General features: G+C 39.0%; 100 protein-coding genes, 1 tRNA gene and 1 pseudogene (2 of these 102 cut by a window edge). 69 read left to right on the forward strand and 33 right to left on the reverse strand.

All coding sequences use genetic code 11. From position 1 onward, the window contains the following. The 4 genes from SJ312_RS03540 to SJ312_RS03555 form a co-directional block, all read right to left on the reverse strand. Positions 1 to 1,057, reverse strand: the 5' portion of a protein-coding gene (locus SJ312_RS03540) for a phosphatase PAP2/dual specificity phosphatase family protein (protein ID WP_165880137.1). It extends 287 nt beyond the left edge of the window; 1,057 of the gene's 1,344 nt are visible here — the first part of the coding sequence; it begins with the start codon at positions 1,055 to 1,057; its stop codon lies beyond the left edge, outside the window. 180 nt (positions 1,058 to 1,237) lie between these two features. Then, the gene (locus tag SJ312_RS03545; RefSeq protein WP_004255121.1) at positions 1,238 to 3,004 is read right to left on the reverse strand and encodes a bifunctional alpha/beta hydrolase/class I SAM-dependent methyltransferase; all 1,767 of its coding nucleotides are present in this window, start codon (positions 3,002 to 3,004) and stop codon (positions 1,238 to 1,240) included. Positions 3,005 to 3,013: 9 nt separating this feature from the next. Further along, a complete protein-coding gene (locus SJ312_RS03550; protein ID WP_110591655.1) occupies positions 3,014 to 3,637 on the reverse strand; it encodes a CDP-alcohol phosphatidyltransferase family protein in 624 nt (207 codons plus the stop codon). 238 nt (positions 3,638 to 3,875) lie between these two features. After that, entirely contained in the window at positions 3,876 to 4,679 is an 804-nt protein-coding gene (locus tag SJ312_RS03555) for a helix-turn-helix domain-containing protein (RefSeq protein ID WP_094962522.1), read from the reverse strand. Between the two features lie 153 nt (positions 4,680 to 4,832). Between SJ312_RS03555 and SJ312_RS03560 the strand changes: the two genes are divergently transcribed. From SJ312_RS03560 to SJ312_RS03580, 5 genes are all read left to right on the forward strand, one after another. Continuing rightward, positions 4,833 to 5,783 (forward strand): 4-hydroxyproline epimerase, encoded by a 951-nt coding sequence (locus SJ312_RS03560; RefSeq protein ID WP_094962523.1) that lies wholly within the window; start codon positions 4,833 to 4,835, stop codon positions 5,781 to 5,783. Between the two features lie 9 nt (positions 5,784 to 5,792). After that, positions 5,793 to 7,040, forward strand: a complete 1,248-nt coding sequence (locus SJ312_RS03565; RefSeq protein WP_094962524.1) for an NAD(P)/FAD-dependent oxidoreductase — start codon at positions 5,793 to 5,795, stop codon at positions 7,038 to 7,040. Between the two features lie 17 nt (positions 7,041 to 7,057). Continuing rightward, positions 7,058 to 7,924 carry a 4-hydroxy-tetrahydrodipicolinate synthase gene (dapA, locus tag SJ312_RS03570; protein ID WP_112307014.1) on the forward strand — a complete coding sequence of 289 codons (867 nt, stop codon included), beginning with the start codon at positions 7,058 to 7,060 and terminating at the stop codon, positions 7,922 to 7,924. Between the two features lie 8 nt (positions 7,925 to 7,932). Then, positions 7,933 to 9,417, forward strand: coding sequence for an aldehyde dehydrogenase (locus SJ312_RS03575; RefSeq protein ID WP_319866961.1), 1,485 nt, complete (start codon positions 7,933 to 7,935; stop codon positions 9,415 to 9,417). An 87-nt stretch (positions 9,418 to 9,504) separates the two neighbouring features. Further along, positions 9,505 to 11,025, forward strand: coding sequence for an alanine/glycine:cation symporter family protein (locus SJ312_RS03580; protein WP_004255107.1), 1,521 nt, complete (start codon positions 9,505 to 9,507; stop codon positions 11,023 to 11,025). A gap of 8 nt (positions 11,026 to 11,033) precedes the next feature. Here SJ312_RS03580 and SJ312_RS03585 read toward each other — a convergent pair. Beyond that, positions 11,034 to 11,121 (reverse strand) — tRNA-Ser (locus tag SJ312_RS03585). Positions 11,122 to 11,458: 337 nt separating this feature from the next. Here SJ312_RS03585 and ghrA point away from each other — a divergent pair. Further along, positions 11,459 to 12,400, forward strand: coding sequence for a glyoxylate/hydroxypyruvate reductase GhrA (gene ghrA, locus SJ312_RS03590; protein WP_004255104.1), 942 nt, complete (start codon positions 11,459 to 11,461; stop codon positions 12,398 to 12,400). A gap of 137 nt (positions 12,401 to 12,537) precedes the next feature. Then, a complete protein-coding gene (locus tag SJ312_RS03595) occupies positions 12,538 to 13,089 on the forward strand; it encodes a molecular chaperone (protein WP_096864844.1) in 552 nt (183 codons plus the stop codon). A 154-nt stretch (positions 13,090 to 13,243) separates the two neighbouring features. Here SJ312_RS03595 and SJ312_RS03600 read toward each other — a convergent pair whose 3' ends face one another. Next, positions 13,244 to 13,804, reverse strand: coding sequence for a lipoprotein (locus SJ312_RS03600; protein WP_181489650.1), 561 nt, complete (start codon positions 13,802 to 13,804; stop codon positions 13,244 to 13,246). A gap of 38 nt (positions 13,805 to 13,842) precedes the next feature. Next, on the reverse strand, positions 13,843 to 15,048 hold the full coding sequence (mdtH, locus tag SJ312_RS03605) for a multidrug efflux MFS transporter MdtH (protein WP_004255096.1): 1,206 nt from the start codon (positions 15,046 to 15,048) through the stop codon (positions 13,843 to 13,845). Between the two features lie 705 nt (positions 15,049 to 15,753). Between mdtH and rimJ the strand changes: the two genes are divergently transcribed. From rimJ to SJ312_RS03625, 4 genes are all read left to right on the forward strand, one after another. Continuing rightward, the gene (gene rimJ / locus SJ312_RS03610) at positions 15,754 to 16,341 is read left to right on the forward strand and encodes a ribosomal protein S5-alanine N-acetyltransferase (RefSeq protein ID WP_094962953.1); all 588 of its coding nucleotides are present in this window, start codon (positions 15,754 to 15,756) and stop codon (positions 16,339 to 16,341) included. Positions 16,342 to 16,424: 83 nt separating this feature from the next. Then, a complete protein-coding gene (gene murJ / locus SJ312_RS03615) occupies positions 16,425 to 17,963 on the forward strand; it encodes a murein biosynthesis integral membrane protein MurJ (RefSeq protein ID WP_094962954.1) in 1,539 nt (512 codons plus the stop codon). Positions 17,964 to 18,323: 360 nt separating this feature from the next. Further along, a complete protein-coding gene (locus SJ312_RS03620; protein ID WP_004255083.1) occupies positions 18,324 to 18,560 on the forward strand; it encodes a hypothetical protein in 237 nt (78 codons plus the stop codon). A gap of 43 nt (positions 18,561 to 18,603) precedes the next feature. Continuing rightward, positions 18,604 to 19,176: a helix-turn-helix transcriptional regulator gene (locus SJ312_RS03625; protein WP_094962956.1), complete on the forward strand. Its 573-nt coding sequence runs from the start codon at positions 18,604 to 18,606 to the stop codon at positions 19,174 to 19,176. A 21-nt stretch (positions 19,177 to 19,197) separates the two neighbouring features. On the opposite strand, the gene argS is transcribed toward SJ312_RS03625, so the two are convergent. Further along, positions 19,198 to 20,928: an arginine--tRNA ligase gene (argS, locus tag SJ312_RS03630; protein ID WP_004255076.1), complete on the reverse strand. Its 1,731-nt coding sequence runs from the start codon at positions 20,926 to 20,928 to the stop codon at positions 19,198 to 19,200. A 165-nt stretch (positions 20,929 to 21,093) separates the two neighbouring features. Between argS and SJ312_RS03635 the strand changes: the two genes are divergently transcribed. The 5 genes from SJ312_RS03635 to SJ312_RS03655 all read left to right on the forward strand — a co-directional run bounded on the left by SJ312_RS03635 (position 21,094) and on the right by SJ312_RS03655 (position 26,733). Next, positions 21,094 to 21,648, forward strand: coding sequence for a VOC family protein (locus SJ312_RS03635; protein ID WP_110591665.1), 555 nt, complete (start codon positions 21,094 to 21,096; stop codon positions 21,646 to 21,648). A gap of 181 nt (positions 21,649 to 21,829) precedes the next feature. After that, entirely contained in the window at positions 21,830 to 22,591 is a 762-nt protein-coding gene (gene cutC, locus SJ312_RS03640; protein ID WP_004255070.1) for a copper homeostasis protein CutC, read from the forward strand. Between the two features lie 312 nt (positions 22,592 to 22,903). After that, the gene (locus tag SJ312_RS03645; RefSeq protein WP_165880131.1) at positions 22,904 to 25,327 is read left to right on the forward strand and encodes a DMSO/selenate family reductase complex A subunit; all 2,424 of its coding nucleotides are present in this window, start codon (positions 22,904 to 22,906) and stop codon (positions 25,325 to 25,327) included. A 10-nt stretch (positions 25,328 to 25,337) separates the two neighbouring features. After that, positions 25,338 to 25,955 carry a DMSO/selenate family reductase complex B subunit gene (locus SJ312_RS03650; protein WP_096864850.1) on the forward strand — a complete coding sequence of 206 codons (618 nt, stop codon included), beginning with the start codon at positions 25,338 to 25,340 and terminating at the stop codon, positions 25,953 to 25,955. Between the two features lies 1 nt (position 25,956). Next, complete coding sequence (locus tag SJ312_RS03655) at positions 25,957 to 26,733, forward strand: dimethyl sulfoxide reductase anchor subunit family protein (protein WP_319866970.1); 777 nt, start codon at positions 25,957 to 25,959, stop codon at positions 26,731 to 26,733. Positions 26,734 to 26,788: 55 nt separating this feature from the next. Here the strand turns inward: SJ312_RS03655 and cmoB are convergent, their stop codons facing one another. The 5 genes from cmoB to SJ312_RS03680 form a co-directional block, all read right to left on the reverse strand. Continuing rightward, a complete protein-coding gene (gene cmoB / locus SJ312_RS03660) occupies positions 26,789 to 27,760 on the reverse strand; it encodes a tRNA 5-methoxyuridine(34)/uridine 5-oxyacetic acid(34) synthase CmoB (protein WP_096864852.1) in 972 nt (323 codons plus the stop codon). Between the two features lie 2 nt (positions 27,761 to 27,762). Then, positions 27,763 to 28,512: a carboxy-S-adenosyl-L-methionine synthase CmoA gene (gene cmoA, locus SJ312_RS03665; protein ID WP_004255051.1), complete on the reverse strand. Its 750-nt coding sequence runs from the start codon at positions 28,510 to 28,512 to the stop codon at positions 27,763 to 27,765. A 131-nt stretch (positions 28,513 to 28,643) separates the two neighbouring features. Next, the gene (locus SJ312_RS03670) at positions 28,644 to 29,042 is read right to left on the reverse strand and encodes an MAPEG family protein (protein ID WP_004255048.1); all 399 of its coding nucleotides are present in this window, start codon (positions 29,040 to 29,042) and stop codon (positions 28,644 to 28,646) included. A gap of 150 nt (positions 29,043 to 29,192) precedes the next feature. Further along, positions 29,193 to 29,597: an NUDIX hydrolase gene (locus SJ312_RS03675; RefSeq protein ID WP_004255045.1), complete on the reverse strand. Its 405-nt coding sequence runs from the start codon at positions 29,595 to 29,597 to the stop codon at positions 29,193 to 29,195. A gap of 107 nt (positions 29,598 to 29,704) precedes the next feature. After that, the gene (locus SJ312_RS03680; RefSeq protein ID WP_110591669.1) at positions 29,705 to 30,028 is read right to left on the reverse strand and encodes a DUF4377 domain-containing protein; all 324 of its coding nucleotides are present in this window, start codon (positions 30,026 to 30,028) and stop codon (positions 29,705 to 29,707) included. Positions 30,029 to 30,538: 510 nt separating this feature from the next. On the opposite strand from SJ312_RS03680, the gene aspS reads away from it, so the two are divergent. The 6 genes from aspS to ruvB all read left to right on the forward strand — a co-directional run bounded on the left by aspS (position 30,539) and on the right by ruvB (position 36,116). Continuing rightward, the gene (gene aspS, locus SJ312_RS03685) at positions 30,539 to 32,308 is read left to right on the forward strand and encodes an aspartate--tRNA ligase (RefSeq protein WP_004255040.1); all 1,770 of its coding nucleotides are present in this window, start codon (positions 30,539 to 30,541) and stop codon (positions 32,306 to 32,308) included. Positions 32,309 to 32,313: 5 nt separating this feature from the next. Then, on the forward strand, positions 32,314 to 32,745 hold the full coding sequence (gene nudB / locus SJ312_RS03690) for a dihydroneopterin triphosphate diphosphatase (RefSeq protein WP_004255036.1): 432 nt from the start codon (positions 32,314 to 32,316) through the stop codon (positions 32,743 to 32,745). Between the two features lie 30 nt (positions 32,746 to 32,775). After that, a complete protein-coding gene (locus tag SJ312_RS03695) occupies positions 32,776 to 33,519 on the forward strand; it encodes a YebC/PmpR family DNA-binding transcriptional regulator (protein ID WP_004255032.1) in 744 nt (247 codons plus the stop codon). 268 nt (positions 33,520 to 33,787) lie between these two features. Continuing rightward, the gene (ruvC, locus tag SJ312_RS03700; protein ID WP_004255028.1) at positions 33,788 to 34,309 is read left to right on the forward strand and encodes a crossover junction endodeoxyribonuclease RuvC; all 522 of its coding nucleotides are present in this window, start codon (positions 33,788 to 33,790) and stop codon (positions 34,307 to 34,309) included. A gap of 162 nt (positions 34,310 to 34,471) precedes the next feature. Beyond that, positions 34,472 to 35,089, forward strand: a complete 618-nt coding sequence (ruvA, locus tag SJ312_RS03705; protein ID WP_319866973.1) for a Holliday junction branch migration protein RuvA — start codon at positions 34,472 to 34,474, stop codon at positions 35,087 to 35,089. A gap of 16 nt (positions 35,090 to 35,105) precedes the next feature. Next, positions 35,106 to 36,116: a Holliday junction branch migration DNA helicase RuvB gene (gene ruvB / locus SJ312_RS03710; RefSeq protein WP_004255021.1), complete on the forward strand. Its 1,011-nt coding sequence runs from the start codon at positions 35,106 to 35,108 to the stop codon at positions 36,114 to 36,116. 104 nt (positions 36,117 to 36,220) lie between these two features. Here the strand turns inward: ruvB and znuB are convergent, their stop codons facing one another. Together znuB and znuC are read right to left on the reverse strand one after the other, a co-directional pair. Further along, on the reverse strand, positions 36,221 to 37,006 hold the full coding sequence (znuB, locus tag SJ312_RS03715; RefSeq protein WP_094962966.1) for a zinc ABC transporter permease subunit ZnuB: 786 nt from the start codon (positions 37,004 to 37,006) through the stop codon (positions 36,221 to 36,223). Next, a complete protein-coding gene (gene znuC, locus SJ312_RS03720; protein WP_004255015.1) occupies positions 36,999 to 37,766 on the reverse strand; it encodes a zinc ABC transporter ATP-binding protein ZnuC in 768 nt (255 codons plus the stop codon). Before znuC ends, znuB begins: the two co-directional genes overlap by 8 nt. A gap of 76 nt (positions 37,767 to 37,842) precedes the next feature. Here znuC and znuA point away from each other — a divergent pair, with 76 nt between their 5' ends. The 8 genes from znuA to SJ312_RS03760 all read left to right on the forward strand — a co-directional run bounded on the left by znuA (position 37,843) and on the right by SJ312_RS03760 (position 47,458). Further along, entirely contained in the window at positions 37,843 to 38,802 is a 960-nt protein-coding gene (gene znuA, locus SJ312_RS03725) for a zinc ABC transporter substrate-binding protein ZnuA (protein WP_110591670.1), read from the forward strand. 20 nt (positions 38,803 to 38,822) lie between these two features. Continuing rightward, positions 38,823 to 40,163, forward strand: a complete 1,341-nt coding sequence (gene mepM / locus SJ312_RS03730; protein WP_094962968.1) for a murein DD-endopeptidase MepM — start codon at positions 38,823 to 38,825, stop codon at positions 40,161 to 40,163. Between the two features lie 117 nt (positions 40,164 to 40,280). After that, positions 40,281 to 41,255 carry a lauroyl-Kdo(2)-lipid IV(A) myristoyltransferase gene (lpxM, locus tag SJ312_RS03735; protein WP_096864858.1) on the forward strand — a complete coding sequence of 325 codons (975 nt, stop codon included), beginning with the start codon at positions 40,281 to 40,283 and terminating at the stop codon, positions 41,253 to 41,255. Between the two features lie 394 nt (positions 41,256 to 41,649). Continuing rightward, entirely contained in the window at positions 41,650 to 42,507 is an 858-nt protein-coding gene (locus SJ312_RS03740; RefSeq protein ID WP_004255005.1) for a LysR family transcriptional regulator, read from the forward strand. 186 nt (positions 42,508 to 42,693) lie between these two features. Further along, entirely contained in the window at positions 42,694 to 43,215 is a 522-nt protein-coding gene (locus SJ312_RS03745; protein ID WP_004255004.1) for a fimbrial protein, read from the forward strand. A 57-nt stretch (positions 43,216 to 43,272) separates the two neighbouring features. Continuing rightward, complete coding sequence (locus SJ312_RS03750) at positions 43,273 to 43,935, forward strand: molecular chaperone (RefSeq protein WP_004255002.1); 663 nt, start codon at positions 43,273 to 43,275, stop codon at positions 43,933 to 43,935. Positions 43,936 to 43,946: 11 nt separating this feature from the next. Further along, positions 43,947 to 46,433 carry a fimbria/pilus outer membrane usher protein gene (locus SJ312_RS03755; protein ID WP_319866978.1) on the forward strand — a complete coding sequence of 829 codons (2,487 nt, stop codon included), beginning with the start codon at positions 43,947 to 43,949 and terminating at the stop codon, positions 46,431 to 46,433. 8 nt (positions 46,434 to 46,441) lie between these two features. Next, positions 46,442 to 47,458: a fimbrial protein gene (locus SJ312_RS03760; protein WP_153673460.1), complete on the forward strand. Its 1,017-nt coding sequence runs from the start codon at positions 46,442 to 46,444 to the stop codon at positions 47,456 to 47,458. A 125-nt stretch (positions 47,459 to 47,583) separates the two neighbouring features. Here SJ312_RS03760 and pyk read toward each other — a convergent pair whose 3' ends face one another. Together pyk and SJ312_RS03770 are read right to left on the reverse strand one after the other, a co-directional pair. Continuing rightward, a complete protein-coding gene (pyk, locus tag SJ312_RS03765) occupies positions 47,584 to 49,026 on the reverse strand; it encodes a pyruvate kinase (RefSeq protein WP_094962974.1) in 1,443 nt (480 codons plus the stop codon). 199 nt (positions 49,027 to 49,225) lie between these two features. Then, positions 49,226 to 50,071, reverse strand: coding sequence for a MurR/RpiR family transcriptional regulator (locus SJ312_RS03770; protein ID WP_004254990.1), 846 nt, complete (start codon positions 50,069 to 50,071; stop codon positions 49,226 to 49,228). Positions 50,072 to 50,543: 472 nt separating this feature from the next. Here SJ312_RS03770 and zwf point away from each other — a divergent pair, with 472 nt between their 5' ends. Continuing rightward, positions 50,544 to 52,019, forward strand: coding sequence for a glucose-6-phosphate dehydrogenase (gene zwf, locus SJ312_RS03775; protein ID WP_004254987.1), 1,476 nt, complete (start codon positions 50,544 to 50,546; stop codon positions 52,017 to 52,019). A 105-nt stretch (positions 52,020 to 52,124) separates the two neighbouring features. Here the strand turns inward: zwf and pdxK are convergent, their stop codons facing one another. Beyond that, positions 52,125 to 52,973, reverse strand: coding sequence for a pyridoxine/pyridoxal/pyridoxamine kinase (pdxK, locus tag SJ312_RS03780; protein ID WP_004254983.1), 849 nt, complete (start codon positions 52,971 to 52,973; stop codon positions 52,125 to 52,127). A gap of 634 nt (positions 52,974 to 53,607) precedes the next feature. Here pdxK and mdtJ point away from each other — a divergent pair. Next, on the forward strand, positions 53,608 to 54,036 hold the full coding sequence (mdtJ, locus tag SJ312_RS03785) for a multidrug/spermidine efflux SMR transporter subunit MdtJ (protein ID WP_004254982.1): 429 nt from the start codon (positions 53,608 to 53,610) through the stop codon (positions 54,034 to 54,036). A gap of 1 nt (position 54,037) precedes the next feature. After that, complete coding sequence (gene mdtI / locus SJ312_RS03790) at positions 54,038 to 54,370, forward strand: multidrug/spermidine efflux SMR transporter subunit MdtI (protein WP_004254980.1); 333 nt, start codon at positions 54,038 to 54,040, stop codon at positions 54,368 to 54,370. 156 nt (positions 54,371 to 54,526) lie between these two features. Here the strand turns inward: mdtI and SJ312_RS03795 are convergent, their stop codons facing one another. Continuing rightward, a complete protein-coding gene (locus SJ312_RS03795; protein ID WP_110591678.1) occupies positions 54,527 to 54,874 on the reverse strand; it encodes a RidA family protein in 348 nt (115 codons plus the stop codon). A gap of 149 nt (positions 54,875 to 55,023) precedes the next feature. Here SJ312_RS03795 and SJ312_RS03800 point away from each other — a divergent pair, with 149 nt between their 5' ends. From SJ312_RS03800 to SJ312_RS03840, 9 genes are all read left to right on the forward strand, one after another. Next, the gene (locus SJ312_RS03800; RefSeq protein WP_094962976.1) at positions 55,024 to 56,949 is read left to right on the forward strand and encodes an ATP-dependent DNA helicase; all 1,926 of its coding nucleotides are present in this window, start codon (positions 55,024 to 55,026) and stop codon (positions 56,947 to 56,949) included. A gap of 94 nt (positions 56,950 to 57,043) precedes the next feature. Beyond that, entirely contained in the window at positions 57,044 to 57,742 is a 699-nt protein-coding gene (gene tsaB, locus SJ312_RS03805) for a tRNA (adenosine(37)-N6)-threonylcarbamoyltransferase complex dimerization subunit type 1 TsaB (RefSeq protein WP_272574550.1), read from the forward strand. 245 nt (positions 57,743 to 57,987) lie between these two features. Next, complete coding sequence (locus SJ312_RS03810) at positions 57,988 to 58,590, forward strand: Slp family lipoprotein (protein WP_004254971.1); 603 nt, start codon at positions 57,988 to 57,990, stop codon at positions 58,588 to 58,590. A gap of 430 nt (positions 58,591 to 59,020) precedes the next feature. Further along, on the forward strand, positions 59,021 to 60,709 hold the full coding sequence (gene fadD / locus SJ312_RS03815; protein WP_096863690.1) for a long-chain-fatty-acid--CoA ligase FadD: 1,689 nt from the start codon (positions 59,021 to 59,023) through the stop codon (positions 60,707 to 60,709). An 84-nt stretch (positions 60,710 to 60,793) separates the two neighbouring features. Beyond that, positions 60,794 to 61,915 carry a ribonuclease D gene (gene rnd, locus SJ312_RS03820; protein ID WP_110591680.1) on the forward strand — a complete coding sequence of 374 codons (1,122 nt, stop codon included), beginning with the start codon at positions 60,794 to 60,796 and terminating at the stop codon, positions 61,913 to 61,915. Between the two features lie 441 nt (positions 61,916 to 62,356). After that, on the forward strand, positions 62,357 to 63,100 hold the full coding sequence (locus SJ312_RS03825; protein WP_110591681.1) for a Slam-dependent surface lipoprotein: 744 nt from the start codon (positions 62,357 to 62,359) through the stop codon (positions 63,098 to 63,100). A gap of 87 nt (positions 63,101 to 63,187) precedes the next feature. Beyond that, the gene (locus SJ312_RS03830; protein ID WP_319866984.1) at positions 63,188 to 64,600 is read left to right on the forward strand and encodes a surface lipoprotein assembly modifier; all 1,413 of its coding nucleotides are present in this window, start codon (positions 63,188 to 63,190) and stop codon (positions 64,598 to 64,600) included. An 18-nt stretch (positions 64,601 to 64,618) separates the two neighbouring features. Continuing rightward, complete coding sequence (locus tag SJ312_RS03835; RefSeq protein ID WP_110591683.1) at positions 64,619 to 67,618, forward strand: TonB-dependent receptor domain-containing protein; 3,000 nt, start codon at positions 64,619 to 64,621, stop codon at positions 67,616 to 67,618. A gap of 70 nt (positions 67,619 to 67,688) precedes the next feature. Then, positions 67,689 to 68,462, forward strand: coding sequence for a TonB family protein (locus SJ312_RS03840; RefSeq protein WP_153673456.1), 774 nt, complete (start codon positions 67,689 to 67,691; stop codon positions 68,460 to 68,462). Between the two features lie 125 nt (positions 68,463 to 68,587). On the opposite strand, the gene minE is transcribed toward SJ312_RS03840, so the two are convergent. From minE to minC, 3 genes are read right to left on the reverse strand one after another with little or no spacing between them, the layout of a single operon-like run. Then, positions 68,588 to 68,869, reverse strand: a complete 282-nt coding sequence (gene minE, locus SJ312_RS03845) for a cell division topological specificity factor MinE (RefSeq protein WP_004254951.1) — start codon at positions 68,867 to 68,869, stop codon at positions 68,588 to 68,590. A 3-nt stretch (positions 68,870 to 68,872) separates the two neighbouring features. Continuing rightward, the gene (gene minD / locus SJ312_RS03850; RefSeq protein WP_004254944.1) at positions 68,873 to 69,688 is read right to left on the reverse strand and encodes a septum site-determining protein MinD; all 816 of its coding nucleotides are present in this window, start codon (positions 69,686 to 69,688) and stop codon (positions 68,873 to 68,875) included. A 23-nt stretch (positions 69,689 to 69,711) separates the two neighbouring features. Beyond that, positions 69,712 to 70,413: a septum site-determining protein MinC gene (gene minC, locus SJ312_RS03855; protein WP_004254943.1), complete on the reverse strand. Its 702-nt coding sequence runs from the start codon at positions 70,411 to 70,413 to the stop codon at positions 69,712 to 69,714. A 129-nt stretch (positions 70,414 to 70,542) separates the two neighbouring features. On the opposite strand from minC, the gene SJ312_RS03860 reads away from it, so the two are divergent. The 7 genes from SJ312_RS03860 to SJ312_RS03890 all read left to right on the forward strand — a co-directional run bounded on the left by SJ312_RS03860 (position 70,543) and on the right by SJ312_RS03890 (position 74,314). After that, the gene (locus tag SJ312_RS03860) at positions 70,543 to 70,812 is read left to right on the forward strand and encodes a YcgL domain-containing protein (RefSeq protein WP_140172439.1); all 270 of its coding nucleotides are present in this window, start codon (positions 70,543 to 70,545) and stop codon (positions 70,810 to 70,812) included. Positions 70,813 to 70,860: 48 nt separating this feature from the next. After that, positions 70,861 to 71,949 carry a lytic transglycosylase domain-containing protein gene (locus SJ312_RS03865; RefSeq protein ID WP_165880778.1) on the forward strand — a complete coding sequence of 363 codons (1,089 nt, stop codon included), beginning with the start codon at positions 70,861 to 70,863 and terminating at the stop codon, positions 71,947 to 71,949. 19 nt (positions 71,950 to 71,968) lie between these two features. Next, positions 71,969 to 72,625 (forward strand): fumarylacetoacetate hydrolase family protein, encoded by a 657-nt coding sequence (locus SJ312_RS03870; protein ID WP_094963081.1) that lies wholly within the window; start codon positions 71,969 to 71,971, stop codon positions 72,623 to 72,625. A gap of 20 nt (positions 72,626 to 72,645) precedes the next feature. Continuing rightward, on the forward strand, positions 72,646 to 73,086 hold the full coding sequence (locus SJ312_RS03875) for a YcgN family cysteine cluster protein (RefSeq protein WP_004254930.1): 441 nt from the start codon (positions 72,646 to 72,648) through the stop codon (positions 73,084 to 73,086). Positions 73,087 to 73,116: 30 nt separating this feature from the next. Continuing rightward, positions 73,117 to 73,239 carry a hypothetical protein gene (locus SJ312_RS03880; protein ID WP_004254926.1) on the forward strand — a complete coding sequence of 41 codons (123 nt, stop codon included), beginning with the start codon at positions 73,117 to 73,119 and terminating at the stop codon, positions 73,237 to 73,239. 324 nt (positions 73,240 to 73,563) lie between these two features. Continuing rightward, on the forward strand, positions 73,564 to 73,773 hold the full coding sequence (locus SJ312_RS03885; RefSeq protein WP_036957787.1) for a hypothetical protein: 210 nt from the start codon (positions 73,564 to 73,566) through the stop codon (positions 73,771 to 73,773). Positions 73,774 to 74,080: 307 nt separating this feature from the next. Next, a complete protein-coding gene (locus tag SJ312_RS03890; protein WP_004254920.1) occupies positions 74,081 to 74,314 on the forward strand; it encodes a DUF333 domain-containing protein in 234 nt (77 codons plus the stop codon). Positions 74,315 to 74,971: 657 nt separating this feature from the next. On the opposite strand, the gene SJ312_RS03895 is transcribed toward SJ312_RS03890, so the two are convergent. After that, positions 74,972 to 75,109, reverse strand: coding sequence for a hypothetical protein (locus SJ312_RS03895; protein ID WP_153673455.1), 138 nt, complete (start codon positions 75,107 to 75,109; stop codon positions 74,972 to 74,974). A gap of 796 nt (positions 75,110 to 75,905) precedes the next feature. Between SJ312_RS03895 and SJ312_RS03900 the strand changes: the two genes are divergently transcribed. From SJ312_RS03900 to SJ312_RS03920, 4 genes and pseudogenes are all read left to right on the forward strand, one after another. Continuing rightward, complete coding sequence (locus SJ312_RS03900; RefSeq protein WP_036957782.1) at positions 75,906 to 76,526, forward strand: fimbrial protein; 621 nt, start codon at positions 75,906 to 75,908, stop codon at positions 76,524 to 76,526. Positions 76,527 to 76,645: 119 nt separating this feature from the next. Next, positions 76,646 to 77,347, forward strand: coding sequence for a molecular chaperone (locus tag SJ312_RS03905; RefSeq protein ID WP_004254911.1), 702 nt, complete (start codon positions 76,646 to 76,648; stop codon positions 77,345 to 77,347). Positions 77,348 to 77,356: 9 nt separating this feature from the next. Continuing rightward, positions 77,357 to 79,839, forward strand: a pseudogene (locus SJ312_RS03915) (fimbria/pilus outer membrane usher protein). Further along, a complete protein-coding gene (locus SJ312_RS03920) occupies positions 79,830 to 80,825 on the forward strand; it encodes a fimbrial protein (RefSeq protein ID WP_004254884.1) in 996 nt (331 codons plus the stop codon). Before SJ312_RS03915 ends, SJ312_RS03920 begins: the two are co-directional and overlap by 10 nt. 191 nt (positions 80,826 to 81,016) lie before the next feature. Here SJ312_RS03920 and SJ312_RS03925 read toward each other — a convergent pair whose 3' ends face one another. Further along, complete coding sequence (locus tag SJ312_RS03925; RefSeq protein ID WP_004254881.1) at positions 81,017 to 81,328, reverse strand: helix-turn-helix domain-containing protein; 312 nt, start codon at positions 81,326 to 81,328, stop codon at positions 81,017 to 81,019. A gap of 687 nt (positions 81,329 to 82,015) precedes the next feature. Between SJ312_RS03925 and grxB the strand changes: the two genes are divergently transcribed. After that, positions 82,016 to 82,654, forward strand: a complete 639-nt coding sequence (grxB, locus tag SJ312_RS03930; RefSeq protein ID WP_198633393.1) for a glutaredoxin 2 — start codon at positions 82,016 to 82,018, stop codon at positions 82,652 to 82,654. Between the two features lie 77 nt (positions 82,655 to 82,731). On the opposite strand, the gene SJ312_RS03935 is transcribed toward grxB, so the two are convergent. Together SJ312_RS03935 and SJ312_RS03940 are read right to left on the reverse strand one after the other, a co-directional pair. Then, entirely contained in the window at positions 82,732 to 83,169 is a 438-nt protein-coding gene (locus SJ312_RS03935; protein WP_094963074.1) for an META domain-containing protein, read from the reverse strand. A 14-nt stretch (positions 83,170 to 83,183) separates the two neighbouring features. Next, positions 83,184 to 84,182, reverse strand: a complete 999-nt coding sequence (locus SJ312_RS03940) for a 2-hydroxyacid dehydrogenase (RefSeq protein WP_094963091.1) — start codon at positions 84,180 to 84,182, stop codon at positions 83,184 to 83,186. Positions 84,183 to 84,416: 234 nt separating this feature from the next. Between SJ312_RS03940 and SJ312_RS03945 the strand changes: the two genes are divergently transcribed. The 3 genes from SJ312_RS03945 to SJ312_RS03955 are packed head-to-tail and all read left to right on the forward strand — an operon-like array spanning position 84,417 to position 87,564. After that, on the forward strand, positions 84,417 to 87,014 hold the full coding sequence (locus SJ312_RS03945; RefSeq protein ID WP_286180575.1) for a YdbH family protein: 2,598 nt from the start codon (positions 84,417 to 84,419) through the stop codon (positions 87,012 to 87,014). 11 nt (positions 87,015 to 87,025) lie between these two features. Beyond that, the gene (locus SJ312_RS03950; RefSeq protein WP_050763751.1) at positions 87,026 to 87,238 is read left to right on the forward strand and encodes a YnbE family lipoprotein; all 213 of its coding nucleotides are present in this window, start codon (positions 87,026 to 87,028) and stop codon (positions 87,236 to 87,238) included. Beyond that, positions 87,235 to 87,564: a YdbL family protein gene (locus SJ312_RS03955; RefSeq protein WP_153673452.1), complete on the forward strand. Its 330-nt coding sequence runs from the start codon at positions 87,235 to 87,237 to the stop codon at positions 87,562 to 87,564. Before SJ312_RS03950 ends, SJ312_RS03955 begins: the two co-directional genes overlap by 4 nt. 79 nt (positions 87,565 to 87,643) lie before the next feature. Here the strand turns inward: SJ312_RS03955 and SJ312_RS03960 are convergent, their stop codons facing one another. Next, a complete protein-coding gene (locus SJ312_RS03960; RefSeq protein WP_140172448.1) occupies positions 87,644 to 88,243 on the reverse strand; it encodes an FMN-dependent NADH-azoreductase in 600 nt (199 codons plus the stop codon). A gap of 215 nt (positions 88,244 to 88,458) precedes the next feature. On the opposite strand from SJ312_RS03960, the gene hrpA reads away from it, so the two are divergent. Next, positions 88,459 to 92,358, forward strand: coding sequence for an ATP-dependent RNA helicase HrpA (hrpA, locus tag SJ312_RS03965; protein ID WP_319866993.1), 3,900 nt, complete (start codon positions 88,459 to 88,461; stop codon positions 92,356 to 92,358). Between the two features lie 278 nt (positions 92,359 to 92,636). On the opposite strand, the gene SJ312_RS03970 is transcribed toward hrpA, so the two are convergent. Together SJ312_RS03970 and ydgH are read right to left on the reverse strand one after the other, a co-directional pair. Continuing rightward, a complete protein-coding gene (locus tag SJ312_RS03970) occupies positions 92,637 to 93,977 on the reverse strand; it encodes a basic amino acid/polyamine antiporter (RefSeq protein ID WP_413776498.1) in 1,341 nt (446 codons plus the stop codon). Between the two features lie 352 nt (positions 93,978 to 94,329). Continuing rightward, positions 94,330 to 95,280 carry a DUF1471 family protein YdgH gene (gene ydgH, locus SJ312_RS03975; protein WP_004254841.1) on the reverse strand — a complete coding sequence of 317 codons (951 nt, stop codon included), beginning with the start codon at positions 95,278 to 95,280 and terminating at the stop codon, positions 94,330 to 94,332. A 385-nt stretch (positions 95,281 to 95,665) separates the two neighbouring features. Between ydgH and pntA the strand changes: the two genes are divergently transcribed. Together pntA and pntB are read left to right on the forward strand one after the other, a co-directional pair. Then, positions 95,666 to 97,195, forward strand: a complete 1,530-nt coding sequence (pntA, locus tag SJ312_RS03980) for a Re/Si-specific NAD(P)(+) transhydrogenase subunit alpha (protein ID WP_004254837.1) — start codon at positions 95,666 to 95,668, stop codon at positions 97,193 to 97,195. A gap of 13 nt (positions 97,196 to 97,208) precedes the next feature. Beyond that, positions 97,209 to 98,597 carry a Re/Si-specific NAD(P)(+) transhydrogenase subunit beta gene (gene pntB / locus SJ312_RS03985; RefSeq protein WP_094960629.1) on the forward strand — a complete coding sequence of 463 codons (1,389 nt, stop codon included), beginning with the start codon at positions 97,209 to 97,211 and terminating at the stop codon, positions 98,595 to 98,597. Between the two features lie 131 nt (positions 98,598 to 98,728). On the opposite strand, the gene SJ312_RS03990 is transcribed toward pntB, so the two are convergent. Then, the gene (locus tag SJ312_RS03990) at positions 98,729 to 99,925 is read right to left on the reverse strand and encodes an MFS transporter (RefSeq protein ID WP_110591690.1); all 1,197 of its coding nucleotides are present in this window, start codon (positions 99,923 to 99,925) and stop codon (positions 98,729 to 98,731) included. A gap of 169 nt (positions 99,926 to 100,094) precedes the next feature. Between SJ312_RS03990 and SJ312_RS03995 the strand changes: the two genes are divergently transcribed. Next, positions 100,095 to 100,718: a TetR/AcrR family transcriptional regulator gene (locus SJ312_RS03995; RefSeq protein WP_004254827.1), complete on the forward strand. Its 624-nt coding sequence runs from the start codon at positions 100,095 to 100,097 to the stop codon at positions 100,716 to 100,718. 70 nt (positions 100,719 to 100,788) lie between these two features. Here SJ312_RS03995 and uspE read toward each other — a convergent pair whose 3' ends face one another. Together uspE and SJ312_RS04005 are read right to left on the reverse strand one after the other, a co-directional pair. Continuing rightward, a complete protein-coding gene (uspE, locus tag SJ312_RS04000; RefSeq protein ID WP_036957775.1) occupies positions 100,789 to 101,736 on the reverse strand; it encodes a universal stress protein UspE in 948 nt (315 codons plus the stop codon). Between the two features lie 125 nt (positions 101,737 to 101,861). Continuing rightward, positions 101,862 to 102,617 carry an FNR family transcription factor gene (locus tag SJ312_RS04005; RefSeq protein WP_004254821.1) on the reverse strand — a complete coding sequence of 252 codons (756 nt, stop codon included), beginning with the start codon at positions 102,615 to 102,617 and terminating at the stop codon, positions 101,862 to 101,864. 364 nt (positions 102,618 to 102,981) lie between these two features. Here SJ312_RS04005 and SJ312_RS04010 point away from each other — a divergent pair, with 364 nt between their 5' ends. The 5 genes from SJ312_RS04010 (at position 102,982) to SJ312_RS04030 (ending at position 108,593) form a co-directional block, all read left to right on the forward strand. Next, the gene (locus tag SJ312_RS04010) at positions 102,982 to 103,992 is read left to right on the forward strand and encodes an NAD(P)H-quinone oxidoreductase (RefSeq protein ID WP_094960611.1); all 1,011 of its coding nucleotides are present in this window, start codon (positions 102,982 to 102,984) and stop codon (positions 103,990 to 103,992) included. A 404-nt stretch (positions 103,993 to 104,396) separates the two neighbouring features. Further along, positions 104,397 to 106,337 (forward strand): pyridoxal phosphate-dependent decarboxylase family protein, encoded by a 1,941-nt coding sequence (locus tag SJ312_RS04015; RefSeq protein WP_319867238.1) that lies wholly within the window; start codon positions 104,397 to 104,399, stop codon positions 106,335 to 106,337. Between the two features lie 20 nt (positions 106,338 to 106,357). Next, positions 106,358 to 107,566 carry a tyrosine transporter TyrP gene (tyrP, locus tag SJ312_RS04020; protein WP_164565300.1) on the forward strand — a complete coding sequence of 403 codons (1,209 nt, stop codon included), beginning with the start codon at positions 106,358 to 106,360 and terminating at the stop codon, positions 107,564 to 107,566. A gap of 279 nt (positions 107,567 to 107,845) precedes the next feature. Beyond that, on the forward strand, positions 107,846 to 108,397 hold the full coding sequence (locus tag SJ312_RS04025; protein ID WP_004254808.1) for a PadR family transcriptional regulator: 552 nt from the start codon (positions 107,846 to 107,848) through the stop codon (positions 108,395 to 108,397). Beyond that, a complete protein-coding gene (locus tag SJ312_RS04030; RefSeq protein WP_004254804.1) occupies positions 108,390 to 108,593 on the forward strand; it encodes a hypothetical protein in 204 nt (67 codons plus the stop codon). The genes SJ312_RS04025 and SJ312_RS04030 overlap by 8 nt, the downstream gene beginning before the upstream one ends. Before the next feature lie 224 nt (positions 108,594 to 108,817). On the opposite strand, the gene SJ312_RS04035 is transcribed toward SJ312_RS04030, so the two are convergent. Next, positions 108,818 to 110,563 carry an ABC-F family ATP-binding cassette domain-containing protein gene (locus SJ312_RS04035; protein WP_110591693.1) on the reverse strand — a complete coding sequence of 582 codons (1,746 nt, stop codon included), beginning with the start codon at positions 110,561 to 110,563 and terminating at the stop codon, positions 108,818 to 108,820. A 413-nt stretch (positions 110,564 to 110,976) separates the two neighbouring features. Here SJ312_RS04035 and SJ312_RS04040 point away from each other — a divergent pair, with 413 nt between their 5' ends. From SJ312_RS04040 to rbbA, 3 genes are all read left to right on the forward strand, one after another. After that, on the forward strand, positions 110,977 to 111,453 hold the full coding sequence (locus SJ312_RS04040; RefSeq protein WP_036957770.1) for a GNAT family N-acetyltransferase: 477 nt from the start codon (positions 110,977 to 110,979) through the stop codon (positions 111,451 to 111,453). Between the two features lie 370 nt (positions 111,454 to 111,823). Beyond that, entirely contained in the window at positions 111,824 to 112,894 is a 1,071-nt protein-coding gene (locus tag SJ312_RS04045; protein WP_036957769.1) for an HlyD family secretion protein, read from the forward strand. Next, a protein-coding gene (rbbA, locus tag SJ312_RS04050) for a ribosome-associated ATPase/putative transporter RbbA (RefSeq protein ID WP_096863711.1) crosses the window boundary here: on the forward strand, positions 112,891 to 115,343 show its 5' portion. Its footprint extends 304 nt past the window's final position; only the first 2,453 of its 2,757 coding nucleotides appear in the window; it begins with the start codon at positions 112,891 to 112,893; its stop codon lies off the right edge, out of view. Before SJ312_RS04045 ends, rbbA begins: the two co-directional genes overlap by 4 nt.

Genomic DNA, 115,343 nt, shown 5'->3' on the forward strand with positions numbered 1-115,343 from the left:
GTTGGCTACAATATTTCAGCCCTTTACTGTAAGAATTGCGAGGCCATTCGCAAGTCATATCTAAAACAGCTTGAGTTTGCAAAGCGTAAAGCGGGCGCCCTCCCAAAACAATATGTTTACTGACAATACTGGGTTGTGCGCAGTGCTTAGCGAAGTAATGATAGGTTCCCCAAGCAATCAGCCGGTATGGTAGTAATAAAATAGCAGCTGAAGGGGAAATATTACCTTCCGGTGTTTTTTGGAAAACGCTGGCTCCGGCTCCTAAATAGCCAAGGGTAATAAAAAAGAGGGCAATAGCAGGCCATAATAGTAACCAAGCGAACCCTTGGAAGGTAAAAGCAAGAATAAAACAAGCAAGAGAACTGGTTCCATAGTTTTTACTCATTTTAAAACTGCGAGGAGAACTTGTGTAATGCCATTGCCAATGGGTTTGTATAGGAAGTAAATAGCTAATTAATAGGCCAACGACAAAGCCAGTGATGACATCAATAAAGTGGTGTTGCCATGTGGTTAGAACTGAAATTAAAATTAAAACAGACCAACTATGAAGCAACCAGCGCCATTTTGTTGGTGTATGTGCTCGAAAACGTAACCATAGGATCCACAATAAAATAATATGTAATGAAGGGGCTTGGTTAAAGGGGAGATCAAATAGCTCTAGGCTGTTAAACATCCAGCCAAATAGGCCATCAGTGCTTGGTCGAGGGAAACTAAACTTTAGTGGAAATAGCAAAAAACCAATACAAGCAACAAGAGAAGCCGTGATCAGCCGTAAGCCGTGGATGGTTTGTTCTTTACGGGTCGTGCAAATAAATAATGATAACCCATAGAATAAGTCAATGCTCCAATAGGGAATGATAGTCCAAGGAAGAAATGGGATATGTGTTTCCCAAGAAAAAACGATAGAGGGAACCTGGTCTAACGTTGCGGTATAGGTATTGACTTGGCCATAAGTTAAGAAGAAAAAAGGTGCTAGAAAAACTAACCATAGCAAACCAGACAGTATTATTTTGCGTCGAGGTACAACCTGTTGAGGTTCGCGGGTTGCAGTTATCATCCTTTATCCTATTCCTTAAATGTCAACGAACTGGTGGTGATATTAGTAAATGATTGGGAAAACAAATAACGCTAAGCAGCATAGGTGCTTTGCTAACAATAAACAACGGCTATCATCTAAAGTTGAAGTAAGTGATTGATGGCAATAATGTGTCACCAATCACTCTGGAGGATAACTAGATTAACGCCGTCTAGCTATAGATACGCTGAATATGCCCCAGTTATCAATTGATTGGTTTAGTTTTTCAAAGCCCGCTTCTTCAACTAAAGCATCCATTTCGCCTTGGCTACGGCAACGCATAACCCATGCTTGCCCACCTTGGTGGCTTGGGAGTACCCGGGCAATCATTTCAACTTGAGGGTGCCATGGTTGACAGGTATAAATTAATAGCCCGCCAGATGGAATTGCCCGAGAAAGCCCATTTAATGAAGCCTTTATCATTTCATTATTGGGGAACAGCTCATACAAACCACTGACGATGCCAATTGTTGGCGATGGTGAAACCGCAGCTAGATCATCGGCATCAAAAGCATTACCTTCAGTAAATTGGATTTTGTCTTCAAGGTAACGTTCTTTTATATGTAATCGCCCTTGCTCAACATTGATAGGGCTATAGTCTCTTAGCAGGACGGACTCGACTTTTCCATAGTCATTAATCGCATCAAAAATATAACGACCTTGGCCTGCGGCAATATCCATAATTCGCACGGGAGTCCCTTTCTCTGTTAGGTCACGAATAGCCTGCCGAATGATGTTTTCAATATTGACTTTGCGTTGGCGTATTCCTTGCCAGCCAATACTGTTGAGATATTGCCTATCAATCACACGGCCAAACAAGCCTTTCCCCTGCGCTTTATCGCGATATACGTAATCAAGGGTCGAACCTGAATCAAACCCTTTATCATAACCAATACGAATACCTTCAGAAGCTTTGCCAAGTGTGCTCATTGATTTGCTCATAATTTTATAAGCAAGATTTTTGGGACACCATTTAGGTAATGGTGTCATGAGTGAACGATATTTTTCAGCGCTGACACTCCACGTATCTTCATATTGATAATTATGTTGGTAGCGCGGTAAGGCGAATAATTTGCCAATAAACTCACGGATTTTCTCAAGTGGGATATGGCGTTCTTTTTCACCTAAAGTGTCATGATAAAAACCGGGTAATATATGCTTTTCTTTTATTGGGGTGTTTAATTTTTCAAAAAACTGATGTTGAGGCCGGTGGTGAACAACGTGGTCGCTACCCGAAATAAATAGTTGAGTGGGCAAAGTAATTGCACCCGCATCAGCAACGATGCGATCAGCCGTTTTATACAGCTCAAGTAAAATATTGACGGCAATAGGGCGAGTGATCAATGGGTCGCGATTAAACGAATCAATTCGTTGTGCATCGTGAGTGAGAAATTTAGCTTTAACATACGAATTTACATAGAACAAGCCTCGAGCCTTTTGCATTAAAGCAAGCCCTGTTCGGGCAAATGGAACATACAATTTAACTTTAAATGCAGGGGAGGCGAGTACCATCCCTCGAATTTTGGGGGCGTAGTCATGAACCCAAGCGGAGACAAGAACGGCACCAACACTTTGCCCAATGACAATGATATTTTCTAACGGAATATTATATTCAGCGGAAATGTAACGCACAAACTCATCGACATCATTGATGGATGTGCTTAGTGAAGGGCTATAACCTCGAGGGCCATCATTTCTACCATGGCCACGGGCATCCCATGCAAACATAGCATAGTCAGGTAAATTGAGTTCATCGACTAAATGGGCGACTCGGCCGGAATGTTCATGGCCTCGATGAAATAAAATAATCGCTTTGTTGGTCGGCGTTTCTGTTGGCCAATGTCGATAAAAAAGAGAAGTATGGTCACTGGTGGTAAATTGGGACTCAATAACGGGACGTTGCGTCAGATAATCTGTCTGAACGTTCATAATTCTTCCTTAATTATTATTCGCAGGTGTAGATAATTCACAAAGAGCACGGCGAATACGGTTATAGCAAGTATAAAACAGCAACAAAGTTAAAAGGATAAACAGATAATTTACCCAACTAGAAAAGATAATCTGTGGAAAAATGCTAACGAGCAGTCCTAGCGTACCAAAAATAAAGGCTCGATCACTTTTACCAATAGGGCCGTCATAGCGCCGAGATGCACCAATTGATTGAGCGATAACGCCAATAAACTCAGTGAGTAGCGCAAGAAATAGAATTAATAAAATAAGCCAAAATGCTTGAGGGAAAATAACGGCAAATGGTGAGTAGAGTGCGACATCTGAAATGACATCACCAAGCTCATTTAATATTGCACCCAGATGGCTTTTCTGGTTGTGTTCTCTTGCTAACATGCCATCAATCGCATTGAGTGCCATACGAATAAACAGAACGAAAGGTAATAAAATAAACAGGTGCGGATTTGGAATGAACAGTAATAGCATTCCGCTGATCACGGATAAAAGTAAAGCCGCCAAGGTGACTTGGTTGGCGGTAACTCCCATACTAAATAACTTATGAACAATTGGACGAAGCAGATCTTGAAATTTAGGTTTCAGATCGTAAATGGTCATTGAGTGTTCCTTTCTCGTCACTGCACAATGATGCAGCTTTGGGATATATCAATACCCGATTGATTGATGTCTGCAATAAGAGCTATCTTAAGTTAGAAAATAACCAAGGAATATAGCTGTGTTATTTTAGTAAAAAATTATTCTAACTATTTGAATAATTAACTAAAAACATTTAATAAAATTAAATGGAATGGATTTATTCACGTTGAGGAAAACAGATTAACAATATGATACCCGATCACGTCAATATCTTTTGTTTATCGATTTTTGAACGCATTCGTTTAAATTGGCTGGGTGTCATTGTGGTCATTTCTTTGAATTTACGGCAAAAAGCGCTGTGATCAGCGTAGGCACATTTACTGGAAATCTCAGTGATTGAAAAATCATCTTCGAGCAGTTCAATAGCATGTTCAAGCCGCATTTTTTGAATATATTGCTGGGGGGTTATCAAAAAAATAGCTTTAAACTGGCGGTTTAATTGGGAAAGGGAGAGGCCAGATATTTCAGCAAGAGTTGTCATTTTTATAGCGGTATCAAAATGTTCACTAATATGGCGTTCAACACGGCTAAGCTGGTTGTTCAGCTTAGGACTGACAGATTTTACATCTTGTAAATCCACTGAAATTCCTGCAACCCCAATAACCTGGTTACGTGTATTAAAAATAGGAACCTTAGTCGTTAAGCACCATCCCAACAAACCCGCTTTATACAGGTGAAGCTCTAGTTTATTAATGACGCTAATTTTCTTTTCCATCACTAAATAGTCCTGAGAACTATAAGTTTGGCCGAGTTCCGAATGAAAAATATCCTCAGCGCCTTTACCAACGAGATGATTAACACTGTCGATTTTACAACGAGTAGCTAGATTATCATTAGCCAATAAATACTTTGCATTATGGTCTTTTATAAAAAAAGTCACATTAGGCAAGGTATTAATTAGAGGCATAATTAAACCTAAATGATTTAATAAAACGTCAATATTATCAACGGGAAACAGCATATTTTCCTGACTAATCAATAGCAATTTATTTAGATTGATCATGCTGCGCTCCGAAATATTAAATTAATCTTACTAATTCTGTTAAATATTTTGAGATTGTGCAGAAAACCGCATAAGTTTGTTAGAAAGATATCAAGAGTTGTTAACAAAAATCAAGCATTCTATTAACAATGATAATAAATAGGATGCTAGCTGATGCAATCTCAATATACCAAAATTGAAGTTATCGATTCCCATACCGCAGGCGAGCCAACTCGGCTAGTCATTGATGGATTCCCTGATTTAGGGCAACAAAGCATGGCATCGAGATTGGAGCAATTACGCAAGCAACATGATGTATGGCGTAAAACCACCATTTTAGAGCCACGTGGCAATGACATTCTTGTTGGCGCATTACTCTGCAAACCACAAAACCCAGCGGCAACAGCAGGTGTGATTTTTTTTAACAATCAAGGTTATCTGGGAATGTGTGGCCACGGCACTATCGGTTTAGTGGCTTCGTTGCATTTTCTCGGTCATATCACTTATGGCAAACATCTTATTGAAACTCCGGTAGGAGATGTGACGGCGCAACTACACCAAGATGGTAGCGTGAGCATTCAGAATGTTTATTCATATCGTTATCGCAAAGCGGTACAAGTTAATGTTCCAGACCTCGGCCCCATTACTGGGGATATTGCTTGGGGCGGAAATTGGTTTTTTCTTGTTGAACAGTCACCAGTCGCCATTGATTACCAAAATATTAAATTACTGACAGAAGTCAGCTTAAAGATTAAACAAGCCTTAGCTGATCAAGGTATCTACGGTAAAGATGACCAAGAAATTGACCATATCGAATTATTCGGTTCACACCCCAATGCTAATAGCCAAAGTTTTGTTTTGTGCCCTGGTGGCGCTTATGACCGCTCGCCTTGTGGAACAGGAACCAGCGCCAAACTTGCCTGCTTAGCGGCAGATAAAAAACTGGCAGCTGGTGAAATCTGGCATCAAGCCAGTGTTATTGGTAGCCAATTTCAAGCCAGTTTTCAGCAGGCAGATGAAAACGGCATTATTCCTACTATTCGCGGACATGCCTATATCAGTGGGAAAAATACCTTATTGATAGATGAACAAGACCCATTTCGGTTTGGAATTTCGGTGGCATAGGGGAATGAAATGGAACGCAAATATCCAGTGATTGTAGTGGGTGGCGGTATTATTGGCCTGAGTATTGCGCTGACAGTTCAAGCTAATGGGTCAAACGTATTGTTGCTTGATAAACATGAAATTGGCCAAGGCGCCTCATTTGGCAACGCAGGGCATATTGCGACAGAACAAGTTTTTCCGATTGCTGACCCGAGTGTCTTAAAATCACTTCCAAAAATGCTACTTGACCCATTAGGGCCTTTGCGCTTGGATTGGCGTTATCTATTACCCTTAACCCCTTGGTTAATAAAATTATTGGGTAATATGCGCCATAAGCCTTTTACTCATATTCATCACACCTTAACGACATTAAATAGTGCCGCTTTTGATTCATGGCAAGCATTTATTCAAAAATGGCAATTAAGTGACCTTGTCAAAATGAAGGGGTCACTGTTGGTGGCTGAGAAAAAAGAAACTCTCGATAAGTTAAGTCATCACAGTGAGTACCTACAAAGTATTGGTGTGACAAATCAATTGATTGGTCAAAATGCGCTACTCACACGCGAACCTGCTTTATCTGAAAGCCAAATCGGGGGCATTTTTTATCCAGATACAGGCCATGTTGTGGATTTATGTGCATTACACCAAAAGTTGACCGAGGCGTTTTTACAAGCGGGTGGGCAGGTATTAACCCACTGTGAAGTAACAGAAATTACATCAACATCGAATCAACAAGCAGTATTGACAACGACCCAAGGGCAGTTCACAGGACAAAAAATTGTTATTGCAGGTGGCGCATTCTCTAAATCATTAGTCAAAATGGTCAGCCGCATCAAAGTGCCACTTGAAACAGAGCGTGGTTATCACTTGATGTTGCCGAATGAATTAGGCCGTTTATCAATACCAGTATCAAGTATGGATAGGCGTTTTATTATGACGCCAATGTCTCAAGGTCTACGCCTTGCAGGAACCGTGGAATACGCAGGGCTAAAGCGCCCCGCAAATATGCAGCGTGCTCAACATTTTCTTCCGTTAGCACAACCAATGCTCAAAGAAGCATTAAACAGCCAACAATCGACATCATGGATGGGGTTTCGCCCATCCACATCAGACTCATTGCCAGTTTTAGACCACAAAGGCCCCTATATTTTTGCATTTGGTCACCAACACTTGGGGTTAACCCAAGCGGCGATCACTGCAGATATTGTAAATAGTTTTATACATCAGCAGCCGACAAGTATCGACTGTACCCCTTTTTCCATTGAACGATTTCTTTAATTTTGAGGCGAATTCAAATGAATTTCCATGGCATTCTTGTTCCTTTAGTGACCCCGTTTCATGATGATTTAACACTAAATGTCAGTGCACTTGCTGAATTAACTGAAAAACTTATTGAGCAAGGTGTTACTGGTTTAGTAGTTTGTGGGACAACAGGGGAATATTACGCATTAAATGAAGATGAGCGTAAAACCGTGCTATCTACCGTTTGCAAGATTGCAAAAGGGCGAGTGACATTAATTGCGGGCATTAACGACTTATCAACCGAGGGGGCAATCGCACGCGCGAAACAAGCTCAAGAGCTCGGTTATGAAGGGTTAATGTTATCGCCTCCGCCGTATAGTCTGCCGGACCAGCAAGGGGTGTATGCCCACTATGAAAAAGTCGCAAAATCAACACCATTACCCATTATTATGTACAATTTTCCCGCTCGGATTGGTATTGAAATCGACATTGAAACGGTCATTAAGTTAGCTGAAATTGACAATATTGTCGCCATCAAAGAAAGCAGCGGTAGCTTTAGCCGAGCACTGCATCTATTACAAACACCATTCAAAAATTTTGAGGTCATTTGTGGCTGTGATGACCAACCTGTGGATTTCTTCTTTTGGGGTTCGAAAAGTTGGATAGCGGGTGCGGGGAACGTATTCCCCGCAGAGCAAGTTGCTATTTTTAATGCAGCGCAGGCGGGTGACTGGCAACAAGCGAAGCAAATTATGACTGAAATCTATCCTGCAATTTACTCAATGGAGTCAGGGAACTATAACCAAAAAGCCAAGGCGGGTTGCTTGAATGGAACGTTCAATGTTGGCCCGGTTCGTTTGCCTCTGTCAAATCTAGCGTCTCAAGAACGCGATGAATTCATTAAATTAATTAAACGCTAGGGGGAAATATGACCATGACCCAACAGCAGGTGTTTGAATGTGCAAAACAAGGAAAACTGTGGGCAGGCAATTTGATTGCAGGGCACCCAGAACAGCAAAATAAATTAAAAAACCGTACCCCAATCGATAATAGTGTTATTGGTTTTATTGCTGACGGTGATGCGAACGATATTAATGCCGCGGTACAGGTAGCGCGTAACACATTTAATCAAGGTGAATGGCGCGGATTATCGCCTCAAGAACGTAAAGTTGTCATGCTTAAATGGGCTAATCTCATTGAAAAACACAGTGAAGAACTTGCGGCGCTAGATTGTATTGATGCAGGTAAGCCTATCACTGAATGCTTAAATACGGATTTACCTGCAACGATTGACACCTTTTATTGGTATGCCGAAGCGATTGACAAACTGTTTGGTAAAATTGCACCAACAAGCCATCAAGAATTGGGGTTGATAGTGCATGAGCCTATTGGCGTGGTTGGTGCAGTGTTGCCGTGGAATTTCCCTGCTCAGATGTTTGCATGGAAAGTGGCACCCGCTCTTGCGGTAGGCAACTCGGTGATTGTGAAACCTGCCGAATTAACCTCATTAAGTGCTTATCGTATGGTGGAACTGGCCTATGAGGCAGGAGTCCCTAAAGGCGCATTAAGTCTAGTCTGTGGGTTAGGTGAAAAAGTCGGGGAAGCCCTTGGCCGCCATCATGATGTGGATGTTGTGTCATTCACAGGTTCAACAGAGGTAGGGCGTTTATTCTTAAAATATTCAGCAGAAAGTAACTTAAAAGAAATTGTACTCGAATGTGGGGGAAAAAGCCCTCAAGTGGTGTTTGAAGATGCCAATATTGAGGCGGCAATTCCGCATATTATGGCGGCTGCCTTTTGGAATATGAGTGAAAACTGTAGCTGTGGTTCTCGCTTAATTGTGCATGAAAGCATCAAAAAAACACTATTAGAGAAGCTTGCCGTCGCCGTTAAAGAATGGAAAGTCGGCGACCCAAGGCATGCGGATATTTCAATTGGGCCAATGGTCGAACAAGCTCACTTTGAAAAAGTGAAATCATTTTTAGATACCACATTAAAGGAGGGCGGAAAACTCATTGCTGGTGGGAAGGTCCATCATGAATTGGGGGCTGGATGGTATATCGAACCGACAATTTTTGATGAAGTCACGCCTGAAATGTCACTATTTAAGCATGAAGTTTTTGGCCCTATTTTAGCCGTTACGTCTTTTAAAACTGATGATGAAGCGGTCGCTTTGGCCAATAACACTCAATATGGTTTAGCGGCTTCATTTTATAGCCAAAATATTCACCGAGCCATGCAAATTGCACAGCGTATTAACGCAGGCACCGTTTCCGTCAATGGTTTTAGTGAAGGCAATATTACAACGCCGTTTGGTGGCTTTCGTCAATCAGGCTTTGGCGGTAAAGACAACGGTTTAGAGGCATTTGAACAATACACTCAAACCAAGGTTATCTGGTTTATTCATCAATAAAAACGTTGACCTGAGTACCTTATTGGACTCAGGTTTTTTTTACCCTGCAAATACAAATAAACAATTACAATAACGAAGGAGTACAAAATGGAAGCCATCGTTAATACAATCGTTGGTTACATCTGGGGTAATGCATTAGTGGTGTTATCGCTAGGTGTTGGGCTCTATTTTACATTAGCGACTCGCGGTGTACAGTTTCGCTATCTCATTAAAATGGTATGTTTGTTAAAGGAAAATAAAGCGTCAAAAGAAGGAATTTCCTCCTTCCAAGCATTCTGTTTAGCATTATCAGGGCGTGTAGGGGTAGGTAATATTGCGGGGGTGGCGACAGCCATTGCCGCAGGCGGCCCCGGTGCAATCTTCTGGATGGTTGTCATGGGGCTATTGGGGGGAGCAAGCGCATTTATCGAATCCACACTTGCTCAAGTATACAAACAGCGCTCTGATGGCCAATACCGCGGAGGCTCCCCTTACTATATCGAGAAAGGGTTAAAACTGAAACCATTTGCCATTATAGTGGCTGCGGTTATTTGCCTATCTTATGGAGTACTGGTTCCGGGTATTCAAGCCAATACCATTGCTGATTCCTTTCAAACTGCATTTAACTTACCCCCAATTGCGACAGGCGGCATTGTGACAGTGCTGATGGCATGGTTAATCTTTGGTGGTGTAAAACGTATTGCGAGTGCAGCAGACAAGATCGTGCCAATTATGGCATTGGCATATATCGTCATGATGGTGATCATCTTGGGTAGCCATTACGAACAAGTGCCGGGTATGTTCAGTTTAATTTTCCGTAGTGCGATGGGAATGGACGCTGTATTCGGTGGTATTGTTGGTACGGCTGTCTCATGGGGTGTGCGCCGTGCCGTTTTTTCCAACGTGGCAGGTGCGGGTGAAGCCACATTTAGTTCTGCGGCGGCCGAGGTAAGCCACCCTGTAAAACAAGGGTTAATTCAAGCGTTTTCTATTTATATCGATACTGTCGTTGTGTGTACAGCATCAGGTTTGATGATCCTTGTCACCAATATGTATAACGTTTTTCCAGATGGTTCGGCGACTGCCTTAGTCGAATATGTTCCCGGGGTTGCCGCGGGGACCGCATGGACACAAATGGCGGTATCAACAGTCTTTACTTCTGCAGGGTCGGGATTTGTCTCAATCGCCGTATTTTTATTCGCTTTCACAACCTTGATGGCCTATTACTATATTGCAGAAACCACGATTGTTTATCTCGATAGAAAATTGCGTTACCCTATTTTGAAATTGATACTTAAGTTTGTATTTCTGATTATTGTTTTTATGGGAAGCGTCCAGTCAGTTAGCTTAATGTGGAGCCTTGGCGATATTGGGTTCGGTAGTATGAGTTACCTTAATCTTATTGCCATAGTCTTCCTGTCAAAACCTGCATTACGAGCACTGCGTGACTTTGAGCGGCAGGAAAAACTAGGCGTTGATCCGGTGTTTGACCCCAAAGTCGCTGGGATAGAAAATGCAGAACTCTGGGAAGATATAAGCCGCGAATATCACGAACAAGGAATTGGTATAGAACCGAAAGAGAAAAAAAATCAAGGGATGGCATATCAAGAAGAAGAGAGGAAAAACTAGAAGAAAAATGGCGGTGAGGGAGGGATTCGAACCCTCGATACGTTGCCGTATACACACTTTCCAGGCGTGCTCCTTCAGCCTCTCGGACACCTCACCGTTTTTCTAAATCTGTTGTGGAGTAGGGAATAAAAACCTGCTCTGCAACGGGGCGCTACTATAGGGAAAATAGCGTCTAACGTCAACTCCCTATTTATCCTTTTTCCGACTTTTGTTGCTGTTTAGCTAAATAAAAAACAATTTGATTATTATCTAATCTTAAATGTTATCAGCTAAGGTAAATAATACGTTTAATGTTAATTTGAAACGGCAAGTCGTGAAGATAAAAAGCGTTAGCTAGTTAACAAAATTCTGATTGAATACAGTGTATCGGCTTGATTAACTTGAAAAGAAATGCCATTCGGCACACTCTGTTAGAAACTAAAGAGGAGTTGCCATGAATATTTTATTTTACCATCCATTTTTTGATTCAAAACAGTGGATTGAGGGCATGAAAGCGCGATTACCCCAAGTGAATATTCGCCAATGGGAAAAAGGGGATAACCAAAGTGCAGATTACGCTATGGTTTGGTTACCGCCTTATGAATGTCTCGCTGGTCGCAGTGATTTAAAAGGTATTTTCGCGTTAGGTGCGGGTGTGGATGCTATTTTAAAGCAAGAACAAGACAAACCTGGGACCTTACCGGCAGGCGTTCCTGTAATGCGTTTGGAAGACACTGGAATGGCGATTCAAATGGAAGAATACGCTTGTGCAAAAGTGTTAAGCTACTTTCGTCGTATGGATGAGTACCGCCAATTACAATCACAGCGACAATGGAAGCAATTACCAGCCTACCAACACGAAGATTTTGTCATTGGTGTTATGGGAGCAGGGGCATTAGGGCAAGCGGTTGCAAAACGCTTAGTCAGCTTTGGTTTTCATGTAAGAACATGGAGTCGCTCTGAAAAACAACTTGATAACGTAAAAAGCTATTTTGGTAATGACCAATTAGCTAGCTTTCTTTCTGGAACCCGTGTGATTATTAATCTTCTGCCAAGCACGCCAGAAACGGTGGGAATTTTAAACCAGCAACTATTTAGCCAATTAGAGCAAGGGGCATATGTTATCAACCTTGCACGTGGTGCTCATCTGATTGAGCAAGATTTGCTTTTAGCGCTTGAATCAGGGCAAGTTGCAGGTGCTGCGCTTGATGTTTTTGCGAGTGAACCGTTATCGCAAATGCACCCGTTCTGGACGCATCCACGCATCGCTATCACGCCCCATGTTGCCGCCTTTACAAAACCGAAAGAAGCCATGGATATGATTGTCAGTAATATCCAGCGCATCGAAGCTGGCCAAGCTCCTATTGGTGTGGTTGATATGCAACGCGGTTATTAGTCACTTCTTTGTTGCGAGTGGTCTTTATGAACACTCGCAATCATCACCCCTAATATCTTTCCTATTTTTTCGATATACTGAAAGTAACTGCTTCGGTCACGAGGTGTGACTACTGAATCTGAAAAATAGGATAATATATGAACGAATTTTCAATCGTCTGCCGTATTTTGGGGACACTATTTCAACGTAGTCCCTCTGATAGCCTCGTAAAGCCGCTTATTGATATGATTGCTCAAGATAAATTAAAAGGATCATGGCCATTGGAGCAAGATGAATTATGGTCGCGCATGGCAAAAGATCTCGATATCAATGCGGTTAATGCGGATTACCAAGCCCTGTTTGTAGGTGAATCCCCAGCAGTTTCAATGCTAGCGAATGATTACGATTCTGAAATTACAGAAGCAGAAGTTCGCGAATTTTTAACTGTGAGAGGAATGTCCCTGACGAATGCACCTGCGGATGCTTTTGGTGCGTTACTACTCGCGGCTTCTTGGTTGGAAGACCAAGCGGCAGAAGATGAAACAGCCGCCCAAGAAGAATTATTTGATAGCTATATTCTTAGCTGGTATGGCAGCTTTTTAGGTAAAGTTGAAGCGCATGCTACAACCACGTTTTATCGTACTTTAGCCCAAATTACGCGTGATGCAGTTATTGCTCTGCGTGATGAGCTTGACTCAGAAACCGAATAGTTGTGACGCCGTCACTTTTTTATGATGATGTTACTTATGTTTTAGTCAGCGGTATTGATTAATAATTTTGTTTGAAGATTGAATAAGCTAGAAAGGCAACAGATTTTTTGTTGCCTTTCATGCTTTTATCAATCGAAATAATTTATGGTTAAAATTAATCAACTAATGGAATGACAAATTTGCCCGGTTTGATTTCAAGCCCTTTAGCCAATTTCTTTGCGGTTGCTTCAGCAGCACCATTATCTGGATTCAACACATAAACAGGCTGAGTTTCAAAGAAAGTTTCAAGGGAACTATTTAAGTAAGGAATAACAGCTGACATAGCCGTATCCATATTTTCGGGTGTTACCTTGTAACTGCTAATATTTAACTCTTTTAAGTAAATTGAGCCGGTTTTGGCGTCAAAATAAGGACGAGCAGTGAGGGTCAGGTTAATTTGTGCTTCTGCTTTACCAATCAGCGAGTCTAATTTAACGGTTGCATCCCCTGTCAACGCGACTTTTCCAGGTTCACTGCGGCCGATTTCTGATTTTAAATTAGCGAGTTGAATATCCGCATCAGCAAAGCCAGTAATGCCGACCTTGTGGTCATATTTTACTTTATTAGCAAGATAATCATTAATTTGTGATTCACTAATACTAAACTCAGATAATTGACTACAACCCGATAAGAGAGTGAGAAAGCCCACCATAGCGGCGATTATAAACTTCTTCATAAAGACTCCTTTTACAGTAATACCGCTAGTTTAGCGCATTACTGCCCACTCAACATGACTGTTTCAATTTTTTTACGGTTAAATTGCTTATGCAGTGCCCATAAAGTGATAAAACCGATGATCCCTAATAAGAACCAAGGTAATTGTGGCATATTCCATTGGTGGCCAATATCGTACATCCAGCCGCCACCGGTGTAACCGACAGCTCCGCCTAAAGCAAGGCCTAAGCGGCTAAAGCCCATATAGCTCCCTCTGGCTCTTGGGTCAGCAAGTGATGCGCTTAGTGTTTCTCTAGCGGGGTCGGCAGTCACAGTACCTAAATAAAATAGGCAAATAAGGGCAAATAGCGTGTTGAGTGAGGTTGTCATACCAATTGGAAACATGCTGAGACTCATTAAAAATAGCCCGGCCATGAGCCGTTGCTCAAGGCGAAAATGTTTTTCGCTCCAACGAGCAATAGGGTAAAGCAATGTTAAGGATATCGCTGCTTCAATCGCATACATCCATTTGACGGCAGTTGGCGTCCCTGCTAACTCATTGACAACAATAGGAAACATAAGCATCACTTGTACTGACAACATAAAATAGCCAGCTAAAGTGACTACATAAGTCACAAAGCGTTTGTCTTTTAGTACGCGGCCCATACCTTCTTTAATAGGGGTTCTGATGGTTGATATTCGATAAGCAGGTAACAACCAAGCATTACAGATAGCAGCAATAATAAAAACAGCAGCGCCAACCCAGCAGACATAATGGAAGTCATATTGTAATAACCAACTACCAATCAGCGCCCCAATAACGGCTCCAGCACTGTCTTGCATTAAGAGTAAAGAATAAAAACGGCCGCGTTCATAAGGGCGAGTTAATTTAATAACTAATGCGGTTCGTGGGGGATCAAACAAGGTTCCACCCAGTGCAGAAAGGACGCAAGATAACCATAAAACCCAAGGGTCATGGGCCACTGCCATCACTGCAAAACCACTGGCACGTAATAGCATTCCAATAACAATCATGGGTTTCGCACCAAACCGGTCAGCGATAGCACCGCCAAAGATACCTAAACCCTGTTGAACAAACTGACGAAGCCCTAAGGCAAAACCCACCACCACGGCGGCCCAACCCAGTTGATCAACAAAACGAATAGAAATAAGCGGAAAAACAACAAAAAAGCCGAGGACAACCAACATGTTGTCAAGCAAAAGGAAATACTTACCAAGGCTTCTTGCCCGTGACACCTGCGCCATGAGACACCATCAGAAAAATAGCAAAGAGGGAATGATGCTTAAAATTAGTTATTAATAATATCAGTATATTGAGGTTTGATAGATGATATTTTTTTATCGATAAATATTCGTCATACTTCACTCTGTGACGGTGTTGACTGCGTTCGGCTCCTTGGGTCACATACTAGTGTATGCTCCCCAAGCTATCCTCTCTGGTCGCCTAGTCACAGAGCGAATTATTTAGAATATTGATAGGGCCATACTTCACTCTGTGACGGTGTTGACTGCGTTCGGCTCCTTGGGTCACATACTTGAGTATGCTCCCCAAGCTATCCTCTCTGGTCGCCTAGTCACAGAGCGAATTATTTAGAATATTGATAGGGGGCCATACTTCACTTTGTGACGGTGTTGACTGCGTTCGGCTCCTTGGGTCACATACTTGAGTATGCTCCCCAAGCTATCCTCTCTGGTCGCCTAGTCACAGAGCGAATTATTTAGAATATTGATAGGGGGCCATACTTCACTTTGTGACGGTGTTGACTGCGTTTGGCTCCTTGGGTCACATACTTGAGTATGCTTCACAATGAAGGCATCTAGTGATGTATTCATATTTTAATTTACGTAACATATTTTTCGTGAATGAATTGTAAGCTACACTTTAACGTTCTAAGTTATTGGCTTAGAACTAAAGAAAATATCTGGCTTTTTATTAATTAAGGGTTAACGATGTTTGGTTATCGTTCAAATGTACCGAAAGTGCGTCTTGTCACTGATAGAATGGTTATTCGTTTGACTTACGAACGTGATAATTATCGACTAGCTGATTATTACAGTCTGAACAAAGACTTTTTAATTCCGTGGGAACCCATCAGGGACAACTCTCATTACCAGCCCGCTGGCTGGCATAATCGGTTACAAGTCATGAATGAAATGCATCGAGAAGGAAGTGCTTTCCATTTCTTACTATTAGATAAAGAAGAAAACGAAGTTATGGGGGTAGCGAACTTTAGTAATGTATTGCGTGGCTCATTTTATGCCTGTTACTTAGGCTATTCACTAGGTGAAAAATGGCAAGGACAAGGTCTAATGTATGAAGCGCTAACCCAAGCGATTCGTTATATGCAACAACACCAAAAAATGCACCGAATTATGGCAAATTATATGCCTCATAATATGCGTAGTGGTCATTTATTGACTAAGCTTGGCTTTGAACGTGAAGGCTATGCAAAGCAATACTTACAAATTAATGGTGAGTGGCGTGACCATGTATTGACGGCATTGACAGATAACACTTGGGCGCTGAATAAAGCCTAAATTCCTAATTTACCTTTCAATCGTAGTCAGTTGCAGCGCTCGCTGTTAAACTGATGCGATTGTATTCTTTTAGTCTATCAATCATGAATTTATTAAAATCGTTGGCGGCAGTAAGCTCCATGACCATGATGTCTCGTGTGCTTGGGTTTATTCGCGACGCCATTATCGCTCGAGTTTTTGGTGCAGGAGCCGCGGCGGACGCCTTTTTTGTCGCATTTAAGCTACCGAATCTTTTACGTCGAATTTTTGCCGAAGGTGCATTTTCACAAGCTTTTGTCCCAATACTGGCGGAATACAAAAATCAGCAGGGAGAAGAGGCCACTCGTACATTCGTCGCTTATATTGCTGGGATGCTAACCCTCGCTTTAGCGATCGTAACTATCCTTGGTATGATTGCCGCCCCTTGGATCATTTATGTCACCGCACCTGGATTTACCGACGATGCTGACAAATTTGCGCTGACGACAGATCTTTTACGAGTCACATTCCCTTATATTTTTCTGATCTCTCTGGCCTCTCTCGCTGGGGCTATCCTGAATACTTGGAACCGTTTCTCAGTCCCTGCATTCGCGCCAACATTGCTCAATGTCAGTATGATCATTTTTGCTGCTTTTGCAGCCCCATACTTTAACCCACCCATAATGTCATTAGCATGGGCAGTGCTGGTTGGCGGTGTTTTGCAACTGGTCTATCAGCTACCACACCTTAAAAAGGTGGGCATGTTAGTGCTACCGCGCTTATCATTTCGTGATAGTGGGGTTTGGCGTGTAATGAAAATGATGGGTCCCGCTATTATCGGGGTTTCTGTTGCGCAAATTTCTTTGATTATCAATACGATATTTGCCTCTTTTTTACAATCTGGTTCAGTATCATGGATGTACTACGCCGATAGGCTAATGGAGTTACCATCAGGGGTACTTGGTGTAGCTCTTGGAACGATTTTATTGCCATCACTTGCGAAAAGCTTTACGAGTGGCAACCAAAACGAATATCGTCACTTGATGGATTGGGGGTTACGCCTTTGTCTGCTACTGGCACTACCTTGTGCGTTAGGGTTGGCGATACTCTCTGAAGCATTAACCGTATCTTTATTCCAATACGGTAATTTTACGGCGCATGACTCACTTATGACACAATATGCCTTAATTGCCTATTGTGTCGGGTTAACTGGGATGATTTTGGTGAAAATTTTGGCACCAGGTTTTTATTCACGCCAAGATATTCGTACCCCAGTGAAAATTGCGATTGTCACGTTAATCTTAACGCAACTGATGAACTTAGCCTTTATCGGGCCATTACAACATGCAGGTTTAGCTTTATCCATTGGGTTAGCTGCCTGTTTTAATGCGGGAGTTCTCTATTGGCAATTGCGCAAGCAAGATATTTTTCAGCCTTTAGCGGGCTGGAAAGGGTTTATCGTTAAACTATTGATAGCGTTAATTGTAATGGGTGCCGTGCTATTTGGTGTCTTACATTTTATGCCGTCTTGGCAAGAAGGTAATATGCTGATGCGTATGCTACGTTTGATAGGCGTCGTGATTGTTGGTGCGGGAAGTTATTTTGTTGCTTTATACGTGCTCGGGTTCCGCCCTCGTGATTTTATGAAACGCAGTATTGCCTAATTAATAAGTATGTCAATGACCTTAAAAGCCCAATTTTAATGAGGAGAGCTCATAAAATTGGGCTTTTTTATCTCTGTAATCTACGTAGTTAAGGTGCCAACAGGCATAAATTCTTTCCCTTCAATTTCTAATTATCTACTCAAATTTATTCTCTTTATAACTGAATTATTAATTTCAAAATTATTTCATGAAATTTCAATTGATTGTTTTCACTGATAAAAATAATATCCAGCTCTATTTCTGGGGTATATTTACTGGGTTGTTGTGACAGCAATTAATTTCAGGGGAGTATTCAATTTATTGAATATTACTTGTTGACCGATGTCAACGGAATGGCTATGTTATGTATCAAGGAGGTCGATGAAAAAACACCCAAATAAGCATGTTCAGGCAGCTATTGAATATGCGATAGAAAATGGCTGGGTCTGGGTTACAGCAGGAAACTCATCACATACTTTTTGCAAGTTACGCTGTGGTAACGCAGTGGGTGAACACAAAACACATATGATGAGTGTCTGGTCAACGCCAAAAGTTATGGAAGTGCATGCTAAACAGATAATACGTAAAGTGAATCACTGCATTGCTCTTTTAGGTTAATCCAAGCGGCTTAGGCCGCTTATTTATGTAAGATGGGGAAATTATGGCGCTATTTACTTTCACATTAACACTATCGGGTGTGACTGCTGATACGGAAGGCTTAGTTGATACCTTATTCGCCGCAGGCTGTTGCGATGCATTGGTGTGCTTTTATGGTAAATCGGTTTATTTAGAATTTGATAGGGAAGCGGAATCTTTTGATCTTGCAATTGAAACTGCGATTACAGATGTTGAAAGTACATCGCTGAATATAAAAGTGGAATCTATTGATTCCGCTTTGGTTGGGTTAAGTGATATTGCAGAATTGACAGGGCTAACCCGTCAAGCAGTGGCTTTGCTGAAAGATGGGGCTCGAGGTAAAGGCCATTTCCCTACACCCGTACAACGTTTGAGAGGGACATCCCCGTTATGGGACTGGGCGAGTGTTGCTGATTGGCTACAACAGAATAACCGGTTGTCGAATAACCCTGAACTTTATGAACAAGCAAAAATACTTTGTAAATGGAACTTAGTACTCCGTAATTGCGCAAATGAATATATCGATGAATTACAAAAACGAACAACAAAGTTAGCGAAACAGCGCAAACAAAAACGGCTCACCAAAGTGAACCGTTAATAGACTATTTATTGATTTGAATTACATTCTTTCAACGGTTTCAATGCCCAGAGTATCTAAGCCCGTTTTTAGAGTTTTTTGAGTTAATGCAGCCAATTTCAAGCGGCTTTGGCGCTGGGCTTCGTCATCGGCTGACAAGATAGGGCAGTGCTCATAAAAGCCTGAGAATAAACCAGCTAGTTCATATAAATAAGCACACATCACATGAGGTGTACCATCACGAGCGACAGTTAGAATGGTTTCTTCAAACTGTAACAAACGTGTCGCAAGCGCAATTTCACGTGGGTCTTGTAATGAAATAGGCAGAGTTAAGTCTGCATGGGTTAAATTGGCTTTCTTGAAAATAGAAGCCACTCGAGTATACGCATACTGCATATACGGAGCGGTATTTCCTTCGAAAGCTAACATGTTGTCCCAATCGAAAATATAATCTGTCGTTCTGTTTTTGGACAAGTCAGCGTATTTAACGGCGCCAATACCGACAACATTTGCGACATTGAGCAATTCATCTTCAGGCATATCTGGGTTTTTCTCACGGATCAGCGCTTGAGCACGTTCAACCGCTTCATCCAGTAAGTCTGATAAACGAACGGTACCACCTGTACGAGTCTTAAATGGTTTGCCATCTTTACCTAGCATCATACCGAACATGTGGTGCTCAAGTGCCATTGATTCAGGGATATAACCTGCTTTACGGACGATGGTCCATGCTTGCATTAAATGTTGATGTTGGCGAGAGTCAATATAGTAAAGTGAGCGGTCAGCATGAAGGGTTTCATAACGGTATTTCGCACAGGCAATATCAGTTGTTGTGTACAAGAAGCCACCATCTTTTTTCTGGACGATCACGCCCATTGGTTCGCCTTCTTTATTTTTAAATTCGTCGAGAAAAACAACCGTCGCGCCTTCACTCTCGACAGCTAAACCTTTGGCTTTCAAGTCTGCAACAATACCGGGTAGCATACTGTTATATAAGCTTTCGCCCATCACGTCATCTTCGGTTAAAGTGACATTTAAACGGCGATAGGTTTCTTGGTTTTGCTGCATAGTGATATCCACTAATTTGCGCCACATTTGACGACAATATTCATCACCGGATTGCAGTTTCACAACGTAGCCACGAGCGCGGACTGCGAATTCTTCATCTTCGTCGTAGTGTTTTTTGGCTTCGCGATAAAATTCTTCGAGGTCGGCAAGTGCCATATCGGTGGCATCTTCATTTTGAACTTTCTCAAGATAGGCAATTAACATACCAAATTGCGTACCCCAATCACCGACGTGGTTGGCACGGATGACTTTATGACCAATAAATTCTTGAGTGCGTGCCGCAGCATCACCAATAATGGTGGAGCGTAAGTGGCCTACGTGCATTTGTTTCGCGACATTAGGCGCAGAATAGTCAATGACAATCGTTTCAGGCTTGACGGGCGCGATGCCTAAGCGCTGGGAAGCCAATGCCTCTTCAACATGCTTTTCAACCCAAGCTGGCTCAAGGAAAATATTAATAAAGCCGGGGCCTGCAATTTCAACTTTGCTGGCAATCCCTTCCAAATCTAAGTGATTAACAAGCTGTTCAGCCAGTTGTCGCGGAGCTATCCCCATCTTTTTAGCAGCGCCCATCACTCCATTGGCTTGGTAATCACCAAACTGAGCTTTAGCGGATTGACGCACAAGTGCATCACTGTCTTCTGGAGCACCCGCTGCTAACATCGCAGCACTAATTTTATCTGAAAGAATCGCCTGAATATTCACCGAATTACCTTAAATTACGAACATAGTTACCGCATTGTGCCATCACATGCGCATAACTAAAAGGTGGAAGAGAAAAATCGGCAGGTTTTATACCACATTTTGGGGCTCTCATGCTACAGTCTGCGCCACTGTTTAGCAGATAAGTTTTTGTAAAGGGGGCGTTAAGTGCCACAGTTTAGCAAAATTTCGCAATTACAAGATTTATGGGATGACCTACCTATATTCATAGGTAAATTACAACAGATGGCGCAAGAGATAAACGTATTATTGTCATCCTTTCCGATTGACCATATTTCAGTGCGTTGTCATCATATTGAAACTGCAGAACGTTGGCACCAAGGGTTAATGCAATGTGCCCAACTTTTATCTGATAATATAATTAATGGCCGACCGATTCGTTTATATGAGCTAAGTGAGCCATTAAATATCGCGGGTCAAGATGTATTTATCATTGAGTTGCCTTTTCCAAAGGACAAAATTTACTCGAAAGAAAGTTGGGAACACATCGAAATGGTAATAGATGTTGAGCCGAATCAGCTAGAAACCGCGGCATTGCAGTTATTACCTGAACCTTTACCCCAAGGGTATAGCATTAAAATGAGCCAACCCAAAGGGCAGCAAGAAAGGTTGCCAAATCCAACATTAGCAGTGTCAAATGGTGAGATAACAGTTAAATACCATCCATTCTCACTAAAAAAGATAATTGAAAGTGAAAAATAAGTGATGTAATTAACGTTATTGATCAATAGTCCCCGTTAACTTTTGGCGGTGTGATATCCATCCGATAACATTTTTTGATAAATGGCATTATTAGGCGAATTGTTAACGTTTAACATTAAATCTTTCATTATTTTTTTGGCACATAAAGCCAGTGTTTTATTGCTCTATTTCGGAGGTTGTCATGGCAAAACTGGAAATCTGTTGTTTCGGAATTGAATGTGCCCAAGTGGCTCAAGAATATGGTGCAGATCGTATCGAACTGTGCTCTGGCGCCGCTGATGGTGGTCTGACACCCAGTTATGGTTACCTGAAATTAGCGAAAGAGAAACTACATATTCCAGTTCATCCTATTATTCGTCCTCGTGGTGGCGATTTTTGCTATAACATCAGTGAGTTTGATGTGATCCGTGAAGATTTAATCATGATTAAGGAAATGGGCTTTTCAGGTGCCGTTATCGGTATATTAGATAGCGAAGGGCGTATTGATATCAATAGGATGCAAACGTTGATGGAAATAGCACAAGGAATGAATATTACTTTCCATCGTGCATTTGATATGTGTATTAACCCATCGTTAGCTTTAGAACAATTAAAGGAACTCGGCGTGGCTCGCATTTTAACTTCTGGGCAGCAACAAAGCGCGGAGTTGGGCTTACCTCTCTTGAAAGAGTTACATGAAAAAAGCCAGCAAATCAATGGCCCACAAATTATGGCGGGTGCGGGCGTACGTTTAGCTAACCTCAGTAAATTCATGGAAATCGGTTTATCTGAGGTACACAGCTCTGCTGGGAAAACGGTACCATCAACCATGAGTTACCGCAAAGTAGGCGTTACAATGGCTTCTAATAGCGAAACCGATGAATTTACTCACTATTGTGTGGACGGCCCTACAGTAGAAGCGATGAAGGACTTTATTTCTATTACAGAAAAAGTTTCCGTTTAATTGCCGCTAGCCATAATACGCAGCTTTACTATTTACCTGCACGGCTTTGATATGGAAATTTTAAATAGATTGTTATTCACTAAGGAAAATCAATTAGTTGGTTTTTCTTAGTGTTTATTAGCTACCATGCAGTTAATTATTGCTAAAATAGTCGATAGAAATACTAATAATATGATTTATTTATCATTAATAGCTTAATTATTGCTTGTGTTGATGCATGTCAATTAACCACTTTTTTTATAAGGCTACTATCTAATTACTATAAGAATACTAAGTAATTCAATTTATAATAATTAATAAGGTAGCAATGTAATGATCAATAAAATCAGGGAAACAGCGCTGAGTAGGCGACAGTTTATTCAAACTTCTGCCTCTATCGCTACAACAACGGCTATCGCCAGCTCTATCTCTCTACCTTTTTCCGCTCAAGCAACACCAACCATCACAATTCAACCAGATGAAGTCAGTGAAAAAATCAAATACAGCGCATGCTTAGTTAATTGTGGCAGTCGTTGCCCACTTAAAGTACATGTGAAAGATGACGTCATTACTCGTATATCGAATGAAACCATGTATGACGACACTCAGTTTGGTTTACATCAAATACGTCCTTGTTTGAGAGGGCGCTCTGTTCGCTGGAAAACCTATAACCCAGACCGCTTGAAATACCCATTATTACGTACAGGTAAACGGGGAGAAGGCAAGTTTAAACGGATCAGTTGGGATGAAGCGACGACGATAGTGGCACAAAAATTGCGCTCAACTATTGATACATATGGCAATGAAGCGATTTACTATCAGTATGGTTCAGGATCTACCGGTGCTAATTTACAAGGACGTAATGCTTGCAAGCGGTTATTAAGCCAATTAGGTGGGTTTCTTGACCAACATGGAACCTACTCAACCGCACAAATAAACGGTGTTATTCCGTATGTTTATGGCAAGTTGGATGATTCGCTGTTATCTGAAATAGCCAATAGCGATTTAGTCGTCATGTTTGGCCATAATATCGCGGAAACACGGATGTCCGGTGGTGGGCAATTCTACGAAACCTTAAAAGCGTTGGAAAAAAGCCAAGCTAAAGTCATTATTATTGACCCACGTCGTACTGATAGCGTGACAACACTAGGTGCTGAATGGATCCCGATTTATCCGGGCACTGACGGTGCGCTTGTCGCTGCGATTATCCATACATTAATTAAAGAACAATTAACGGATGAAGCCTTTTTAGCTCAATACTGTGTGGGTTGGGATAGTCAGACACTCCCTGAGTCCGCACCAAAAAATGGTTCCTATAAGGATTATATTTTAGGGCTCGGTGATGATGGTATTGAAAAAACGCCGCAGTGGGCTAGCCAAATTACAGGCGTCTCACCAGCTCGTATTATTCAACTGGCTCGTGAGCTGGGTAATGCAAAAGCCGCGTGGATTTCTCAAGGTTGGGGGTTACAAAGAACGGCATCAGGTGAACAAGCTGCACGGGCTGTGATGATGTTACCCATTGTCACGGGACATATTGGACGCCCAGGAACGAATGCCGGAGGATGGGGAGGAAACGTGGCGTATTCTGTGCCAGGTTTTGCTATTCCAAACCCAGTTAAAACCAAAATTCCGTGTTTTATGTGGACAGATGCGATAGCGCGCGGTACCGAAATGACCGCGACAAACTCGACACTGCTCGGTAAAGAACGACTTGAAACCAATGTGAAATTTTTATGGCACTATGCGAGTAATGTCACGGGTAACCAACATTCTGACTTAAATAAAACCCACAAAATTCTAACGGATGAGTCCCTATGTGAATTTATTTTGGTTTGGGATACGCATATGACGCCATCGACTAAATATGCGGATTTAATTTTACCTGATGTGACCAGTGTTGAATCGAATGATTTAATTAATAACTCGTATGCCAGTGGTGCTTACCATTATGCTATCCGCCTACAGAATGCGATTACGCCATTATGGGAATGTCGCCAATCTTATGATGTTTTAACTGATATCGCTGAAAAACTGGGTATTAAAGACCAATTTACCGAAGGCCGTACACATGAGCAGTGGATAGAACATTGCTATAACTTGATGCGAGAAAAAAATCCACATTTGCCAACGTTTGAAGAAACGAATGACATGGGAATTGTTGATAGAAAATTGGCGAATAGTGCAGATTATATTGCTTTAAAATCATTCAGAGATTCACCTGAAACCTCACCATTACCAACACCATCGGGTAAAATTGAAATTTATTCAGAAAGGCTCGCTAAGATAGCGAAAGAGTGGGATTACCCTGCTGACCAGCGAATACCTGCTGTGCCTGAATATTGTGTGAATACTGAAGGCGTTGAAAATAAGCAAGCTAAACAAAAATACCCGCTGCAAATGACTGGCTATCACGATAAAGGCCATGCGCATTCTTCATATTTTAATATTGCGATGCTACGCGAAGCCGTTCCGCACCAGTATTGGATTAACCCAATTGATGCGTCTGCTCGTGGTATTCAAGATGGTGATGTGACTGAAATTTTCAATGACCGTGGATGTATGCATATTAAAGCAAAAGTGACAGAACGCGTATTACCCGGTGTGATTGCAGTTCCGCAAGGTGCTTGGCGAGAAGTCAATGAAGAGGGGGTCGATATTGGTGGCTGTATTAATACACTCACCACACAGCAGCCTTCCGCTCTCGTTAAAGGAAATCCGCAACATACTAACTTAGTTGACGTGAAACGTGCATAAGGAGTGACGAATGAAACAGTATGGTTTTTATTTTGACTCAACAAAATGCACAGGTTGTAAAACGTGTCAGGTGAGTTGTAAGGATGAAAAGGACCTTGATTTAGGGCCTAAATTCCGTCGGGTATACGAGTTTGGTGGTGGAAGTTGGCAACAGCAAGAGGGGATATGGCAACAGAATGTTTATAGTTACTATCTATCAATTTCCTGTAATCATTGTTCTAACCCTACCTGTGTTGCAGGTTGCCCAACCGGTGCAATGCATAAACGTGAACAAGATGGGTTAGTAGTAGTAGACCAAACCATTTGTGTCGGGTGCCGTTACTGCGAACTACGTTGTCCATACGGCGCACCACAGTATGACGAAAAGAAAAAATTGATGAGTAAATGCGATGGGTGCTATGAGCGGGTCGAAAAAGGGATGAAACCTGTTTGTGTTGAATCTTGTCCACAACGCGCATTGGACTTTGACGATATCAACATTCTTCGCGAGCGCCATGGCAATATTAGTGGGATTGCCCCCATGCCAAACCCAGCTCTTACTAATCCTAATATTGTCATTAAGCCGCACAAGGATGCTAAACCTTGCGGTGACAAGAGCGGTAAATTACAAAACCCAGCAGAGGTATAACATGCACGAACTTCCACTCGTTTTTTTCACCGTATTGGGGCAGTCGGCAGCAGGTTTATATTTATTGGTATATGCGAGCCGAAAACTGGGCATGTTGAGCGAAACCCAATTGCGTCATTCCAATATAGCGGCATTTGTCATTATGATCATTGCGCTAGCCATCGGTGGGCTACACGTTGGGCAGCCTCTGCGCTTCTTTAATATGCTTTTAGGTGTAGGCCGTTCACCAATGAGTAATGAAGCTTTGCTTAGTGGTATTTTTGTTGCTTTTGGGGCTGCAACTTTATTATTCACCTTATTTATTAAAAATAAAGCGCTGAGTGAACTGTGTAATGTTGCCACGGTTATTTTTGGTTTGGCATTCGTCTGGTCAATTCCTCAAGTGTATAATATTGCGACGGTAGCCAATTGGTTTACTGTTTTCACAACAGTACAAATGTGGATGACTCTGTTAGTTGCTGGTGGCGCATTGGCTATTCTATTCGGTGCTCAGCGGTTAGGGGCGATGGCATTTTTGATTGGTTCAATTATTATTTTTGCCACTCGTGCCGCTTATGTGTCATTTTTAGGCGAAATAGGACCAGAGATTAGTGCAGAACAAGCTGGTTTTTGGAGCTTCCAGTTAGTCGTATTAGCGGTGATGCTGTTTGTTTATCCGGCTCTGTTATATCGCGGAAGAAACTCATCTGTAATATTAGGCTTATGTGCGCTAGCCGTTATTTTAGCGGAGTTAGCTGGCCGAATTGCCTTCTATAATTTATGGCAAATAACAATGTAATATCTTGATAAAAATGAAATAAAATGCCTACGACGTAATTGCCATAGGCATTTTTTTATGGTTTACGAGCAACTAAAATAGCGCGTAATGGTGCAGGGTAGCCCTCGATAGTTTTGGTTTTATCATTAGGGTCTAAAAATTCAGCCAATGAATCTGTTTTCATCCATTGTGTGCGGCGTTGCTCTTCCAAAGAGGTCACTTCTTGGTCAACAATCCGGACATCAACAAAACCACATTTTTCTAACCAAACTTTGAGCATTTTAGCGGAGGGAATAAAATAGACATTACGCATTTGAGCATAACGGTCACCGGGGATCAAACACTGAAATTCATCCCCCTCAATAACTAGACTCTCTAAAACCAATTCACCTTCGCTCACTAATTGGTTCTTAAGTTGCCACAAATGGTCGAGCGGTGAACGGCGGTGATAAAGTACACCCATTGAAAACACAGTATCAAATGCCTTTAACTCTGGCAGTTGTTCGATACCTAAAGGCAATAAGTGCGCACGTTGGTCATCGCCCAATAATTTTCTCACCGCCTCAAATTGGCATAAAAATAATTCAGTTGGGTCGATACCGACAACAAATTTGGCATCTTGCCCTAACATACGCCACATGTGATAGCCACTGCCGCAACCGACATCTAAGACATAACGGTCCTTTAGTGATGAAATATGGGGTAATACGCGATCCCATTTCCAGTCAGAGCGCCATTCGGTATCAATATTCACACCATAGAGAGAAAAAGGGCCTTTACGCCATGGCATTAATTGTTCAAGAATATTATTCAGGCGCCGAGTTTCACCGGCTGTGAGCTCGGGTTCACGTGTAGCAGTCACGCTGTTGCGTAAATCCAAATCAGTAGGGACCATTACTGGCAGGTTATCTAGCATTTTTTCCCATGAAGAAAAACCACCGTGTAACCCTTGTTTTTTCCATGCTGAAAGTTGTGCCGGAAGCGTTTCAAGCCAATGACTTAGGGGGCCAACCGCAATTTGTTGGTAAAAACGACCAAAATCAATCATGCTTAGGCCTCTTTAACCGCTAACAGTGAACCAAAATTAAAACACTGGAACCAAACTTCACAGTGAGTAAAACCTGCATTTTTTAAACGCGCTTTATGTGCTTCAACAGAATCTGTGAGCATCACGTTTTCTAACATGCTACGTTTTTGGCTGATTTCTAATTCGCTATAGCCATTCGCCCGTTTGAAGTCGTGATGCATATTGAATAATAACTCACCGATTTCTTTATCTTCGAAGTTAAATTTCTCAGAAAGGACTAAAATACCGCCGGGTTGTAGCCCTTGATAAATTTTACTGAGTAATAATTGGCGATCTTCTGGGTTGAGAAACTGCAAAGTAAAATTGAGCACAACCATAGAGGCGTTTTCAATATTTACATCACGAATATCACCTTCTATAACTTCAACCGGTGTGTCAGCACGATAGGCATCAATATGGCGGCGGCAACGTTCAACCATTGCAGGGGAGTTATCAACAGCAATAATTTTGCTTTTTTCTACTGTAATATTACGCCTTATCGATAAGGTTGCTGCACCTAAAGAGCAGCCTAAATCGTAAACATGGCTGTTGGGTTTGACAAAGCGACCCGCTAGCATGCCAATCATCGTAATAATATTAGAGTACCCTGGCACGGAGCGTTGGATCATATCAGGGAATACTTCAGCAACTTTTTCATCGAATTGCCAGTCACCAAGGTTAGCGATAGGCGCAGAGAAAAGGCGGTCTTTTGAGGTTGGATCCGAGTTTGACATAAGTTCTGTATTAATCAAAAACAAAAGTAGGGAAGGATTGTATCAGAAAGGCAGTCTACTGAAAATCAATCCATAAGCAATGAAATAATGAGCGGCACATTAATAATTCGTGCCGTTACAGAGAATAAAAACTAAAGATTAAATGAAACGATTTGTAGCCAAGGTAGGTAATAAGTATTGGCGATAACCATCAGCGCCATAGCAAGGTAAGTTGCTACCATGCCTGAACGGCGATATGAGTAATCGTGATTTTTTAAACCATAAGAGTGCAGTATTCGCCCTGCAATTAAGATCAAGCCACAAATATGAATCATCCACACTTGTGCGCCATTCATTTCCATTAAAAGCAATAAAATTAAAGAGATGGGAATGTATTCGATGGCATTACCATGAACGCGGATTGCGGTTTGCAACTCATAAAAACCGCCATCACCATAAGCTATACGGTATTGATTACGCAGCTTCACAACATTTAAGGATAATCTAAGCAGCAGTAAGGCACCCAGTACAGCGTACAAAGAGCTGACCATTTTTTACTCCACCATAAAACGAATCAAACTATGAAAACACCTAAAAATATAAGTTATAGTAATGGGTATTAACAATATTTGGTGAATTGTAAATCCTAAAAAGCCGTTCGACAAATGAAATCACAACTTTTTTAAGTAATCATATATGCTTTATTGAATTAATCCGTCTTTTTTTAATTGTGACAGAATGGTCACTGCCGTGCTTGAGCAGCGAGGTAAATCGTTAATGCTAAACCAATCCAATTCGGCAATCTCAGCAGCAGGATGGGGTTCGCCTCTATAGTCCGCAAAGTAGCAACGAATACGGACTTGCGTTCCATCTGATTTTCCATCAGCAGGGCCAATAAACTCGCCATAAAACCGGATAGAACTGATAACTAAGTCGAGTTTTAATTCTTCGGCAATCTCACGGCAGAGTGCTTGTACATCCGTCTCACCTTGCTCGCGTTTTCCACCGGGTATATAAAACAAACTTTTATTATGGGAACGCACCATCGCAATTTTGTGATCTGATAGGGTGATTAACCCAAGCTTATCGATGATTTTAACACTCATAATAGGGGCACTCTATTATTTACTGATGATAAAATAATTATGGTTATAAGTGAGTCATTAAGTAAACTGATAAAATTACTTAATGACTTAAATTAAATTTTTAAATGCTATTTCTTTTCAACGATTTTTATCAATTCATAACGAATACTTGGGGCATCAGCCGGTGGGTTAGGTACATCGAATTGCTTCACTTGTACAGTATAAGAGAAGCCTGGTTGATATTCGAAGCCTTGAATTGAGCTATAAAAAAGTTGCCAGTCATCACTTGGGTTTTCTTTCACTTTCATACACTTCATTGGGGCAACGCCCATACAATCAGCAAGTGAAGAATCAATATAAAAAGTTTTTGTATTATCAGTCTCTGCGGGTTTCATGTTTTGGCATCCAGCAAGTAGTACGAACATGGAAGTGGCAAGTATAATTTTTTTCATGGGTAGTCCTTAAACTGCAGATGGTGATTAATTCAGCGTTATATCTATATATTGCGATTATAGCAAACTGAAAAAGGTAACGATTCTGAAATAGAAAGATTAATGATTAAAGAGGTATTTATTAATCAATAATTGAATTGGAATGCATTAAGTGGTGATTTTTTACTCAAAAAGGCTTCGAGCTGATGAAATAAACCTTTGCTGCAATATGTACATGGTGCGGATAGTCCCTTAAAATCGATAGGATCATCGTGATAGACGTCTATCTCGCTATTCAATTTTATTATTGTTGATTAGTAAAACAATAATTGATGAAAATATGATTAAAAACAAAATGGTTTACGCGTTATGTAGAATACGTAACTATTTGTCTAACAGAATTTCCTGTATAATGTCTGCCTTTTTGACATTCTGAATTTTCAGCCCGTGTTTCGCAAATAAATAGGGTTCAGCAAAATGCCAAAATCCCGCAGCAAGCAAAAGCACAACAGCTGAGTAAAAGGATATTGTATGCGTACTAATTATTGTGGGCAGTTAAACATCGCTCACGAAGGCCAAAAGGTCACTCTTAGTGGATGGGTAAACCGCCGCCGCGATTTAGGTGGTTTGATTTTTATCGATATGCGTGACCGTGAAGGTATCGTGCAAGTTTTCTTCGATCCCGATCGTAAAGACATATTTGAAAAAGCGTCAGAGCTGCGTAATGAGTTCTGTATCCAAATCACAGGGACAGTACGCGCACGTCCAGATAGCCAAAAAAATAAAGACATGGCAACGGGCGAAATTGAAGTTTTTGCTGAAGAACTGAATGTTTTTAATAAGTCAGAGCCACTGCCGTTAGATAGCAACCAAACAAATACAGAAGAGCGTCGTTTAAAATATCGTTATTTAGATTTACGTCGCCCAGAGATGTCTGACCGTCTGCGTACGCGTGCTAAAATCACCAGCTTTGTTCGTAACTTTATGGATAAAGAAGGGTTCTTGGACGTTGAAACGCCAATGCTAACCAAAGCAACGCCAGAAGGTGCTCGTGACTATTTAGTACCAAGCCGTGTTCATAAAGGTAAATTTTACGCATTACCGCAATCACCACAATTATTTAAACAATTGCTGATGATGTCAGGTTTTGACCGTTATTATCAAATCGTAAAATGCTTCCGTGATGAAGACCTACGTGCGGACCGTCAACCTGAATTCACCCAAATCGACGTTGAAACCTCGTTCATGACTGCAGAGCAAGTGCGTGAAATTATGGAACGTATGATCCGTAATTTATGGTTAGAGGTAAAAGGGGTTGATTTAGGCAACTTCCCAATCATGACCTTTGCGGAAGCTATGCGTCGTTATGGTTCAGATAAACCAGACTTACGTAACCCAATGGAGCTGGTGGATGTTGCGGATATCGTAAAAGATGTTGAATTTGCGGTGTTCTCAGGCCCAGCAAACGATCCGAAAGGTCGTGTTGCGGCTCTGAAAGTCCCCGGTGGCGCAGCTATGACCCGTAAACAAATCGACGAATATGGTCAATTTGTTGGTATTTATGGTGCGAAAGGCTTGGCTTGGATGAAAGTCAACGAGCGAGCTAAAGGCCTTGACGGTATTCAAAGTCCAGTTGCAAAATTCTTGAGTGAAGACGTGATTAACCAGTTATTAGACCGTACTGGTGCCGTTGACGGCGATATCTTGTTATTTGGCGCGGGCGCGAAAAATGTGGTGACCGATTCAATGGGTGCGCTACGCTTGAAAGTAGGTCGTGACTTTGAATTAACCGATTTAAATAGCTGGCAGCCACTGTGGGTGATTGATTTCCCAATGTTTGAAGATAATGGTGAAGGCGGGTTAACTGCGATGCACCATCCATTTACGTCTCCTAAAGATTTCTCACCTGAAGAACTGGCGAGTAAACCTGAAGAAGCCGTTGCTAATGCGTATGATATGGTCATCAATGGCTACGAAGTTGGCGGTGGTTCAGTCCGTATTCACCGCAACGAAATGCAACAAACAGTATTTAGTATTTTAGGTATTAATGAAGAAGACCAACGCGAAAAATTTGGCTTCTTATTAGATGCATTGAAATATGGTACACCACCACATGCAGGCTTAGCATTTGGTCTTGACCGTTTAGTGATGCTGTTAACAGGAACTGATAATATTCGTGATGTTATTGCTTTCCCGAAAACAACAGCGGCCGCGTGTCTAATGACGAATGCACCGAGCCATGCTAACCCGGATGCATTAACGGAACTTGCTATCGCTGTAGTTGCGAAAGACGAAGAGTAAGTTCAATGAAAAAATATAAGCGCCCAGAATCAGTATTAGTCATTATTGTGGCTCAAAATAGTGGACGGGTGCTTATGTTACGACGTAAAGACGACCCAGACTTTTGGCAATCAGTGACTGGAAGTTTGGAGCCTGATGAAAAACCGTATGAAACGGCGTGTCGTGAAATTAAAGAAGAAACAGGTTTTGAGGTTGAACAGAACCAGCTGCAAGATTTGTCGCACAGTATCATCTTTGAAATTTTCCCACATTTCAGGCATCGTTATGCACCCGATGTTACGCATTGCAAAGAACATTGGTTTAAAATGGTGCAAAGTGAAGAAAAAATGCCATTACTGACGGAACACAGCGAATATCGTTGGCTAGCACCAGATGAAGCGGCGAGCTTAACGAAATCCTGGAGCAACAGTCAGGCTATTTTAGAATTTGCTGTTTAATTATTTATTGACGTTTTTTGGAGATATTTCATGGCAGGTCATAGTAAATGGGCCAACACCAAACACCGTAAAGCGGCACAAGATGCTAAGCGCGGTAAAATTTTCACTAAAATTATCCGTGAATTAGTGACTGCAGCGCGTTTAGGTGGTGGTGATCCCGCAACAAACCCACGTTTACGTGCAGCGGTAGATAAAGCATTATCTAACAACATGACTCGTGACACCTTAAACCGTGCTATCGCTCGTGGTGTTGGTAATGATGATAACGATAATATGGAAACCATCATTTATGAAGGTTATGGCCCAGGCGGAACGGCTGTTATGGTTGAATGTTTAAGTGATAACCGTAACCGTACTGTTTCTGAAGTGCGTCATGCATTTACTAAAACGGGTGGTAACTTGGGGACAGACGGCTCTGTTTCTTACTTGTTTACTAAACGCGGCGTAATCACCTATGCGCCTGGTGTTGATGAAGATGCGATCATGGAAGCGGCATTAGAAGCGGGTGCTGATGATGTTGAAACTTATGATGATGGCGCAATCGATGTTTACACAACGCCAGAAACTTTTGGTGAAGTGAAAGATGCATTAGATGCTGCGGGTTTCACCAGTGAAGCTGCAGAAGTCTCAATGATCCCATCAACTAAAGCCGAGTTAGATGCAGAAACAGCGCCTAAATTGTTACGTCTTATCGATATGTTAGAAGATTCAGACGACGTTCAGGAAGTTTACCACAATGGTGATATTTCTGACGAAGTCGCTGCCACACTGTAAGTTGTGAGGCACTAAATGGCGGCCTAGTCATTTAGCATAATCCGCGTAGAGAAAGCGGGCTGATGCAGCCTGTTTTCTCTAACGCCTTCGATGCTTTCCTTCCTTTTATTCGCTATACTTGGCTAAGTATCAGTGCCATAACTCGCCTTTATTATCACTATTCTGAATGTTGGATTTGATATTCAAATAGCTATTTGATTGAAATTGATAGTATTATGAAGCTTATTAGAACAACATGATTAATATAAAGAGGCATAAGTAAATTTATATGGCGATTATTTTAGGTATTGACCCTGGCTCTCGTGTTACGGGGTACGGTGTTATTCGCCAACAAGGCCGGCAACTACTGTATTTAGGTAGTGGGTGTATTCGTACACAAGTTGATGATTTACCAAGTCGTCTGCAACGAATTTACGCGGGCGTCTCGGAAATTATCACTCAATATCAACCGGATATATTATCCATTGAACAAGTCTTTATGGCGAAGAATGCGGATTCAGCATTAAAACTTGGGCAAGCTCGGGGAGTTGCGATTGTCGCCGCTGCAAACATGAATATACCCGTATTTGAATATGCAGCACGTCAGGTCAAACAAACGGTGGTAGGCACAGGAGCCGCAGAAAAAAGCCAAGTACAACATATGGTTAAATCGATTCTGAAGTTGTCAGCGAGCCCACAATCTGATGCAGCAGATGCTTTGGCAATTGCGATAACACATTGCCATTTCAATCAAAACCTTTTAAAAGTTGGCGACCCACGGTTAGTTTTAACTCGAGGTCGTTTAAGATAGCGAGTTTATCTTAAACAGAATTGCTTATTAATAAATAGCGCGTAGCTGGATATGCATCCAGCATTTTTTATGGTATAAACAACAGTATTAATGATAATAAATCAACCTGTTCAGGGTTTGGATAGTATGTTCAGGGTTTAGATAGCAATAGAGGGCTTCAATGTGATAGGTCGTTTACGTGGTATTGTTTTAGAAAAGCAACCTCCAATCGTATTATTAGAACTACAAGGTGTTGGTTATGAAGTCCATATGCCAATGACTTGTTTCTATGAGTTGCCCGAAATTGGTCAAGAAGCGATTGTGTTCACTCACTTTGTTGTTCGTGAAGATGCTCAATTACTATATGGGTTTAATGATAAGCAAGAAAGGGCGCTATTTAAAGAGCTGATCAAAGTAAATGGTGTTGGCCCCAAATTAGCCCTCGCAATTTTATCCGGTATGTCTGCTCAACAATTTGTGTCCGCTATTGAACAAGAGGCTATAGCATCACTGGTTAAATTACCTGGAATTGGTAAGAAAACCGCAGAACGTTTAGTGGTCGAAATGAAAGACCGCTTCAAAGGCCTCAATGGGGATTTATTTAATCAAAATAGCGATATTAATCTGCCAAGTGTAAATAGCAAAGTACCAAATATGGCTGATATTGAAGCGGAAGCCGTAGCCGCACTGATTGCTTTAGGGTATAAACCACAAGAAGCAAGCCGTATGGTGAGTAAAGTCGCAAAACCGGATAGTGACTCTGAAACACTGATCCGTGATGCCCTTCGTGCAGCACTTTGATTGAGAGATTTTTAATATGATTGAAGCCGATCGCCTAATAACTGCTGAAGTATTACAGTCAGATGAAGAAGCTATTGACCGTGCGATCAGGCCAAAGCTATTGAATGAGTATATTGGTCAGCCTCAGGTTAAAGACCAAATGGAAATATTTATTCAGGCAGCGAAAATGCGAGGCGATGCACTTGATCACCTACTCATTTTTGGCCCTCCAGGGTTAGGTAAAACAACTTTGGCAGGGATTGTTGCGAATGAACTAGGCGTTAATCTGCGTACAACCTCAGGGCCTGTATTAGAAAAGGCCGGCGATTTAGCTGCCATGTTAACTAATTTAGAGCCCCATGATGTCCTATTTATTGATGAAATTCATCGATTATCCCCAGTTGTTGAGGAAATACTTTATCCCGCAATGGAAGATTATCAGCTAGATATCATGATAGGCGAAGGGCCTGCAGCGCGCTCTATTAAAATTGATCTCCCTCCTTTCACGTTAATTGGTGCAACGACTCGGGCAGGGTCGCTCACATCACCATTACGTGACCGGTTTGGTATTGTGCAACGTCTAGAATTTTATCAAGTTGACGATTTACAACATATTGTTAAGCGTAGTGCCCAATACATGGGGTTAGATATCACCGAAGAAGGGGCCTTACAGGTTGCTATGCGTTCGAGGGGAACTCCACGTATCACCAACCGTTTGTTACGTCGTGTGCGGGATTTTGCTCAAGTGAAAGGTGATGGTTCAATTGATGGGCTAATAGCTAACCAAGCTTTAGACATGTTAAATGTGGATGCTGCTGGTTTCGATTATTTAGATAGAAAGCTTTTAGTTGCTATTATTGATAAATTTATGGGTGGCCCAGTTGGGGTTGATAACCTTGCAGCAGCTATCGGGGAAGAGCGTGAAACCATAGAAGATGTATTAGAACCTTATCTTATCCAGCAAGGTTTTATTCAGCGCACCCCTCGAGGCCGAATGGCGACAGTTCATGCATATAACCACTTTGGTTTAACCCCTAAAGAAATTTGATTATATAAAATAAATAAGTATGGCCCCAATATTGTTATCAATATTGGGGCCATCTGTGCTAAAAACAGCGCGTGATGACTAAAATGCATAGCTTAAAGCTTAAATTAATTTTTCGCTTTTATTGTTAAGCTAAGTACGAATAGAACAGCCGATACCAATACGACAGACGGCCCAGCAGGGGTATCGTAGAAAGCAGAAAGTGTTAATCCACCAGTTACAGCAATCATACCAATTAAGATAGCGATAAAGGCCATTTGCTCAGGTGTTCGAGCAAAACGCCTAGCCGTTGCCGCGGGTATAATCAATAAAGACGTAATAATTAACGCCCCGACAAACTTCATTGCAATGCCAATTGTTAGTGCGGTAACTAACATTAGTAATAAACGCAGTCTTTGAATATTAATGCCATCAACAAAAGCAAGTTCAGGGCTAACCGTTATGGACAAAAGTGCCCGCCAACGATAAAAAAGCAACCCGCAAACGACAATAACGCCAATAAAAATCGTTATAATATCTTCATAGCTGACTGAGAGTAAGTCACCAAATAAGTAAGCCATTAGGTCAACACGGACATTAGCCATCAAGCTAACAACGACTAAACCTAAAGACAGTGAACTGTGCGCCATAATACCCAGTAAAGTATCAACGGCAAGTTGTGGACGCTTTTCTAGCCAAACTAAGATTAAGGCTAATAGCAAAGTTACAGCAATAACGGCATAGAATGGGTTGATATTTAATAGTAGCCCAAATGCGACACCTAACAATGAAGCATGAGCTAATGTGTCGCCAAAGTAGGACATTCGGCGCCACACAACAAAAGAGCCTAAAGGACCTGCCGCAATGGCAAGTAGCATGCCTGCTACCCAGCCGGGTAATAGTAACTCAATCATGTTTGCAGTCCTTGCTGTGTTGGTGACCAACAATAATATTGCCTTCTAAATCATGTTGATGATTATGTTGATGACGGTATACACCGAGTTGTTGAGCACCCCGATAACCAAACATTGCCACAAACTCAGGGTGGTTTGAAACAACGTCTGGCGCGCCAGAACAGCATATATGGCCGTTAATGCAAAGTACTTTATCTGTTTTTGCCATCACGAGATGTAAGTCATGGGAAACCATTAATACAGCACAATTAAGCTCAGTTCTTAATTGATTAATTAAATCATATAGTGCAACTTGGCCTGTAATATCAACACCTTGAGCGGGTTCATCGAGCACTAACAGGTCAGGTTTATTGAGTAGGGCGCGAGCCAGTAAAACACGTTGAGTTTCACCGCCTGATAATTTTTGCATCGGTTGCTCGAGTAAATGCGTTGCTTTGACTCTTTCGAGTGCAGGTAACAAATGCTCTTTACGAGCACCGAGCTTTAATAACATAAACCGTTTAACCGTAAGAGGGAGCGTCGTATCTAAGTGAAGTTTTTGTGGAACATAACCAATAGCAAGAGAAGAAGGACGCGTAATGGTACCTGATGTAGGGGCAAGTAACCCGAGTACAACACGTACAATAGTTGATTTTCCAGCGCCATTTGGGCCTAAAAGGGTTACGATATCACCTTTATTCAGTTCAAAGGTAACATCGTTAAGGACCTGTTTTTCGCCAAATGAAACAGAAATTTTATTTAAAGTCAGTAATGGTTGCATATGAAAAACATCTTGCAGAATTCATTTTGTGTTATATTATAACATTTCAAAATCAAAATCACGGAAAAAGACTGCTATGATACATAAATCGAAAAACATTGCCTGCAAATTTCTTTTCGGGGCGGTGGCGACCTCCGTATTAAGTGCAACTATGGTATCAACTGCTAATGCTGATGTTGTAACGTCAATTCGCCCTCTGGCCTTTATTGCCGCAGGGATTGCAGACGGTGTCACTGAGACACAAGTTTTATTACCAGATGGTGCTTCACCTCATGATTATGCACTTAAACCCTCTGATTTGAAAAAAATTAAACAGGCTGATCTATTCGTATGGGTTGGACCTGATATGGAAATGTTTTTACAGAAGCCAATCAATACATTACCACAGAATAAACGCCTAGCATTGGCTGAGCAGAAAAACATTAAGCCACTACTTATGGCGGAGTCACATGAAGATGAACATGATCACGAACATGGAGATGAAGCTAACCATGACAACGATCACGAACATCATCACCATGGTGAGTATAATATGCATATCTGGTTATCCCCAGAAATTGCAAATTACGCTGCGCAAGACATTTATGAGCGTTTAGTAGAGCTTTATCCTGAACAAAAAAATAAGCTAGACGTAAACCTTCGTAAATTCAAAGAAAATATGACGCAAAATGATCAGAAAATTGCTAATATTTTGCAGCCAGCTAAAAATAAGGGTTATTTTGTTTTTCACGACGCTTACGGTTACTTTGAAAAACACTATCAATTAGCTCCATTAGGGCACTTTACGATAAACCCAGAAATACAACCTGGCGCGCAGAAATTACATCAAATACGAACACAATTGGTTGAGCACAAAGCGCAATGTGTTTTTGCTGAGCCACAATTCAGGCCTGCTGTGATTGAAAGTGTAGCACGAAATACGGGGGTGAAAATGGGAACTCTCGACCCACTAGGAATTGGGCTGGCGATAGGGCCAGATAGCTACATGCAGTTTTTGACTCAATTATCAGAGCAATACGCCAGCTGCCTGGATTAAAAATAGAAGGAATTGTTTAAGTGCAGCAAATGGCCAAAAGTCTGGCTCAGGTATACGGTAGCCTGTCTAGGACACATAAAATTGTATTAAGTACGCTCACTGTAGCGACTATGGCCGTCGCAATTTGGCGGCCAGTTCATGTACCAACGACAACTGAAAATGATGGCACACCGGATACCATCATACCGCTCTCATTATTACCTGCAAGTGATGCTACCGACGATATAATTCAAGACAGTAGTGAACAGCTACCTGATGAAGGCCTTGCTGATACCGAAGCTGAAGCAATAGAGACAGGGGGAGAAGCTGCGCCTCTCCCCCATGAATATGTTGTTGCAAGTGGTGATAACTTAACGACTATTTTAACTCAATTCGGTATTGAAGCTGGGGATGTTGCAACGCTATCTAACCAACATAAGTCATTGAGAAACCTTAAAATAGGCCAATCCTTAAATTGGTCTTTAACAGAACAGGGTGAGTTAGAATCATTGACTTGGGATGTTTCTCGCCGTGAGACCCGTATTTTTACCCGCGTAGGAACGACAAATAAATTTGAAGAAACTAAGCAAATTCGCGAAGGTGAATGGACTAACAGTGTTTTAAAAGGTACGGTTGACGGTTCATTTGCACAAAGTACAAACAAAGCGGGCTTAACACGTAATGAAGGCCGTGAGGTGATTAAAGCCTTACAATGGCAGGTTGATTTCAAAAAATTGAAAAAAGGCGATAAATTCAGTGTGTTAATGAGCAGGGAAATGCTTAACGGGCGCAGTGAGCAGAGCCAACTCATTGGTGTTCGTCTGCAAACTAATGGAAAAAGCTATTATGCTTTTCGTGCTGAAGATGGGCGCTATTATGATAGCGAAGGGAATGGCTTAGAACGCGGTTTCTTACGTTTTCCAACCGCTAAACAGTTTAGAGTGTCTTCACAATTCAATCCTCGGCGAGTTAACCCAGTTACTGGGCGTGTAGCACCGCATAAAGGTGTGGATTTCGCAATGCCTGTTGGCACGCCAGTACTTGCTGTTGGTGATGGTGAAGTGATTGTTTCAAAATACAGTGGTGCTGCAGGCAACTTTATTGCTATCCGTCATGGGCGTCAATATACCACTCGTTACATGCATTTACGCCAATTGTTAGTTAAGCCTGGGCAAAAAGTTAAGCGTGGTGATAGAATTGCGCTATCAGGTAATACTGGGCGTTCGACCGGGCCTCATCTACATTTTGAAATGTGGGTGAATCAACAAGCAGTAAATCCACTTACTGCGAAATTACCAAGTTCTGGTGGTTTAACAGGAAAAGAGCGTAAAGAATATTTAGCGCTAGTAAAAGAAACGAAACCACAACTTAAACTACAGTAACTTAAGTTTCTATTTTATCGCTGGCAGGTACTTGTATCTGCCAGTTTTCTTTGTAATGCTCCCGTAAACTATTATTATAAGCTATAGAGAGATAGCTAATATTCACTTGAGTACAGCATGAATAAAGATCAAGACACTGATAGTAAAAAAGGCTATGTGCCAACTTTTCACCGTTCTTATCTATTACCTAAATATTGGGGGGTATGGTTAGGAGCGGGTATTTTGGCAGGATTGGCTTTCATTCCGGTTAAAATCCGTGACCCTTTACTCGCTAAAATAGGAAAATGGGTTGGGCGGCTGGCTAAAAGTGGTCGTCGTCGTGCCAAAATTAACTTACTTTATTGTTTTCCTAAATTGACAGAACAACAACGAGAAGAATTAGTTGATCGTATGTTTGAAACCGCACCACAGTCCTTTGTTATGTTGGCAGAGCTATGTCTTCGTGGTGCAAGTAAAACGCTAGCTAGAACGCATTGGCATAATCAAGAAATTATAGAGCGCTTAAAACAGCAGCAAAGCAATGTTATTTTTATGGTTCCTCATGGCTGGGCCGTTGATGCACCAGCGATGTTATTAGCAGCAAAAGGCCAGAAAATGGCTGCAATGTTTCATCACCAAAAGAACCCAGTTGCAGATTATTTATGGAATAAAGCGAGATACCATTTCGGGGGGCGCTTGCATTCAAGAGAAGCGGGTATTAAGCCTTTTATTGCTTCTGTTAGACAAGGATATTGGGGGTTTTATCTTCCAGACCAAGATCATGGTGAGGAGCATAGCGAATTTGTTGATTTTTTTGGTACATATAAGGCAACATTACCTGCAATCGGTAGGTTAATGAAAGTTTGTAAAGCGAAAGTTGTGCCACTATTTCCCGTTTATGACCATAAAACGCATCAATTGCATATTTTTATCCGTGAACCAATGGATGATATCGATGGTAAGGACGATAAGTATATTGCACGAAGAATGAATGAGGAGCTGGAATATCTGGTTTCCCCGAACTTAGAACAATACACATGGATACTAAAGCTATTAAAAACGCGAAAAGAGGGAGAAATAGAACCTTATCAGCGTAAAGATCTTTACCGTTAGTCTCCAGATGTACAGAATAATTTTTAAGCCATTACCTTTTGAGTAATGGCTTTTTTTTGTCTAAAAGTGTGCTCATCATAGAAATATACACTTAATCCCCATAATTTTGAAAAGCTGGGTACCATTATTAATGGTGTATAGTTATTTAATTTATTTTTATATTTCTTGGTTTTATTATTAGGCTATTTTTAGTTACTTGTATTGATCTTTTCGAGAGTATAAGAGAACTGATAGCTTTACATAAAAAAATATCCCCTATTAAAAATGATTATCGATATATCAAAATAAATAACTTAAAAACTTTTAAATATATGAGTAAATAAGGAATGGTATGTAAAAGTATTTATTAACGATAAATAAAATATATCTCCCAGGTTAATAATTTGGAGACTCTATGGTTAAAACCCGAACTACGCTAGACCAATGGATAACCCTACAAGCGGTGGTTGACTACGGTGGTTTTGCTCAAGCAGCTGAAATCTTGCATAGAACACAATCATCAATTAGTTATACCATCAGTAAATTAGAGCAAACGTTAGAAATTGAAATATTTTCTTTAGAAAAACGTCGTGCAGTATTAACTAAACAAGGAGAACAGTTATTAGCGTTATCAAGAGAAGTAACAAATAAAGCGATTTCATTAGAAGAGGTTGCCAAGTCATTAAATTATGAGGGAAATAATAAAATTAATATAGTTATAGATTCGCTATATCAAAGTGATGAAATACTTAAAAAAATTGGAGAGCTAAGCTGCTCTAGAAAGGATTATGATATTGATCTTAAGAAGATTTCACTAAGAAAATCAGATGTTTTTACAATTAAAAATTATGATTTATTAATTACTCATCATTACATTGAGTCGTTAAATCCCATATTTCTTGAACAGGTTGAAGCGGTGCTTGTAACCAACCCAAATCATAAGCTGCAACATTGTTCAGTTGACAATATACTGAAAATAATGGAAAAAACCGCCTCAATTTCTTTGAAGCTTACAGGTATGAATGGGATCAAAAGCATCCAAACTATCCATATTTCTAATGTGGAATTAGCAATTAAATTAGCCGAAAATTCGGTTGGTTATTTATGGTTGCCGAAAAATTTAATCCAGAAAGAATTAAATAATAATTCATTAAAAGAGCTGAAAATAGTAAATAAAAAGTCGTTCTATAATTTTTATATGTATATTAATAAAATCTCAATGGCAAATGAAATTTTAAAAAACTATCTAATTGCTAATAAAAAATCTAAATAAAAGAGCCAGTTCATAAATGATAAAAACAAAGCATTAATATTTTAGATGCAATTTTAAAAAATTCAATGTATCCATTGGTTAACTTAACTAAAGGTAGATGATATATTTCTTCTGAACTAAAAATATGAGTGATTTATTTGTTTATGTAGTAATTAATAATTAAAAATCTATATTATAGGAACTATTATGAGTATTCTAAAAAAATCCCTAACTATAATAGGGGTTACTTTAGCTGTAACATCTACGCCAACTGTTTTTGCTTCAGGTACAATTAACTTTACTGGGGAAATAACTGATATAGCTTGTACAGTTGATAGCAACTCAAAAAATTTAAATGTTGACCTTGGAAAGGTATCAGCTAAAAGTTTAGCCGCACAAGGAGAAGTGGCGGGTTTAAAAAACTTTACTATTAAACTTGTTGATTGTCCAACAAACTCCAAAGTAACTGTACGTTTCGGTGGCACACGTGATACCGCAGACAACGATATTCTTGCAATTAACCAAGCTGTAGGCGTTGCAAATAATGTCGGTGTTGCTTTATTTGAAAAAGATGCAATAACGCAAATTAAGTTGTTTGAAGATTCAAAACAAATTGAATTCGATGGTACAACAGTAGACTTAGACTATGTTGCTCGTTATAAAGCGACTGGTGTAGTAACTGCAGGGCCTGCTAATAGCAGTGCAGTATACAGTATTCAATATCATTAACTAATTGGAGAGTGACAATGGTTACTCTCCTTCTTATTTCAATATAATGGTTGTTTTATGAAAAAAATATTTTTTTCAATCTGTATATGTTTTTTTTCTATAACTAGCACCTCTCAAGCTTCAGGGATTAGTGTAGGTGGAACACGTTTTGTCTATGAAGAAAATAAACGTGAAATTGATATTCCTATTTTCAATAGTGATAAAGAAAAACCTTTTTTAATTCAAAGCTGGGTATCACCATTTGGCGGAGAGGGGAAAGCACCATTTATTGCCATACCACCATTATTTCGTATTGAGCCAGATACAAATGGTTCAGCTAGAATTTCTTATATAGGTGAGTCTATCGGTTCAAATACTGAACAAATTTATTTGCTTAATATCAAATCAATACCACCAAAAAATAATAGTATTGAGAATGAACTACAGATAATCATAAATTCACAGTTTAAATTATTTTTAAGGTCGAAAGATATAGAGCCATTCGACTTTAAAAAAATTTTTTTAGTTGAGAAACCAGATGGGATTATGATTGATAACCAAACTCCATATCACTTATCAATCAAAAATATCCTTGACAATGGCAGGGTCATTGACGGTGCTAGTTTAATATATCCATTCAAAAATGACTATATCATTAAGAAAAAAATAAATAATGGTGACTCAATAGTTGTTCAATTTATCAATGACTATGGCGCTATTATAGAGAAAAAAACCAAATAAGAGTCTCTAAGATGCCAGTTTTTTGTAAAAAAAATACGCTTATGTATTCTAATGTTTTTACTGCGATTAGCTTAATATTTTATATCAATAATACAATTGCTAAAGATATTTTTGATATTAATGCAATTAATTCCGGAATGGAAAACCAAGTCGCAGATATAAATAGTTTAGGCTACCTATCATCTGCGGGAGGGCAATTGCCAGGAGATTATTTTGTTGATATCTATATAAATGATAAATTGGTTGATAACAAGAATATAAGGTTTTTATTTGATGATAAAGCTAAAAAATTATCTCCTGAAATAACAAAAAAAATGCTGCTAAACTGGGGCGTGAAAAACTCAGCAAGTGAAAAGTTTTCAGCAAGTGGAGAGGACGAATATTTGAATGACATTAGTAAAATTATTCCCAGTGCTAATTATCAATACAGATTTGAAACCCAACAATTACAAATTAGTATCCCACAAATTGGATTAGAAAATACGAGTAGAGGCTATATTGAACCAAAGGAATGGGACGATGGAATCACCGCTACATTTGTTAACTACACAGTTCGGTTTAATAAACATTGGTACCAAAATAAGAATAATAGAGATGACTCGTTCTTAGGTTTAAGAAGTGGTATTAATATGGGCGCTTGGCGTTTCCGTAATCATAGTACCTACAGTAAAACGACATATGAAACGAATTGGAATAATCTACAAACTTATGTAGAACGTGATATTCGTAGCTTAAAAAGCCGCTTAACGATTGGTGAAATATCCTCTGATAATGGCGTAATAGAGAGCACCCCTTATCTTGGAGTGAAGCTAGTATCTGATGAAAGTATGTTACCTCAAAGTGAAAGGGGTTTTGCACCTACAGTGACTGGTCTTGTACAATCAAACGCGATTGTTACTATCAGCCAAAATGGCAACGTGATTTATCAAACCACCGTGCCGCCGGGTAGGTTTGCGATTAATGATTTGTATCCAACGTCATATAGTGGTGATCTTGAGGTCACAGTTGAAGAAGCTAATGGCACGGCAAGGTCTTTTATTCAGCCTTTCTCTGCAGTGCCAATGATGCAAAGAGCCGGCACATTAAAATATAGCGTAGATATTGGTAAATATAATGTTGATGGTGCACGACGTAAACCTAATTTTGCGCAAGCATCAGCAATTTACGGCTTGCCATATAACTTATCCGTTTATGGAGGTTTCTTAGTTTCTCAAGACTATCAAGCCTACACAATAGGTGCTGGAGTAAATTTAGGCAAAATTGGCGCGATATCAACAGATATTACAGAAGCATCGGTACAATTGATTGATAAAAAGAGTGCGAAAGGGCAAGCGTATCGAATTCAATATTCGAAATACATTCCAAATACAGGCACTTCTTTTTCTTTGGCGTCATATCGTTACTCAACAAAAAACTATTATGATTTTTCTGATTTGAATAATTATCTTTATAATATGGGGCGAAAAAAACAACAGTTTCAAGCATCAGTCTCTCAGTCACTTGACGAAATCGGTTATTTATCGGTGAATGGTTACCAGCAATATTATTGGGACAAAAGTGGTTCTGATAAAAGTTTAACAATGAGTTTTAGCTCTAATTATAATTCATTGAATTACAGCGTTGCTTATTCTTATATTAAACAAAACTATTCAAAAACAAATGACCAAATGCTGTCATTCAATTTAAGTATTCCTTTTGATTTGGGTCGAAAAAATAATTGGGCTAACTATAGCTATAGTACCAGCAAAAATGGAGATTCGATTAGCTCATTAAGTTTTAATGGTATGCAATTAGTAGATAATAATTTGCAGTATAACCTTACGCAAAGATATAACCATAGCCGTAATGAATTTAGCAGTTCCGTTAGTGCAAACTATATAGTTTCATCAGGAGAATACAGTTTGGGTTATAACTATGACCCTAAATATCATGCTATCGATTTCAGTGCAACGGGAGCACTATTATTGCATTCTGGCGGGTTAACGACCTCTCGTACTATCTATGATTCTGCAGTGCTCGTTAAAGCAGAAGATATAGACAATTTAAAAGTAAATAACGCGCAATCACTTTACACTAATTCGTCAGGTTATGCAGTAATTCCCACAGTGAATCGTTATGAACGAAATAAAATTAGTGTCGATACTGCAACATTAAGTGGCAATAATGATGTTGCGATTAATACAACGACAGTCGTTCCTACTCAAGGTGCGATTGTATTAGCTAATTTCCAAGCAAAACGGGGTGCTAGAGTTTTATTAAAACTCAAGTATGCGGGAAAAGCAATTGCATTTGGTACACAAGTTTCTGTTATGGAAAGTGAGGAACAAGTTACAGGCGGTATTGTTGCAAATGATGGGGAGGTTTATTTAAGTGGCGTTCCAGAGCAAAGCAAGATAATAGTGAAATGGGGCAACGGTAATAATCAACAATGTACAGTTCCACTTTTATTATCATTAGAGAATGAAAAAATTCAGTTTATAGAACGAGTTTGTGAATAGGAGTTATCATGAAAAATTTAGGTCTAAAAATAGGCATTTCGTTCCTTTTATATTCACAATTCGGGGCTGCTGAATTTAGGGCTGAATTTACCAGCCAATTAGTTAATCCGAATAAAACACTTTATGTATCACGAACTTTACCAGTAGGTACTTTTATTGGTTCTATTGATTTAGGAACCCACTCTCCATGGACGTGGTGGAATGTGACGGGTAATACAGAAGTTGGAATTTACGTACCAATCGAACCAGGAAATTCAAGGTATATTCCGGGTATAGGTTATGTTAGAGAAATTAATAGTTCAGGCGTTGGTTATACTTTGCATGGTACAGTAATGAGCCCTTGCTCTGGTTTTGCATATGTTGATGGGGTAAATACGAAAGATGGAAATAATAATAATAGATTTATATGTGGCTCTAATGCATCTTCAGCAACGTATACTGTAAAATTAAGGGCGGATTTTTATAAAGTTGGTAATAATGTTAAAAGCCAAACTTTACCAATATCTAATGCTGCGATGTTGATTTTATTCCACAATGGTTTCATTACTACAGATTTATATGGGAGGTTCGAACCCAAAGTAAATATGGGGCCAATCAATGTTATTTCGAGTGGTTGTGAAGTCAAAAATAAATCAATAGACGTACCATTCGGTAACGTTAGTAAATTGTCATTTACAGATGTTGGTTCAACGAGTTCTGAGAGCAAGCAAAATTTTCAAATTGAATTAGATTGTGACCCTATATCTCCGATAAAAATTACGTTTATTGGAACTCAAGATTCAAGTCAAACACCAGGGGCAATCGCACTTAATAATTTAGCCGATGAAAATACAGCGAAAGGTTATGCCATCCAAGTAAAGCACAACGGTATACCCATTAAGCTTAATCAATTAATACCGCTCGCCAATAAAAATGACATAGGGCAATACAACATTCCGTTGGAAGCCGCGTATATCCAAACTCAATCTGCAACGGCAGCTGGGAAAGCGAATGGTACGCTACAATTTAACCTACAATATCATTAAATGCTATTTTCTCTGTATTTTACGCAAGTGATGCAGAGCTATACTTTCTTGTGTTAATTCTTTTTTAAGTTAGATAGCGTTTCAATATAAAGGAAAGCCCCCACCCATAGGCGAGGGCTAAAAGATTATTCAACTTCTAGAATACGACAAGTATTCGTGCTACCTACAGTGCCCATTAAGTCACCTTGGGTGACAAGAACCACGTCACCACTCATTAAATAGCCGTTATCACGTAAACGCGTGACAGCTTCATTGGCAGCCGCAATACCATCTGTATGGGTGCTACAGAAAACAGGTGTAACACCACGATAGAGAGAACATTGATTAAGGGTTTTTTCATGACGAGACATGGCAAAAATAGGTAAACCAGAGCTGATCCGAGACATCATACGAGCAGTACGGCCAGACTCAGTCATTGCTATGATAGCTTTAACCCCTTTAAGGTGGTTAGCTGCATACATTGTTGACATTGCAATTGCTTCTTCAGGGCTATTAAACTCCGCATCTAAACGGTGTTTAGACACATTTAGGCCCGGCATTTTTTCTGCGCCAAAACAAACCTGCGCCATCGCGGCTACCGTTTCTGCTGGGTACTGGCCTGCAGCGGTTTCAGCAGAAAGCATAACGGCATCAGTACCATCCAACACCGCATTCGCAACGTCCATGACTTCGGCTCGCGTTGGCATAGGGTTAGTGATCATCGATTCCATCATTTGTGTTGCGGTTATAACAACACGGTTTAATTGGCGAGAGCGGCGGATCAATTTTTTCTGGACAGCGACTAATTCAGGGTCGCCAATTTCCACTCCGAGGTCACCACGAGCAACCATAACGACATCAGAAGCGAGAATAACTTCATCCATCACTTCATCATTGGCAACGGCTTCTGCACGTTCTACTTTAGCAACAATTTGGCATTCACAACCTGCATCACGAGCTAATCGGCGTGCATAATCTAAATCTTCACCTGAGCGAGGGAATGAAACAGCTAAGTAATCAACATTAATTTTTGCTGCAGTTTTTATATCTTCTTTGTCTTTTTCTGTTAATGCTTCAGCTGAAAGACCGCCACCGAGTTTATTAATACCTTTATTGTTAGATAGTTGGCCACCAACAGTAACTTCTGTAAATACCTGTAACCCTTTGACTTCAAGGACTTTCAATTGTACTCGGCCATCATCAAGAAGCAAAATATCACCTGGGACGACATCGGCAGGTAAGCCTTTATAGTCGATACCTACTTTCTCTTGGCAGCCTTCACCTTTACCTAAATTGGCATCAAGAATGAATTTATCGCCAATATTTAGGAAAACTTTGCCATCTTTAAAAGTGGAAACACGAATTTTAGGACCTTGCAAATCACCGAGGATCGCAACGTGACGTCCTAAACGAGCGGCAATCTCACGTACTTTGTTCGCACGTAATAAATGGTCTTCTGGAGTTCCGTGGGAGAAGTTAAGGCGAACAACGTTGGCGCCAGCGTTGATAATTTTTTCAAGGTTATTATCGCGATCTGTAGCTGGACCAAGAGTTGTAACAATTTTAGTTCTTCTAAGCCGTCTAGACATGTATTACTCCGTTGACCTGTAATGGTGTTGATAAAAGAGTGAAACCATTTCACTCCATTTCGAAACCTGTTTACTGCAAATAGGGATGCTGACACGAGCACAGCTATTATATACAGCCAATTTCTTAATGCTATCAGGTCTGTAAAACTATTAAAGCCTGAAAGCAAAGAAAAGCATTTATACAGCCAATTTATTGCCTTTAGATGCTATCAAACCGCGAATCACGTAATGCTTCTTTGACGCGCTTCAAGTTATCTCTAAATTTTTCACCTCTTCTTAACGTAAAACCCGTTGTTAGTACATCAATGACAGCGAGCTGCGCCATTCTTGATACCATTGGCATATAGATATCAGTATCTTCAGGAACATCAATAATGATAGATAAGGAAGCGGCTTGAGAGAGAGGTGAGTTTTCTGAGGTAATTGCAATTATAGTCGCGTCATTTTCCCGTGCTAAACGTGCCATATCAACTAATGCTTTGGTTCTTCCTGTATGGGAAATGAGCACAATAACATCTCCTTCATTACTATTGATACAGCTCATACGTTGCATGACAATATCATCGAAGTATATGACAGGAATATTAAAGCGGAAAAACTTATTCATTGCGTCGTGCGCGACAGCTGCAGAGGCGCCAAAGCCAAAAAAACTGATTTTCCGAGCTTGAGTTAATAAATCAACAGCACGATTAATTGCACTGATATCTAATGTGTGTTTTACATTATCTAATCCAGCCATAGCAGATTCAAAAATCTTATGAGTATAGGTATTTACTGTATCGGTTTCTTCTATATGGCGGTTAATATAGGGGGTGCCGTTGGCTAAGTTTTGTGCTAATCGTAATTTAAAATCAGGGAATCCTTTCGTATCCATTTTTCGACAAAATCGGTTTACTGTTGGCTCGCTAACATCAGCTAATTGCGCGAGTGTGGCGATACTGAGATGAATGGCATTTTGTGGCATACCTAGAATAACCTCAGCCACCTTTTTTTCTGATTTACTTAAAAAATCGAGACTTGTCTTCATTTGTTCTAAAATATTCATATAGCAAAAGCGCCTATTTCATCGAAAGGAGAAATTTTTGAGTCATCACGTTATCCTATTATTGATTTTAAATTTCTTGCTGTGATGTCGTAATAGAGAGTGAAAATATACTATGTATGATATGTAAGCTATCTGAATACAGGTGATAAGTAGCAGCTTTTTATGAAACTTTGACCCGTATCTAATTTTCAGAATAGTAAACATCCTACTTATTTTGTTATTTTTTTACGGAAGCTGTCTCCATTCAGTTAAATCGCATCTTTTTAATACACTAAAAATTATTCAGTGTGTAACATAAGATCAAACAGACAATATGTTGTTTTTTTCATCATAAAAACTGTGATCGGTATCATGAACATTTACTGGGCACTAGCAACAGGGTACATTAGCGGAATTAGGGCTAATTTTAACAAAATTACAATAAGGCCTATCCTAGTTAGGTCTTACATTCCGCAAATTGAGGAGAACCAATATGGCGGTACATAATGCTGCTCAAGCTTGTGACTTAATTATTTTTGGCACCAAGGGAGACCTCGCTCGTCGTAAGCTGCTGCCATCGCTTTATCAGTTAGAAAAAGCAGGTTACATTCATCCAGACACGCGCATTATTGGTGTTGGTCGTGCTGAATGGAGTCAAGATGATTATGTCCACTTTGTCAAAGAAGCGTTAGATAAGTTCTTAAAAGAAGATCTCGATTCAGCATTGTGGGAAAAACTAAGCGCTCGCTTGGATTTTTGTAACTTAGACGTTAACCAGACTGAAAGTTTTGTGCGTTTAGCTGAAATGTTAAAACAAGATGCACAACCCGCTATCCATTACTTTGCTATGCCACCGAGTACTTTTGGTGCTATGTGTCAAGGGTTGGGTCATGCTAAATTAAATAAAAAGCCAAATCGCGTTGTCATGGAAAAACCACTGGGAACGGATTTAGCGTCGTCACAAGAAATTAATAATGAAGTGGCTAAGTATTTTGATGAAAGCCAAGTCTATCGTATTGACCACTATCTTGGTAAAGAAACCGTTTTAAACTTACTCGCATTGCGTTTTGCAAACTCGTTATTTATCAATAACTGGGACAACCGCACTATTGATCATGTCCAAATCACGGTTGCAGAAGAAGTAGGAATCGAAGGTCGTTGGGGATATTTCGACCAAGCAGGCCAAATGCGTGATATGGTACAAAACCACTTATTGCAAATCTTAACGATGATTGCCATGTCACCACCGGCAGATTTAACCACTGACCGTATTCGCGATGAAAAAGTGAAAGTCTTACGTTCTTTACGTCGTATCGACCATACAAATGTGCGTGAAAAGGCAGTACGAGGGCAATATACCTCTGGTTTTGTTCAAGGTAAAAAAGTCCCTGGATATTTAGAAGAAGAGGGTGCGAACAAGCAAAGTATGACCGAGTCATTCGTTGCTTTGCGTGTTGATATCGATGATTGGCGTTGGGCAGGTGTACCTTTCTATTTACGTACGGGTAAGCGCCTACCTGCAAAATGTTCTGAAGTTGTTGTTTATTTTAAAAAACCAGCATTGAATATTTTCTCTGAAAGTTATCAAGACCTGCCTCAGAATAAATTAACTATTCGTTTGCAGCCAGACGAAGGGATTGATATTGAAATTATGAATAAGGCACCAGGCCTTGATCATAAACACCGTTTACAAACCACTAAATTGGATTTAAGTTTCTCTGAAACTTTCAACCAGACTCACCTTGCAGATGCTTATGAGCGTTTATTACTTGAAGCCATGCGTGGCATTCAAGCACTGTTTGTTCGCCGCGATGAAGTAGAAGAAGCATGGAAATTTGTTGATTCTATTATAGATGCATGGGCAATGGACAATGAAGCGCCTAAGCCATATCAAGCAGGGACTTGGGGGCCGATTGCATCTGTTGCGATGATCGCACGCGATGGCCGTTCATGGAATGAGTTTGAATAATATTATCAATATTTGAAATATTAGGTAGTATATTGACTAAAATGGCGGGGTAATCCCGCCATTTATCTATGCTTATCATATTGTTAGGTATGGCTACATAGGATATTAAAGGATTAATTCGCTACGTCCTGTCGCTGCCATATGAATAATCGCTTGCTCGATGCGTAAACATGCCATTTTAGCGGCATCAGGAACGGATAGTCCCGCTAATAACTGAGCGGTGAGTTCAGCGCCAAATAAATCCCCCGTTCCTTTTGGTGTGACAGGGTAACGTTTGTGGCGGATTACGGCCACGTTATCTTGGGTAACACAAACGACTTCAATGTTGTCGTCATCAGGCTGGAAAGCACTTGTGATGATTACCCACTGTGTATTTCCCTTTAATAAGCTACGGGCTGCAGCCGTAGCATCATCCAAGTTATGGACTTGTTTGCCACTTAACGTCATGAGCTCGAATTTGTTTGGAATAATACCTGTAGCTAAAGGAATGACTTTATCGCGGTATACCTCGGCAATTTCGGGTGGAATATAAAAACCGCTGTCTTCATCTCCCATGACTGGGTCAACAATAACCGGTAGTGCCGTTCTTTCTTTACGAACTAGAGTTAACCAGTTTGCTAAGTCTTGGGCTTTTTCTGGGGAACCTAGATAACCAGTCAAAATAGCTCTTACAGAATTTAAGCTACCCCGCTCAACAAAACCGTTTAAATAACCACGAAACCACTCACCAGGCAACTCACCACCATAGCAAGTTGTATAATGAGGCGTATTACTGAGTACTACAGTAGGTACTGCCGCAACACGTAAACCTTGTTTTGTCAGGGCTGGAACGGCAATACTATTTCCAACACTGCCATAAATAACTTGTGACTGAATTGAAACAACATCATAAGGTAATGGTGTTGCATCAGTGGAATTTTGGAAACTATTGGAGGTAAGGCTAAAGGCGTTCATGGCTCTCTCTTCGGCATATTACAATCATATAGCTACTATAAGAAGCTTGTTCAATCAGGTTGTCAATGCTAAAAATCGAATAGCTTAATTAAGGCGTGATGAGAGTATAAAAAGTGGAAAAAAGAGATTTTTTTATAAAATAATTCCAGTGAAAAATTTATCATCATCGCTTGTTTATTCGCGCAATAGTTGATAGCTCAAGGGTTGATTAGCATATTAATGAATAGTTATGCATATTTTTATTCAATACAAAAAATGTTTATATTCATTGACTTAATAAATTTGGCATGTTAAAAATAAACTGAAATTAACTATCAACATGAGGGTTCGGAGTAAATTGGGTAGATGTCTACCTGATGAAAAGAATAAGATATCATGCTTAGCTCAACTAGCGGCAAGATCAGCAAGTCCCAAAAAAGAACGACACACAGGCTTTTCCTTTCAGCTATCCTTTCCAGTGAACACTACTGGTGTGGTGCATTATAGCGTCTCTCTCGATTATTCATTTCGCTGAATAAACTCAGCAACACGTTGTTATTTATTTGAATTTTCAACAACTACGCAATAGTAATCTGTATTTTTTATCTGTACAAAAAATAGACTATTACGTGGCTATATATAGAGAGATATTATAATGATTTACTGGATATTTTTAGTATTAGCTATCGTAACTGAAGTTATCGGTACACTATCAATGAAACATGCCAGCGTCAGTGGAGATTTTACTGGTATGGTCGTGATGTATGTGATGATAGCAACATCATACATTTTACTTGCTGTTGCAGTTAAAAAAGTGGCATTAGGTGTCGCCTATGCACTATGGGAGGGTATCGGTATCCTTTTTATCACAACATTTAGTGTCATGTGGTTTGGAGAAACGCTATCACCGATGAAAATTGGGGGGTTAGTATTACTTATCACCGGTATTGGACTGATTAAATCAGGCACCAAGAAAACCACCGTTCGTCAATCTGCACAAAAAGTAAAACAAGTTACACAAAACGCGGTCAATGCAGCCAAAACAAATGCTTTAGTTGGACGCGAAGCTAAGTCGGAGGCGTAATATGGCCAGTCATTTTGAATGGTGGCATGCTGCGTTTTTGATCCTAGCAGTCATATTAGAAATCGCAGCCAACATTTTGTTAAAAATGTCGAATGGGTTTAAACGATACTGGATAGGTATTCTTTCTCTAATTGCGGTACTCGGAGCTTTCAGTGCATTAGCGCAAGCAGTAAAAGGAATCGAACTTTCAATTGCCTATGCATTATGGGGAGCATTCGGGATTATCGCGACAGTAGCAGCAGGTTGGATACTTTTCAATCAACGGCTAAATTATAAAGGCTGGGGAGGGATTGTGTTATTGCTACTAGGAATGGTTCTCATCAAGATGTCGTAATGCTCGTCATATTTTGCAGTGTCGCGTTGTTGGCTACATTCGTTAACCCTAGTCACATACTTGTGTATGGTCCAAGGGGTTAACTCACTTGCCGCCTAGCAACATCACAAACTATTTAGAGCATGGATGGGCGCTAATCATTGGCGCCCATTTTAATCAATCAATTGCTGCAACAACCTTAATTTCGACTTTATATTCAGGCTTCATCAGTAATGCTTGGACAGTACAACGAACAGGTGCGCTTCCAGCAACAACCCATGCATCCCATGCTTGGTTCATCCCAGCAAAATCGGCTTTATCAGCGAGGAAAATGGTGGCATCAAGAATTTTACTTTTGTCTGAACCAACACGTTCAAGCATCACATCAATCGCCGCGAGTGTATTTGCTGTTTGGGCCACAATATCAGCGTCAAGATTTTCAGGAACACTGGTGTAGTAAATTACATTATTGTGAATGACAGCTTCAGACCAACGATTATCAGGGTCAATACGTTTGATAGTCATAATTATTCCTTATTATACATGTGGCTCAAGAATAACAGTTTGCAGGCTGGATGAAAATCAGTTGTTCAACGAAGTAATAATTACCTAAGCAGGGTTAAGAAACTCATGGTAAAGTGTGCCCTCATTATTCCTAATAAATAGGTCATGTAGTGCACGACGATTTTTCTGCGGATGGCTTTTTAGCCAGAACAATTCCTGGTTTTCAGCCTCGAGAAGCACAAGTTACGATGTCGAATGCAGTAACCGAGTCGATTGAGCAGCAGCATGTGCTGGTGGCGGAAGCGGGTACTGGAACAGGAAAAACATATGCTTATTTAGTTCCTGCATTGCGTAGTGGAAAAAAAGTCATTGTTTCTACGGGATCAAAAGCCTTACAAGATCAACTGTATCACCGAGACTTACCGACAATTATTGATGCGATGAATTACACTGGACGGACCGCGTTATTAAAAGGGCGTTCGAATTATTTATGTTTAGAGCGATTAGACCAACAATCCCTCGGTGGTGGTAGTCTTGAACCGGAAATATTGTCTGCTGTTGTGAGGTTACGTAGTTGGTCCATTGAATCTGAGTTAGGTGATACGAGCACTTGTCATGATATTGCGGAGGACAGCCCAGTTTGGCCGTTAGTGACTAGCACCAATGATAATTGTCTTGGAAGTGATTGCCCACGTTATCAAGAATGTTTTGTCTTAAAAGCACGACGTAAAGCTTTAGAAGCGGATATTGTCGTTGTGAATCACCATTTATTTATGGCTGATAGAGTCGTGAAAGACACAGGTTTTGGAGAGTTAATTCCCCAAGCAGAGGTCATGATTTTTGATGAAGCGCACCAAATTCCTGATATAGCCAGCCAATATTTTGGTCAGCAACTAAGTAGTCGCCAATTGCTTGATCTGGCACGCGATATGATTATGGCCTATCGAACTGAGTTAAAAGACCAAGTGCAACTGCAAAAAAGTGCAGATAGGCTCACTCAAAGTACGCTAGATTTCCGGCTCAATTTGGGGGAAAACAGTTTTCGTGGCAATTTACGTGATTTACTAAAGCGCCCTGAAGTACAAAGGGCATTGACATTACTTGATGATTCTCTTGAACTTTGTTACGAAGTGATCAAAACCACTTTGGGCCGTTCACAGAGCTTAGACTCTATTTTTGAGCGTGTTACTATTTACCGAAATCGTTTGAACCGTTTAAAAGATGTGACAATTGCAGGCTACAGCTATTGGTTTGAAAGTTATGGTCGCCATTTTTTACTGGCACTAACGCCATTAACGGTTGCAGATAAATTCAGCGAAATGATCGCAAGTACGCCAGCCAGTTGGGTATTTACATCAGCAACTTTGTCGGTAAATGAAAAACTAAGTCACTTCACTGACCGTTTAGGTCTAGCCACGGCAAAAACGCTATTATTAGCCAGCCCATTTGATTATCAAAGCCAAACTTTATTATGTGTTCCGCGTTTTTTACCCGAACTCAATCAACGAGGCCTCGCACAAAAATTGGCAACCATGCTACGACCTATGATTGAAAAAAATCAGGGACGTTGCTTCTTTTTATGTACATCACACCTGATGATGCGTGAATTGGCCGAGGAATTTAAATCTTCATTGACATTACCAGTTCTAATGCAAGGGGAAAGCAGTAAAAACAAACTGTTATCTCAGTTTATTGCTGCGGGGAATGCTGTTTTAGTTGCCACTAGTAGCTTTTGGGAGGGGGTTGATGTGCGAGGTGATGAATTGACTTGTGTCATTATCGATAAACTCCCATTTACTGCCCCTGATGACCCGCTATTAAGAGCGCGCATCGAAGATTGTGAATTACGGGGTGGAGAACCATTCTCGGATGTCCAATTACCAGATGCAGTTATTACTTTAAAGCAAGGTGTAGGGCGGCTAATTCGAGACACTAGTGATTATGGTGTCATCGTTATTTGTGATAACCGTTTAGTGACTCGCCCTTATGGTGAGGTTTTTTTACGTAGCCTTCCGCCATCACCACGAACAAGAAGTATACAAAAAGCAATTGCATTTCTTGAAGAGAAAAGGCAAGAAGTTAATAGAGTGAGGTAAATCCCACCTTGTTTTTCTGCTATTCCTACGGCCGTTTATGTTAATATAATCGGCATCTTTTAATCAGAAACTATTAATTTGCCGGAGTTTAGGCATGTCGAGTCGTATTCTTGCTGTTGATACAGCAACAGAAGCCTGTTCAGTCGCACTTTGGTGTGAAGGTGACATTATTTCGCGTTTCGCGATTTCTCCTCGAGAGCACACACAAAAAATTTTACCGATGGTTGAGGAAGTTCTTGCAGAAGCTGGGATGGGGTTGAACCAGCTAGATGCATTGGCTTTCGGACGTGGTCCTGGTAGTTTTACGGGGGTTCGTATTGGTGTTGGTATTGCACAAGGGTTAGCACTAGGGGCTAATTTGCCCATGATTGGCGTTTCTTCTTTAATGACACTTGCTGAAGGCGCCTTTCGTATAGCGGGGCATCATCAGGTATTAGTGGCTATTGATGCACGGATGTCAGAAATCTATTGTGCCCAATATCAGCGAACATCCGAAGGCCAATGGTTAGATGAAGAAACTGAAGCAGTTCTACTTCCCGACGATTTTAAGAGCAAAGTGACAGGGCTTTCAGGGCTGTGGGGTTATGCAGGTACTGGGTGGGAGGCATATCCCTCATTGTTGAATGCATCAATTACATTAGCTAACAGTCATATTACGCTGCCTGATGCGCAAGATATGTTACCCATTGCTGCTCAATTATGGCAACAGGGAAAAGTGGTTGCCGTTGAAAATGTTGAACCTACTTACCTGCGTAATGAAGTTACATGGAAAAAATTGCCTGGTCGTGAATAATACACAGAAAATTAATTGATGTTGAATTGGCTATATCAGGTGATATGGCCAATTTTTTATATTACACACAAAACAAATCAAATATTGAATAATAAAAATACAAATCGAATCATTCAATAATTTAGGATATTATTAGGTGGTAAGATAATTCTTATGGCTACTTTTAACATATCGTGTTTTGTTTACTAAATGCTATTTAAAATTGTATTACCTGAATTTATAATATCGCTAATCGGAGGTGGTCTATGAATATTGAATTAAACTGCCGTAATGCACTTAAAGGTCTTTTTATTGCAAGCGTATTAGCGCTGACAGGGTGTGTTTCAATACCTGCTTCAATTCAAGGCTCGGTTCAAAACCCAACAGATAACTTAACATCGGTACAAAATGCTCCTGAAATGTATATTGGCCAAGAGGCGCGTTTTGGTGGGAAAGTCCTTGCAGTTGAAAACGAAGCAGCAAGAACACGTTTAGAAATTGCGGTGATGGCATTGAATAAATATGATGCAGCACCAGAGCTTAATTCCCCTTCAATTGGCCGCATTTATGCGTACTTAAATGGTTTTCGTGAGCCAAGTGATTTTACTAACCGTTATATCACTGTGGTGGGGAAAATCACGGGGGAACAGCAAGGGAAAGTAGGGCAAGTTCCTTATAAGTATGTCACGTTAGATGTAACAGGTTTCCAACGCTGGAATGTCGCACAAAGTGTTATGATCCCGCCGTCTGGCCCTTGGGGTTATGGTTATTATGGCGACCCGTATTTTTATAACCACCCATGGGGTTATGGTTATGGGTACGGTTATCCAGGAGGCCCAGTACCCGTACAAACTTATCTAACAGAATAACGATTATTTTTCTTTATTTAAAGGCCCCGATTATTGCGGGGTCTTTTTGTTTTCCGTAAAAAGATTATCTAAATAAGAGCTGATAAATAAGAGTGTTTAATAAAAGTATTAGCTAAAATTTAATCCCAGCAAAAGTGACTTCGGTTAATGTAATAGATTAAATCCCTTCTTAAGTGCGAGATAACCTTTCCAAAAATAGCGTAAAATCATGTATAATCAGGCAATCTTGTACAGATTTACATCTGTTTAACGAATTTAAGACAAACTAGGCGGCTTAGTCCGCCTAGTTTTTTCTTGAAGGAACAAAATTTATTTAGTGATAGACCTCTCAACCTTGACATTGTCTGTTTTTCAAACTGGTACGCTGAGTTAATAATTTGTTAAAAGAGATGTTGAGTATAATAACTTCACTAAATTCAGGAGTAACATTTTGGAAAAAATCTGGCTAAAAAATTACCCTGCTGATGTGCCGGAAGAAATCAATCCTGATAGCTTCGCTTCTCTAGCAGAGTTACTTGAAGATGCGGTCTCTCAATTTGCCGACCAACCTGCATTCATTAATATGGGAGCAGTGATGACTTATCGGAAACTTGAAGAGAGAAGTCGCGCTTTTGCCGCCTACTTACAAAATGGACTTGGTCTTAAAAAAGGGGATCGTGTCGCATTAATGATGCCAAACCTATTACAGTATCCGATTGCCCTGTTTGGGATATTGCGAGCAGGTATGGTGGTAGTCAACGTCAACCCACTTTATACCCCGAGAGAATTAGAGCACCAATTGAATGATAGCGGTGCAACCGCAATTGTAATTGTGTCGAATTTTGCACATACACTGGAAAAAATTGTTTTCAATACCAAAGTGAAACACGTCATTTTAACTCGTATGGGTGACCAGCTTTCACGTCCTAAAGCCACGATTGTTGATTTTGTTGTCAAATATGTAAAACGTTTAGTCCCTAAATATAACTTACCAGACGCCATCTCCTTTCGCCGTGCCATGCATTATGGCTATCGTATGCAATATATTAAACCTAACATTGCTGGTGATGACTTGGCCTTTTTGCAATATACAGGTGGAACCACCGGTGTTGCTAAAGGGGCGATGTTAACTCATCGCAATATGTTAGCAAATATTGAGCAGGCAAGGGCAGCTTACGGGCCTGTACTGAAATTTGGTGCTGAATTTGTTGTCACCGCTTTACCGCTGTACCATGTTTTTGCATTGACAGTAAACTGCTTACTGTTTATCACTGTAGGGGGCGTTAACTTATTGATTACTAACCCTAGAGATGTACCGGACACCGTAAAACAATTAGGACGTTATCCGGTTACGTCAATTACCGGGGTTAATACCTTATTTAATGCATGGTTGCACAACGAAGAGTTTAAAAAACTGGATTTTTCGCGTTTACGTCTTTCGGTTGGTGGGGGGATGCCTGTTCAAAAAGCAGTTGCAGAAAAATGGCAAAAGCTCACTGGGAAACATTTACTCGAAGGGTATGGGTTAACGGAATGTGCGCCACTAGTTACAGGTAATCCTTATAATTTAACCAGTTATAGCGGAAGTATTGGTTTACCTGTTCCATCAACAGATGTTAAATTTCTTGATGATAACGGCAACGAAGTCGCTATTGGTGAACCTGGTGAAATGTGGGTAAAAGGCCCGCAAGTCATGAAAGGGTATTGGAACCGCCCTGATTCCACTGCGGATACGATAGTGGATGGTTGGTTAGCGACAGGGGATATCGCTGAAATTGATAGCGAAGGGTATATTCGTATTGTTGATCGTAAAAAAGATATGATCATCGTTTCAGGTTTTAACGTCTATCCAAATGAAATTGAAGATGTCATTTCTGCACATCCGGACGTGATAGAATGCGCTGCAATTGGTGTACCTAGTGAAAGTACAGGCGAAGCGGTTAAAGTTTTCGTTGTAACGAAAAATGCGAATTTAACGGGTGATGAGCTAAAAACCTTTTGCCGCCGTTCATTAACCGCGTATAAAGTCCCTAAGATATTTGAATTTCGTGATGAATTACCAAAATCTAACGTGGGTAAAATTTTACGTAAAGACCTACGTGATGAAGAAAAATTGCAAAGAGAAAAATCACAAGTATGATTGTGGTTTAGTCGTAAATTATAAATAGATGACGCCGGTTTTAGCCGGCGTCATTGTGATGAAAATAACAAAGAGAAACTTGTTTTGAATTATCGTTTAGTAACTACAGATAGCGAATTAGCCCAAGTATGCCAAGAGGCGAGTAATGCACCATGGCTCGCTTTGGATACCGAGTTTGTTCGTACCCGAACATATTACCCACAACTAGGTTTGCTACAGCTATATGATGGAAAGCAAGTTTCGTTAATTGACCCATTATTAATGACGGATTTTAGCCCGTTCAAAGCACTTTTAACGAATCCTGAGCAACTTAAATTTTTACATGCAGGTAGTGAAGACTTAGAAGTGTTTATGCATGATTTTGATTGTGTCCCTGAGCCGATGATCGACACACAAGTTGTGGCGGCATTTTTAGGTTATCCAATTTCTTGTGGTTTTGCATCATTGGTTGCTGAACATTTAGGTATTGAACTAGACAAAAGTGAATCACGGACAGACTGGCTTGCGCGTCCTCTGAGCGAAAAACAATGCGATTATGCAGCCGCAGATGTGCTGTATTTGCTGCCATTAGCTGAAATTCTAATGGAAAAAGTGACTGAAGCGGGCTACTTGGAAGATGCCAAAGATGAGTGTCAACGTGTTGTGGCTCGTCGGCAAAAAGCCTTAAAGCCAGAAAAAGCCTACATGAATATCCATAATGCATGGCAGCTACGTGATGAACAGCTCGCTTGTTTGCAATTATTAGCCGAATGGCGTTTAAACCAAGCTAAAGCCCGCGATATGGCAGTTAACTTTGTAGTAAAAGAAGAGCATCTATGGAAAGTGGCTCGTTATTTACCGAGCTCTCTGGGTGAACTTGATGCACTTGGCTTAACTGGGCAGGAAATTCGTTGCCATGGCAAGCGCTTGTTAGCCATTGTCGAGCAAGCAAAGCAACTTGAAGAAAGTGAATACCCAACACCTGTAGCGAATATTACGGAACAGAGCCAATACAAAAGCTTATTTAAAGAAATTAAAGCGGTGGTCAAAGATATTGCTGAAAATGAAAAATTTAATGCAGAACTATTGGCTTCTAGGCGGCAAATTAACCAATTATTGTCGATTCATTGGGGTTTAAAATCTTCGGTTACACCTCCTGAACTGTTATCGGGGTGGAGAGGGCGATTACTCGCCGAGCCCATTACAAAGTTATTAGCAAACGAGTAATATATTAAGGTACAAGAAGAGAGCTTCTTGTACCTTATTTAAATAGCTTAGCTTATTTATAATCTTCAATCTTATCTTCATTTTTATTTATTATTCATTCAATAAACTTATAAAAATATACGTCACATTTACTTGTGGGTGTGTTTATCTTATTTTCACTCAAAATTTGTAATTACTCTTAAAATTCAATTAATCTTTAATGTAAAACGTAATAAATAAAACTATCCATTATAGGGTCTTTAATTAACCAGTTAAAAAATAAAAGGTTATTTTATTTTTATGGTTTAATAATAAAAAATTGAATTATATCCCTTACATTTGTAAATAAAAATCATTTTCATATACTGAATCTCGAACATTAAAGGAAAGAATAACCTTTTATTTAATGTGTTTCGTTAATAAACCAATCTAATTCAAACTTCTATTGAAGAGGATGAATAAATGAAAAAATTATCACTAATTACAGTCGCAGTATCTTTGTCTATATTTTCTGTTGGTGTTATGGCAGAAACGGAATCAGCACAAAGCTTAAAATATGATCTTGACCTAACAAACATTATTGTTGGTAAAACCCAATCAACCATGGGGCCACACGGTGGTAGTATTGGTGCACCGGGTATCGGTTCTCGCTTTATGAGAAATGGAAAAACAATTTCGTTCTCTGGTTTAAAAAACTTAGTCACGCAAAAGCCTGACAACGTGTATGTTTTGGAAAGTGGCGGTAGCCCGCACGGTGGAATGGGTAAGTTCCAATTTAGCCAGGTTGCAGATGCCGAGGTATATTTCGGTGATTGGTCACAAACTGGGGAAGCCGATGACGCAATGCACACGGTTTATTTCTCTGGTGAGAATGCAACGACAGAAGTGCCAACCAGTGGCCAAGCGACTTATACTATAGCGGGTATTAACCAGTTTGCAGGTGAAGAAAAACAGACGGGTTGGTTTAATGCTGACTTCGCGGATAAATCATATACAGGTGCATTAGAAGGAGTAAATAGCCACTCCATGGCAGGGGATATTAAAGAAGACGGTAAATTTAGCGGTACTGCCATTGCTAATGGAATACACCAAGGTGATAGTATGGGGCAACTCTTTGGTGATAATGCTGAACAAGTGGCGGGTATTCTCTCTTATGCGGATAACCGTGAGTTAGACACGGCATTTGGTGGCCAGAAAGACGAATAATTACTGAACATATAATTAGCTAAAAAAAGTAGGCAAAAGTGATTTTGTCTACTTTTTTATTTTTGTCATTAAAATGGTAGCCTAATCATGTTATTTTTTAATAAAAAAACACATTTAATATATTTGAGTTTATTATTACTTTTTTCTCTCCCTTCGGTATTGTCAGCTCAAGAGCTAAAAGGAGGAGTTATCGGTAATTTAAAAGATTATAGTAACAAAAAACATCAATCAGAAATAAATAATGTTAAATATAGTGAAAAAAATATCGACGAACTTGGTTTTATTCTTTATGATCTCATTCAGAAACAAGATTTTGACAAAATAAATGAAATTATTGGTAATTACGTTGACCATAAAGACCACGATAAAGAATTGGTTAAATATATTCATTCAGAAAGGGCGGTTTTAAATAAACAGTATGATTTAGCAATTAGCCTATATAATGAGATTTTAATTCACAAGCCTAATATGTTATTGGTTGAGTTAAAACTTGCACAAGCACTGACTTATGTTAAGCACTATGAATCAGCATTATCAATATATCAAAATGTCAAAGTTAAATATAAAGAAAGAATATCAAATGGGTTAACTAAATTTATTAAAAGTCAAATAATAGATTTAGAAAATAAAAATCGTTGGCAAGGTACGATTAAGTTAGGCTCAAGTTATGATTTTAATTTAAATGAAGCATCAAATAGCCGTGAGATGTACTGTTTTCGTAGTAAATGTATGAATAGTAGTAACCAGTCTATCGCTGGTGGAAAGTGGCATTATTATACTAAACTATCAAAGCGTTTTCCTCTAGTAGGAAACCACTCAACGGTACTCTCATTAGGTGTGGTTGGGGTGGAGCCAATGAAAACAGTCACGGCTAGAAAAACGAATATATATGTTACTGGGGGGTATCAATTTGATAACGCGAATACAAAGTTCTATATACAGCCTACCCTTGAGGCTAAATGGCATGATAACCAATACTATAATTTAAGCTTTTGGGGGAAAATAGCGGCAGAATACACATTGAGCCGTCGAGTAACATTTCTAAGTGATATTGAATATAAAAATAAAATTTACCCTTATAAGTATAGTTTTAATAACGGCGATAAATGGGTTTATTCAGTTACTGGTACCTATTTAATAAACCCTCGATTAATGGTTTTTGGCAGTTTTTATGGAGCTAACAGGAAAAAGCAATACGATAGTGAGAGCTATGTACAGTATGGGGTTAGGGTGGGTTTTTTAAAAGTAACCGAACTGTGTGATCTACTTGTTGCGATAGGTTATAAGCAAACAAATTTTGAACGGTTTGATGCATTTTTGAATGTAAAAAGAAAAGATCATAATGGGTATTTAAACACCCAATTAACATTTGATAAAAATAAAATATTAACTTTTACGCCTTCTATTTATTTTAATAGCCAAGTGAATAAAAGTATTGCAGATATTATTTATTCTTTTAAGCAAAGTGAAGTCGGTGTCAATTTCACCAAGAAATTTTAATTTTCACCGGAACAGATAATGAAAATCAAAACAGTGATAGCCATTAATATCGCAACAGGGTTATCTATTGGCAATATTACAAACTTAGTCTATGCACAACAAAGTGAAAACATCGGTTCTATTGTGGTAAATGATAAAGCGGCCACAATCAAAGAGCGTGATAGAAAAGGGGCGGATGACCAATATGATAAAGACGAATCAAGTATTTACATTAGTAAAGAAGAAATTGATCGTTATAAAGGTACTAACCCCGCAGACACTATTAACCATGCGGTAGGGGTATACAGTGGAGATGCCCGTAATAGCGGGGCAATAGACCCCAATGTTCGGGGTATACAGGGGCAAGGGCGTGTCCCGGTGACTGTAGATGGTACAGAGCAAGCTATCACTGTTTGGCGTGGTTATAATGGGGCGAATAATCGTAATTACATCGACCCGAATATGATTAGTAGCATTAAGGTAATGAAAAGTGCAACACTAGACCGCAATGTGCGTACATCGACGGGGGGAGGAGTTGCCATAACAACGCTAGGCATTGATGACGTTGTGGATAAATACGACAAGTTTGGTTTTGATATTAAATTAGAAACATCGAGTAACTCGACAAAACCGAGGGTTAATCAATTAAGCCACGGTATAGATTACCGTGATGATAAGCGGCTATTGAATACGTTAGACATGCAGAAGTTTCGTGGGATTTATTTTAAAGATCACGAAATGCTTGTTGATCCTCGCAGTAAAGGTAACGCTAATTTCTTTAATCTGCAAGATAACGCAGCGCGTATTGCCGTTGGGACACGGCAAGAAAAGTTTGATTTGATGCTGGCATACAGCTATCGCAACCAAGGTAATTATTTTGCTGGGCGCCGAGGGGCGGGTAAATTTTATGACGACATCATTACTTATGACCCTAATAACCCAAATAAAGCGATAGATCCATATATGCCCTTCGTAGCTAGGATTTATGGGCCAAATAAAGAGGTGGCGAATACATCAAATGAAATGTCGACATGGTTAGCTAAATTAAACATGATGCTACCTAATTCACAGGACTTATCCCTTGGTTATATGCATACATCAAGTCATTATGGCGAAATCATGCCATCGCAAATTCGGTATCATGATTTAGAGGGAAAAATTCCACAATGGCCTTTAGCTAACTTGGCGCTAAATACTTTTTACGCCAATTATTCGTTCAAACCTGAGTCCATTGGTTGGATTGATTTTCGATTAGGCTATTGGTTAACAAAAACGGATTTAAACTCAAATACCGCAGGTGGCCAACCTAGGGAACCAATGGAAAGGGATTGGAATTATGAATTTGGTCGAGATAAAAATGTAGCTAAAAATCCTGCTATCAATGGCACCTTAGTTGATGGGATTAAATTAAACCAACTTAACGATCGCTATGGTGTTTCATTATCCAATAAATTTCAAATTACACCTGAATTTAAAGTGACTTTAATGGGAAGCTTAATTGATGAAACCATTGGTAGTCGTGAAGATATCTTTAATTCGGATTCGACCCCAAAGGGTAACATGTTCCGGGCTATCCCTAGGGAAGGTAAACGTCGGGAATATAATGGGACTATTCGCTTTGATTGGCAGCCTACCGAATGGTTAAGTCTGAATGCGGGGGCTCAATATATTAGCTACTGGTCAAGGGATTTATTAAAAGAGAGACGCATTGCGGCTAAAGATATAAATTATGCACCTTATAGCCATATAACGGCGAGAAATTTCCTATTATCCCGTTTATTAAGTGCGGAAGAATACCAAACAATAAAACAGTATATTGATGATAAAGGGAATACATATAATGATATAAAAGGAAAAAGTTATGAGAGAAGAATTTTTATCGAGCAAGCATTAAACATGAAAAAGGATTCGTTATGTGATGTTGGATTAATAGGGAAAAAATTAGAATTTAGAATCACAGAAGTTAACCATGTAGTGAAATGGAAAGTGGATGAAAATAACCGATTTGTAGCTAAAAATAACCCATTTTATAATGGGGAGGTTGATTTAAAAGAAGAAAAAATAGACCCCGTCACCGGTTTAAAAGCCAAAAAATATCTCGTTGACCGCGATATTAATAACAGTCAAGATGAAGTGAAGTATTCCAATAAACAAAAATTTAAAGCGCCGAAAAGAAATGAAGAATCAGCTTGGGCTCCGGCATTAGGGGCAACAATTTACTTAACAGAGAACGATCGAATATTTGGGCGTTATTTAGAAACCGTTAGGATGCCAAGTATCTTTGAAGACACTATTGGTTTTTCGGGGGGAAGAGAGCCGAATTACACGCCACCGGTTTATTTGCCAGAACGCAGCCATACGATAGAACTAGGATATGTGCGTAATTTCCAAGATCTCGTCGCGGCAGAAAACCATGCTGATTTACGCATAAATTACTACAATACCGTAGTCACAAATGCCTTTGATAGGAACGACAGGTTAGTCTTTACGCAGGTTGATAAACATAACACGGCCGGTTTGGAACTGTTGGCGCGTTATGATAATGGCTGGGTATTCGGTGACTTAGGGGTAGATTACCGCTTAAAAAATGAGGTTTGTGATGAAGTTTCATTGATGGTAATGGATCCCTATAACCAATTTGGTGGCTCAGAGTGTACAACAGCAGGGTTCCCTGGCGGCTATTTGCGTACTCAATTGCAACCTAAGTACAGCATTCATGCCAACCTAGGTTTGCGTTTTTTAGATGAACGTTTAGAAGTGGGTAGCCGCATGCGTTATCACAGCAAAGCAAAAAATGAAGATGAAGCGGAAATGATGGATAAATACCCGTACCAGTATGCGCCATTAAACAATGATCCAATGAGTTGGAATGCCGTTTTTACCGCTGATGCTTATGTTAATTATCAGTTTAATAAAGACCTATCATTTGAATTATTAGCCACAAACTTATTTGATGAATATTATATAGACCCATTAACCCGTAGTATGATGCCTGCACCGGGTAGGACTGTGCGTTTCAATATCACCAGTCGTTTCTAAAAAGGATCCCCCCCTTCGCTGATACTGTTGCATTTATGTATTGGTGAGGGGGGCTGTTAGGGATATTAAAATGATTACTTTACGTTTTAATTTTGCTGTTATGGTTTCCTTATTATTCCATTTTGGCATCGTTTTTTATTGTTTAAGTATAGAAAAAACACGTTCTGCACAAATTTATACACCAATACAAGCAGCTATTGTTTCTGTTTCATTGATGCAAAATGTAATTGAAAAGCAAGTAAACGATACAATATTAAATAATAAGCTATCAGGGGGCTTACTTGCTGAATCACAACAAAATGAAAATGCAGTAATTAAAGTTGCTAATAAAAAAAGTTCACATAGCGATGAAAATAAAATTTCTGATGATCAGAAAAAAGTCATCAAACAGAAAGAGGAAAAACAAACTAATAAAAAGGTTACTCAGCAGAAAGAGCCGCAACAAAAAAGTGAAAAAAATGATGATGTAAAACAAGAGCAGCATGTGGGGAAAAACGATAATCAATCTAATGCGGCAGGCCAGAAGGGAGCACAAAGGACGACCTCGGTAGGAAATGCAATAGATTCAACGTATCAAAGCTATATTGATAAATTACGTAGTGAAATTGAACGACATAAACGTTACCCAAGAAAAGCGAGAAATACCAATATCCAAGGAGTTGTAAAAGTAAGTTTTCAACTTTCCTCATTAGGGGAAATTACGATGGTGCGTATAGTTAATTCCTCAACACATAATACGCTCGACCAAGCTGCGTTATCAGCTGTACAGAAAAGCCGCTCAGTAGGAGCACCGCCAGAAGGTTTAAAAAAACTGATAACAATGGAAATTAAATTTGAATTATAAAACGAATAGGTTTTTACTTTAGTAGAATTATAGCGTAACCATTTGATTAATTGGGCTAAATCATAAAAAGTAAGCCGCAAGCTATTGCATGAAACAAAAGTTAGACAGCGGCTTTCTTTCACGAATTATTTTTCTGTTGTCGTTTTTATGTCGTCACCTTCTGGCAACGTAACGTTTAGTTCAAGAACAGAAATATCATCCCCTTTTTGCTCAAATTGCACTGATAACATCTCAGGGTCAACTTGGACATACTTACAGATAACCTGCAAAATATCTCTTTTCATATCTGCAAGATATGGGGGCTCGCTATCACCACGGCGGCGTTCTGCAACGATGATCTGTAATCGCTCTTTTGCGATATTCGCTGTCGTTTTTTTTCTCGACAGAAAGAAATCCAATAAAGCCATTATTTACCCCCCAAATAGGCGTTTTAAGAAACCTTTTTTCTCTTCTTCAATGAAACGGATAGGGCGATCTTCACCTAAAATACGTGCAACACAATCATCATAGGCTTGGCCTGCATCAGACTCTGTATCCAGAATAACGGGTTCGCCTTGGTTGGAAGAGCGCAGTACAGATTGGTCTTCAGGAATAACACCGATCAAAGGAATACGCAGAATTTCCAGAACATCTTCCATGCTTAGCATATCACCACGCGTTACACGGCCTGGGTTATAGCGTGTTAGCAATAGGTGTTCTTTAATTGGTGCTTCGCCTTTTTCTGCGCGGCGTGATTTTGACGCTAAAATACCCAAAATACGGTCTGAGTCGCGAACAGAAGAAACTTCTGGGTTGGTAGTAATAATAGCTTCGTCAGCAAAATATAGTGCCATTAAGGCGCCACTTTCAATACCTGCGGGGGAATCACAAACAATAAAATCAAAACCAAGATCGTCACTTAATTCGTCAAGAATTTTGCCAACGCCTTCACGAGTTAATGCGTCTTTATCGCGTGTTTGCGAAGCAGGTAAAATAAATAAATTCTCGGTGCGCTTATCTTTGATTAAAGCCTGATTAAGGGTTGCATCACCTTGGATAACGTTTACGAAGTCATAGACTACTCGACGTTCACACCCCATGATAAGGTCAAGGTTACGTAGGCCGATATCAAAATCGATCACTACAGTTTTGTTCCCTTTTTGTGCCAGGCCAGTAGCTATGGCCGCGCTTGAAGTGGTTTTACCAACGCCACCTTTACCTGAAGTCACTACAATTATGCGTGCCATGAATAATTCCTTGTAAATAAGGTCTAATTTAAATATTCGATGTTAAGTTTGTTATCAACTAAACAAAGTTTAGCTGCTTTGGCGAGAAATTCAGCAGGGATTTGATCGCTCAGCCAATATTCACCTGCAATTGAAACCAGCTCAGCTTGCAAATGAGTACAATAAATCTGACTTTCAATATCGCCGGAGGCTCCAGCTAATGCACGGCCTCGCATCACGCCATAAATATGGATATTACCATCTGCTAATAGTTCTGCACCTGCACTAACATTGCTTGTGACGATCAGATCACTATTTGGTGCATAAATACGTTGTCCAGAACGAACAGGGGTATTGATAATACGAGTTTTACGATATAAAGGTTCAGCTTGAACTACTGCAGCCGGGGGGTCAGGCTGAATTTCAACAGGTTTTTGGCTTTTACCTTCGCTTAATATTGGTAAACCCGCATCGTTTGCTTTTTGTCGCATTTGTGGGTCAGTGCACCCACTGATACCAACAATACGTAATCCCGCAGAAATAACAGATTTATGAATACTCTGTAAATCTGCATTTGGGGATAATTCAGCGATGTTAATCACGACAGGAGCATTTTTAAAGAAATCAGGAGCCTGATTTACTTTATCTTGCAGCGATTTTTTGATGAGTTTAGGCTCTTCACTGTATAAGTGAATAACTGAAAGAGTAAAACTGCTGCCTTTAAGTTCTATTGGCGATTGTGGCATCTATCCAGACTCAGCAAATTAAAATTTCCGAAACAATCCTCGGGTGAAGATATTCTGTAAAACAATAGCATGTTATAGTTACTGCATACTTCAAGCAAGCTAATGAACTAAGAAAAAGAGTTAAATATAATGATTTGTGCAATTTATAGAAGCCCTAAGCGTGACCAAACTTATCTTTATATTGAGAAGAAAGATGATTTTTCACGTGTTCCTGAGGAATTATTAGTCCAATTTGGAACACCTCAATTTGCTATGCTCGTCTCATTAGATAAGCGTGAAAAGCTTGCCAATGCTGACTTGGCAAAGGTTAAATCTGATCTCATAGAGGTTGGTTATTACCTACAATTCCCACCTCCGGTGGAAAATTTGCTTTCAGAACACAAAGAACTGAATAACTAGAGCAAATTAAGAAAATCCTGAAAAGCAATAACACTCTGGAGGAGACGAATGAAACCAACGTTATTATATACATTAGTCGCTGGTTTGTTTTTAACAAGTTGTTCTGCAACGCAGAACGAATCAGTTGTTACTCAACCGATTACAGTAGAACAAAATGCGGCTATAGCCCAAGAAGTCGTTGCTTTAGACAAAGCATTCCCTATTGAACAACGTGAACCGTCACAATTTCCTGCTTATGTGGAATTACTGAAAGAACATGCTATTACTCAGGGGATTAAGCCAGACACCATTGAACGTGCTTTTGCTAATGTTCATTTTATTGAGCGTGTTGTGAAAGCAGATAAAGGCCAACCAGAGAAAAGGGCGACGGTTACATTAGCAAGCTATTTAAAAAATGTACTCCCACAATCACGTATCAATGCGGGCTATGACAAATATTTAGAAAACAAATCCATTCTAGATGCTATCAGTGATAAATATGGCGTTCCACCTCAGTTCATTGTTTCGTTATGGGGATTAGAAAGTGGTTTTGGACGTTCACAGGGTAAAGAGGATGTGGTTTCAGCACTTGCGACATTGTCTTTTGAGGGGCGAAGAGAAGCGCTTTTTAGCAAACAACTTTTAGCTGCGCTTGAGATAATGGATAAAGGCTATATTCCAGAAGATCAACAACTTAAAGGTTCATGGGCTGGTGCTATGGGCCAAAGTCAATTTATGCCAACCTCCTATTTGTCCTACGCAGCGGACGGTGATGGTGATGGAAAAATGGACATCTGGAATAATAAATCTGATGTATTTGCATCCATCGCTAATTATTTGTCAACAGAAGGTTGGCAAGCACAATTGCCATGGGGTTACCAAGTTAATTTACCTGCAGATTTTAATAAAACGTTGGAAGGCGTAAAAGCGGAACAAGGGAAATCTGTCAGTGAATGGCAGAAACTAGGCGTGGCATTACCTGCATTTGCTCAGTTACCTTCAGACGTAAAAACGTGGGTGGTTATCCCTGATGACCCTGAAGGCAGGGCATTTTTAGTGACTGAAAATTTCCGTACCATTATGCATTGGAACCGCTCATATTATTTTGCATTGAGCGTATGCATGATGGCAGATGGTATCGCTAATAAAATAAAATAACGATAATAGGAGTACTATTATGTATCAACATCGTGACTGGCAAGGTGCGTTACTTGATTTTCCTGCAAATAAAGTTGTTTGTGTTGGTAGTAATTATGCAAAGCATATAAAAGAAATGGGGTCTGCTACACCGGAAGAGCCCGTTATTTTTATTAAACCAGAAACTGCTTTGTGTGACATTACTCAATCAATTGTTATTCCAAAAGACTTTGGTTCTGTTCATCATGAAATTGAGATGGCAATTTTAATTGGTATGCCATTAAAAAATGCGGATGAAGACCGTGTATCACGCTCTATCGCAGGTTATGCAGTTGCATTGGATTTAACCTTACGTGATTTACAAGCTAAATTTAAGAAAGCTGGTCAGCCATGGGAAAAAAGCAAATCATTTGACGGGTCATGCCCAATTTCGGGTTTTATTCCTGTCAGTAGCCCGAATGATTTACAAAATGTTCAGCTTTCTTTAGAAATTAATGGTGAAGTTCGCCAAGAGGGCTCGACGCGTGATATGATCACCCCAATTTTACCACTGATTAGCTATATGTCCCGTTTTTTCACATTGCGTGCAGGGGACGTTATTTTAACGGGAACACCTGAAGGTGTTGGCCCATTAGCTTCTGGTGATATGCTAAAATTATCAATTAATGATCACTCGCTGACTACTCGGGTTATTTAAGTATAGGATTAATAAGTATTATGTCGCAGTTCTGGCAAGTTAAAACTTTAGATGAAATGACAGATGAAGAGTGGGAATCTCTTTGTGATGGTTGTGGGCAGTGCTGTTTGCACAAGTTAATGGATGAAGATACTGATGAAATCTATTTCACTAATGTCGCTTGTAATCAGCTAAATCTAAAAACTTGCCAGTGTAAGCATTATGAAGATCGCTTCAGTTATGAAGCGGATTGCATAAAGCTTAATCGCTATAACTTAGAAACGTTTGGATGGTTGCCAAGTACTTGTGCTTACCGTTTGTTATTAGAAGGGAAAACTCTCCCAGCTTGGCATCCATTAAAAACAGGGTCCAAAGCGGCGATGCATAATGAAGGTGTGTCCGTTCGCCATATTGCAGTTAGAGAAATTGATGTGGTGGACTGGGAAGAACACATAATGAATAGGCCTATGGGTAAGGGATAGTAATAAATCCTCAATATACAATAAATTATTATGGAAATTTCGTTACTAACAGTAGGCTTAGCTGCCATTCTAAATATTGCTATTTTGCCTGCGATGATTTCTTTTTTTGAAAAATTTAGCCAAGCGGCATTGATGATGTTTTATACGTTTTAATCAATGTATTATAGTGCTTTGAATAAAAGTAGACAGTAATAATCATCATGTTAAAACTGGGTGTGATTATTTATCCTATTAATAATAAGAATACTTATAATTAATACTTCATATTACATCTAATTACGAGTTTTTCTGACTTAAAACTTTAAGTGCATAAAAAATTATCTTTATAATTGATCATTAACCAGTATTTTCCCGCTATGGCTTAAATTACAATATTTTTTATTTAAGAAAATATTGTAATTTGTGACCTCTCATTTTGCCTTTCTCAAGATACTTCGCTAATCTATTTTTAGTAAATACAAATGTAGGGGGATGGAAATGAAAACATTCGGTGTGGTACTCACAATGATTGGCCTCGTTACTGCGATTATTTCTTACAATATGGATGTAAGCATTCCTATTGTTTATGGGGAAAGTGTGAAAGATATGGGCCTGGCATTTGATAGACAGAATTATATTATTGGTAGTTTGTTAGTCGCATTTTGTGGTGTTTTAATTGTCCTATTTGACAATAAAAGACGGAAGTAAAATAGGCTTTATGGCTTACAAATAGATATATAGTCATAAAATGTTAGCTAGTATTATTTGATATAATCCAGATATTGATAGATATAAGTAAGATGCCAATAATTACTCTTAGAGGTAAACATGGCAGGCTGACAGTTGAAATTTTAAGTAATAATGCTGATAGACTAAAGTAATTTATTGACTGTTGTTGATGAAGTTTTGAACATTAAATGCGATGTTGTTTTATTTATGAATAAAAACCAGTTTATATTAGTTTCATTCCGTTATAATAAACAAACATTCCAAACTGACTTAAAAAATATTTCTTATGAAGAAAGTACTTGTATTAGCTAGTTTTGTGCTCATTTCTGGATGTGTTTCCAATAAAACCGAAATAGAGCCTAAGGCTGTAGGCATGGCAAATCCAGCATCAGTATATTGCGAACAAATTGGAGGGACTCTGGAAATTGTAGATACAGCACAAGGGCAGGTAGGTTACTGTATTTTACCATCAGGTGAAAAAGTTGAAGAATGGGCTCTATACCGTCAGAAAAAACACTAATCAATCATTCACTTCTTGATTACCACAGCAAAAATCTTTTGCAAGATTTTTGCTGTGGCTCCAATCTAACAATATTTCTATTTTAGATTAATCATTTCTTGAAATTAGCCGATATTACTACCTGCAATATATGTGCTTTTATCAGTTGATCAACTAGATAACTATGTTGATGTACACGTGAAATTCTTCGTAGACACATTATGCGGGGAGTTCCCATATTTTGATGGCCTTATATGGATTTTGTAAGGGTGTCATCATATTTTTATGGCAAATTATTGATATAAAATATTTTTATCTATTAATGTCTCATAATCGATAATTTATGGTACTAAAATAGAAACAGCTACCTTATGTTATGTAATTGCTAAATAAATTAGGCTTATTAGAGCGATTGATTTACTAAAACGGCGCTAAACTGTCCGTGAATAGAAAAATAATAGGCAGATAAAGCGTCTTTTATCGATGGCTTTTTGGTTTAGATCACACTTTAACACTCATAGTGAGTGATTTAGGAATATTCTTAATGTTAAAATTTGCCGTATAGATCACATTTTCATAGAGTGTTCGTTTTAAGAAAACACTCTTATTTTCATATGGTTAGAAAATGAGAAAATTGACATAACACAGGCTATAGTTTGTTCAGTTAATCATGTTTTCTTATTCTATATCAAAAATAATGATAATTTTTTTTAACATAGGTTCGACTAAATGATTTGATATTCTATTTTTTACTTCAATAAGAAGTTGAATGAATAAAGGATTATATTGCGATTTTATCACTATTTCTTCTTTCATATTTATTTCCATCACTCCATTTATTTTTTAATTTAGATTAAAATCGATATTTACCTCGCTTAAAAACATATTTTAAAATTATAATAATGACTAAAGTTGATTGTTGATATAAAAGAATATCTATACACTCATAATGAGTGAAATTGATGTTCAAGCATAATAATTCGGAATTCAATATTTTTAATTGTTTGGAGTGACATATCTTTACAGATCAATAATCATTAATTTAATTAATGATTTAGCCCTAATTAGATACTCTGTAATGGATTAATTTTATAGTGATAATGTGAGATAAAGTGTCAAAATGTAAATGAAAACATATATTAAATCTAAATATAATGATTTTTGCTGTTTTTGATAATCTGTATTTTTTGGTTTTGTTGGTTTTTAATCTTATATTTAAAAAAAATTAGATATTAAAAACTAAATATTAGGCTTTTCACGAGTAAATTAGTGAATATTGAAAATCAAAATACCCAATCAATGCTTGTCATTTAATAGCCTGTAACTATCAAAAAATAAATTAGCGATGAAAAAAACGATTTAATAAAACTTAAGTTATTATGTATCCTCTCTTCGAAATCATATAGAGCATATGGTTATAAATTCTAAATAGGACTAATTAAGAAATATATTTATTTGCATTAAACGAATGGTTCAAAGTGAAACGTAAGCCGTAAGTCATACTCCATGTATGATTAGGCTTTTGTTTGTATTTTTTACCTAACAATAAAACAAAAACTTAATCAGTTCTTTTTAATGTAAAAAATAATTACCCTCATATTAGGAAATGAAAATGAAGAAAGTACTACTGACTGCAGTTGCAACAACTATTATTGGGTTATCAACAGCTAACGCTGCAAGCACCAACGTTGGTGGCGGCCAAGTTAACTTTCACGGTAAAGTAACGGATGTTTCTTGTACTGTTTCTGTTGATGGACAAGGTAGTGATGCTAGTGTTTACTTAGCACCAGTATCATTAACAGAAGTACGTGACGGTGGTGCAGATGCATTGTTAAAACCGAAATCTTTTGTTATTGACGTAACAAACTGTGTTGCAGCAGATGTTAAAGATGTTGCTAATGACTCCGCTATTGATAAAACATTATTAAACGTTAACTGGACTGGTGGTAACTTACTGCAAGGTGCATCAGGTAATTCAGAAGGCTACTTAGCAAATACTGAAACTACAGGCGCTAAAAATATTCAATTAGCACTTTCAACTGATGATAGCTCTGACTTGTCAGGTAAAATTATTCCTGGCAATCCATCTCAGAAAAAAGTTAAAGGTGATTTGACTAAAGTTGAAAATGGGGCTCGTTTCCAATATTACGTTGGTTACGCAACTTCTACACCTAAAGATGTAACAACAGGTGAAGTTAAAAGTTATGCAACTTATGAAATCACTTACCAATAATGACTTAATAAGCTAATTTCTTATTAGTTTTAGTTACGTAAGTAATCTTTAAATATTAACTTAATCAGCTTTACTATGATAAGCGGTAGGTATACTGCCGCTTTTATTTTGAGGATCAAATGAAAGCAATAGTATTTATCTTCTGCTTCATTTTCAGTACGCATTCATTTGCTAATAATATTATCGTTAATGGTACACGGTTTATTTATCCTGGAAATGAAAAAGAAATTACCGTGCAATTAAATAACACTGCCGACCGTCCTGCAATTGCACAGGCGTGGCTTGATACAGGTGATGCGTCAGAAACACCGGATACGATAAAAACACCATTTCAGATTACACCGCCAATCTCTCGTGTAGAAGCTAAAGGTGGACAAACTTTACGAATTAAATTAATGGATAAAGGAAGCATTCCTCAGGATCGCGAAAGCTTATGGTGGTTGAATATATTAGATATTCCCCCTATGGCTAAAGCTAAAGAAGGCGATAGTCAGAATGTATTGCAATTAGCGATCCGCTCTAGATTTAAATTCTTTTATCGGCCAACAGGCCTGAGTAGCCGTGAATTAGCGCCAGAGCAACTTGTTATAAAAGCAAATGGGAAGAGTATTATTATAGATAATCCGACACCTTATTATATTACTATTACAAAAATTTCAACGGATGGTAAATCTGGGTTGAATGAAAAAACAATTTTATTAGAACCGAAATCTCAAATGATAGTTGAATTAAAACAAGTCGTAAGGTCAGGAAGTCATATCGTAATTAATAATATTAATGATTATGGTTCAGATATTTCGGTGAAAACCACCGTTAAATAGGAATATATAATGAAACAGCGAGAGTTAATAAATAAATATAGCAATACGCTCTCTGTGACTTGCTTTGTCACTGCATGCATAGTGCCTACGTTTTATGCTTGGGGTGAAGAAGATACAACCTATGAATTTAATAGTGGTTTTATTATAGGTAGTAAAGAAGATGTTGATTTAACACGTTTCAATTCTTCAGGGATTAGTCCCGGAAAATATTCAGTTGACGTATATACAAATAACAATTGGAAGGGACGCTACGACCTTAATTTTGAAGAGAGAAAAGTGGTCAATTAGTAGTCTGTTATACACCACAAATGCTATCTGATTTTGGTATTAATATTGAAAAACTAAACCCTACAGTTAGTAAAGATAGTAATGCTTGTTTACCATTAAAAGACTGGAATGACCAAAAAGACGTCGTTGATACATTTCATTCTTCTACATTGCGTTTAGATATTTCTGTTCCGCAAATATATGAACAGAGAATTTCCCGTGGTTATGTTTCTCCCCAATTTTGGGAAACGGGAATTCCTGCACTAAATATCGGTTATATGGCTAACTATTATGATAACCATACTAGTGGTTCAAAAGGAACTAATAACGCCAGTGCTTATTTGGGGCTGAATGCTGGTTTAAGCTTTGATGGATGGTTGCTTAAACATATTGGAAATCTTAACTGGCAACGTCACGATGGAACGAATTGGAATAGTAATCAAACATATCTGCAGAAACCAATAACCGAACTAAAGTCAAAAGCGACAGCAGGACAGTTTTATACAGATGGTGATCTCTTTGACAGTATTAGTTTACGAGGCGCAAAAATAGCAACAGATGACAATATGTATCCTGATGGAATGTCAACATACGCGCCTGAGATTAGGGGAATAGCACAAAGTAATGCTTTAGTAACGGTAACGCAAAATAATTCTATTATTTATCAAACAACTGTTGCGCCAGGACCTTTCAGCTTAACGGATGTCTATCCATCAGGTTACGGAAATGATTTAGTTGTAACGGTAAAAGAAGCTGATGGAAGTGAAAGCAGCTTTAGCGTGCCATATTCTTCATTAGCACAGTTATTACGTCCTGGTTTTACACGTTATCAAGTTTCTGGTGGTAAAGCGGATGCTGATGGATTGAGACATCGTCCATTTATTATGCAGGGTACTATTCAGCATGGCTTAAATAATACATTTACGCTATATGGCGGCGTCACTGCATTTGATGATTATCAAGCCTACTTAGTAGGTACCGGTGTTAACACAGGGTTTGGTGCAATTGCTGTAGATTTAACTCAGTCGAGAACGGCATTCAAATATAAAACAGAAAATGGGCAAAGCTACCGTTTAACTTTTAGTCGTTTATTTACTCAAACTGATACTAACTTAGTGCTAGCTGCTTATAGGTATTCAACGAAGGATTACTATAACGTCAGCAATGCATTATATGCGATAGATAATGATAAGCGTGGTGTAGAGAATACTTTAGGACGTGAGAAAAATGGTTTCAGCTATACAGTAAATCAAAATCTTCCTGATGGTTACGGTGGGATTTATTTTACGGGACGTATTTCTAATTATTGGGATAAGTCGGGGACAGAAAAGCAATATCAATTAAGTTATAACAATAACTTTAACCGTCTTTCTTATGGTGTCGCATTTATGAGAGTTTATGCAGATAATACGAATAATAAGAAAGATGATCGTATTAATATAAACTTTAGTTACCCACTGTATTTTGGCGAAAGTCAGAGTGCAACACTGACCTCAAATACGACATTCAATAATGAAAAATTTGGTTCTAGCCAAATCGGTGCGAGTGGTGCATTCGATAGGGATAATAATTGGACTTATGGCGTAAATACCTCTGTTGCAAACGGTGGACAGAAGAATATTGGTTTGAACACAGGTTACCGTACACCATTTGTTAATACGAATGCGAATTATAGCCAAGGTCAGGGATATCGTCAGTTCGGTCTTGGTGCAAATGGTTCGGTTATTGTGCATTCTGAGGGCGTAACATTAACACCGAATACTTCAACAACGATAGCTCTGATCGAAGCGAAAGGAGCGGAAGGCGCATCAATCATGGGTGCACCTGGAACTCGTATCGATGGAAATGGTTATGCTGTTGCTCCTTATGTTAGGGCTTATCGTATTAATAATGTAGAAATTGATCCGAAAGGAAGTCCTGAAGATATTGTTTTTGAAAATACGGCCACACAAGTCGTTCCTTATGAAGGAAGCATCGTTAAGGTTAAATTTAGTACTAAGGTCGAAAAAAATATTGCATTTAATGTTGTAAGACCTGGAAATAAACCATTGCCATTTGGGGCTAACGTTACTGATATAAATGGTGAGTCTATAGGTATCGTTGGTCAAGGTGGAACCGTATTTATTAGTAGTGAAACTGCAAAAGTTGCAATTATAAAATGGGATAATGGGCAGTGTTCATTTTCTTTAGAAGCTAGCAATAGTAAGGAAAGTTTATGTCAATAACGAAACAAATTCGTATGTATATCGGAGTTGGTGTATTTCTTACCGCTAGTTACGTTTCTGCGTATTGTGATAGAACCTCAACTCGGACATATGTATTAAATATGCAGATGGGGAGAGTTGTGGTAGACCCTAACTTAAAGGTTGGGGATACCATTGCGGAGCAAACTTGGGATATGCGGGAAAACTCAAGTGCAATATATGCGTATTGTACAAGAAATACACCGATAACGGCTTCGGTTACTATGCCAAGTTTAGTTCCAGTAGGAAATAAGGTTTACCAAACAAACGTTCCTGGAATTGGCATGAAATTTCACCGTGAAGGTGCAGTGAGAATGACGTATCCGGATACATTTTATGCTCCTAGCTCAAGTAATTATTATCTTGCGGGATCAAAGTTTATTTTGACTTTAGTGAAAACCGCTCCTGTTACAGGCTCAGGAACTATAGCCAGTGGTCTTTATACATCTTATGGGTACATTCCAAATAATAACCCATTTTTGGTCACGAAATTAGATGCTGAAGCGATAACAATAGTTTCTCCGTCTTGCCAAATTGAGGGGGGAACCGAAAAAAATGTTTATCTTGATCCAATTAAACGTTCACAATTAAATGGTATTGGAACAACGGCAGGTGAAAAAGATTTTGATATTCGCTTAATATGCAGCGGTGGTGTCAGTATTTCTGGTTTTGCAAATGTTAATATGACTTTTAGTGGTGATATTCCAAAAAACATGAATAATCGACAAGGTGTTTTGGTTAATCAAAATAAATCCACCAGTGGAGCTGCGGGAGTTGGTATACAAGTTTTAGAGCGTAAGACTAATAAATCACTTATGTTTAATGAAAAATATAAAGTTGGAAATTTAGTTGACCGGCAAACAAAATATCTTGACTTAAATTATAAAGCTCGTTATTACCAGTATGAACGAACAATCTCTGCTGGAGAAGTGAATTCTAAAATGGTTTTCAATATTACCTATGATTAAAATATTATATATAAAATTTATTGCTAAAACCATTAGTTAATTTTATGAAATTTAAATGTATGGCTAATCTTCATATAGAGGATTAGCCTTTTTACTTTTATAGTTCTAAAGAAAGTGAAGTACAAATAACACGGGATAGAAATGTCTATGTTACTTGCATTTTATTTATATAAATTAATTTTTTATTTACATTAAAAGTTATCTTTAGAGGGGGCAATGACACTTTCAGCTGTATATATTAGCTCTTGGTTGAGTTCATTAGATGGTTCATTTTTATTTGATTTTGAATTGCTTACATAACCTTGGAAAAACCATTCAATAGGGCAATTTAATGCTTCAGCAATATCCACTAAATGATTAATTGGAATTTTGTTAATACCATTTTCATAACGAGATATTTGCTGTTGACTTAAATTTAATTTATCAGCTAAATTCGCACCTGATAGACCGAGCTCTTTTCTCCGGTTTTTTATTTTTATACCAATTATAGTATGAATGTCCATATGACATCCTCAATTTATATGAAAAGTTGTTATTTAATGCACTTAATTCAAATTACGTTTCATAGTATATTAAAAAATAAATAGATTTAAAAGTTTTAATGAACATAATTATGATGAAAATCGCTATTTTTAGTTTGGTTATTTGCAATAAGATAGCATTACTTTTAATGTGGTTATTGTTGTTGAATAAGTAAAAATATCTATCGTTACTATTTTTCATAGCGAAAAATATAAATTTTAAATTTCCTTTATAGTTATTTTGTTTTATTTTTCTTTAAAATCAAATTATTGCATCCTTGTTGTTGTGATAAAATTATCAGGAAGCAAAGTTAATATATCGTTACGGCATGTTAACTTTTTGTTTTTTACTTAATTTTTACTTAAAGTATTTAGTTATTAAAATTAAAGATAGAAAATAAATCAATGATATTTATGACATATTAATTTAATTGATATTAACTCAATGCTTAAATCATCTTAAATGATTACTCTGTTAATGGAACTTCTTCATCAGACATAATATGCCACGACCTAGATTTTATTATTGAGGTATTGTGCACTTTATTATATATATTTTTCCTCGCGCTAAACAAATTTTTACAAGCGTGATAAGGCATAAATGTGGGTACTCAAGTATACTGTATAAAACCTATTGGCACTTTCATTACCAAATTAGTGAGGTCCACAATGAAATTGTATATTTATGACCACTGCCCATTTTGTGTTAGAGCTAGAATGATTTTTGGTTTAAAAAAGTTAGCAGTAGAGCAAATCGTTTTATTCGATGATGACATAGAAACGCCAACAAAAATGATAGGTCGAAAAATGTTACCTATCTTACAAAAAGACGATGGAAGTTATTTACCTGAAAGCTTAGATATTGTTCATTATGTAGATAGCATTAATGAACCTAAATATGCAGGAGGAAACATAACCCCTGAAGTAGAGGCTTGGTCTAAAGCGGTTTCTGCTGTGGTATATAAGCTTGTGACACCACGTTTTACACAAACTGATTTCCCTGAAATTAGTACAGCAGAAGCGAGGGCGGCATATATCGCTAGAACATCAAAATCTTATGGTGACTTAAACGAGTTTAAAAAAGAAACTTATACGTTGCTAGTTGAATTAGAGCCCCAATTGTCTTTATTAGATGCGTGGTTAGAAACACGTGGTGAACACATTGATATTAATGATTTTATTATTTTTCCAACCTTACGTAGTTTGAGCATAGTTGAGCACTTATCGTTTAGCACAAATATTCGGGATTATATGGAGCGAATTGCAAAAACCTCGAATATTAACTTGCTATTTGAACAGGCGAAATAGCCTATTTGGCTGCCAGTTCAGTGGGTTATGGCAAACGTATACCGCCTCTAAAAGAGGCGGTTGTACAGGATAATTCATTAATGGACGTAGTCACGTAGTGTATAAACTAATTTGTAATGACCTTGAATTAATACTAGCTGGTTGTTGTTTAATGAAATAACTGCGCCATCAGACAGTACTCGATTTATCATTGAATCCCATTTAGATAAATCTTCATCAACACATTCGAGTTCAGTTTTACTTAAGTTTTTTACGGTGATTTTTGCGTTTTTGATATTGCCAAATCCGTTAAAATCATTACACATTGATGCAGAAACAAACATTTTCTCGCCAAAAGCAAGGGAAGGTACAGTTTGCTTGCTACTAATCGTCTTACCATTCACTTCAGTTAAAATAAAACGATGATGCATCAACTTATTTTCAAGTGCTTGGTCATCATTACGCGCATTGACTTGATGAGTTTGGCATGCTGCTAGCAATAAACCCAAAATAGTAAGTGGAATTAGGCGTTTCATAGTTCCCGATCCAACTATGCGTTAACAATATTAGGGCAAGTTTCCCCATGACTAATTTGACGGATATTATTAAGCGTAGTTTGACTGATACTTGTTAATGCTTCTTCCGTTAAAAACGCTTGATGCCCGGTAAATAACACATTGTGACAAGAAGAAAGCCGACGAAAAACATCATCTTGAATTACATCATTAGATTTATCTTCGAAAAATAAATCACGTTCATTTTCATATACATCCATACCTAAAGCGCCAATTTTCTGTAATTTTAGTGCATTGATTGCTGCAACAGAATCGACTAACGCGCCTCGGCTTGTATTGATGATCATGACCCCATTTTTCATCTTTTTGAATGCATTTTCATCGAGTAGGTGATGATTCTCAGGTGTTAATGGGCAATGAAGGGAAATAATATCTGATTGTTCATATAAAGTATCCAAGTCAACGTATTCAGCGCCCATATCTAAAACAGCTTGGTTCGGGTATGGGTCGTGTGCGAGTAGGCGCATTCCAAATCCCTTTAAAATACGTAGCGTCGCTTGGCCAATTTTTCCGGTACCAATAATTCCAGCAGTGCGGTTATGCATATTAAAACCTGTTAATCCTTCGAGAGAAAAATTTGCATCTCGAGTACGTTGGTATGCTCGGTGGATCCTACGGTTAAGGCAGAGCATCATACCAACAGTATGTTCGGCAACGGCTTCAGGAGAATAAGCAGGAACACGGACAACTTGAATACCTAATTCTTTAGCAGCTTGTAAATCAACATTGTTAAAACCAGCGCAACGTAAAGCTAAAATTCGAATATTGAGTGCGGCAAGTTCTTCTAAAACAGCACGATTAGCTTCATCGTTAACGAAAATACAGATAGCATCTGCACCAACAGCATTTTTAGCTGTCTGAACGGTCAATGGAAAATCAAAATATTCAATACTAAAATTAAATCCAGAATTTTGATTAACTTGTTCCATGTGCTTGCGGTCATACTGTTTGGTACTATAAGAAACAATTTTCATCATGAAGACTCCAATTTTTAGGAACCAATTAGAAAAGAGTAGGTAAAAAGGTGTACCTACAAAATATAAACTCAGAATAAGACAATTAAGTTTGTAAATCACCTATAAATTAAGAAAATAGGTATCTGTTTACGATTGAATGTGGTTTATCTTTGTTAGTATCGTGTTTAATGAGGAAATTTTGTTGAAATTTATCACTTGCGCTATAGAACAATTCAAACAAGGGATGTAGTAATGCAGTTAATGAAAAGAGCATTCAGAATATTACTCTGCTTTTTGGGTGGAAGCATTGCTCTCTTAATACTTTTATGGATAACGATATCCCATTGGGCTCCAGTTGTTGCATCACACTATCTTCCTAAGCCATTTAAACTGTCGTTTTCAGAACCAAGAATTAGTCATGGCCAGTTGGATATAGCAAATATCAGTATAACAGCAAATAATTGCACATTAGTTCAGTTGAATAGCACAAGACTTTCTATCTTTCCCTTGCACGCTATTGTGGATGACCTTGATGTTAAAACTGAATGTTTGAGTGCTCTTGAGCCAACGAATGAAATGGATAATGAACCGATTAATATTGCAGAACTTATCGATAATATTCCGGTTTTTTCATTAGTTATCAATAATACCAACATACAGCCATGGAGTGATTACCAAGGCAGTATTTGGTTGCGTAAAAATCAGGTTAACCCTCTAGAGTTTGATTTTAGGGGCGACAATTTAAGGTTGTCATCTTTAATTAATACGGAACACCAATTAGTCATTCAAAATTTTTTAGCATTTCTACCAGAACAAAAGCAAACAATAGAATTATTTGGTGATGTGCAGCTCCCCTTAATGGCAAATCAGCTTCCAGAAAAAGGGGAGTTGAATGCTTATTTTAAGTTAATCAACCCAGAAAAATTCTTACAAGCTAAATTCAGTTGGTTGAATGACCAAGGTGTCTTTAGCGTCATGGATACAGACACAAAGGAAGAATTGCTTTATTTACCATGGTCACTATCGCCTTCTCGAATACAAATAGCGCAAGGTAAGTGGCAATGGAAAGAAGCAGATATCCCTTTACAAGGCGGTATCAGCTTTCAAGTTGATAACTGGGATAATACATTAAGTGAAATGGTATTTTCTGGGCGTATTAATATGCTCACACAAGCAAAGAAAGGGAAAGCCAATATTGTCTTAGCTGTGCCATCTACTCAGATAAATTTACTCAATGCTGATATTAATTTTAGGTTACATGGCCAAGTTAAATATGATGATATGGTGCTGGATATTAATTTGCCTGCAAAGGTTTCAGGCCAGTTAGCTGCCCCCAAAATTTCTTTTTTATCCAGTTCATTATTAAGAGCTTATGGCCGTCTTTCGGAAACACTGGTTCTTAATGAAGCTAGATTACCACTTGCAGGAACATCGTTAGGTGAAGAGGGTATTTCAGGACGTTTACAAGCTATTCTAAAAATTAAAGAGCAATATTGGGGGAGTTTTGATATTCATTTGGATGGCAAAGCTAATAAATTTACCTTAGATAAGGGAAAATGGTTTTGGAATTATTGGGGAAATGCCAATTTGCCCTCATTATCAGCTAATTGGGATATTAAGGGTAATGGGAGTTGGCAGGACACTTTAATCACATTAAATAGCTTAAATACAGGGTTTGACCAAATACAATATGGGCTTTTATCGATGAGGGCTCCACGTTTACAGCTAAGTAACCCATTGATTTGGCAACGTGATCAGAATAAAGCCAGTTTTAATGGAAAATTACAGCTTACCAGTGAACGGATGCAATTCGGCACTGAAAGTTATCTGCCAAGGATCACATTAAACGCAGATCTTAGGGGAAAATCTCCTGCTGAGTTTCAACTTAAAGGAGATTTAAGTACTAAAGATGTCGGGCCAATAGTCATCTTTGGGCGCTGGGACGGTGAAAGATTAAGAGGGGAAGCTCGTTGGCCTGAACAGTCGGTCACAGCTTTTCAAACGTTAATTCCTGCTGACCTTGGAATTGAATTAAAACAAGGCAAATTATTTTCTCAAGCCGCTTTTTCAATAACACCGGAAGAGGGTTTTATTGCTGGAGGACATTGGCGTGTCGAGAATACTAGCCTTTGGTTAAAAGATGGCGAATTATCAGGATTAGATTTTGTTTTACCGTGGCGTTTAAAACAAAGTACCTGGACTTTGGGGGGAAAAGCACCCGTTGAGTTGCGTATTAAACAGCTCAATAATTTATTCGAATTAACTGACATTAAAGCCGATCTCTCTGGCTCTTATCCGCCAACGGAAAATTCGCCATTAAAACTGACTAATGTAGGCTTTAAAACATTAGGAGGTGAAATATCGATGGATTTACTGCGCTGGCCACAAACTCAAGCCTCTACGATAAAATTAAAGCAGATTGAACTTAGCCAGTTATTTACCATACTAAAAGTGTCGCAATTTGCTGTCTCCGGTAAAGTTAATGGCGAATTACCTTTTTATTTAAATAATCCGGAATGGATAGTTAAAGATGGATGGTTAGAAAATAGTGGGCCATTAACGTTACGGTTAGATACCCAATTTGTTGATTCTATCCGAGAGGATAATATATCTGCGGGTTCGGCCATGGGTTGGTTACAATATTTGGAAATAAAACGCAGCCGTACAGATGTTAATGTCACAAACTTAGGGCTGTTAAAGATGACAACAATCCTTGAAGGGTATAACACGCAAGAAAAGAAAAAACGCGAAGTTCATTTGCATTATCAACATGAAGAAAATATCTTTCAATTATGGCGTAGTTTACGATTTGGTAGCTCTTTAGAAGAGTGGTTGGAAAAAAATTTATAATGAGCATAAGAATGAACGTGAAAATATTAAAATTCACTACAGCTATATCGATTGTGTTGTTGTTATCAGCTTGTTTGCGAGTTGAGGTCGCAACACCGGATAAACCCATCAATATTAATATGAATGTAAAAATTGAACATGAAATCCAAATAAAAGCGGATAGGCAAGTAGAAGAATTATTGAAAGAAAATAGTGATTTGTTCGGTGAGGTAAACCCAAAATGAATCGAATAATCAAAGTATTTGCCCTGTGTTCGTTATTGACTACCTTTCAGGCTATAGCAATAACGGTTGATGAGGCCAAAGAAACAGGTCTATTAGGGGAAACGTTATCGGGGTATTTAGCTCCAATTAATACGAGTAATCCAGAGGCTACTAAACTAGCGGCACAAATTAACCAAGAACGGGAAAAAAGATACAGCGAAATTGCTGCAAAAAATAATCTAAAAACAAATGATGTCGCAAGGATAGCAGGACAAAAACTTGTAGAACGGGCTAATCCTGGGGAGTTTGTGCGCGGAATTAATGGTCAATGGTTACAAAAGAAATAAAAAGCGCACTCAGAAAGTGCGCAAGATATAGCAATAGTAGCTTTGGGTTTTAACAATACCATGCTTAAAAGGATATATTTTAAGCAATAATGGTATTTATATGGCTTTGTGCTTGTTGATGTGCTCGTTCGACTGACTCTTGGCCTAACGACGTGCCTTCAGCAAAAACGAACTCAACGTCGGTAATACCAATGAAATTTAGAAATAGTGTTAAATAAGGCACCATGGTATCTGTTGGTGTGTCTTTATAAATACCGCCTCGACTCGTTAATACATATGCGCGCTTGTCTTTTAATAAGCCAACAGAACCTTGTTCTGTATATTTAAACGTGTGCCCTGAGCGAGCGATAAAGTCGAAATAGTGTTTTAAATGAGAAGAAATCGTAAAGTTATACATCGGAGCTGCAATAACAATCACATCGTGAGCTTTAATTTCCTCAATCAATGCATTTGACAGGTCCAAATGTGCTTGTTGTTGTTCTGTTTTCGTGTCACTTGGACCAAAAGCTGCTAAAATTTCACCGTCAATCGCTGGAATTGGCTCTTTGACTAAATCTCGTACAGTTACTGTATCTGCTGAGTGTTTTTCCTGCCATTGTTGAATAAAGTAATCTGCCATTTTATTGCTTTGTGAATAGTCAGCCAGAATACTTGATTTCAATAGTAATACTTTACTCATGTGTTCCTCTATTTTTTAGGTAAAACTTTATTGGTAATAATACGTGATGTGTAACTGATTGATAGGAAAAATATTAGATAGCTTTCTTCAAAAAAATTGATGGTATTTTTATGTGATAACAACAATTAAAAATAAAAGCGAAATTTAGCCCTCACAAATTGCGAAGCTGATTGGCTATCGTGTATTGAAATTTATTAAAGATAAGGATTCAACAGGTGAAATCCATACTGACAGCATTAACCGCTGATATTGGACAAACTTCATTACGTGACCAATGGTTACTGAAAAAAAGAGTGCAAGGTATTGCAAAGATCCAGAACGAAAAATCGCGCTCTGCGGTACTTGATGCTATCAAAATAGATATTGAAAAGGCAAAGCAAAAGGTTGAAATTAAACGATTAAATGCGCCTAAAATTGTGTATCCGGATAATTTACCGGTCAGCCAGAAGAAAGATGTCATTTTAGATGCCATTAAAAATCATCAAGTTGTTATTATTGCTGGTGAAACTGGGTCAGGTAAAACAACGCAAATCCCCAAAATTTGCCTTGAACTTGGCAGAGGGGTTCTAGGGTTTATTGGTCACACTCAACCAAGACGTTTAGCCGCGCGCTCAGTTGCGTCACGTTTAGCTCAAGAACTTGAATGTGAATTAGGTACAAATGTTGGTTATAAAGTACGCTTTAGTGACCAAGTGAGTGAAACGACTCAAGTCAAATTGATGACTGATGGTATCTTGCTTGCAGAACTACAAAATGACAAATTGCTGCTGCAATATGACACTATTATTATCGATGAGGCTCACGAAAGAAGCCTGAATATCGACTTTATTTTAGGTTATTTACGTCAATTATTACCAAAACGTCCTGATTTAAAAGTTATTATTACATCAGCAACCATTGACCCTGAGCGTTTTTCGAAGCACTTTAGTCATGCCCCAATTGTTGAAGTGTCTGGGCGTACCTATCCTGTTGAAGTTCGTTATCGTCCTATCATGGGAGACCAGAACGATAGTGACCGTGACCAAATTGATGGGATAATTGATGCGGTAAATGAACTATCGGTTGAAGGTAATGGCGATATATTGATTTTTATGAGTGGTGAGCGGGAAATTCGTGATACCGCCGATGCGTTATCAAAACTTTCTTTACGCCACACTGAAATCTTACCTCTTTTCGCAAGGCTCTCGAATAGTGAGCAAAATCGTATCTTCCATCCTCATGGGGGACGGCGGATCATTCTTGCAACAAACGTAGCAGAAACATCATTAACTGTACCGGGTATAAAATATGTCATTGATACCGGTTATGCACGAATCAGTCGTTATAGTTACCGTACCAAAGTACAACGTCTTCCTGTTGAAGCCATTTCTCAAGCTTCAGCTAACCAACGTAAGGGGCGCTGTGGCCGTGTTTCTGACGGGATTTGTATTCGTTTATACACAGAAGATGACTTCTTATCACGCCCAGAGTTCACGGACCCTGAAATTTTACGGACGAATTTAGCGTCAGTTATATTACAAATGACTTCTATTGGTCTTGGTGATATTTCTGCATTTCCATTTGTGGAGGCTCCAGATAAACGTAATATCCAAGATGGTGTGAAATTACTGGAGGAGCTAGGTGCCATTAAGTCCCATAAACAGGCGGATAAAGGGTATCAACTAACGGATATAGGCAGGCAGTTAGCCCAGCTTCCTGTTGACCCAAGACTTGCTCGTATGGTGATTGAAGCACGTAAACACGGGGCAGTACGTGAAACAATGGTGATTGTTTCTGCATTATCAATTCAAGACCCTAGGGAGAGACCGTTAGACAAACAGCAAGCTGCCGATGAAAAACATCGTCGTTTCCATGATAAGCAATCAGATTTCTTAGCTTTTTTAAATCTTTGGGATTACTTAAAAGAACAACAAACACAGCTTTCTAACGCTCAATTTAGAAAAATGTGTCGCCAAGATTTTCTTAATTATTTGCGTATTCGGGAATGGCAAGATTTGTATACCCAATTGAGGCAAGTGGTAAAAGAGCAAGGTTTTGCCATTAATAGTGCGGAGGCTGATTTTCGGAGCATTCACGTTTCGTTATTGGCTGGGCTGCTTTCACATATTGGACAAAAAGATGCAGATAAACACGAGTTTACTGGGGCTAGAAATGCACGTTTTACTATTTTTCCTGGGTCGGGTTTATTTAAAAAACCACCGAAATGGGCAATGGTTGCGGAACTTGTTGAAACGTCGAAATTATGGGGAAGAATTGCCGCATCAATCGATGTTGAGTGGGTTGAACCCTTAGCAGAACATTTAACTAAACATAGTTATAGTGAGCCTCATTGGTCTAAATCTGAAGGCGCGGTAATGGCGTCAGAAAAAGTGACTTTATATGGGCTACCCATTGTTGCATCAAGGCAGGTTAATTATGGGAATATTGACCCGTTATTATGCCGTGAATTATTTATTCGTCATGCATTGGTTGAAGGGGATTGGGTCACACGCCACGCATTCTTTAAAGAAAATCTGAAATTATTATCTGAAGTCGAAGATTTGGAGCATAAATCACGTCGGCGTGACATTTTAGTTGATGATGAAACGTTATTTGCATTTTATGACCAACGGATCCCGAATGATGTGATTTCCTCTCGTCATTTTGATAATTGGTGGAAAAAGGCATCTAAGCAACAATCTGACTTGTTAAGCTTTGAAAAAAGTATGCTGATCAAGGAGGATGCGAGTAATGTTTCGGCTCTTGATTACCCAAACTATTGGTATCAAGGGGATTTGAAATTTCGGTTGAGTTATCAATTTGAGCCAGGAACTGATGCAGATGGAGTGACTGTCCATGTACCACTTGCGATATTGAATCAGGTTCAGAATATTGGCTTTGATTGGCAAGTTCCGGGACTGCGTCATGAGTTAATCGTTGCTTTAATTAAATCATTACCTAAACCAATTAGGCGAAATTTTGTTCCTGCACCTAACTATGCTTCTGCATTTTTAGAACGAGTCCCTGAGCCTGAGGGGAGTGTATTGGATAAACTTGAACGTGAATTACGCCGTATGACAGGCGTCACTGTTGAACGTGAATCATGGCAATTAGAGCAACTTCCCGCTCATTTAAAAATGACATATCGTGTTGTAGGCGACAAAAATAAAACCGTTGCGGAAGGGCAAAATCTTGATGAGCTAAAAAATAGCCTAAAAGAAAAAGTGCAAGAAACGTTGTCTGAAGTTGTAGATGACGGTATTGAGCAACATGGGTTACATATTTGGAGTTTTGGTGAATTACCTCAACGCTATGAGCAAAAGAGAGGCGGATATTCCGTTAAAGCTTATCCTGCATTAGTCGATGAAAGAAATAGTGTTGGTATCAAGGTGTTTGAAACAGAATTAGAACAGCAGCAAGCAATGTGGGCTGGGGTGCGTCGATTATTACTGTTAAATATTCCATCGCCAATTAAGTATTTACATGAAAAACTACCCAATAAATCAAAATTGGGTTTGTACTTTAACCCCTATGGCAAGGTATTGGAGTTAATAGATGATTGTATTGCTTGTGGTGTCGACCAAATAATCTCTGATTTTGGTGGCGCGGTATGGAATGAAGAACAGTTTGAAAAACTGAAAGAGCTTGCACGGGCAGAATTAAATGATGTGGTTGTTAATATTGCTAAGCAAGTTGAACAAATATTAACGGCGGTGTTTGCAATCAATAAACGTCTAAAAGGGCGGGTTGATTTTTCGATGGCAATAGCGTTATCGGATATAAAAACACAAATGTCGAACTTAGTGTTTAAAGGTTTTGTGACTACTCATGGTTGGAAACGCTTACCTGATATTCTTCGTTATTTAAATGGAATAGAGCGGCGATTAGAAAAACTAGCTATTGATCCTAACCGAGATCGTGCACAACTGAGTAAAGTAGAGCATGTTCAGAATATGTGGCAGCAATGGTTAGTAAAATTATCTCCAGTTCAGAGAAATATGCCAGAAGTCCAAGAAATTCGCTGGATGATTGAAGAACTGAGAGTCAGTCTGTTTGCCCAGCAGCTTGGAACGCCATATCCAATTTCGGATAAGCGAATTATGCAGGCGATGGAACAGTTATCTCAACAACTGTAAGCCTTATTTTGACTAATTAGCGCTTCACGTATTCTGTATGTGAAGCGCTTTTCATTTTTAGTTGGCCTCAATCATTTAGTTACAACATGCTAGCGAATGATAAAAATATAAGCATCGAAGCTCATACAACAGAAATTTTAACCAGTAAAGGAGGGTGAAAATTGTGAAGGAAATTACGACTAGAAAATTATGGAGTGATTTAGTAATCAAAAAAACAGGATGTTGCAGTAAATGAAGGCTTAAATTTATGGGTTAAAATTAAGCCCTCGTTTCTAAAACTAGGCAACCAAATAATAGAGCGCAGGGATAGCGCCGATAGCAATGGCATATGCCATGATTTTTTCAATCGCTTTTAATGGCATTTGGCTGGTTTGCTGCTGGCGAGCATAGAAAAATACCAAAATACCAGGGGCATATAAAACGACGGATAATAGTAAATTGATTAACCCTGATGCATAAAGCAACCATAGACCATAAAGACTGGCAATAGCTCCAACGGCAAGTAATGCCTTATTATGACGTTCAAAAGCTACTTTTACTAAAAATGCACCGACAAGGAAATAGGGGACTAAAATCATTTCAGAGGCAATGGTAAGAAATGTATTGTAATTACTCCCACTAAGCCAAATAAGAATCAAAGATAGCTGTACTGCACCATTAGTGAGCCATAAAGAAGATGATGGAGCATCATTCTTATTTAATTTATTGAATATTTTAGGAAATGATTGGTATTGGGCTGCAATATAAGGTACTTCAGCGGCCATAATAGTCCAACTTAGGTAAGCTCCACAAACAGAAATAATTAGGCCCGCTGCAATAATAATATCACCACTCGAACCAATTAAACTTATCATGAGTGGGGCCATGGATGGATTTTTTATTTCTGCAAGTTCAGCTCTAGGCATAATACCTAAAGAAAGTAAGGTCACTAGAATATAGATAATTAAAGCAGAACTTACAGCGAAAATTGTTGCTAAGCCAACATCGCGGCGGTTTTTCGCTCGTGCAGAGACGACAACGGCACCTTCGATACCAATAAATACCCATAGTGTAATCAGCATGGTATCTTTGACTTGCTCCCAAACAGGAACGCCAAATTCGATACCACTGAAATCTGCATTGAAAATATCAAGTTTAAACGCAAAAAAAGCCAATACAATAAATAAGCCAAGAGGAACCAGTTTTGCCATTGTAGCAAGTTTATTAATCCCAGCGGCTGTTTGTACTCCACGAAGAACTAAATAGTGAACAAACCAGAGGAGTATTGATTCTCCGACTAGGGCTTGCCATGTATTCCCATCACCAAAAATAATGTTGTCAGGAGTATCAGTAAAAAAACTGATTGCTGCGAATACGATAACAAGATAAGACACATTCGCAACTACCGCACATAGCCAATAACCCCACGCCGAGCAAAAACCAATTAATTCCCCGAAGCCGACTTTGGCGTAAGTAAATATCCCACCGTCAAGGTCAGGTCGTATGCGAGAAAGCAACAATAAGGCAAATGCTAAAAAAAGGATGCCCACACCAGTAATTGACCAACCGATTATTAATGCGAGAGGGCTAGCCACTTCAGCCATATTTTGAGGGAGACTAAAAACACCGGCGCCAACCATTGAGCTAAGAACTAGCGCAGTTAGTGCGGTAAGACTCAAAGTATTTTTCAAAGTAAATCCTGAACGTTCAGAAATCAAAAGTTAAAATGACGTTAAAGTGCCATTACAATAATGAGTTTAACTAGTAGCCATTAAAAAAGCAGATAGAATGACTGCATGTTTTCAGAGTGTGGATTCTACGAACGAAATGACAGATATGCAATGGTAATGTATGCATTTTTTAAGATGTTTTATGCACTTTTTCAAAAGAGTGAGGATGAATAGAGTAAAGGACGAGATATAACCTAAAGTGAGAGTCTAAAAACAAAAAAACCAGCCGAGTAGGCTGGTTTTAACATCACATAAATTAGGACTATTTAAACAAGTCAGCACTGATAGTGACACTGCCACCATTAGATTGCCATTCTCTTGTAATATGAAAATATTTAGCCCCTTTCGCTTCCGCACGTTTTGCTATTTGGTAACGTACTTCAGGCGTATTGGTGTAATATCCAGAGAATGTAATAGAGTCAAATGGGACCATTTGTGCAGCTGCTGTTTTGTTGACCTCTTCGATAACATAACCACTTGGCAGAGTCACACTAGTACGACCCGGTTGACTGCTAGAGGTTTCAAAGAAGCGTCCGACTGCGGTTGTTGGTTCTTCAGAAGATGCAACACCAGGAATGCGAACTTTTTTAGCCGCTTCACCGCCCTCTGCTAATAGAGCACGACCAGCGTCAGAATCGGCAGGAACCACTGCGTCTTCATTAAGAACTTGTCGTTTCGGTGCATCTTTCTTATAGATATAAGCAGTTGCTAATGTATTTCCACCATCATTCATTGCGATATTACGAACCACATAGAACGAGGCAGCATTTTTCTCAAGTGCTTTTTTGGCGATAGCCTCATATAGGTCTGGTTGAGAAGGGTAAAAACCGCTTACAGTAACAGTATCAAAAGGCTCATATTCTGTTGCGTCAGTTTTTGACATTTCCTCAACACCACCGAATACACGACGTTTTGGTGTATCAACTTGTGGTGCGTCTTTTGCGTAGACATCAGCAACAACACGCATGTTGCCGCTATCACCTACATCATCAAGGCTTTGAATGTAAAAGGCATATGCCCCCATTTTATCAGCCCTACGGGAGACTGCATCGGATGCTTCATAAATAGCATTAAAGCGCCCGGTGACTGTTATACGCTCATAAGGTTTTAATTCAGTAGCCTGTTTTGGCGTCAATTCAACAGCCGCCTGAGTAGCAGTTATACTAGTTAATGATAACACCGCGGCTGCGATGACCGTAGTTTTCAGCTTCATACAAAATCCTTCCGCCTTGCGCAATTTATTATAAACATGCTGAATCTTAGTTGTATCACATGTACGTGATTATTACACGTAACGGAACCTGTTGTCTCATGATTTTATTTTTATGAGAAATAAATAATTATTGACTAGTTAAATTTACCAGATTTTTTAAAGTATCCAGTATTTTATTGACCTAAAACTAAGATTTTCACTGCGAATTCCATTTACTGTCTAAGAATCGTGATCAATTATGGATCAAGAAGCTTATTTTCAGTAGGTTATTAGAACATTAAAAATCTGTTTAGGCACAAAATAAGACTTTTCTCTGTGATGACAGTCATTATTTTAGCAAACACTCTATTAACAACATTACGTTAGGCATTAAAAAGGGAACATTATGCGTATTGGTATACCAAGAGAACGACTTGCCAATGAAGCGCGTGTTGCAGCTACACCATCTACAGTAACTCAACTTCTTAAGTTAGGTTTTTCTGTCTGTGTAGAACAAAATGCGGGTCATTTAGCCAGTTTTGACGATGTAGCATACGAACAAGCGGGGGCGGAAATCGTTGATCGTGATACTGCATTTGCTGCGGATATCGTTTTTAAAGTCAACGCGCCACTGGATGATGAAATTCCTCTATTAAAAGAAGGAGCGACTCTGGTGAGTTTCATTTGGCCAGCACAGAATGCTGAGCTAATGGAAGCTTTAAAAGCTAGGAAAATTAACGTGATGGCGATGGATGCGGTACCACGCATTTCACGTGCTCAATCACTTGATGCGCTTAGCTCAATGGCGAATATTGCCGGCTACCGTGCAATTGTTGAAGCTGCTCACGAATTTGGCCGTTTCTTTACGGGGCAAATTACGGCTGCAGGTAAAGTTCCTCCAGCGAAAGTCATGATCATCGGGGCTGGGGTTGCAGGCCTTGCTGCGATTGGCGCTGCTGGTAGTTTAGGTGCCATTGTGCGTGCCTTTGACACTCGTCCTGAGGTAAAAGAGCAAGTTCAGAGTATGGGGGCTGAATTCCTTGAATTAGATTTCAAAGAAGAGGCCGGTAGTGGCGATGGCTACGCCAAAGTAATGTCAGAAGCATTTATTAAAGCTGAGATGGAACTGTTCGCTGCACAAGCGAAAGAAGTCGATATCATTGTAACTACGGCACTGATTCCAGGTAAGCCTGCACCTAAATTGATTACCAAGGAAATGGTTGAATCAATGAAGCCGGGAAGTGTGATTGTAGACTTAGCGGCGCAAACTGGGGGGAACTGTGAGTTAACCCAAGCTGACAAGCTGGTTGTGACTGACAATGGCGTAAAAATCATTGGTTATACCGACTTACCAAGCCGTTTACCAACACAATCATCGCAGTTATATGGAACAAACCTCGTTAACTTGATGAAGTTATTGTGCAAAGAGAAAAATGGTGAAATAGACATTGATTTTGAAGATCTGGTAATTCGTGGGGTCACTGTGATTAAACAAGGTGAAATCACTTGGCCAGCGCCCCCAATTCAGGTATCTGCTCAGCCGCAGGCGAAACCGCAAGCGGTGGAAAAAGTTAAAGCGCCTGAGAAAAAGATGTCACCGACGGTAAAATATGGCTTGATGGCATTAGCTATCATCTTGTTTGGTTGGTTTGCTAATTCAGCACCAAAAGAGTTTTTATCGCACTTTACTGTATTTGCTTTAGCTTGTGTGGTTGGTTATTACGTGGTGTGGAATGTGACTCATGCATTGCATACACCGTTAATGTCAGTCACTAACGCTATTTCAGGGATCATCGTCGTGGGCGCCTTGCTCCAGATTGGCAGCGGTGGCTGGGTAAGCTTCTTATCCTTTATCGCCATATTGATCGCGAGTATCAATATTTTCGGTGGGTTCACTGTAACTCAACGCATGTTAAAAATGTTTCGTAAAGGGTAAGGGGTAACTTATGTTGTCGAGTGGAATTGTGACAGCAGCTTACATAGTTGCTGCTATCCTATTTATTTTCAGCCTTGCGGGGCTATCCCGTCATGAAAGTTCCCAACGTGGGAATACTTATGGCATTATCGGGATGGCTATCGCCTTGATAGCCACTATTTTAGGTCCTCACAGTGCTAATGTGGGCTGGATGATCGTTGCGATGGTCATTGGTGCTGTCATTGGTATTCGCTTAGCGAAAAAAGTTGAAATGACAGAAATGCCTGAGCTGGTGGCTATTTTACATAGTTTCGTCGGTTTAGCTGCAGTGCTGGTTGGTTTTAACAGCTTTATCGCCAGTGAAGGGCATGCTGATGTTGTGATGGAAAACATTCACTTAACTGAAGTTTTCTTAGGGATCTTCATTGGTGCAGTTACCTTCACTGGTTCAGTAGTCGCTTATGGTAAATTATCAGGGAAAATGTCATCAAAACCGATGATGTTACCTAATCGCCATAAACTGAATTTGGCGGCGTTAGTGGTTTCATTTATTCTGTTAGTGATTTTTGTTAAAACAGAAAGTGTCGGCTTGCAAGTCTTCTTGATGCTAATTATGACCGCGATAGCTTTAGCTTTTGGCTGGCATTTAGTCGCTTCAATTGGTGGAGCGGATATGCCAGTGGTGGTTTCAATGCTGAATTCGTATTCAGGTTGGGCTGCTGCAGCGGCAGGTTTTATGTTAAGCAATGACTTGCTGATTGTCACAGGGGCATTGGTCGGTTCTTCAGGTGCGATTCTGTCCTATATTATGTGTAAGGCGATGAACCGTTCGTTTATCAGTGTTATTGCAGGAGGCTTCGGTACAGATGGCTCTTCAACAGGCACAGAAGAAGAAATGGGTGAGTATCGCGAAAGCACCGCAGAGGAAGTCGCTGAAATGTTGAAAAACTCAACATCAGTAATTATCACTCCGGGGTATGGTATGGCGGTAGCACAAGCACAATATCCTGTTGCGGATATCACCACTAAATTACGTGAACGTGGTATTAATGTGCGTTTTGGTATTCACCCTGTAGCTGGGCGTTTACCTGGCCATATGAACGTATTATTAGCCGAAGCTAAAGTACCTTATGATATCGTATTGGAAATGGATGAAATTAATGATGATTTCTCTGATACCGATACCGTTCTTGTTATTGGTGCTAACGATACGGTTAACCCAGCGGCTCAAGAAGATCCAAACAGCCCAATTGCAGGTATGCCAGTTCTTGAAGTTTGGAAAGCAAGCAATGTTATTGTATTTAAACGTTCAATGAATACTGGCTATGCTGGGGTACAAAACCCATTATTCTTCAAAGAAAATACACAGATGTTGTTTGGTGATGCAAAAGATAGCGTTGATGCAATCTTACGTGCATTGTAATTTAATGAGTTACTAATTCATTTCAAAATAATTAGTAAAGTAAATAAGAAGGGGTGATTGGTTAATTCCAGTCACCCCTTCTTGATATTTGAGAGTTAAATCAGTTTATGTGATGCAGTCTTACAAACGCATCATTTGAGGCAAAATCGAGCGCAATTGGTTAGCCCTCGAGCAAAGGTAAACACTAATAAAAATGCTAGTGTAGATATAGTCAGCATGCTCATCATGAGAACTCCGCCATTGAAATGGTCCATGACGTATCCTCCTACTAGACTGCCAATAGTAATTAGAATTAAAAACATAAAGGTAATAAGGGCGGAACCTTTCTCGGTTAATTCTGGAACATGAACGTGCATCCACATATTGATTGTTGCAGGAACCATACCCGCAGCGATCCCCCATGAAGAAACAAATATGATACTGGTCGCCCAATTAAAATCTAAAACAGATAATGCGAGAAAAGCTAAGGCTAATAAAAGAGCACTAATCGCGAAATTATAACGAACATTATATTTTCCAACATAACCCGCCAGTATATTGCCAACTACGCTGGCCACTCCAAAAAAGAGCAATAATGCTGAAATTTGTCCTTCGATAAAACCTGCGGTTTGTTTAAAGAACACCGTAAAATAATTATACGCAGAGAAATGTGCTAAAAAAATCAGTGTGAATATAATTAACCCTTTACGCGCAATAGGGTGCGAAGGCATCAATAACAATTCCTTCCATTGCATAGACGAAGAAGGTTTTAATGATGGTAAAGAGAAATACTGCATTAAAAACGCGACAGCACCTGCAATAACCAGCGCAATATAAGGCATTCTCCAACCATAATTATCAGATAACCAAGCGCCTAGAGGTACTCCGAGCACGGTGACTAATGTGACGGCCGAAAAGAATATTGTTACGGATGTGGTAATTGACATATTTTTAGGTGCTAGACGTATCACTAAGCCTGCTGCAACTCCCCAAAAACCCCCTAGTGCAATTCCTAATGCGAATCGACCTAATAAAACCAAACTAAAATTAGACGCGAAAGCCGTAATTGCATTAGCTAATATCATGAGAGCAACTAAGAAAAGTAAAACTTGGCGTCTATCGATATTCTTTGCATAAATGGGGACAAATAGGGAGGATGCCATACCTGCGATAGATGTGACAGTGACTGTAAGTCCTGCGGTACCTGTTGATATTTGAAAATCATAAGCGATGTTATTTAGCACACTAATGGCTAAAAACTCACCAGTAACAATAATGAAGCAAGCAAAAGTTGCAGATAATAGTGAAAGCCAGTTACCATTATGCGAAGAAATATGAGTTGTTGTCATGCGCTTTCCATGAAAGTTAAGTAGTTTACAAAAAAGAATGATTTTATAGTGACCGCTATAAAATCATGGCGCTATTGTTTATGTGAATTTAGACGTTGTCAATTATTTTTATAATGATCACTATAAAATAGTTGTGGTATAGTGAATTGACTGCGAGTAAAGTGAGAATATGAATCAAATAAAACGCGGGCGGCCTAAAGGCTTTGACCAACAAGATGCACTAGCTAAAGCCATGCTATTGTTTTGGCGAAATGGCTATGTTGCAACCTCAATTAGCGATTTAACTCAAGAGCTAGGTATCACAGCGCCTAGCCTTTACTGTGCTTTTGGTGATAAAGCATCGTTGTTTAATCAATGTATTGATTATTATTTGATGAATGAAGCTTGTCCTATTTTGTCTATTGTAAAGCAAGCCAAAACAGCGAAAATTGCAATTGAATTGCTGATGTATGAAAGCGCTAAAAGGCTAATTCAGCCAAATAAGCCTGCAGGTTGTATGCTGATTACAGCGACAATGAATGGGTCAAAGCAAATCGAAGATGTGCAATTAAACGTCCAAGAAAAACGGAAAAGTTATCAGGAAATTCTACTGGCACGTATGCGTAAAGGCATTGATGATGGTGATGTTGCTCCAGATGCGCCGATTGAAGCTATCGTTGATTTTTATATAACGGTAATTGATGGTTTTACCATACAAGCTTGTGATGGAATTGATCTTGAAAGACTTAATCAAGTCATTTTTAATGCTATGCAAGCTTGGCCGATACTTAGTCAAAGTTCAGTTCAGCAATAACTTAGCCATGATTAAATTAAGTCCCAATAACATAAATATTATTGGGGCTTAATAAGTTTTAGATGATTAGCTAATCATCATCAGCAGGGTTGATAGGACAAACAAAACCGTCAGGTTTAATCGCTAATAAATCACATTTTAGCTTATCGATGACATGCTCCGCGGTATTCCCCAAAAAAGCCGCTGAAATGCCTGTACGGCCCAAAATACCCAGAACCACAACCCCAGCGTGCAATTCTTCACACATATCTGGAATAATTTTTTCAGGTAATCCTTCACGGACATGGGTATATTTTTCATCAATCCCAAATTTTTGCCGCAACTCTTTCATAGCAATTAAATGTTGGCCGCGTAGTGCGTTGTTATATAGGCTCGGGTCGAAATCAGGTAACTCTATGGCAATATTCATAGGAGCAACAGGATATGCACTCACTAAATGGATTTCCTGTTCCTTAATAATGCGAGTTGCTAAATCTTTTGTTTTTTCGACCAATTTGATATTGAGGTCATCGTGATAAGATTCCTCATTTGATAAGTTAACGGCGACAACCACTGAACCGTGATCAGGCCATACTTTGTCTTTTACCATCCAAACGGGAGCAGGGCATTTTCGGAGTAAATGCCAGTCTAGTGGGGTAAAAATAATCGACTCAAAATTATCGGTTTGATGCGCCATTTTCAGTAACAGGTCATGTTCGCCATTTATTACTTCCTGAATAATGGCCTCATATGGCTTGTTATGCCAAATAACTTTAATTTCAATATCAATGCCCGCTTCAAGATAGAAATGAGCTTGTTGTTTGATCCACGCTGCTTTTTGGCTTATTACACCTTTGCGCATGGCATTACGTTCTTCAGGAGAAAGTAAGGTTGTCATGTCATAGGAAAGGTCGTAGATAGGCAAAAACGCTTTTATCCGTCCACCATTACGCTGCACGATGTAGACAGCACGTCTTAATGCAGGTTGATCATCCTGATTTGGGTCAATTGCAACTAGCAGGTTTTTATAGTTTGCCATATTGAAATCCTCTCGATACACGGATATTTCCATATAGATAAACTATGATATTGAGATTAAATAGGCAAGAAATCTGGAGAAAAAAATGAAAACGGATCACTGATAACGTGATCCGTTTAGGGATATTAGCATGTAATTGCTGAAACTTTACCAGCGATATCAGTCAGTTTAGCCATATCCTCGATAGTGATGTACTTACCTTTAACACTTAGCATGCCACTTTTTTGGAAACGTCCTAAAAGGCGACTAATGGTTTCAACTGTTAAGCCAAGATAATTACCGATATCTCCACGAGTCATGGTTAATCTAAATTCTCTTGGTGAAAAACCACGTTCCGCAAAGCGGTGAGAGAGGTTAAGAATAAATGCAGCTAAACGCTCTTCCGCATTTTTCTTAGATAATAAAAGGATCATTTCTTGATCACCTTTAATTTCACCGCTCATTAAACGCATAATTTGCTGACGTAAATTAGGCATTTTGCCTGATAAGTCGTCTAAGGTTTCAAAAGGTATTTCACAAACCATTGAGGTTTCAAGTGCTTGTGCAAAACTTGGGTGCTGTGTATGAATGATAGCATCAAAGCCAACAAGGTCTCCTGCTAAGTGAAAACCAGTAATTTGCTCATCGCCTTCTTCGGTTATTGTATAGCTTTTTATTGTACCTGAGCGGATGGCATATAATGAACGCAATTCATCGCCTGCTTTAAATAAAGCTTGGCCTTTTTGAATTGGTTTTTTGCGTTCGATGATATTATCAAGTTGATCCAGTTCATGTTCATTCAGCGTAAAAGGAATGCAAAGTTGGCTAATACTGCAATCCTGACAATGAATAGCACAACCACCAGACTGGATGCGACGAACAACTCTTTTTTCTGGGATCATATTTAAGGCTCAATCAAGTTAAAATTATTGATATGAGTCAATTTTAACATAAGATAATGCAACTAGTAAGTAGTAATGTATGACAGAATCGACTTAATAAACAAAAAAGCCAATCAGAAGGCATGTGAGAAATTAGTGAATTTAGATATTCATGCTAAATTAAAGAAGATTACTAAGTATATAATTTGATATAGATTAAATTTTAGCCTCTAAACGATAAAAAGATGACTTACATCATCATAGTAGTTACTACTCTAAACTGTCGTAATTAAGCACGAAATATTAAACTAATTAGCATTAATTTAACACAAAAATAAATTTAGGAATATCAATTTTTCAAATTAACCTCAAAAAGGAGAATATAATGGCACTTATCCAACAGTCTTTACCCACCTCGATGACAGTTGTAGACATTATAGAACCTGGTGGACCAGAAAAGCTGCGATTAATTGATATACCGTTACCTAGAATTTCTGCAGGGTATTTGCTCGTTAAGGTGGAAGCTGCGGGGGTTAATCGCCCTGATATTTTTCAGCGTAAGGGGTCTTATCCTCCACCGGCAGATGCTTCACCGATTATGGGGCTTGAAATTGCAGGAACTATAGTTGCCAAGGCGGATGATGTAGAGGAATGGCAGCTCGGAGACAAAGTTTGTGGACTGGTTGCCGGGGGAGGTTATGCAGAATATTGTTTAGTGCATAAAAACATAGCCTTACCGTTAGGGAATTTATCTTTTATCGAGGGTGCAGCGATACCTGAAAACTTTTTCACTGTTTGGGCAAATGTTTTTCAAATAGGCAAACTTAAAAAAGACGAAACGGTACTTATTCACGGTGGAACATCGGGAATTGGTAGCGTGGCGATTATGTTAGCAAAAGCCTTTGGCGCAACAGTGATTACTACTGTTGGTTCAGAAGACAAAGTTCAAGTTGCAAAATCGTTAGGCGCAAATTGTGTTATTAACTACAGAAACGATGATTTTGTTGAAGCAACACTCAATTATACCTCTTCTCGAGGTGTTGATATGGTCGTAGATATTATCGGTGGTGATTATGTTGCGAAAAATTATCAAGTTGCTGCTAAATTTGGACGAATAATTCAAATTGGTATGATGAAAGGTAACCCTAAAGAGTTAAATATGATGCCTTTAATGGTAAAAAGATTAACTCATACGGGATCAACAATGCGTTCTCGAACTATTGAGGAAAAAGCAGTGATTGCCCAAGAACTAAAGAAACAAGTCTGGGGATTGTTACAAAATGGTGAAATAAAACCTATTATTAACAAAACATATCACTTGTCTCAGGTGCGGAGTGCCCATGAATATATGGAATCAGGTGATCTTGTTGGGAAAATTGTTTTGCTAAACAGTTAATTGGATTTACTTTCTGCGGTTTTCACTATTTAACTTTAGTTCTTTAAGAGCAGTGAAAATCGCACTATCTATAACAAATTTTTTACATATTCAAGCTTTTTCAGCGTAAAAATCTCTTTACAGTTGAATAAATTTTGTTTTTTTGTGCTTGTCCACAAATCAGAATGAAATTCCCATTAGTTTATTAATAATTTAATAGAAATAGATTATATCTATAAATAAGTTGGCCATTAACGGTTTGTTTATCAATAATTAATGCTTAAATGATATTTTTAAATGTATATCATTAATATATTGATATCTTTTATATAAACACAGCCCGTTATGCACTTTCCAATGATATTAAGTTAAGTAACTTAAGTGCAATTAGCACCCGTTAATTGTAGTTTGAAGGTGTAGTAATGATAAATAATTTTAAAAATTCAAAAATAAATGTAGATGCATTATTTTTAGGTCCTAAATCTGAAAATGCTGTCTTTTTCAAAGAAATGATGGAGTATTCAGTTAGTGAACATATGCATTGGCGTTCCAGCTATCATCCTGAAGATCCTGATCTTATCTCTACTGTTGACCGTTATGCTCCCGAGTACCGAGATACGCTTTATCGTACTGAAGGCATTCTTAATCAACTCTCTTCAAAATTAAAAACAACATCGGTTCCATGGTTCTCCCCCCGTTATATGGGGCATATGAATGCAGATACACTGATGATTTCTAATTTGGCTTATGTCATGGCGATGATGTACAACCCCAATAATTGTGCACAAGAATCTTCACCAACGACAACAGTTTTAGAAATAGAAGCCGGGTTAGATTTATGTGCCATGTTTGGTTATGACGTACAACATGCTTGGGGACATATTACATCTGGTGGAACGGTTGCTAACTACGAAGGTTTATGGGTAGCTAGAAATATTAAAACGTTGCCGTTAGCGATTATGCAGCATCCAAAATCCCAATACTTGCTAAAGGATAAAACTGAAAAAGAGTTACTCAATCTCTCAGTTTCCGCGGTTCTAGATTTAATTGACGAGTTAAAGAAACAACAAATTTTTGAGGAAATTCGTGATTTAACCTGCCGTGGTGTTGGAATAGAACAAGGAAAACTCGGTAAGTTATTGGTACCGCAGTCTAAACACTATTCATGGATGAAAGCGATGGATATTCTTGGTTTAGGCCAACAGAATATTGTGCAATTACCCGTTGATGCAAGTTATCGAACAGATGTACGTAAAATGCGTGAAACGGTATTTACATTAATTGAGCAAGGGGAGCCAATTTTAGCGGTAGTTGCCGTTGTTGGTACCACAGAAACTGGCGCAATAGACAATGTCAGAGAAGTTATTGAGCTACGACGTGAATGCGAGCAACGTTTTGGGGTTTCTTTTTATGTGCATATCGATGCTGCTTACGCGGGATACGCTTGTGCGATGTTTCGCGATGAAGAAAACCAATTTATGGAGTATGAGAATTTACTCCAACGCTATCATAGTGAAGGGATTTTTCCTGAAAATATGTTGTGGCCAAAACGTGATGTTTATGAAAGCTTTAAAGCATTAAGCCAAGCGGACTCGATTACCGTTGACCCTCATAAGGTGGGGTTTATTCCTTATGCGGCAGGTGCAATTTGTATGAAAGATAAGCGGATTGTGGATTTAGTTTCTTACCATGCCGCTTATGTATTTGAAGAGGTTCAAGAAAAGCAGCGTAAAACAGAAAAAACACAAAATGTATTATTGGGCTCATCTATTATGGAAGGGTCAAAAGCGGGCGCAACCGCAGCAGCGGTATGGGCTGCACATCGCTTAGTTCCGTTAAATGTTTTAGGGTATGGAAAAGTGATTGCAGGTGGGGTCATCACTGCCAATTGGATGATTGATAAAATTAATCAATGTGAGCCTTTTATTATTGAGGAACGTCAATTTTCAATTATAGCGATGCCAACGCCCGATTTTCACATGATTAACTTTATGTTTCGTGAAATTGGCAACACCTCTTTAGAAAAACAAAATCAATTAAATAAACGGTTATATGAATTATGCTCTTATGCGGCAGGCCGGAGTTATTCTAATGATTTTCTCACCTCATCAACCTCGCTAACTTATGAAGAATATGGCGATAACCCATTGAATCTATGTCGAGATGCACAATTCTCTGATAGTGAATGGCATAAAGTACGGTCGATTTATGTGCTACGGGCGGCAGTCATGACACATTGCCTGCGTGATAGGGCACATTTTGAAACCTATTGGGCAGAGTTAAAAAATATTTTTGAAGACAAATTACAACAACTCATTAATGAAGAAAATAAGTTAAATCACTCTAATTATAAAATTAATATTTAATTGATTGTTAGGATCTCAATATGAAAAATCGCACACTTGGTAGTGTATTTATTGTTGCAGGTACTACGATTGGCGCAGGTATGTTAGCCATGCCTATCGCTGCCGCGGGTAATGGTTTCTTAGTGAGCCTCGCTATGTTATTAGTGTTGTGGGCATTGATGTGCTACACGGCGTTACTTTTGGTCGAAGTTTATCAACATGAATCTCACGAAACTGGGATCGGTAGTGTTGCACAACGGTACTTAGGCTCTAGTGGCAAATTTATTACGGGTTTTAGTATGATGTTCCTGATGTATGCATTGACAGCAGCTTATGTCAGTGGAGCAGGGGAAATCATTACATCAAATTTGAAAAGTAGTTTTGCTATTGAAATGGCAGATTGGATGGGAATTGTTGTATTTACCGTCATTGGTGGGGGAGTTGTATGTTTCGGGACTTCATCCGTAGATTTTATCAACCGTATTTTATTTGCTGCAAAAATTGTTTTCTTAGTCATTATATTGGCATTAATGATGCCGCATGTTGAGCAACAAAATTTATTAGCTGCCCCAACTGAAAAAATACTTATTTTATCTGCTATACCGGTGTTTTTTACCTCCTTTGGTTTTCATGGTAGCGTCCCAAGTATCGTTAAATACATGGGGGGAGATGTCAAAAAATTGCGGGTTATTTTTATTATCGGAAGTGCTATCCCGTTGATTGCTTATATTTTATGGCAAATCGCAACATTAGGGAGTATTGGTACAACCACATTTGTTGGTATTTTGGCGGAAAACGCAGGGCTTAATGGATTATTAGATGCAATTAAAGATGTGGCTCAATCAGGAAAAACAGAGTTAATTGCACAAATGTTTATGAGTTTGGCGCTTGCGACATCTTTCCTTGGTGTTGCTTTGGGGTTATTTGACTTTCTAGCGGATTTATTTAAACGTCAAGATAATGCGTCAGGGCGTCTACAAACAGGTTTGCTCACCTTTGGACCACCACTAGTTTTTGCTTTATTTTATCCTAAAGGGTTTGTGATGGCGTTAGGGTATGCCGCAATCGCACTTTCAATACTGGCTTTATTATTACCTAGTGCTATGGCATTTAAATCAAGAACATTAAACCAACGGAAATATCAAGTGTTAGGCGGTGGATTAGGTCTTTCATTAGTATTTATTTGTGGAATTATAGTCATTGGTGTTCAGTTAGGGATTGTTTTCAACATATTACCTAATATTGGGTAATTGCACTTCGCTTCTATAGCCAGCCAACATACCGACGGCTGGCTTTATCACTTCAAAAATAGGTTAATTTCATATCTATTGCCAACTTTACTCAGTTAGACAATTTACCGCACATTTTTTACTGTTGTGTCGACATTTAGTCGGTATAATCCATATAAGAATGATTATCATTAGCACGTTATGCACAAAAATAGATATATCTAAAGCTGGCATTTTCTGTAAAAGTAACTATCATATTAGATATATCGGTTTTTATATAAATAACCACTGAGAATTTTAATGGCAAATGAACAACAACTCGAGCCGTGTTTGTGCAACGGTAAAAGTGTCAGTCGTATGTTTAACCCTAAACAGTTAAGGATTTATATCCTACATTTACTGACAGGGGGAATTAATTACGGTTATGAGTTAATAAAAAAAATTGCAGAAGAAACGGCAGGTTTTTATTGCCCAAGCCCAGGTGTGATATATCCAACTTTGACGTTATTAGAGGAGTTAGGGTTTATTTCGGCGGGTAAAGATAATGGAAAAGGGCGTAAGTGTTATGTCATAACGCCAGAAGGTCGCTGTTTTTTATTACTCAAAGCTGAAATATTGGCAGAAGTTCAACTAAAATTAAAATATGCTCAGGAATTAAAAGCAGGTAATCAATTCGCTAATGAAATTGAATGCGCTGTAGATAAATTTAAGTCATTGTTGAGACACCAAATCGTGATACAACAGTTGACGAAAGAAGAGACAACAAGAGTCGTTGAGATCATTAACCGAGCAGTGGAACGTATTGAGCAAGTCAATGCAGTGTTAGTGGCAGAGGGAAAATCAAATGGCTAAAACGAATGATATTATACAAGCAAAAGAGCGTTTATATATGAAAGAGACAAGCAAAATACCACAGAGCAACGCCCCGGTTTCATCTGAAAATGAACCGTCTGTGAAGACGAATAAAGACGTTAAATTTAAAGAGGTTGTATGCCCTAATGTGCCAACTTCATATTTTAAGCGAGCAAAGAAACAAAAAATAAAATAACCAATTAGATAGTTTACAAAATCTTTATTCACTTAAAAGACATAAAGAATAAACCTTATTTATTTTCTTATTGATGAACAACGCGACTCAGTCTTCTATTATTCCATCAATAAGGTAAATTTTAGGATGCATATAATTATTTTGTAAACTTTAGCTATGATCCTATATCAATATATAACTTCATAAAAAATCCCCTGATCACTTAACGTAACCAGGGGTATCGGTTACAAGCCCAATTTAGCGTGTATTTGGGCTATTTCGTTGATCCACTGCTGCTGTAATTGCGGTTTTTGGTGGTTTAATTTGCGTTTTTGATCCGCAAGTAGCTTTTGCTCCAATATCAGCAATGTTTCTAATAACTCATCTTCATGAGTAACTTCCTTACTGAGAATTTCAATCGTTGATTTAGAAGGGGCATTTTCCCCAAGCGTAGACGTTAACACTTGCTGGGATTGCTGCTCGATTTTATGATAAATATCATCAGCATTAAGGTATTCCTCTAGCCGATTATCATCGATAAACCAGAAGCGTTGGCAGCTATTTTCAATGAGCCATTTATCATGGCTTACAACCAATAATGCCCCAGAAAATAAGCTAATTTGCTCACAAAGTGCTTCCTTGCCTTCTAGATCAAGGTGATTGGTAGGCTCGTCCAATAAAATCAACTCATACTGAGCTAAACTTAAACCAATAAACAATAATCTAGCGCGTTCACCACCGCTCAGTGTTGCCACTTTCTGTTGGTGACGATTATAGGCAAACCCCGCTCCAATCAATGCCATTTTTCGTTGTTCATCGGTTAAAGGTGAAAAATGACGTAGTGCATCTAATAGGCTATCATTATCATTTAACTGCTCTAATTGTTGGTCATAATAACCAGCACGAATTGCTGGATGAAACTTCAATTGTGAGCTATAGCGTAAATTTTGTTGATAATGTTGCCAAAGTAGACGTAATAGTGTTGATTTACCACAGCCATTGGCTCCCATGATAGCGATACGATCACCACTTTTCACTTGATGAAATGCCGTTTTAAATAACTGATTTCCATTCGGTGTTGAAACAACGGTGTTTTCCAACTCTAAAACTCTATCTGCAGGAATAGCTTTGCCATTTAAAGCAAGCTTCCATTGATAGCCTTCAGTTAATTCGGTTTGGGCATCTTTAAGACGGTCAATATGTTTTTCCATCTGTTTGGCTTTGCGTGATAAGGCTTCATTGTCATACACATGCCCCCAAATCGCTAAACGCTTGGCACTTGATGCAATACGGTCAATTTCTTTTTGCTCTGCTTGATTACGGCGTGCATCAGTGATGTCTTTTTCACTTAATGCTTGCCGTGCTGCACTGCAAGGTAACCGATAAAAATGTAATGATTTATCTCGTAAAATCCAAGTACAGTTACTGACTTTATCTAATAACGATTGGTCATGGGAAACTAGCACAAAACTCCCTTTCCATGACTGTAAGAAATTACCTAACCAAATCAGTGTGGGCAAATCTAAATGATTACTAGGTTCATCGAGTAACAGTAAATCGGGTTGTTCAATTAAAGCACGCCCCAGCAGCAAACGTGTATGTTGTCCTCCACTGATGGCATTCGCTTTTTGTTCCCATTGTTCAGGTGTAAAACCTAATTCTGATAATAAAACTTCAGCCCGCCAGCGCTCAGTGACTTTATCTTGTTCAGGGAGTTTTTGAACAAGCGCATCAATCAGAGTCAAACAAGCGATTTCATCGGGTAAATGTTGTTCAATATAAGCAGTAACACAATGATTTGCATAGGTAATACTGCCACTATTAGGAAACAGTTGTTGGGTTATTAGCTTCAATAATGTACTTTTTCCACTCCCGTTATGGCCAATTAAACCAATGCGGTCACCTTGTTGGATGGTAAAAGAAATATCGCTTAATAAGGTAGAGGTTGAAGTATCGTAATTTAATGATTTTACAGTTAATAAAGTGCTCATAGCTTACTCAAATTTTAGGCGAAAAAACGCCAGGGTATAGTCGTAACGACAACCCAGTAAGCTGAGGGAAGATTTTCTTTAGTGGCTTCGCTCAGGCAGGGTTATCGCAGTATAAAACTGTGAAAGCCTGAGCTCTGGCGATTACCAAAGAAGTGTGAATATTCAATAAGATCACACAACAACATAAATTAGCCTCCTTAATATTCATTTAGTTAATCGATGAGAGAATTATAGCTAATATGTTATTTAACCAACAAGGTCCGAAAATGCGCTCTCTGATTATTATAGGAAAAAGCATATACAGGTATAAATGTTACTTATATCATGCGCGAAGAAATGAATAATATTGCTGTGAATTGGGTTCTTGCTATGTAGCGTTTAAAATCATGATTCAAAAAACAAGAGAGCCCCAAATGAACGTAGAAATAAAACCCGCAACATGTGATGACGCTGCTTTGATATTAGATATGATCATTGAATTGGCAGATTATGAAAAAGCACGTCACGAAGTTAAAGCCACGGTAGCTGATATTGAAAATTCCTTATTTGGAGCGAATTCAAGCACAGAAGCCTTAATCTGTTATGTGGATGGCCAGCCAGCAGGGTATGCCGTATTTTTTACGAGTTATTCAACATGGTTAGGGAATAATGGTATTTATTTAGAAGATTTGTATGTCTCCCCAGATTTTCGTGGCGCGGGTGCAGGAAAGAAGTTACTCAAGCATATTGCAGTGTTAGCCGTAGAACGAAAGTGCCAACGGCTGGAATGGAGTGTTTTAGATTGGAACCAGCCAGCAATTGATTTTTATAAAAGTATTGGTGCAGAACCGCAAGATGAATGGGTTCGTTACCGAATGGATGAAAAAGTGATTGCTGCATTCGCAAGCTAATATTTATTCATATTCAAACATCGTTGAATAAAGCCAGTAAATTAAGTTACTGGCTTTATTTTTTTATTTTGAATTAAATATGTACAATTAATGCCTTATCCTGATTTTTGTGAGTTTATTCTGTTTTTTTGTGACATAAGGCAACTAAACTTAAACCAAATATTGATAAAATGCCATTAAATTAAATAGATAGCCAATTTAATGGTAGTGCTAACACTTACTTGGCCAAGTTTTAAATAAAAATAATATTTTTAGTTTTAAGGGTATTTATTTCGTATAGAGACAGTTATGTCATTTTATTAATAATCACCAGGTTAATAATCAAAATAATTGTTGTTCCTTGTTTTCTCATTTAATGGAAAGGGATGGTATGAAAATAAATAAACAAAAAGTATCTTTTTACATCATTTTAATATTAATTATTGTTGCGGGTGGTTTCTATTACTGGAATGTTAATTCAGGTGGTCTACCCGCTGGATTCGCTCAAAGTAACGGCCGTATAGAAGCAACAGAAATTGATATTGCCACTAAGACGGCAGGACGTATTGAAACGATTAATGTAAAAGAAGGGGATTTTGTTAAAGAAGGGCAAGAACTTGCTCGTATGGATACGCGAGCACTCCAAGAGCAACTCCATGAAGTACAGGCACAATTACGCCAAGCCATCAGTGCAGTGACCACTGCCGAGTCTGCTTTAGCGCAACGTAAAAGCGAAAAAGTTGCAGCCCAGGCTGTTGTTCGTCAACGTGAAGCGGAGTTAGACGCAGCGCAAAAACGGTTAAATCGTTCTAGAGCTTTGGTGAGAACCAACGCCGTATCTCAGCAACAAGTCGATGATGATACAGCACAGATGCAAGGCTCTCGTGCAGCACTGGAAGCATCAAAAGCTCAAGTTGCCGCCGCGACATCAGCCATTGATTCTGCAAGCGCTGGTATAGTCCAAGCGAAAAACCGTGTTGATGCAGCGACAGCAACGGAACGCCGTATTATTGCGGACTTAGATGACAGTATTCTAAAAGCGCCAAGAAACGGGCGTATTCAATATCGTGTCGCTGAGCCTGGAGAGGTACTTGGCGCTGGCGGGCGAGTCTTGAACATGGTCGATTTAAGTGATGTGTATATGACATTTTTCTTACCGACTGAAGATGCAGGAAAAGTTGCCTTAGGCAGTGATGTTCACATTATACTTGACGCTGCACCAAATATCGTGATCCCAGCCAAAACCACTTTCGTGGCGAGTGTTGCTCAATTCACACCGAAAACCGTAGAAACACAAAATGAACGCCTAAAATTAATGTTCAGAGTGCGTGCACGAATTTCGCCTGAATTATTAGAGCAACATCTAGAATATGTGAAAACAGGGCTGCCCGGAAAAGCTTATGTGCGTTTAGACCCTAATGAATCTTGGCCTGCTGAATTAGAGGTGAGATTACCACAATGACCAATAAACTGATGGATGATGTGATTATCGATATACAACATGTCAGCCAACATTATGGTGACAATTGTGCGTTGGATGACATAGTACTTTCCATCCCAGCAAGAAAAATGGTTGGGTTGATTGGCCCTGATGGTGTAGGAAAATCAAGCCTGATCTCCCTGATTGCAGGGGCAAGAGTGATTCAACAAGGCCAAATAACGGTACTTGACGGTGATATGAGTGATATTGAGCATCGTAGAGCTGTTTGCCCTCGCATCGCCTACATGCCGCAAGGTTTAGGGAAGAACCTCTACCATACGTTATCTGTTTATGAAAACGTCGACTTTTTTGGCCGCTTATTTGGCCAATCAAAAGCTGAGCGTGAATATCGGATTCAGGATTTGCTTGAAAGTACAGGGCTTGCGCCATTTAAAGACCGTCCAGCAGGCAAGTTATCAGGAGGGATGAAACAAAAGCTTGGGTTATGCTGTGCGCTAATTCATGATCCCGATTTATTAATTTTGGATGAACCTACTACAGGGGTTGACCCGTTATCTCGTGCGCAATTTTGGGATTTAATTGACCGCATTCGTTTGCGACAAACCAATATGAGCGTTTTGGTCGCAACGGCTTATATGGAAGAGGCCGAACGCTTTGATTGGTTAGTGGCAATGGATGATGGCAAGGTGCTCGCTACAGGTCATGCATCTGAATTAAAAGCCCAAACTCAATGTGATGATCTTGAAGCTGCGTTTATTGAATTACTACCTGAAGAAAAACGCAGTGGCCACAAAAAAGTCGTGATCCCTCCACGTGATACCACAGAAGACAATATTATTGCTATTGAAGCCCAAGACCTAACTATGCGTTTTGGTAACTTCGTCGCTGTTGACCATGTGAATTTTAAGATCCCAAAAGGGGAGATTTTTGGTTTCTTAGGGTCTAATGGCTGTGGTAAATCAACCACTATGAAAATGTTGACGGGTTTATTACAAGCCAGTGAAGGGCAAGCATGGCTATTTGGTCAAGAAATAGATCCGAAAGATATCGAAACACGCAAGCGTGTCGGCTACATGTCGCAAGCATTTTCACTATATAGTGAATTGAGTGTTGAGCAAAATCTCGTACTTCACGCCAAGCTTTTTCATATAGCTGAGGACAAAATTCCCCAGCGAGTGGACGAAATGTGCCAGCGTTTTGAACTTGATGATGTGCGAGACGTAATGCCTGACGATTTACCTTTGGGGATCCGGCAACGGTTATCTTTAGCTGTCGCAGTTATTCATGAACCTGAAATGTTAATCCTCGATGAGCCAACTTCGGGAGTAGACCCCGTTGCCAGAGATATGTTCTGGAATTTGATGGTCGATCTATCAAGACGTGACGGTGTCACAATTTTTATTTCTACGCACTTTATGAATGAAGCAGAGCGCTGTGACCGTATTTCACTCATGCATGCAGGTAAAGTCTTAGATTGTGATACCCCTGCTAACCTGACCAAAAAAAGAGGCCTTGGCACGCTTGAAGAAACCTTTATTGCTTATTTACAGGATGCTGTGGGGGATGCAGGACAAGGGCAAGAAACTGCCCCTGAGTTCCATGTTGACCCTGAACTGAAAGAACAAGCGACCGAAGCGTTAAAAAAACGTTTTAGTTTACGCCGGTTATTCAGTTATTCCATTCGAGAAGGGATGGAATTACGTCGTGACCCAGTGCGTTCAACACTCGCGTTATTAGGGACTGTAATTCTTATGTTTATTATGGGTTACGGTATTAGTATGGATGTCGAAAATTTACGTTTTTCCGTACTAGATCGCGACCAAACGGGGTTAAGTCAAGGATATACGCTGAACTTAGCAGGTTCACGTTACTTTATCGAACAACCACCAATCAAGGATTATGATGATTTAGAGGCTGGTATGCGTAGCGGTAAGATTACCGTTGCGATTGAAATTCCGCCTAACTTCGCAAGGGACGTTGCACGCGGCAATAACGTTAAAATTGGCGTGTGGATTGATGGTGCGATGCCAAACCGCGCTGAAACTGTGCGTGGCTATGTGCAAGCGATGCACTTAGCATGGCTAAGTACGATGGCTGCTCGCCAACCCGTTGGCGTTGCTGGTATGCCAGCTATCGACATTGAAACCCGATATCGTTATAACCCAGATGTTCGTAGTTTACCGGCGATTGTTCCCGCAGTTATTCCATTATTATTAATGATGATCCCCGCAATGCTTAGCGCGTTGAGTGTTGTTCGGGAAAAAGAGCTTGGTTCGATTATCAATCTTTATGTCACCCCGATCACCAAATTAGAGTTTTTACTTGGAAAGCAGCTCCCTTATATTTTATTAGGCATGTTTAACTTTGTATTACTTTGCATACTGTCCGTCTATATATTTGGTGTTGAATTTAAAGGTAGTTTTCTGACGTTAACCTTGGCCGCATTTTTGTATATCAGTATTGCAACAGG

Source organism: Providencia sp. CIM-Carb-044 (assembly GCF_033901115.1).
GTDB classification, from domain to species: Bacteria; Pseudomonadota; Gammaproteobacteria; order Enterobacterales; family Enterobacteriaceae; genus Providencia; species Providencia hangzhouensis.

Excerpts from the sequence above, each read along its gene's own strand:
- SJ312_RS03940 (WP_094963091.1), bottom strand. The coding sequence starts at position 84,182 with ATGAAAATTGTTTCTTATAGTACCAAACAGTATGACCGCAAGCACATG.
- SJ312_RS03670 (WP_004255048.1), bottom strand. The coding sequence starts at position 29,042 with ATGGTCAGCTCTTTGTACGCTGTACTGGGTGCCTTACTGCTGCTTAGA.
- cutC (WP_004255070.1), top strand. The coding sequence starts at position 21,830 with ATGGCAAAACTGGAAATCTGTTGTTTCGGAATTGAATGTGCCCAAGTG.
- SJ312_RS03600 (WP_181489650.1), bottom strand. The coding sequence starts at position 13,804 with ATGAAGAAGTTTATAATCGCCGCTATGGTGGGCTTTCTCACTCTCTTA.
- SJ312_RS03760 (WP_153673460.1), top strand. The coding sequence starts at position 46,442 with ATGAAAAATTTAGGTCTAAAAATAGGCATTTCGTTCCTTTTATATTCA.
- SJ312_RS03795 (WP_110591678.1), bottom strand. The coding sequence starts at position 54,874 with ATGACTATCAAACGTATTGACCCTGATAATCGTTGGTCTGAAGCTGTC.
- SJ312_RS03740 (WP_004255005.1), top strand. The coding sequence starts at position 41,650 with ATGGTTAAAACCCGAACTACGCTAGACCAATGGATAACCCTACAAGCG.
- znuB (WP_094962966.1), bottom strand. The coding sequence starts at position 37,006 with ATGATTGAGTTACTATTACCCGGCTGGGTAGCAGGCATGCTACTTGCC.
- mdtI (WP_004254980.1), top strand. The coding sequence starts at position 54,038 with ATGGCCAGTCATTTTGAATGGTGGCATGCTGCGTTTTTGATCCTAGCA.
- SJ312_RS03770 (WP_004254990.1), bottom strand. The coding sequence starts at position 50,071 with ATGAATATTTTAGAACAAATGAAGACAAGTCTCGATTTTTTAAGTAAA.
- SJ312_RS03625 (WP_094962956.1), top strand. The coding sequence starts at position 18,604 with ATGGCGCTATTTACTTTCACATTAACACTATCGGGTGTGACTGCTGAT.
- SJ312_RS03885 (WP_036957787.1), top strand. The coding sequence starts at position 73,564 with ATGAAAACATTCGGTGTGGTACTCACAATGATTGGCCTCGTTACTGCG.
- minC (WP_004254943.1), bottom strand. The coding sequence starts at position 70,413 with ATGCCACAATCGCCAATAGAACTTAAAGGCAGCAGTTTTACTCTTTCA.
- mdtJ (WP_004254982.1), top strand. The coding sequence starts at position 53,608 with ATGATTTACTGGATATTTTTAGTATTAGCTATCGTAACTGAAGTTATC.
- SJ312_RS03755 (WP_319866978.1), top strand. The coding sequence starts at position 43,947 with ATGCCAGTTTTTTGTAAAAAAAATACGCTTATGTATTCTAATGTTTTT.
- tsaB (WP_272574550.1), top strand. The coding sequence starts at position 57,044 with ATGTCGAGTCGTATTCTTGCTGTTGATACAGCAACAGAAGCCTGTTCA.
- SJ312_RS03960 (WP_140172448.1), bottom strand. The coding sequence starts at position 88,243 with ATGAGTAAAGTATTACTATTGAAATCAAGTATTCTGGCTGACTATTCA.
- SJ312_RS03550 (WP_110591655.1), bottom strand. The coding sequence starts at position 3,637 with ATGACCATTTACGATCTGAAACCTAAATTTCAAGATCTGCTTCGTCCA.
- SJ312_RS03565 (WP_094962524.1), top strand. The coding sequence starts at position 5,793 with ATGGAACGCAAATATCCAGTGATTGTAGTGGGTGGCGGTATTATTGGC.
- SJ312_RS03945 (WP_286180575.1), top strand. The coding sequence starts at position 84,417 with ATGCAGTTAATGAAAAGAGCATTCAGAATATTACTCTGCTTTTTGGGT.
- SJ312_RS03920 (WP_004254884.1), top strand. The coding sequence starts at position 79,830 with ATGTCAATAACGAAACAAATTCGTATGTATATCGGAGTTGGTGTATTT.
- dapA (WP_112307014.1), top strand. The coding sequence starts at position 7,058 with ATGAATTTCCATGGCATTCTTGTTCCTTTAGTGACCCCGTTTCATGAT.
- SJ312_RS03750 (WP_004255002.1), top strand. The coding sequence starts at position 43,273 with ATGAAAAAAATATTTTTTTCAATCTGTATATGTTTTTTTTCTATAACT.
- SJ312_RS03875 (WP_004254930.1), top strand. The coding sequence starts at position 72,646 with ATGTCGCAGTTCTGGCAAGTTAAAACTTTAGATGAAATGACAGATGAA.
- murJ (WP_094962954.1), top strand. The coding sequence starts at position 16,425 with ATGAATTTATTAAAATCGTTGGCGGCAGTAAGCTCCATGACCATGATG.
- SJ312_RS03555 (WP_094962522.1), bottom strand. The coding sequence starts at position 4,679 with ATGATCAATCTAAATAAATTGCTATTGATTAGTCAGGAAAATATGCTG.
- SJ312_RS03955 (WP_153673452.1), top strand. The coding sequence starts at position 87,235 with ATGAATCGAATAATCAAAGTATTTGCCCTGTGTTCGTTATTGACTACC.
- minD (WP_004254944.1), bottom strand. The coding sequence starts at position 69,688 with ATGGCACGCATAATTGTAGTGACTTCAGGTAAAGGTGGCGTTGGTAAA.
- nudB (WP_004255036.1), top strand. The coding sequence starts at position 32,314 with ATGAAAAAATATAAGCGCCCAGAATCAGTATTAGTCATTATTGTGGCT.
- SJ312_RS04035 (WP_110591693.1), bottom strand. The coding sequence starts at position 110,563 with ATGAGCACTTTATTAACTGTAAAATCATTAAATTACGATACTTCAACC.
- SJ312_RS03655 (WP_319866970.1), top strand. The coding sequence starts at position 25,957 with ATGCACGAACTTCCACTCGTTTTTTTCACCGTATTGGGGCAGTCGGCA.
- znuA (WP_110591670.1), top strand. The coding sequence starts at position 37,843 with ATGATACATAAATCGAAAAACATTGCCTGCAAATTTCTTTTCGGGGCG.
- grxB (WP_198633393.1), top strand. The coding sequence starts at position 82,016 with ATGAAATTGTATATTTATGACCACTGCCCATTTTGTGTTAGAGCTAGA.
- SJ312_RS03925 (WP_004254881.1), bottom strand. The coding sequence starts at position 81,328 with ATGGACATTCATACTATAATTGGTATAAAAATAAAAAACCGGAGAAAA.
- ghrA (WP_004255104.1), top strand. The coding sequence starts at position 11,459 with ATGAATATTTTATTTTACCATCCATTTTTTGATTCAAAACAGTGGATT.
- SJ312_RS04045 (WP_036957769.1), top strand. The coding sequence starts at position 111,824 with ATGAAAATAAATAAACAAAAAGTATCTTTTTACATCATTTTAATATTA.
- SJ312_RS03645 (WP_165880131.1), top strand. The coding sequence starts at position 22,904 with ATGATCAATAAAATCAGGGAAACAGCGCTGAGTAGGCGACAGTTTATT.
- SJ312_RS03900 (WP_036957782.1), top strand. The coding sequence starts at position 75,906 with ATGAAGAAAGTACTACTGACTGCAGTTGCAACAACTATTATTGGGTTA.
- SJ312_RS03870 (WP_094963081.1), top strand. The coding sequence starts at position 71,969 with ATGTATCAACATCGTGACTGGCAAGGTGCGTTACTTGATTTTCCTGCA.
- SJ312_RS04005 (WP_004254821.1), bottom strand. The coding sequence starts at position 102,617 with ATGATCCCAGAAAAAAGAGTTGTTCGTCGCATCCAGTCTGGTGGTTGT.
- pdxK (WP_004254983.1), bottom strand. The coding sequence starts at position 52,973 with ATGAACGCCTTTAGCCTTACCTCCAATAGTTTCCAAAATTCCACTGAT.
- minE (WP_004254951.1), bottom strand. The coding sequence starts at position 68,869 with ATGGCTTTATTGGATTTCTTTCTGTCGAGAAAAAAAACGACAGCGAAT.
- SJ312_RS03680 (WP_110591669.1), bottom strand. The coding sequence starts at position 30,028 with ATGAAAAAAATTATACTTGCCACTTCCATGTTCGTACTACTTGCTGGA.
- znuC (WP_004255015.1), bottom strand. The coding sequence starts at position 37,766 with ATGCAACCATTACTGACTTTAAATAAAATTTCTGTTTCATTTGGCGAA.
- zwf (WP_004254987.1), top strand. The coding sequence starts at position 50,544 with ATGGCGGTACATAATGCTGCTCAAGCTTGTGACTTAATTATTTTTGGC.
- cmoB (WP_096864852.1), bottom strand. The coding sequence starts at position 27,760 with ATGATTGATTTTGGTCGTTTTTACCAACAAATTGCGGTTGGCCCCCTA.
- SJ312_RS03830 (WP_319866984.1), top strand. The coding sequence starts at position 63,188 with ATGTTATTTTTTAATAAAAAAACACATTTAATATATTTGAGTTTATTA.
- SJ312_RS03995 (WP_004254827.1), top strand. The coding sequence starts at position 100,095 with ATGAATCAAATAAAACGCGGGCGGCCTAAAGGCTTTGACCAACAAGAT.
- pyk (WP_094962974.1), bottom strand. The coding sequence starts at position 49,026 with ATGTCTAGACGGCTTAGAAGAACTAAAATTGTTACAACTCTTGGTCCA.
- SJ312_RS03950 (WP_050763751.1), top strand. The coding sequence starts at position 87,026 with ATGAACGTGAAAATATTAAAATTCACTACAGCTATATCGATTGTGTTG.
- SJ312_RS03880 (WP_004254926.1), top strand. The coding sequence starts at position 73,117 with ATGGAAATTTCGTTACTAACAGTAGGCTTAGCTGCCATTCTAAATATT.
- SJ312_RS03895 (WP_153673455.1), bottom strand. The coding sequence starts at position 75,109 with ATGAAAGAAGAAATAGTGATAAAATCGCAATATAATCCTTTATTCATT.
- SJ312_RS04040 (WP_036957770.1), top strand. The coding sequence starts at position 110,977 with ATGAACGTAGAAATAAAACCCGCAACATGTGATGACGCTGCTTTGATA.
- SJ312_RS03905 (WP_004254911.1), top strand. The coding sequence starts at position 76,646 with ATGAAAGCAATAGTATTTATCTTCTGCTTCATTTTCAGTACGCATTCA.
- uspE (WP_036957775.1), bottom strand. The coding sequence starts at position 101,736 with ATGGCAAACTATAAAAACCTGCTAGTTGCAATTGACCCAAATCAGGAT.
- SJ312_RS03810 (WP_004254971.1), top strand. The coding sequence starts at position 57,988 with ATGAATATTGAATTAAACTGCCGTAATGCACTTAAAGGTCTTTTTATT.
- SJ312_RS04025 (WP_004254808.1), top strand. The coding sequence starts at position 107,846 with ATGGCAAATGAACAACAACTCGAGCCGTGTTTGTGCAACGGTAAAAGT.
- SJ312_RS03695 (WP_004255032.1), top strand. The coding sequence starts at position 32,776 with ATGGCAGGTCATAGTAAATGGGCCAACACCAAACACCGTAAAGCGGCA.
- ruvC (WP_004255028.1), top strand. The coding sequence starts at position 33,788 with ATGGCGATTATTTTAGGTATTGACCCTGGCTCTCGTGTTACGGGGTAC.
- SJ312_RS03860 (WP_140172439.1), top strand. The coding sequence starts at position 70,543 with ATGATTTGTGCAATTTATAGAAGCCCTAAGCGTGACCAAACTTATCTT.
- SJ312_RS03990 (WP_110591690.1), bottom strand. The coding sequence starts at position 99,925 with ATGACAACAACTCATATTTCTTCGCATAATGGTAACTGGCTTTCACTA.
- SJ312_RS04010 (WP_094960611.1), top strand. The coding sequence starts at position 102,982 with ATGGCACTTATCCAACAGTCTTTACCCACCTCGATGACAGTTGTAGAC.
- rimJ (WP_094962953.1), top strand. The coding sequence starts at position 15,754 with ATGTTTGGTTATCGTTCAAATGTACCGAAAGTGCGTCTTGTCACTGAT.
- SJ312_RS03935 (WP_094963074.1), bottom strand. The coding sequence starts at position 83,169 with ATGAAACGCCTAATTCCACTTACTATTTTGGGTTTATTGCTAGCAGCA.
- SJ312_RS04030 (WP_004254804.1), top strand. The coding sequence starts at position 108,390 with ATGGCTAAAACGAATGATATTATACAAGCAAAAGAGCGTTTATATATG.
- pntA (WP_004254837.1), top strand. The coding sequence starts at position 95,666 with ATGCGTATTGGTATACCAAGAGAACGACTTGCCAATGAAGCGCGTGTT.
- ydgH (WP_004254841.1), bottom strand. The coding sequence starts at position 95,280 with ATGAAGCTGAAAACTACGGTCATCGCAGCCGCGGTGTTATCATTAACT.
- SJ312_RS03560 (WP_094962523.1), top strand. The coding sequence starts at position 4,833 with ATGCAATCTCAATATACCAAAATTGAAGTTATCGATTCCCATACCGCA.
- SJ312_RS03580 (WP_004255107.1), top strand. The coding sequence starts at position 9,505 with ATGGAAGCCATCGTTAATACAATCGTTGGTTACATCTGGGGTAATGCA.
- SJ312_RS03595 (WP_096864844.1), top strand. The coding sequence starts at position 12,538 with ATGAACGAATTTTCAATCGTCTGCCGTATTTTGGGGACACTATTTCAA.
- tyrP (WP_164565300.1), top strand. The coding sequence starts at position 106,358 with ATGAAAAATCGCACACTTGGTAGTGTATTTATTGTTGCAGGTACTACG.
- SJ312_RS03675 (WP_004255045.1), bottom strand. The coding sequence starts at position 29,597 with ATGAGTGTTAAAATCATCGATAAGCTTGGGTTAATCACCCTATCAGAT.
- SJ312_RS03825 (WP_110591681.1), top strand. The coding sequence starts at position 62,357 with ATGAAAAAATTATCACTAATTACAGTCGCAGTATCTTTGTCTATATTT.
- mdtH (WP_004255096.1), bottom strand. The coding sequence starts at position 15,048 with ATGGCGCAGGTGTCACGGGCAAGAAGCCTTGGTAAGTATTTCCTTTTG.
- SJ312_RS03890 (WP_004254920.1), top strand. The coding sequence starts at position 74,081 with ATGAAGAAAGTACTTGTATTAGCTAGTTTTGTGCTCATTTCTGGATGT.
- SJ312_RS03620 (WP_004255083.1), top strand. The coding sequence starts at position 18,324 with ATGAAAAAACACCCAAATAAGCATGTTCAGGCAGCTATTGAATATGCG.
- SJ312_RS03650 (WP_096864850.1), top strand. The coding sequence starts at position 25,338 with ATGAAACAGTATGGTTTTTATTTTGACTCAACAAAATGCACAGGTTGT.
- lpxM (WP_096864858.1), top strand. The coding sequence starts at position 40,281 with ATGAATAAAGATCAAGACACTGATAGTAAAAAAGGCTATGTGCCAACT.
- SJ312_RS03840 (WP_153673456.1), top strand. The coding sequence starts at position 67,689 with ATGATTACTTTACGTTTTAATTTTGCTGTTATGGTTTCCTTATTATTC.
- SJ312_RS03835 (WP_110591683.1), top strand. The coding sequence starts at position 64,619 with ATGAAAATCAAAACAGTGATAGCCATTAATATCGCAACAGGGTTATCT.
- SJ312_RS03865 (WP_165880778.1), top strand. The coding sequence starts at position 70,861 with ATGAAACCAACGTTATTATATACATTAGTCGCTGGTTTGTTTTTAACA.
- SJ312_RS03575 (WP_319866961.1), top strand. The coding sequence starts at position 7,933 with ATGACCATGACCCAACAGCAGGTGTTTGAATGTGCAAAACAAGGAAAA.
- SJ312_RS03545 (WP_004255121.1), bottom strand. The coding sequence starts at position 3,004 with ATGAACGTTCAGACAGATTATCTGACGCAACGTCCCGTTATTGAGTCC.
- aspS (WP_004255040.1), top strand. The coding sequence starts at position 30,539 with ATGCGTACTAATTATTGTGGGCAGTTAAACATCGCTCACGAAGGCCAA.
- ruvB (WP_004255021.1), top strand. The coding sequence starts at position 35,106 with ATGATTGAAGCCGATCGCCTAATAACTGCTGAAGTATTACAGTCAGAT.
- cmoA (WP_004255051.1), bottom strand. The coding sequence starts at position 28,512 with ATGTCAAACTCGGATCCAACCTCAAAAGACCGCCTTTTCTCTGCGCCT.
- SJ312_RS03970 (WP_413776498.1), bottom strand. The coding sequence starts at position 93,977 with ATGGTTGGCGCCGGTGTTTTTAGTCTCCCTCAAAATATGGCTGAAGTG.
- SJ312_RS03745 (WP_004255004.1), top strand. The coding sequence starts at position 42,694 with ATGAGTATTCTAAAAAAATCCCTAACTATAATAGGGGTTACTTTAGCT.